The sequence below is a fragment of the Stutzerimonas sp. Brlt_14 genome (assembly GCF_051948915.1).
Taxonomy (GTDB): domain Bacteria; phylum Pseudomonadota; class Gammaproteobacteria; order Pseudomonadales; family Pseudomonadaceae; genus Stutzerimonas; species Stutzerimonas stutzeri.
The window spans coordinates 1-111,162 of sequence record NZ_JAYJLM010000007.1; the positions used below are offsets into that span (position 1 = coordinate 1).

Genomic DNA, 111,162 nt, shown 5'->3' on the forward strand with positions numbered 1-111,162 from the left:
TTGGCGATGAAGCGCGCCGAATTGAAGAAGGCCGAGAAGGCCGGCGCGCAAGAGGCGGAACTCAGCCGCCTGCGCGACGCGCTGCAGGCGGCCGAACAAGCCCTGCATGCGGCCGAAGACGCATCGCACAAGCCCGCTCCGGAATTGGTGCGTACCAGCAAGCCTGGTATCGATGAGCGCCAGCGCGAACTGAAGACCGAGGTCGCCTTCGCCCGCGCCGATCTGCGCAAGCTGGAGCGAGACGAACAGACCGAGCCAACGACACTGGAGGCCGCTCGCCTGCGACTCAGCGAAGCCGAACGGCAGCTGGCGGACTATCAGCAATCGTGAGAAATGACCGCTGCACCGGTGTGCTGGTGTAGTCGCTCGACAAGTCAGAGAGATTCGAGGAAGTGGCCCAGGCCACGCCCCAAGACAACGCCTTCACCGGAGAGCCAATGGCCCTGCCCCGCATCACCTCGCCCCACGCCAAGGGCGCCAACCGTACCCAGCGAGTCATGCTGCTGGTACTCGCGGCCACCCTGCCCGGCGTGGTCGTGCTGACCTGGCTCTACGGCGCCGGCACGCTGATCAACCTCGCCTGGGCATCGCTCGCTGCACTTGCCTTCGAAGCGGCGATTCTCCGCCTGCGGCAGCGGCCGGTGGGCTTCTTTCTGCGCGACGGCAGCGTGCTGGTCACCGCCGTGCTGCTGGCCTTGGCGCTGCCGCCCTATTCGCCCTGGTGGCTGACGCTGATCGCCACCGGCTGCGCTGTGGTGTTCGGCAAGCAGCTGTATGGCGGCCTGGGCCAGAATCCCTTCAACCCGGCGATGATCGGCTACGTGGTGGTACTTATCTCCTTCCCGGTGGAGATGACCACCTGGCCGGTGCCGCACAGTGTCGGGCTGAGCGCCGGTCTGCAGCATATCCTCGGTATCGCTTCGCTTCCCGACGGTTGGACCCAGGCCACCGCCCTGGATGTGCTCAAGGTGAACAAGAGCCTGACCATCGACGAACTCTGGCGCAATCCGGCCTTCGGCCACTTCGGCGGCATCGGCTCGGAAGTGGTGAACCTGGCGTTTCTTGCTGGCGGCCTGTTCCTGCTGCATAAGCGGCTGTTCAGCTGGCACGCGCCAGTCGGCATGCTCGGCGCGCTGATGCTGATGAGCCTGGTGTTCTGGAACGGCTCGGGTTCGGATAGCAACGGTTCGCCGCTGTTCCATCTGCTCAGCGGCGCCACCATGCTCGGCGCTTTCTTCATTGTCACCGACCCCGTCAGCAGCGCCACCAGCCCACGTGGACGCCTGATCTTCGGTGCTGGTGTCGGTGTGCTGGTATACGTCATCCGCGCCTGGGGCGGCTATCCGGACGGTGTCGCCTTTGGCGTGCTGTTGATGAACCTTGCCGCTCCCACCATCGATTACTACACCCGCCCGCGCACCTACGGCCATCGCAAGGCCGAGCGCGGCTTCAAGCTGGGCGAATGACATGATAGTTCCGGAAATCAGCCGTTCGATGCTGAAGAACGCCACGGTGCTGGGCTTGTTCGCCATCGTCACCGTGGGCGCGGTGACTCTGCTGCAACAGGGCACTGCCGAGCGCATCCAGGTCGCTGAACGCGCCGCCCAGGTACGTGCGCTGGGCGAGATCCTCCCGACTGGCAGCTATGACAACCATCTGCTCGATGACAGCGTGCTGGTTCAGGATCGCCTGCTTGGCAACCGAAGCCCGTTGCCCGCCTATATCGCCATCAAGGATGGGCGCCCCTCCGCAGTGATCCTCCAGGCCATCGCTCCGGACGGCTACAGCGGCGCCATTCATCTGCTGGTGGGCATCCATGCCGACGGCCGGGTGGCTGGCGTGCGAGTCATCGGCCACCGGGAAACACCCGGGCTGGGCGACAAGATCGAGCTCGCAAAGAGCCCCTGGATTCGAAGTTTCGACGGCAAGTCGCTAACGAACCCGGCAGCCGATGGCTGGGCGGTGAAGAAGGATCGCGGTGAGTTCGACCAGTTCGCGGGCGCCACCATCACACCGCGCGCGGTGGTCGGCGCAGTGCATCGTGCCTTGCAGTACTTCGATGCACACAAGGCCGAACTACTGGCAGCCGAAGGCGCGACGGCCGACGCGGCCGGGAACGCCCTGGAAGGCCGCAGCGAACCAGACGAAGCCACCGTGCATTCGCGGGCCGGCAGCGCCGCCACGCGCGACGAATTGCGCACCACCGAGCCGGCCGCCAAGCCGCAAGGGGATCAGCCATGAGCACACCCAGCTACCGCGAACTGACCGTCAACGGCCTGTGGAAGAACAATCCAGCGCTGGTGCAGCTGCTCGGTCTCTGCCCGCTGCTCGGCGTCAGCAACTCGGCGGTCAACGCCCTTGGTCTTGGCCTGGCGACCATGCTGGTACTGACCTGTTCGAATATCGGTGTCTCGCTGGTGCGAGGCGTGGTCAACACCGCGGTGCGCCTGCCGGCGTTCGTGATGATCATCGCCGCGCTGACCACCTGCATCGAGCTGCTGATGCAGGCCTTCACCTACGAGCTGTACCAGATCCTGGGCATCTTCATCCCGCTGATCACCACCAACTGCGTGATCCTCGGCCGCGCCGACGGCTTCGCTGCGAAGCACAATCCGCTGATCGCCGGCTTCGACGGCCTGGTGATGGGTATCGGCTTCTGTCTGGTGCTGGTGGTGCTGGGCGGTCTGCGCGAGCTGTTCGGCACCGGCGCGCTGTTCGCCAACATGCACCTGCTGTTCGGGCCGGTCGCCAGCGACTGGCAGATCACCCTGTTCAGCGACTACAAGGGCTTTCTGCTGGCCATCCTGCCGCCTGGCGCCTTCATTGTGCTCGGCCTGCTGATCGCCCTGAAGAACCGCATCGACCAGCACCTCGCCGAACGCGCCAGCGCCGCGCAGCCAGTCGCGCCTGCGGCCAGCCGCCGAGTGCGGGTGACCGGTGTGATCGAGTGAGTGCACCGCGATGAATGCCGAGAAACGCCGGGAAATCTTTCGCCGCTTTCATGAGGATAATCCGGAGCCGAAGACCGAGCTGGCCTACAGCACACCCTTCGAACTGCTGATCGCGGTGATCCTCTCGGCTCAGGCCACCGACGTCGGCGTGAACAAGGCCACCGCCAAGCTGTTCCCGGTGGCCAATACCCCGGAAGCCATCTATGCCCTCGGCTACGACGGCCTGTGCGAGTACATCCGCACCATCGGCCTGTACCCGAGCAAGGCGAAGAATGTCATCGAAACCTGCCGCATCCTGATCGAGCAGCATGGCAGCCAGGTGCCGGACAACCGCGAGGCACTGGAAGCGCTGCCAGGGGTGGGTCGCAAGACCGCCAACGTGGTACTGAACACCGCCTTCCGCCAGTTCACCATGGCGGTGGATACGCATATCTTCCGGGTCAGCAACCGCACCGGCATCGCGCCCGGCAAGAACGTGCTGGAGGTCGAGCGCAAGTTGATCCGCTTCGTGCCAAAGGAATATCTGCTGGACGCGCATCACTGGCTGATTCTGCATGGTCGCTATGTCTGCAAGGCGCGCAAACCACAGTGTGGCAGCTGCAGGATCGAAGACCTCTGCGAGTACAAGCACAAGACATCTGACGATTGAGCGGATAGCAGAAAAGCTCGCCCCATGATTGAAAAAAACTTTTTTACCGGCCCCGAATTTGCCGCTATAAGGTGCGCCAAGAGCGCCCCGTAGCCTTGGAGTGAACAAGTGGCCGAGAAAGAAGATATCCAGATCGAAGACGATTTCATCGCCGAAGATGACGACGAGAGCAGCGAAGCCCCTGTCGAGGTCGCCAAGACCAATCTGACCAAGCGCCGGATCATCGACAACCTGCTCGAGGAACGACGTCTGCAGAAAGAGTTGAACGACTTCGACTTCGATCTGTAAAAAGAAAAAGCCCCGAAAGGGGCTTTTTCATGCCTGCTGCTCAGTCGGCCCGCGTCGGCGATAGAAGCTCGATCTTGTAGCCGTCCGGGTCTTCGACGAAGGCCAGGATGCTGGAGCCATGCTTCATCGGCCCAGGCTCACGGGTGATCTTGCCACCACGTGCGCGGATGTCTTCGCAGGCCTTGTAGACATCTTCGACTTCCAGGGCGATATGCCCGTAGCCGTCGCCCAGCTCGTACTTTTCCACGCCCCAGTTGTGGGTCAGCTCGATCACGCTGTTATGCGCCTCGTCGCCGTAACCGACGAAGGCCAGGGTGAATTTACCGTCCGGATAATCCTTGCGGCGCAGCAGGGTCATGCCCAGCACTTCGGTGTAGAAGGCGATGGACTTCTCCATATCGCCGACACGCAGCATGGTATGCAGCAGTCTCATGATTCAGGTCTCCTCGTTCGGCAGCGCTTGTGGCAGTGCAGAAAGTACAACCCCGGCACATGGCCGGGGTCGGTTGGCTCAGGCGCGTCAGCTTATCAGAACTGGGTGCGGCCCTTGCCCGCGGCGATGCGCATGCGCAACGCATTGAGCTTGATGAAGCCGCCAGCGTCGGCCTGGTTGTAGGCGCCGCCGTCTTCTTCGAAGGTCGCGATGTTGGCATCGAACAGCGAATCGTCCGACTTGCGGCCGACCACGATGACGTTGCCCTTGTACAGCTTCAGGCGCACCACACCGTTCACGTTGACCTGGGAGGCGTCGATCATCTGCTGCAGCATGCTGCGCTCGGGGCTCCACCAGTAGCCGTTGTAGATCAGGCTGGCGTACTTGGGCATCAGCTCGTCCTTCAGGTGTGCCACTTCGCGGTCGAGGGTGATCGACTCGATGGCGCGGTGGGCCTTGAGCATGATGGTGCCGCCAGGGGTCTCGTAGCAGCCACGGGACTTCATGCCGACATAGCGGTTCTCGACGATGTCGAGGCGGCCGATGCCGTTCTCGCCACCGATACGGTTCAGCTCGGCCAGGACCTGAGCCGGCGTCATGTCCTTGCCGTCGATGGCGACGATGTCACCCTTGCGGTAGGTCAGCTCGATGTAGGTCGGGGTGTCCGGCGCCGCTTCCGGGGACTTGGTCCAGCGCCACATGTCCTCTTCGTGCTCGGTCCAGGTGTCTTCCAGCACGCCACCCTCGTAGGAGATGTGCAGCAGGTTGGCGTCCATGGAGTACGGCGACTTCTTCTTGCCGTGGCGCTCGATCGGGATGGCGTGCTTCTCGGCGTAGTCCATCAGCTTCTCGCGGGACAGCAGGTCCCACTCGCGCCACGGAGCGATTACCTTTACGCCGGGCTTGAGTGCATAGGCGCCCAGCTCGAAACGCACCTGGTCGTTGCCCTTGCCGGTCGCACCGTGGGAGATGGCATCGGCGCCGGTCTCGTTGGCGATCTCGATCAGTCGCTTGGCGATCAACGGACGGGCGATGGAGGTACCCAGCAGATACTCGCCTTCATAGACGGTGTTGGCACGGAACATCGGGAAGACGAAATCGCGGACGAACTCTTCGCGCAGGTCATCGATGTAGATTTCCTTGACGCCCAGGGCTTGAGCCTTGGCGCGGGCCGGCTCGACCTCCTCGCCCTGGCCGAGGTCGGCGGTGAAGGTCACCACTTCGCAGTTGTAGGTGTCTTGCAGCCACTTGAGAATCACCGAGGTGTCCAGGCCACCGGAATAGGCCAGAACTACCTTCTTAACGTCCGCCATGCCATCAGCTCCACGGGTTATACGGAAAACCTGCGATTCTACCGGTCGCGGGGCTGCTTTTACAGGGGCGCGGCGGTCGCGCGGTCAGGAAGATGGCGCCGCTGTTTCGGTCGAGTTCGCCGCGGCCGCTGCCTCGCGCTCCAGACGCAGGGTGACTCGCCGGTTCTTGGCCCGGTTGGCTTCGCTGCTGTTGGCCACCAGCGGATAGCGCTCGCCATGGAAGCGCACGGTGATCTGCTGCTCCGGCACGCCATTGGCGATCAGGTACTCCTGCACCGCCAGCGCCCGGCGTCTCGACAGATCACGATTGACCAGCCGATTGCCGCTGTTGTCGGAATGGCCGTCGAGCTGGATGCGATTCACGCTGGGATCGGCACGCAGGTACTGCAGGATGATGTCCAGCTTGGCACGCCCCAGCGCATCGAGCGCTACGTCGCTGCTGAGGAAGCCGATCTGCGATTGGCGCAGCTGATCGAAGTTGACCGGCAGCAATTTCGCCGTGCAGGCGCGGTAGTCTTCGTAGGCCTTGGCGAAACGCGCCGGCAGCAGGCGGATCTCCAGCGCATCGCCGCCATGCAGCGTGCGATGGCGCACCACCGGGCTACGACCTTCGAGCAACCCGCTGAGCAGCCGTCCGGCCTGCGCCTGGGTGCTGTTGAACGGGATATCGCCACCGCCCACCGACACAACCCCCAGATTGATATCGCTGCGTGAAGGCTGCCACGGCGCGGCAGCGGCCAGCAGCGTCGCCGAACCGGTACTCAGCCAGCGTTCCGGGGAATGCAGGCGGAAAATTGCCTGCTCGCCGGCCCGACGCACGAACTGGCCGCTGCCAAAACCGGCGATGGGCTGGATCAGCCGACACTCGAACTGATCGCCCTCCACCTGCCACTGCACCCGCTCCAGCCGAGTCTGGAATGTCAGGGCGTTGGCCGGTGAAGCGAGCAGGCACAACAGTACGAGGGGGCGCAGGCGCACGGTGGGCTCCGGGAGGATGCTGGTTCCATCTAGGTATCGGTGCCCGGTCAGCAAACTTGAGCGTTGGGTGGCGAGGGTCGACCGCCGCAGACGAAGGCAAGGTGCCCCGCCCGGGCTTTTCCGGTAGCATTCGCGCACGTTTCACCCGCCTGGAAAGCCCCGCATGTCCGACCGACTCACCCTGCTGCGCCCCGACGACTGGCACATCCACCTGCGCGACGGAGCCGCCCTGCCCCATACCGTCGCAGATGCGGCTCGCCAGTTCGCCCGCGCCATCATCATGCCGAACCTGGTGCCGCCGGTGCGCAATGCCGACGAGGCAGAGGCCTATCGCCAGCGCATTCTCGCGGCCCGCCCCGCGGGTAGTCGCTTCGAACCGCTGATGGTGCTCTACCTCACCGACAGTACAACTCCGGACGACATCCGCCGCGCCAAGGCCAGCGGCTTCGTCCACGCAGCCAAGCTCTACCCGGCGGGCGCCACCACCAACTCGGCCTCCGGCGTCACCGCCATCGACAATATCTTCGGCGTGCTGGAAACCATGGCCGAAGTCGGTCTGCCGCTGCTGGTGCACGGCGAAGTCACCCGCAGCGAGATCGACATTTTCGATCGCGAGAAGTACTTCATCGACGAGCAGCTGAGCCGCGTCACCGCTCGCTTCCCGACCCTGAAGGTGGTCTTCGAGCACATCACCACGCGTGATGCCGTGCAGTTCGTGCAGGCGGCCGGAGCCAACGTCGGCGCCACCATCACCGCGCACCATCTGCTCTACAACCGCAACCACATGCTGGTGGGCGGAATCCGCCCGCACCTGTTCTGTCTGCCGGTGCTCAAGCGCAACCTGCACCAGGAAGCCCTGCTGGACGCCGCCACCAGCGGCAGCCCGAAGTTCTTTCTCGGAACCGACTCGGCACCCCATGCGCAGCATGCCAAGGAAGCCGCCTGCGGCTGCGCCGGCTGCTACACCGCCTTCGCGGCCATCGAGCTGTATGCCGAAGCCTTCGAACAGCGCCAGGCGCTGGACAAGCTGGAACCCTTCGCCAGCCATTTCGGTCCTGATTTCTATGGCCTGCCGCGCAATACGGATGAGATCACGCTGGTGCGCACGGAGTGGGACGTCCCGGCCAGCCTGCCGTTCGGCGAACAGGTCGTGGTCCCGTTGCGCGCTGGCGAACGCCTGCACTGGCGCCTGGAGAGCAATGCATGAGCGAGGAACACTTCGAAGACGAACTCGAGGAGCACCTGCCCGGCAAGCCCCGCTCGCCCATGGCGCGGCGCTTCCGCGGCTTCCTGCCGGTGGTGATCGATGTCGAGTGCGGTGGATTCAACTGCGCGACCGATGCACTGCTGGAGATCGCCGCAGTGACCATCGGTATGGACGAACAGGGCCTGCTCTACCCGCAGGACACGCTGTTCTACCGGGTCGAGCCCTTCGCCGGCGCCAATATCGAACCGGCCGCGCTGGAGTTCACCGGCATCAAGCTCGATCACCCGTTGCGCATGGCGGTACCCGAACAGCAGGCGCTGACCGACATCTTCCGCAGCGTGCGCAAGGCGGTGAAGTCCGCCGGCTGCAAGCGTGCCATCCTGGTCGGGCATAACAGCAGCTTCGACCTGGGCTTCCTGAACGCTGCCATTGCCCGCTGCGAGATCAAGCGCAACCCCTTCCACCCCTTCTCCAGCTTCGATACCGCCACCCTCGCCGGCCTCGCCTACGGCCAGACCGTGCTGGCCAAGGCCTGCCAGGCCGCGGGCATCGATTTCGACGGTCGCGAGGCGCATTCGGCCCGCTACGACACCGAGAAGACCGCCGAGCTGTTCTGCGGGATCGTCAATCGCTGGAAGGAAATGGGCGGCTGGGAAGAGTTCGACGACTAGCACCGCCCGATGCCGATGTGCGAGGCGACGTTTGTCGCTCGCGCCACTCCAGAACGAAAAAGGCCAGTCACATGACTGGCCTTTTTTACATCACCGTCCCTTAGAGCGGCTTGCCGCGATTGCCGTGCTGGCCGACGAAGGCCTGCACCGCCTTGAGCTCGTTTGGCAACACCGTGCACCGCTCGCTGCGCTCGAACAGGTCGGCAAGGTGCGCCGGCAGCGCCAGCGCCTGACCGATACCGGCCTTCTCCACCGCATCCGGGAATTTCACCGGATGCGCGGTGCCCAGCGTGACCATCGGGATGCTCAGGCTACGACGGCATTCACGAGCGGCGTGCACGCCGATGGCGGTATGCGGATCGAGCACCTCACCGGTCTCCTTGAACACCCGGGCGATGGTCGCGCAGGTCTGCTCGTCGTCCACCGCCAGCGAATCGAAGAGTCGACGCGCTTCGGTCCAGCGATCCTCTTCCACTGAGAGCCTGCCGCTGGCGCGGAAGCCATCCAGCAGATCGGCTACGGCCTTGCCGTTGCGACCGTGCAGGTCGAACAGCAGGCGTTCGAAGTTGGACGACACCATGATGTCCATGGACGGCGACAGCGAGGGATGCAGCGTGTCCTTGTCGTAGTGATTGCCGGACATGAAACGGTGCAGGATGTCGTTGCGGTTTGTGGCAACGATCAGCTGATTGATCGGCAGCCCCATGTTGCGCGCCAGGTAGCCGGCGAAGATGTCACCGAAATTGCCGGTCGGGACCGAGAAGGCGACCGAACGCGCCGGGCCGCCCAGCTGCAGTGCGGCATGGAAGTAGTAGACGATCTGGGCCATGATCCGCGCCCAGTTGATCGAGTTGACTGCCACCAGGCGGGTGCCCTTGAGAAACCCCTGGTCGGCGAAGCTGGCCTTGACCATCTCCTGGCAGTCATCGAAATTGCCTTCGATGGCGATGTTGTGAATGTTGTCGCCGAGGATGGTGGTCATCTGCCGGCGCTGCACTTCCGACACGCGCTGGTGCGGGTGCAGGATGAAGATATCGACGTTCTCGCAACGGCGGCAGCCTTCGATGGCAGCCGAACCGGTGTCACCGGAGGTGGCTCCCATGATCACCACGCGCTCGCCACGCTTGGCCAGCACGTAGTCGAGCAGACGGCCGAGCAGCTGCAGGGCGAAATCCTTGAAGGCCAAGGTCGGACCGTGGAACAGCTCGAGCACCCACTCGTTGCCGTTCAGCTGGCGCAGCGGGGCAATGGCGCCATGGGCGAAAACGCCATAGGTCTCTTCCAGGATTTTCTTGAAGTCGGCATCCGGAATGCTGCCGGCAACGAATGGTCGCATGACCCGGAACGCCAGTTCGTGATACGGCAGGCCGGCCCAGGAAGCGATTTCCTCTACGGTGAAGCGCGGCAGGTTCTCCGGCACGTAGAGGCCGCCGTCGCTGGCCAGACCGGCCAGCAGCACATCTTCGAAATTCAGGGCCGGTGCCTGGCCGCGGGTGCTGATGTAGCGCATTTTTCTCAACCTTCGATTTGGGCCTGGACGCCTGAAGCCGCTGGGCCTCCCGGCGCTCGCTCGGCTCCTGTTAATTCAGCTGTTCGACGCGGATGCGTACGACCTTGTCCACGACGTCATCGAGCCGCTCGAGCGCGGCGATGGCGTCGTCAATGCGCTGCTCCACGACCCGATGGGTCACGAGGATCACCGGAACCAGGCCGTCCTGGACCTCGGCTTCCTTCTGCATGATCGACTCGATATTGATGCCGCGCTCGGAAAGGATGGTCGCCACCTGTGCCAGCACGCCCGGATGATCCTTGGCCTGGATACGCAGGTAATAAGCGCTTTCGCAGGCGGTGATCGGCAGGATCGGATGGTCGGACAGCGAGTCCGGCTGGAAGGCCAGGTGCGGCACCCGATTGTTCGGGTCGGTGGTCAGCGCACGAGTGACATCGACGACGTCAGCAACAACGGCCGAGGCAGTCGGCTCCATACCGGCTCCGGCGCCATAGTAGAGAGTACTGCCGACGGCATCGCCATTGACCATCACGGCGTTCATCACGCCATTGACATTGGCGATCAGGCGATCGGCCGGAATCAGCGTGGGATGCACGCGCAGCTCGATACCCGCCTCGGTGCGACGAGCGACGCCCAAGTGCTTGATGCGATAGCCCAGGGCCTCGGCGTAGTTCACATCGGCGGTGGTCAGGCGTGCAATGCCCTCGGTATAGGCCTTGTCGAACTGCAGCGGAATGCCGAAGGCGATGGATGCCAGGATGGTGAGTTTGTGGGCAGCATCGATGCCTTCCACGTCGAACGTCGGATCGGCCTCGGCATAGCCGAGCTCCTGGGCTTCCTTGAGCACGTCCTCGAAGGTGCGGCCCTTCTCTCGCATCTCGGTGAGAATGAAATTGCCGGTGCCGTTGATGATGCCCGCCAGCCAGTTGATGCGGTTGCCGGCAAGGCCTTCGCGAATCGCCTTGATCACCGGGATACCGCCAGCCACCGAAGCCTCGAACGCAACGATGACGCCCTTTTCGCGCGCCTTGGCGAAGATCTCGTTGCCGTGCACAGCGATCAGTGCCTTGTTCGCAGTGACCACATGCTTGCCATTCTCGATGGCCTTGAGCACCAGTTCCTTGGCTACCGTGTAGCCGCCGATCAGCTCGACAACGATGTCGATTTCCGGGTTGTTCACGATATCGAAGATGTCGGCGGTGATAGGGGTCGAACCGGTGTCGCACTTGGAATTAGGGTGACGAGTGGCAATCTGCGCAACCTCGATTCCACGCCCGGCACGGCGGGCAATCTCCTCGGCGTTGCGTTTGAGCACATTGAAGGTACCGCCACCGACGGTTCCCAGCCCACAGATGCCAACTTTCACCGGTTTCAAGCTGAACTCCCCATTCACAGCGAAACGACCGGACCTGCCGATCGACAAAAGAGTCGCACATTACGAAGGGAGCAGCTTTTAGTCAATCAGCCACGGCTAGCGCTACGGCCGTCCAAGCCCCAGTCGCTCATGCCACTGCGCGAGGGATTCGTCCGGGTACTCGGCGAAACAGCGGTCCCCGGCCTGTATATGGGGCTCGACCCAGCCAGCCTTTGAATCGAGCATCAGATGCGTATGCTCCGGCGGCACCGGCAAGTCGCTGTCGATGGCCGAGGCGAACGGATGCACCAGGTCCGGCCAGCTCGGGTCCCACAACCACAGTGCGCTACCACAAAGGCGGCAGAAATGCCGGCGCCCTTCGCTGACGCGCGTCCCGCCGTCCGCATCGGTCAGCCTCGCCCGATAGATGCCGAGATGTTCACGCCCATCGATCTGGAGCGTGCGATAGTCGCCACCCAGATTGATGGCGAAGCCGCCGCCACCTGCCGTCTTGCGGCAGATCGAGCAATAGCAGCGCATGAAAGGATAGGGCTGTGCGGATTCGAGCGTGAACCGCACGGCCTGACAGTGACAGGAACCTTCGAGCTTCATCGCGACCACCTTCGTTCAGTACCGAAGGGTTTGAACGCGGTCAGCTGCTCAGTTCCGCTGCCGATCGTCGGACCGGCGCAACCGGACCGATGGGCTGGGATCGATTACTTGGCCGCAGCGAGCGCCACCTCTGCAAGCTGCGCCGCTGGCTGGTAGCCGGGGATCATTTGACCGTTGGCGAGAATGATGGCCGGCGTACCCTGCACACCGATCATCTGCCCCAACTGGTATTGCTTGGCGATCGGGGTATCGCAACTGGCTGCCGGCAGTTCTTCACGAGCCTTGGCCTTGTTCATGGCATCCTGACGGTCCTTGGCGCACCACACACTGGTCAGGGTATTGGCACCGTGGCTGCCCATCCCCTGGCGCGGGAACGCCACATAGCGCACCTCCACACCGAGACGGTTGAGCTGAGGCACTTCGCTGTGCAGCTTCTGGCAATAGCCACAATCGGTATCGGTGAACACGGTGATATGGGTTTTCGGCGCCTTGGGTGCGAACACCACCATCTCACTCGCCGGAATGGCGTTGATCTGCTTGGCCACCGATCGGCTCTGCGCCTGCTCGGTCAGGTTGACCGCCTGCCCATCCTTGAACTGGTAGAGATAACCCTGAATGACAAACTGACCGTCGGCACTGGCATACAGCTGCCGCCCGCCTTCCAGCTGAACCTGATACACCCCCGGCATCGGGCTCTCGGCTACCGCCTCGATCGGCATGTCGGGCTGAATTTTCTGCAGGGATTGACGAATTGCCTGATCCGGATCGGCGGCCATTGCAACGGTGCTGACCAGACCAACTGTGGCGGCAGCGAACATACGAATCACGCCCATGGGAACTCCTGGCAGCGACGATCAAGGAAAGGCGCAAAGCCTACCATAGCCAAGTGCTGCAAACTGCCAGAGGCTTCACTACTGCGTGCGCGGGCAATCGTTCGATGCCCCCCTGCAGCACCAACCGAGCGGCCACTCATCGCTGGCTAGCCTCGCGGATGATGCGTCGCATGCAGTTCCTGCAGCCGCGCGCGTGCGATGTGCGTGTAGATCTGTGTCGTAGACAGGTCGCTGTGGCCAAGCAGCATTTGCACGGTACGCAAGTCCGCCCCATGGTTTAGCAGGTGCGTTGCGAATGCGTGGCGCAAGGTGTGGGGCGAAATGCCGGTCGCGATACCTGCGCCCCGGGCGTGCAGCTTGATACGGTGCCAGAAGGTCTGACGGGTCATCTGCTCGCCGCGCTGGCTCGGAAAAAGCACGTCACTGGGCCGACCTGCCAGCAGTTGATCTCGAGCATCCCGCTGGTAACGCTGCAGCCAGTGCAGCGCTTCTTCGCCGAGCGGAACCAGACGCTCCTTGTTGCCCTTGCCGAAGGTTCGCAACACGCCCTGGCGCATGCTCACCTGCTCCAAGGTCAGACTGATCAGCTCGGTGACCCGCAAGCCGCAGGCATAGAGCACCTCGAGCATTGCCCGATCCCGCAACCCAAGCGGATCACCCGTATCGGGCGCCGCCAGCAAGGCCTCCACGTCCGCTTCGGACAATGCCTTGGGTAGCGGCCGCCCCAGGCGGGGCAAGTCGACACGCAATGTCGGATCGAGCGAAATCTCACCCTCACGCAGCAGGTAGCGGTAGAAGCCGCGCAGCCCGGAAAGAAAGCGCGCCGTGGAGCGCGCCTTGTAGCCATTGTTCAGGCGCCAGGCGAGGTGATCGAGAATGACCTCCCGCCCCGCCGCCGCCAACCGAACGCCGCGCTCCTGCAACCAACCGTTGAATGAGGCGAGGTCGTTGCGATAGGCCTCCCGACTGTTATCGGCCAGCCCCTTTTCCAGCCAGAGGGCATCGAGGTAACGGTCTATTACGGGGTCGTCGAGCGTGGGCATGGCGGTACGAATCGGATCGGCCCCGACAGTGTTCCACAGCCGGCCGAGGCGGGCCAGGGTCTCGGCAAGCGCAACCCGGCCTGCGTCGACCGCCTGTAGTCACCGCAGCGCGATGCTTCGAGGCTGCAGAAACGAAAAAAGCAGCCCGAGGGCTGCTTTTTCGATTCGCGGAAAGGAGGTCTTAGACCAGCTTTTCCTTGATGCGGGCGGCCTTGCCGGACAGCGCGCGGAGGTAGTACAGCTTGGCCTTGCGCACGTCACCGCGACGCTTGACGCTGATGCTGTCAACCATGGGGCTGTAGCTCTGGAAGGTACGCTCGACGCCAACGCCGTTGGAGATCTTGCGAACGGTGAAAGCGCTGTTCAGGCCGCGGTTACGCTTACCGATTACCACGCCCTCGAAGGCCTGCAGACGCTGACGGTCGCCTTCCTTCACCTTCACCTGAACGATGACGGTATCGCCCGGCGCGAACGGCGGGATTTCTTTGTTCATCTGCTCGGCTTCGAGCTGCTGAATGATCTTGTTGGTCATGCTGTGTGCTCCTAAGGTCAACCCGCCGGGTTGCCATCGATACGTTAACTATCGTTCCGCTGACGGATGTATTCCGCCAGCAGCTTTTGTTCTTCTCCAGAAAGCGAGCGGCTATCCAGAAGATCAGCGCGTCGCTCCCAGGTCCGCCCAAGGGACTGCTGCAAGCGCCAACGCCGGATGTGTTCATGGTTGCCGCTGAGCAGCACCTCAGGAACACATTTACCCTCATACACCTCAGGACGCGTGTAATGCGGGCAGTCGAGCAGGCCGTCGGTAAACGAATCCTCCTCGGCGGAACCAGCATGCCCCAGGGCGCCCGGAAGCAACCTGGTCACGGCATCGATCAGCACCATTGCCGGCAGCTCGCCGCCGGACAGCACGTAGTCACCGATCGACCATTCCTCATCCACGTGCGCTTCGATGAAGCGCTCGTCGATACCTTCGTAACGACCGGCAATGAGGATCAACGCCTCCTCATTCGCCAGTTCGCGAACGTCGGCCTGTTTCAGCTGACGCCCTTGCGGCGACAGGTAGATGACCTTCGCCTTCCCGCCCGCGGCACGCTTGGCATCAGCCAGCGCCAGCTCGAGCGGCTTGATCTTCATCACCATGCCGGGGCCACCGCCGAACGGGCGGTCATCCACCGTCTGATGACGGTCCTCGGTGTAGCTCCTGGGATTCCAGCAATTCAACTGGAGCAACCCCTGCTTCACCGCACGACTGCTAATCCCATATTCGCTGATGGCTGCGAACATACCCGGGAACAGGCTGATGACCTCGACGCGCAACCCGGCCATGCCGTTCAGAAATCCGCGTCCCAGTCGACCTGCATCTCGCCCGAATCCAGGTCCACTTTCAAGACACAGTGATCCGTATAGGGCAGCAGTCGCTCGCGATCATCCAGACTTCCGGCGCAAGGCTTTACGACCAGAACATCATTGGCTCCGGTCTCGAGCAGGTGATCGACCTGACCGAGCAACTGCCCGGCCTGATTGAGCACCTTCAAACTCTGAAGCTGGTACCAGTAGTATTCGCCGTCATCCAGCGCGGGCAGTTCGCTGCGTGGAACGCAGATCTCGAAGTCGGCGTACGTACGCGCCACCTCGCGATCGGTCAGTCCTTTCAGCGAAGCCACCAGGATCTTGCCCTGGAGGCGCCCTTTGACCAACTCGACCTGCCTGACCTCATCACCTCGCCTCAGCGTCCAGCGACGATAGTCCAGCAGGTTGTCGATTGGATCGGTGAAGGAATAGACCTTCACGTCACCGCGCACGCCATGCACCGAAACGATCTTGCCGATGACGACCAGCTCATCGCTCGGGGCGGACATTGCGCTCATAGGGTTCAGGCAGCGGCCTTGGCAGCTTCCTTCAGCAGCTGAGCAACGCGCTCAGACGGCTGTGCGCCCTGGCTCAGCCAGTAAGCAGCGCGCTCCTGATTCACAGAGAGCTTCACTTCCGCACCAGTGGCGATCGGATTGAAGAAACCGATGCGCTCGACGAAGCGACCATCACGCGGATTGCGGCTGTTGGTCACGGTCAGGTGGTAGAAAGGGCGCTTCTTGGAGCCGCCACGGGCGAGACGAATAGTTACCATGTGAACATCGTTCCTGTAGTCGGTGCTAACTTAAGGCACACACTTAAAATGGGCCTAGGCCCGAAAGGCCGCACATTTTAAGGAATGCTGGGGATTTTGCAAACTCTTTTGCTAGAGGCGCGCAGCCGTCCAGCGCGCCGGACACAGGCGCGCGCCCGTCCTGGCGCCAAACCTGTGCAATCGCAGCCGCGGGACTAGAACTTGGGCATCCCGCCACCCGGGAACATGCCGCCCATACCGCGCATCATCTTGGCCATGCCACCCTTGCCGGTGACCTTCTTCATCATCTTCTGCATCTGCTTGTGCTGCTTGATCAACCGCCCGATATCCTGCACCTGGGTGCCTGAGCCCATGGCGATACGCCGCTTGCGCGAGCCGCTGATGATATCGGGGTTGCGTCGCTCGGCTGGCGTCATCGAATTGATGATCGCCTCCATCTGCTTGAACTGCTTTTCCGCCGCGCCTTGCGCGTGCCCCATCTGCGACAGGTTGACGCCACCGATGGAGGGCAGCTTGTCCATCAGGCCGCCAAGACCGCCCATATTCTTCATCTGCTGCAGTTGATCGCGGAAGTCTTCGAGATCGAAGCCCTTGCCCTTCTTCAGCTTCTTGGTGAGCTTCTCGGCCTTTTCACGGTCGAGGGTCTGTTCGGCCTGCTCGATAAGGCTGAGCACGTCGCCCATACCAAGGATACGGGAGGCGATTCGGTCCGGATGGAAGGGCTCCAGCGCATCGCTCTTCTCACCCATGCCGAGGAACTTGATCGGCTTGCCGGTGACATGCCGCACCGAAAGCGCCGCACCACCCCGGGCGTCGCCATCGACCTTGGTCAGCACCACGCCGGTCAGAGGCAGTGCATCGCCGAACGCACGGGCGGTGTTCGCCGCATCCTGACCGGTCATGGCGTCGACCACGAACAGCGTTTCCGCCGGCTTGATCGCCGCGTGAACAGCCTGAATCTCGGCCATCATCTCGGCGTCGATCGCCAGCCGACCAGCGGTATCGACCAGTACCACGTCAATGAACTTGAGCTTGGCTTCGCGGATCGCGGCCTGAGCGATATCCACCGGTTTCTGGCTGGTGTCGGAGGGGAAGAAGGTCACGCCGACTTCGCCGGCCAGCGTCTCGAGCTGCTTGATAGCCGCTGGACGATAAACGTCGGCAGACACTACCAGCACCGTTTTCTTCTTGCGCTCCTTGAGGAAGCGCGCCAGCTTGCCCACGGTCGTGGTCTTACCCGCACCCTGCAGGCCCGCCATCAGCACCACGGCCGGAGGCGTGACATTGAGCGCCAGATCCTCGTTGGCGGCGCCCATCAGCTCTTCCAGCTCGGCGCGAACGATCTTCACGAACGCCTGGCCCGGGGTCAGGCTCTTCGACACCTCGGTACCAACCGCGCGCTCCTTGACCCGATTGACGAAATCCTTCACCACCGGCAGCGCGACGTCGGCCTCGAGCAGCGCCATCCGCACTTCACGAAGGGTGTCCTTGATATTGTCCTCGGTCAGCTTGGCCTTGCCGGTGACATGACGAAGCGTTTGAGAGAGACGATCGGTTAGGTTTTCGAACATGAGCCATTCCACGCTGGATGTGCTGAGGGGCGCGATTATAGAAGGTGCGGACGCCCCGCCGGTACCCCGCACACGTCGCTTTTCTCAGCAGACGCGATCCATGCCGCCGATCCGCCCTGCTGAAGGTGCGGCGACAGCGGCCCCACACGAAGCAGTTCCCACCACGAGCCGCGTAACCTTGCCGCAGCTTTTGTGCCTCGGGCGTTTGTGCCACACTCACGACCTTTCGAGCCCGTTAGCGGAACCTATGCACCCTCTGTTACCCAGCCTTGCCGCCGCCATTCTCTACGCCGGCGTCACGGGTTACCAAAGCTTGCGACTGGCACAACGCACCGTGCCGGACAAACGCCTGCTGCTGGCCGTGGGCCTGCTCGCATTGCTTGCCCACGGGGTCAGCCTCTTCATTCAGCTGCTGTCGCCCAGCGGCCTGCACCTGGACTTCTTCAACGCATCGAGCCTGATCGCCGCCGCCGTCATCCTGCTGATACTGCTGGCGCTGTACCGCATGCCCGTGGAAAACCTGCTGCTGCTTCTGTTTCCCCTAGGCTGCCTGACGGTGCTCTTCGCAGAATTCGCCCCATCCGGCACCGCACCGGCGATCACCGAGGAGCCGGGCATCCTCGCGCATATCCTGCTGTCGATCCTGGCCTACGGCATGCTAACCATTGCGGTGTTCCAGGCGCTGCTGCTGTTGCTGCAGGACCACCACCTCAAGCACAAGCACCCTTCGGGGCTGATCCGCAACTTCCCGCCGTTGCAGACCATGGAAAGCCTGCTGTTCGGCTTCCTCTGGGCAGGCTGGGCACTGCTCTCCGCATCGCTGCTGTCGGGCTGGCTGTTCCTCGATGACCTTTTCGCCCAGCATCTGGTCCACAAGACACTGCTCTCGGTGGTCGCCTGGGTCGTATTTGGCTTGCTGCTGTGGGGCCGGCACCAACTCGGCTGGCGCGGTTACAAGGCCATCCGCTGGACGCTGGCTGGTTTCTGCCTGCTGATGCTGGCGTACTTCGGCAGCAAGCTGGTCCGCGAATTCATCCTGCATATCTGAAGCGAACAGGCTAACTCGTGGAAAATCTACACCCCGGCTTTCTCGTCGGCCTGCTGGTCTTTCTGCTGCTGTGCTCGGCGTTCTTCTCCAGCTCCGAGACCGGCATGCTCAGCCTCAATCGCTACCGCCTCAGACATCAGGCCAAGGAGGGCCATCGTGGCGCCCGCCGTGCCAGCGAACTGCTGGCGCACCCCGACCGCCTGCTGGGCACCATTCTGGTCGGCAACAACTTCGTCAACATCCTTGCTTCATCCATTGCCACGGTGCTGGCGATGCAGCTGTGGGGCGAAGCAGGCATCGCCATCGCAACCATCGGCCTGACGATCATCCTGCTGATATTCGGCGAGATCACACCCAAGACGCTGGCGGCGCTGCGCCCGGAGATCATCGCCTACCCGGTCAGTCTGCCATTGAAGATGCTGCAGAAGGTGCTCTACCCCCTGGTCGCCATGCTCAGCTGGGTGAGCAACGGCCTGCTCGGGTTGCTCGGCGTCGACCTGTCCAACAAGGGCAATGACAGCCTGTCCACCGAGGAGCTGCGCAGCGTGGTGCGCGAATCGGGTAGCGACCTGCCCCTCAATCGCCAGAGCATGCTGCTGGGCATTCTCGACCTGGAACGAGTGACGGTCGACGACATCATGATTCCGCGCAACGAGGTCGCCGGTATCGACCTCGATGACGATCTGGAAGCGATCATCAGCCAATTGCGCACCACTCCGCACACGCGTCTGCCGGTGTTCCGCAACGACATCAACCAGATCGAGGGCATCGTCCACATGCGACAGATCGCCCGCCTGCTCAGTCACGACCAGCTGACCAAGGAAAGCCTGCTTGCCGCGTGTACCGAGCCCTACTTCGTGCCGGAAAACACGCCGCTTTCCACCCAGCTGCTGAACTTCCAGAAACAGAAGCGCAGGATCGGCATCGTCGTGGACGAGTACGGCGACGTTCGCGGCGTCGTCACGCTCGAGGACATTCTCGAAGAGATCGTCGGCGAATTCAGCAATCAGGATACCCTGCGCAGCCCCGACATCCACCCGCAGGAAGACGGCACGCTGGTCATCGATGGCGCGGCCTATATCCGCGAGGTGAACCGTGCGCTGGACTGGCACCTCCCCTGCGACGGGCCCAAGACGCTCAACGGGCTGATCACCGAGGCCCTGGAGCATATCCCCGATAGCGGCATCTGCCTGCAGATCGGCAACTATCGCCTGGAGATCCTCCAGGCGGCCGACAATCGGGTAAAAAGCGTGCGTGCCTGGACCGTGAGCGCGACGCCATCGACTGAGCAGCAAGTGGGCTAGAGCCGGCCCGAAGCCGGCTCCGCTGCACTCAGAGCTCGATCTTCACCGCTGCCGCGGCGCGTAGCGCCTTCTGCCGCGCAGCATCGATGGAAATGTCTCGTGCCAGCGCCACGCCCATGCGCCGCTGACCGCTGACGCCAGGCTTGCCGAACAGGCGCAGCGCGGTATCGGGCTCGGCCAGCACTTCCGCGAGGTTGCCAAAGCTCACCTGAGTCGACTCCCCCTCCACCAGCACCACGGCCGACGCCGCAGGCCCCAGCTGGCGAATGACCGGAATCGGCAGGCCAAGGATGGCCCGCGCATGCAAGGCGAACTCCGATAGATCCTGCGAGACCAGCGTGACCAGACCGGTGTCGTGCGGCCGCGGCGATATCTCGCAGAACCAGACCTGCTCGCCCTTGACGAACAGTTCGACCCCGAAGATGCCACGCCCGCCCAGCGCATCGGTGACCGCCAGCGCGATGCGCTTCGCCTCGGCCAGCGCCGCCGGTGCCATGGGCTGCGGCTGCCAGGATTCCTGATAGTCGCCTTTCTCCTGGCGATGCCCTACCGGCTCGCAGAAGCTGGTTCCGCCGGCATGACGCACCGTCAACAGAGTGATCTCGTAATCGAAATCGATGAAGCCTTCGACGATGACCCGCCCGCGACCGGCGCGGCCACCGGCCTGCGCATATTCCCAGGCCGCATCGATGTCCGCGTCGCTGCGCAGCACCGACTGCCCCTTGCCAGAGGAACTCATTACCGGCTTGACCAGGCACGGGAAGCCCAGCGCCATGGCGGCGGCGCGGCACTCGTCCAGCGTGTCGGCAAAGCGATAGGGTGAGGTCGGCAACCCCAGCTCCTCAGCAGCCAGGCGGCGGATGCCTTCGCGATTCATGGTCAGTTGGGCAGCCCTGGCGGTCGGGATCACCGTATAGCCTTCACGCTCCAGCTCGACGAGGGTCGCAGTGGCGATCGCCTCGATCTCCGGCACGATGTAGTGCGGGCGCTCCTGCTCGATGACGGCACGCAGCGCGGCGCCGTCGAGCATGTCGAGCACATGGCTGCGGTGCGCCACCTGCATGGCCGGCGCGTTGGCATAACGGTCCACGGCGATCACTTCGACGCCGAGGCGCTGCAGCTCGATGACCAGTTCCTTGCCCAACTCGCCGCAGCCGCAGAGCAGGATACGGGTCGCACTGGGCGACAGCGGAGTGCCTATTCTTGGCATGGGATTCCTCGTTACGGTTGAAAACACGAACCGGGTACAGGCTACGCCTTACATCAGCTGGCCGCCGAGACGGGCCCTTTCGCCGCAACGCTGCAGTACCAGGCGACGCTCCTCGTTGTCCATCTGGCCCCAGCGGCGAATCTCGTCAGCACTGCGCTGGCAGCCGACGCACAGGTCGTCTTCGTCCAGCGCGCAGAGGCTGACACAGGGGGAAGCGACAGGTTTTTCCGCGACACTCACTCGTCTGGCTCCAGATCACGCGCGTAGCGCTGGGCGTTGTGCACGTAGTGAGCGGCGCTGGCCTCGAGCATTTTCTTCTGTTCCTCGCTCAACTCGCGGACCACCTTGCCGGGCGAGCCCACCACCAGCGAGCCATCGGGAATTTCCTTGCCTTCGGCAATCAGCGTATTGGCGCCGATGATGCAGTGCTTGCCGATCTTCGCCCCGTTGAGCACCACCGCATTGATGCCGATCAGGCTGTAGTCACCCACCGTGCAGCCATGCAGCATGGCGTTGTGACCCACCGTCACGCCAGTTCCCAGCGTCAGCGGATGGCCCATGTCGGTGTGCATCACGCTACCGTCCTGCACATTGCTGTTCTCGCCGATGTGAATCAGCTCGTTGTCGCCGCGCAGCACCGCACCGAACCACACACTGGCACCAGCATCGAGACGAATCTTGCCGACCAGCGTGGCATTGGGCGCCACCCAGCTTTGCGGATGTGCATCGACTCGCGATTCTCCCAGACGGTATTTCACGCAGACACCTCTTGTTGTCGGATGATGAACGCCGGGACGCCGACGGCGTCACCGGCGTGACTCAGGGCTTGCCGCGCCCGGACAGGTCGACGAACGCAGCGGGTGCACGGCGCATTTCGATGCCGGCGTCGTACACCACGTTGACCAGCTCGACGATCATGATCGCCGTCAGCCCCCATATCTGGTATTCGCCATAACGGTAAGACGGGATGTACCAGCTCTGGCCCTGGTAGTCGATGCGATGGGTGACCTCACGCGGGTCCTGGCAGAAGAACTCCAGCGGCACCGAGAACACCGAGGCGATCTCGGCGTCATTGGCGCGGTACTCCACGTAGTCGGGAACCAGCCCGACATAGGGCGTGACGTGGATGCCATGCACCGATACCAGACTGCTGAGCGGGCCGACAACCTCTACCATGCCAGGCGCCAGTCCGACCTCCTCCTCGGCCTCGCGCAGCGCAGTCTGCAGCAGATCGCGGTCTTCCGGATCGCGGCGACCGCCAGGGAATGCGACCTCCCCGCCATGGGTGGACAGGCCGGCCGCTCGGAGTGTGAGTACCAGTTCCGGCGACTCGCTGCGAGTGATCGGCATCAACACGGCCGCCTCGGGCAGGCGGTCCTCCGGCGCCAGGAGATGCGGGCAATGGCCGCGCACCCGTCGGAGTATTGTGTCCAGCATGAATTTTCTCGTTTCGTCTTTGACCGGCATCATGGCATGAAAGGCGCAGTCGCCCAAGACCTCGGAAAAGCCATGAGAAGCGGACGAACACCGACATGCGCGGTCGGTCTCACTGAGGTCCGCGGCTTCCTTGCCGAATCATCGCGAACGGACCAAGATTTGCCGGAATCGACAGGAATTCGTCCATGAAGTACTGCAACCAGTGTGGCAACCCGGTACTGATCCGCGTCCCGGACGGGGACAACCGCCCGCGCTTCGTCTGCGGCAGTTGCCACACTGTGCATTATGAAAACCCGCGAATAGTCGCCGGGTGCGTGCCAATCTGGGGCGACCAGGTGCTGCTCTGCCGACGGGCCATCGAGCCACGTCGTGGTTACTGGACCTTGCCGGCAGGCTTCATGGAGAACGGCGAAACCCTGCAGCAGGCAGCGGAACGCGAGACGCTCGAAGAAGCCTGCGCCCGTGTCACGGACCTGCAGCTCTACACCTTGTTCGATCTGCCACACATCAATCAGGTGTACATGTTCTTTCGCGCTCAGCTGGTGGATCTGGAGTTCTGTACCGGTGACGAGAGCCTGGAGGTGAAGCTCTTCGAACAACAGGACATCCCTTGGTCCGAGCTGGCTTTTCCGACCATCGGCCGTACCCTAGAATGCTTCTTCGCCGACCGGGTGCAGCAGACCTTCCCGGTGCGCACCGAGGCCGTGACGAGCTATCGGAACCGCCAGCCGCAAAACGCTCGGGCAGACTGAGTCGGCGAACGGGTCACAGGTCTGATGAAGTTCGACAGGAAAGCCCCATGCGTTGGCTGCTCGCTCTGCTCTGCCTCACCTTTACCGCCTTCTCCCACGCCAATGCGACACCCAGCCTGGGCGGCTCGCCCATCGACAAGGTGCTGGTCATCAAATCCGAGCGCAAGCTCCATCTGGTCAGCGCCGGGCAGACGCTCAAGAGCTATCGCATCTCCCTTGGAAAACAGCCGAACGGTGCCAAGCAGCGCGAGGGCGACATGCGCACGCCGGAAGGCTTGTACTGGATCGACTGGCGCAAGACCAGCGACAAGTACAACCTTTCGATGCACATCTCCTATCCCAACGCACGCGACCTGGCGCGCGCGCAACAGGAAGGTGTGGCCCCGGGAAGCATGATCATGCTGCACGGCACGCCAGTGGACGAAGAGTATCCCGAATGGTTCTTCCACACCCTCGACTGGACGGAGGGCTGCATCGCGCTCACCAACAGCGACATGCGGGAAATCTGGGGATTGGTGAAGGACGGAACCCTGATCGAGATACGCCCCTAAGCCGGGAAGCGCCTGCCGGCCACGCCAGCAGGCAATCGAATCAGAACTGCATGTCCGATAGACGCCAGACGTCGAAGGCCGGCGTTTCGTAGGGGTGGGCCTTTTTCATCGCCTTGACGCTGTCGTGAATCAGCTCGTCGGCGACCACCATCTCCACTTTCCACTCCGGCACGTGTTGCACCTGCCCGGTTTGCCCGAGAAAGGGCTGACTGCCTTCCAGCGGACGATACTGTCCCTGCCCCAGCACCTGCCAGCAGCAGCTGTCGTAGGCACCGATCCGGCCAGCGCCAATCGCAAACACTGCTTTCTTGACCGCTTCCAGATGGCTGTCCGGAACATAGAAACACAGCTTGTACATCGAACTCTCCATGCAGGTGAACCCGGCGGGCGCCAGGCAGCGAGGTGGCAGCTTGCCATCAACGCAACTACCAAACGGTGCGGTGCGTCATAGCTGAGACGACAGCCGAGGCGCGCGGTTCATGGAACGGGTTCACAAAGGAAAAAGCCCGCTGACGCATGCGTCGAGCGGGCTATCTGGTAGCGCTCAGCAGTACGCTCAGTCGACCCAGACCCGGGCGTTGCGGAACATGCGCATCCAGCCGCCGTCTTCCTGCCACTCGTCAGGGCGCCAGGAGTTGGTCACGGCGCGGAACACCCGCTCCGGGTGCGGCATCATGATGGTCACGCGACCGTCACGACTGCACAGACCGGTGATACCGCGCGGCGAGCCGTTCGGGTTGGCCGGGTAACGCTCGGTGACCTTGCCGTGGTTATCCACGAAACGCAGCGCCACGGTGCCGGACAGATCGGCCTGTAGCATGGCTTCCTCGCTCTCGAACTCGGCATGACCTTCGCCATGGGCGATGGCGATCGGCAGGCGGGAGCCGGCCATGCCCTGCAGGAAGATCGATGGCGAATCCTGCACCTGGACCATCGCCACGCGTGCCTCGAACTGCTCCGAGCGGTTGCGCACGAAGTGCGGCCAGTTCTCAGTACCCGGAATCAGTTCGTGCAGGTTGCTCATCATCTGGCAACCGTTGCACACGCCGAGGGCGAAGCTGTCCTTGCGTTCGAAGAACGCCTGGAAACCGTCCCGCGCGCGGGCATTGAACAGAATCGACTTGGCCCAGCCCTCGCCAGCGCCGAGCACGTCGCCGTAGGAGAAGCCGCCGCAGGCGACGATACCCTTGAATTCGTCCAGGCTGACGCGGCCGGAAAGGATGTCGCTCATGTGCACGTCGACCGCTGCGAAGCCGGCGCGGTCGAACGCGGCGGCCATCTCCACCTGGCCGTTGACGCCCTGCTCGCGCAGCACCGCCACCTGGGGGCGCACGCCGCGCTTGATGAAGGGTGCGGCGATGTCCTCATTGACGTCGAAGCTGAGCTTGGCGCTCAGGCCTGGGTTGTCCTCTTCCAGCAGTGCATCGAACTCCTGATCGGCGCACTCGGCGTTGTCGCGCAGACGCTGGATCTGGTAGCTGGTCTCGGCCCACTGGCGCTGCAGCAGACGGCGCTCGCCAGCGAACACTTCATTCTCGCCGTGCCTGATCGACACATGGCCATTGTTCACCGGCTGCCCGATCACCGCGACGCAATCGCCCAATCCGGCCGCGCTGAACTGCGCCAGCACGATCTCGGTGTCATCCTGGCGCACCTGGAGCACCGCACCGAGTTCCTCGTTGAAGAGCAAGGCGGCGATGTCGTCGGCGCTGTCCAGCAGGCCGTCGAGATTCAGGTTCAAGCCACAATGACCGGCGAAGGCCATCTCCAGCACGGTGGTCAGCAGACCACCGTCGGAGCGGTCGTGATAGGCCAGCAGCAGACCGTCGGCATTCAGGCCCTGGACCACGGCGAAGAAGGCCTGCAGATCCTCGGCGTCATCGACGTCGGGCGCCTGACGGCCGATCTGGCCGTACACCTGAGCGAGGATCGAGGCGCCCATGCGGTTCTGACCACGGCCCAGATCGACCAGGATCAGGTCGGTGGCGCCCTTGTCCAGGCGCAGCTGCGGAGTCAGGGTCTGGCGGATGTCGGCGACCGGAGCGAAACCGGAGACGATCAGCGACAGTGGCGAGGTGACGCTCTTCTCGCCCCCCTCCTCCGACCAGCGCGTCTTCATCGACATCGAGTCCTTGCCCACCGGAACGGTGATGCCCAGTTGCGGGCAAAGCTCCATGCCGACGGCGCGAACGGTGTCGTACAGCCGCGCATCCTCGCCCGGATGACCGGCTGCGGCCATCCAGTTGGCCGACAGCTTGATATCGGAAATCTTCTCGATCCGCGCAGCGGCAAGGTTGGTCAGCGTTTCACCAATGGCCATGCGGCCCGATGCCGGGGCGTTCAGCAGCGCCAGCGGCGTGCGCTCGCCCATCGCCATGGCTTCGCCGGTATAGACGTCATAACTGGTCGCGGTGACGGCACAGTCAGCCACCGGCACCTGCCACGGGCCGACCATCTGATCGCGCGCCACCTGACCGGTAATGCTGCGATCGCCAATGGTGATCAGGAAGCTCTTGCTGGCCACGGCGGGATGGCGCAGCACGCGAGTCACGGCCTCGGCCAGATCGACCGAAGCGGCGCTGAAGTCGTCACCCAGCTCGGCTTCGCGGCTGGCAGTGCGGTGCATGCGCGGCGCCTTGCCGAGCAGCACGTTGAGCGGCATGTCCACCGGCTTGTTGCCGAAATGGCTGTCGGCAACGGTCAGATGCGGCTCCTCGGTGGCCTCGCCGACCACCGCGAACGGGCAGCGCTCACGCTCGCAGATGGCCTTGAAGCGCTCGAAATCGGCCGCATCGACGGAGAGCACGTAACGCTCCTGGGACTCGTTGCACCAGATCTCCAGCGGCGCCATGCCCGGTTCGTCGTTGGGGATGTTGCGCAGCTCGAAACGACCGCCACGGCCACCATCGTTGACCAGCTCCGGAAACGCGTTGGACAGGCCGCCAGCACCGACGTCGTGGATGAACTTGATCGGGTTGCGCTCGCCCAGCTGCCAGCAGCGGTCGATGACCTCCTGGCAGCGACGTTCCATTTCCGGGTTGTCGCGCTGTACCGAGGCGAAGTCCAGGTCCGCCGAACTGGTGCCGGTGGCCATCGAGGATGCCGCGCCACCACCCAGACCGATCAGCATGGCCGGGCCGCCGAGCACGATCAGCTTGGCGCCGACCGAGATCTCGCCCTTCTGCACATGCTCCTCGCGGATGTTACCCATGCCGCCGGCGAGCATGATCGGCTTGTGATAGCCCCGTACTTCCTCGCCACGCGGCGTGTTGATCGCCTGTTCGAAGGTACGGAAGTAGCCGGTCAGCGCCGGACGGCCGAACTCGTTGTTGAACGCGGCGCCGCCCAGCGGGCCCTCGATCATGATGTCCAGCGGCGTGACGATGCGCTCGGGCTTGCCGTAAGGCTTCTCCCAGGGCTGCTCGAAGCCGGGAATGTTCAGGTTGGATACGGTGAAACCGGTCAGGCCAGCCTTCGGCTTGGCGCCGCGCCCAGTTGCACCTTCGTCGCGAATCTCGCCGCCCGAGCCGGTGGAAGCACCAGGGAACGGAGCGATGGCGGTCGGGTGGTTGTGGGTTTCCACCTTCATCAGAATGTGCACCGGCTCCTGGCTCGCGGCGTACTCGCGCGTCTCGGGATTCGGATAGAAGCGACCGGCGACGTTGCCGACGATGACCGCGGCATTGTCCTTGTAGGCCGACAGCACGCCTTCGCTGTGCAGCTGGTAGGTGTTCTTGATCATGCCGAACAGGGATTTTTCCTGGCTCTCGCCATCGATATCCCAGCTGGCATTGAAGATCTTGTGCCGGCAGTGTTCGGAGTTGGCCTGGGCGAACATCATCAGTTCGATGTCGTGCGGGTTGCGTCCCAGCCCGCTGAAGGCCTGCACCAGGTAGTCGATCTCGTCCTCGGCCAGGGCCAGGCCCAGCTCGACGTTGGCCCTCTCCAGCGCGGCGCGACCGCCGCCGAGTACGTCCACCGCCGTGAGCGACTTCGGTTCGGCATGACTGAACAGGTTGGCGGCTTCCTCGAACCGGCCCAGCACCAGCTGCGTCATGCGGTCATGCAGCGCGGCAGCGACAAGCTGAGCATCGCTGTCGGACAACTCGCCCTGCACGTAGTAGGCGATACCCCGCTCCAGCCGCTGGATCTTCTCCAGGCCGCAGTTATGCGCGATGTCGCTGGCCTTGCTCGACCAGGGCGAGATGGTGCCGAAGCGCGGCACCACCAGGAACAGCCGACCGGCCGGCTCCTGCACCGGTACGCTGGGGCCATACTTCAGCAGACGGGTCAGTACGTTCTGCTCATCCGCGCCAAGCGTGCCGGAAACCTCGGCGAAATGGGCGAACTCGGCATACAACCCGCTGACGGCGGGAACCTTTTCGGTCAGTTGTGCCAGGAGCTTGCCGTGACGGAAGGCGGAAAGAGCGGGAGCACCGCGCAGGATCAACATCGTCGGAACAGCCTCGGAGGGGGGAGCAGTCGGGGCGCGTATTCTAGCCCATGACGGCCGGCCGAAGACAGCCGAACGCCTTCCGCCCCGACGGTCTCCCCTTCGGCCTCGCTCAATGCAGGATCTGACTGAGGAACAGCTTGGTCCTGTCGTTCACCGGGCTGGTGAAGAACACCTCCGGCTCGGCCTGCTCGACGATTTCACCCTTGTCCATGAAGATCACCCGGTCGGCCACCGTTCGGGCGAAGCCCATCTCGTGGGTCACGCAGAGCATGGTCATGCCGCTTTCGGCGAGGCTGACCATGGTGTCCAGCACTTCCTTGACCATTTCCGGATCGAGGGCCGAGGTAGGCTCGTCGAACAGCATGATCTTCGGCTTCATGCACAGGGCGCGGGCGATCGCCACGCGCTGCTGCTGGCCACCGGAAAGCTGCCCGGGATACTTGTTGGCCTGCTCCGGAATGCGTGCCGAGGACACCCCAAGCTCCTTGTTCACAAGGAAGCCCTGTCCGTCGTAGTAGGTCACGCCGGTGAAGTTCAGCCCCATCGCGGCGTCCCGCGAGCTGGTCCAGGTGGTATTGCGCGACAGCACATCCACTTCCCCCGACTGCAGCGCGGTGAAACGCTCCTTGGCGGTCAGCGGGCTGTACTTGACCTTGGTAGCATCGCCGAACACGGCCGCGGCGACCGCACGGCACACGTCCACGTCGATCCCCTGGAATTGCCCCTTGGCATCGGCGAACGAGAAGCCCGGAAGGCCATCGCTGATACCGCACTGCACGAATCCTTTCTTCTGCACCGCATCCAGGGTCGCCCCTGCCTGCGCCAGCCCGCTGATGCCCAGCAGTGACGCAGCACCCAGCGCAGCCAGTGTGGATTTCACCCTAATCATCGAAACCTCCAGTTTGCTTTCTTATTCTCGGGTTCGGGCCTGGCGCTTCGATGCCTTGACCAGCGAAGCGGCCGCAGCCTGACCTGAGTCTAGTCGTCCGTTGATGATCGGCAATGTTCTTTATTTCACTGCCTCGGCCCCGCTCGCGAGGGCCGTTCCGTTCAGAGCCAGGCAGCCAAAGCAAGCGGCATACCAGCTCGATGCGACGCCGCCCGCCACGCTCTAGGGCGGGTTCAATCCGGTCGCAGGAGCGAGTACCCTCGCGCTATTTCCTCGCCCGCCTGCCCCAAGACGAGGCGACTTGCCCTGAACTGGAGCCGATCCATGAGCGAACCGCTGATCCTCGAACCCACCGCCAGCGCAGACGCCTGCGTCATCTGGCTGCATGGCCTGGGCGCAGACCGTTATGACTTCCTGCCGGTGGCCGAGGCCCTGCAACAGCGCCTGCACAGCACACGCTTCGTGCTACCCCAGGCGCCGACACGGCCGGTGACCATCAACGGCGGATGGAGCATGCCGAGCTGGTACGACATCCTCGCCATGAGCCCAGCCCGCGCGATCGATCGCGAGCAGCTGGAGGCTTCGGCACAGCAGGTCATCTCGCTGATCGAGGCGCAACGTGACGCAGGAATCGATCCGGCACGCATCTTCCTTGCCGGCTTCTCCCAAGGGGGCGCGGTTGTGCTGCACACCGCGTTTCTGCGCTGGCAGGGGCCGCTGGGTGGCGTCATCGCGCTTTCGACCTATGCGCCTACCTTTACCGAGCCGCCGGCGTTCTCCCCGACCGCGCTGCGGTATCCGGTGCTATGCCTGCACGGCAGCCGCGACGATGTCGTGCCCATGGTGATGGGCCATGCGGCCTATCAGGCTCTGCAGGGCGCCGGCGTCGCGGCGACCTGGCGCGATTACCCGATGGGCCATGAGGTACTGCCGGAGGAAATCCGTGACATCGGCGCCTGGCTCGCCGAACGCCTTGGCTGACCCGGCGCATCGAGCGCAAGCCAGGCGTGCGGCAATCGTGGCAGGCGGCGCGCCGCGCCACGCCTGCCTTCGTCGACCGGTGCCACCGCGCCGGCCGACCCCGCCGGGGCGGAGGCTTCGCCAGGTTTGCGTCTTGCATTACACTGACGCGCGATTCTTTCCCAATTCGACGACGAGAAGACCGTGCTCAAAGCACTCAAGAAAATCTTTGGCAAGGCCCCGGACGAGCGGGCCGACATACCCACCGGCGCGCCATCTGCCACTACCGACCGGCAACCCGACCCCGTGACCCAGCAGGTCGCGACGAAAGAAGCCCAACCCAAGCCGCAAGCCACCCAGCGCAGCGCTGAAAAGCCACTCCGCCCGCGCAGTAGCAGACCGCCCAAACCCGCCGCCCCGGCCTGGAAGCTGGAAGACTTCGCGGTCGAGCCGGTCGAAGGCAAGACCCGCTTCCATGACTTCAAGCTCGCCCCGGAGCTGATGCACGCGATCCATGACCTGGGCTTCCCCTATTGCACGCCGATCCAGGCTCAGGTGCTGGGCTACACGCTCAAGGGCCGCGATGCCATCGGCCGTGCACAGACCGGCACAGGCAAGACGGCGGCCTTCCTGATCTCGACCATCACCCAGCTGCTGGAAACGCCACCGCCCAAGGAACGCTACATGGGCGAGCCACGTGCGCTGATCATCGCTCCGACTCGCGAACTGGTGGTGCAGATCGCCAACGATGCGCTGGACCTGACCAAGTACACCGGTCTCAACGTGATGAGCTTTGTCGGCGGCATGGATTTCGACAAGCAGCTCAAACAGCTGGAATCGCGCTACTGCGACATCCTGGTGGCCACCCCCGGCCGGTTGCTGGACTTCAACCAGCGCGGTGAGGTGCACCTGGACATGGTCGAGGTGATGGTCCTCGACGAGGCCGACCGCATGCTCGACATGGGCTTCATCCCGCAGGTCCGCCAGATCATCAGGCAGACGCCCCCCAAGAGCGAACGTCAGACCCTGCTCTTTTCCGCCACCTTCACCGACGACGTGATGAACCTGGCGCAGCAGTGGACCACTAACCCCGCCGTGGTCGAGATCGAACCGGAGAACGTCACCAGCGATACCGTCGAGCAGCACGTCTACGCCGTGGCCGGCAGCGACAAGTACAAGCTGCTGTACAACCTGATCACCCAGAACGACTGGACGCGGGTGATGGTCTTCGCCAACCGCAAGGACGAAGTGCGACGCATCGAGGAACGCCTGACCAAGGATGGCATCAGTGCCGCGCAGATGTCCGGCGACGTCCCGCAGCACAAGCGCATCCGCACGCTGGAGGGCTTTCGCGAGGGCAAGATTCGCGTGCTGGTGGCCACCGACGTCGCCGGTCGAGGCATTCACGTCGATGGCATCAGCCATGTGATCAACTTCACCCTGCCGGAAGACCCGGACGATTACGTGCACCGCATCGGTCGCACCGGCCGCGCCGGCACCAGCGGCACCTCCATCAGCTTCGCCGGTGAGGACGATGCCTTCGCGCTGCCGCCGATCGAGGCGCTGATCGGCCGTAAGATCCAGTGCGAGACGCCGCCCGCCGAACTGCTCGCGCCGACGCCGCGCCCGCACCGCTGAGCGCCTTGGAAAGCGGGCTGCCTTCGGCCCCGCTCGGGCAAGGGCCATGATACAGGTCAGTACGCCTGGCTTCGAAGGAGCTACAATGACCGCATTTCCCGCAGAAAATGGAGTGTGCCCATGCTGCATATCGACTGGCTGATCATTCTGATCGGGACGGGCTTCGTCCTGTTGGGCCTCGGTTACAGCTTCCGCGACCGCGGCTGGGGTGTCGGCATGATCGCGGCGGGCGTGCTGACCATGTTCTCCACCGTGGCGTTCAAGGTCTACATCACCTTCTACTGAAGGCTCAGCTCTTCACATTCCAGCGCTCGACTGCCAACCGATCACTGGCACGGCCTTCCACCCAGCGCGGGCCGGCCGCAGTGTTTTCCTTCTTCCAGAATGGTGCCCGGGTTTTCAGGTAGTCCATGACGAAGCGGCAGGCGTCGAAGGCGGCGTCGCGATGTGCACTCGCGGCCCCGACGAACACGATCGGCTCGCCTGGCTCCAGCGGGCCGACCCGATGCAGTACCTCCAGGCGCAGCAATGGCCAGCGCTGCTCGGCCTCCTGCACGATCTTCTCCAGCGCTTTTTCCGTCATGCCGGGCGCATGCTCGAGAAACATGCCGGCCACATCCTGCCCGTCATTGAAGTCCCGCACGTAGCCGACGAAGCCGGCCACCGCGCCGATGCCCAGGTTGGCGGCATGCAGCGCGTTCAACTCCGCGCCGGGATCGAACGAGCCCTGTTGAACACGAACCGCCATGCTCAACCTCCGGTCACGGTAGGAAAGAAGGCCACCTCGTCGCCATCGATAACGGCTTCATCGAGGCCACACAGCTCCTGATTGCGCGCGCACATCAGATTCTGCTCGCCGAGTACCTCCCAGACGCCACCGCGCGCCAGGAGGTACTGGCGTACATCATCCACACTGCCTAACGATTCATCCCATTGGATGCGCTCGCCTTCGCTGCCGAGGGTTTCCCGATAACGGGCAAAGAACTGAATTGAAATCATGCCTGTACCTGCCAATGCCCACTCTTGCCGCCCAGCTTCTCCAGCAGGCGCACCCCTTCGATCAGCATGCCGCGGTCAACGGCCTTGCACATGTCATAGATGGTCAACGCCGCGACGCTGGCAGCGGTCAGCGCTTCCATTTCCACGCCCGTCTGCCCCGCCAGCTTGCATACCGCTCGGATCAGGACGCTGTCTTCGCCATCGGCCTGGAGCTCGACCTTGATGCTGGTCAGCAGCAGCGGGTGACAGAGCGGAATCAGTTCATGGGTTTTCTTCGCCGCCTGGATGCCGGCGATGCGTGCGACGGCGAACACGTCGCCCTTGGGATGGCCGCCCTGCTGGATCAGCTGAAGCGTCTGCGGCAGCATGCGGACGCGCGCCTCGGCCACGGCTTCGCGCGCCGTCACGGCCTTGTCGGTGACGTCGACCATGCTGGCCCGGCCTTGGGAATCGAGATGGGTGAGCATTCGGCGCTCCTGATCTGAAAATCAGGAGTCTACCCCAGCCGTCAGCGATGAGCCCGCCCCCATAAGAGGTACGACCGGGCATCGCTGACTGCACGCCGCTGCTTACATGTGCGCTTCGGCGTACTCCGCCAGTACCGAGCGCGGCACACCCTGCAGGGTGATATGTACGCCGTGGGAGAAGTCCTTGAAGCGTTCGGTGAGGTAGGTCAACCCTGAGCTGGTCGCGGACAGATAGGGCGTATCGATCTGCGCCAGGTTGCCGAGACAGACCACCTTCGAGCCGTTGCCCGCACGGGTGATGATGGTCTTCATCTGGTGCGGCGTCAGGTTCTGGCACTCGTCGATCAGAATCAGGCTCTGCTGGAAGCTACGGCCGCGGATGTAGTTCAGCGATTTGAACTGCAACGGCACCTTCTGCAGGATGTAATCGATGCTGCCGTGGGTGTTCTCGTCGTCCATGTGCAGCGCTTCGAGATTGTCGGTGATCGCGCCCAGCCAGGGCTCCATCTTCTCGGCCTCGGTGCCGGGCAAGAAGCCGATGTCTTCGTCCAGCCCCTGCACGCTGCGGGTGGCAATGATGCGCCGGTAGCGCTTGCTGACCACGGTCTGCTCGATGGCCGCCGCCAGCGCCAGAATGGTCTTGCCCGAGCCGGCGGCGCCGGACAGGCTGACCAGATGGATATCCGGATCGAGCAAGGCGAACAATGCCAGCGCCTGATGGATATCACGCGGGCGCAACCCCCAGGCTTCCTGGTGCAGCAATGGCTCCTGATGCAGGTCGAGCAGCAGCAGCTCATCGGCCTTGATGCCCTTGATCCAACCCACGAAGCCCTGCTCGTCGATGATGAATTCGTTGATGTGCACCGCCGGCAGGTTGTCGATCAGCTGGACGCGATGCCAGGTGCGCCCATGGCCCTGGTGGGTCTCCACCTTGCTCACCCGGTCCCAGAAGGAGCCACTGACACTGTGATAGCCCCGCGACAGCTGGCCGATGTCGTCGACCAGCTGATCGGTGTGGTAATCCTCGGCCGCCACCCCGCAGGCTCGCGCCTTCAGGCGCATGTTGATGTCCTTGGTCACCAACACCACGGGGACCTCGGGCCGCTGTTTGCTGAGCCTGACCACCTGATTGATGATCTTGTTGTCGTTCAGGTCTTCCGGGAGTGCGATGGAGTCGCCGCCCTTGCTCATCAGGATCGAAAGGCTGCCGGATGGGCCGCTCTTGCCACGTTGGATCGGCACACCCAACTCGACTTCTTCCGGCGTGGCATCGCCCAGCAGCTTGTCGATCAGGCGGATCGCCTGGCGGCACTCGGCCGCCACGCTGTGCTTGCCGGTCTTGAGCTGATCGAGCTCCTCCAGCACGGTCATGGGAATGGCGACCTGGTGTTCCTGGAAATTCAGCAAGGCGTTGGGATCGTGTATCAGGACGTTCGTGTCGAGGACGTAGAGCGTGGGCTGGGTGGCGCGAGATCTGCCGTAGTCATCCATACCGATCACCTTCTTCTAGGGTCAGAAGCGAAGCGGATAAGCGCTCCGCCGCAGAGTGACCGCCGTGCGATTGGGTGAGCGGACGAGGGAAGCCGGTGGATTCGGGGCTGCCCAGGAGCCGCCACCTGTGTCGCAGGGTTCGGCGGTCTGAACTTGGTAATACCGTAAAACTTATGACAGGCAAAAGACTTTTCCGTTGAACACGGCTTTTTTTCACGAATCGACCACAGGGCCTTGGCTCGCGGCTTTCCTGCGCGTTATTGTCGAGAATCAAGGTGCGCCCTTTCGCCGCAGCGATTCACTTCGGCGGTGATGTGCACCAGCTGCGCAAAGGGTTGCAGCGCCGCCTTGTAGCGGTCGGCCGTGTGGGGCTGATGCGTCACCACGCTCAGGATGCAGCTGTACTGCGATCGCCCCACACGCCACAGATGCAGGTCGGTGACCTCCGTGTCGGGCACCCGCTCAAGCGCCTCGCGCACCTTGCCCACCAGCGGGTCATCCATCTCACGGTCCAGCAGCGCCTTGGCCGTATCGCGCAACAGACCGCGGGCCCAGACGAGAATCACCAGGGCGCCGATGATGCCCATCGCCGGGTCTAGCCAGCCCCAGCCGAAGAGCTTGCCGCCCAGCAAGGCGATGATGGCCGCCACCGAGGTCAGGGCATCGGTCAACACATGGATGAAGGCTGCATGGCGGTTGAGGTCCTTGCCTGGCGCACCGTGTGCGTGCGCATGACCCCGCTCAGCATGGCTATGGGCATCATCGCCGTGGCCGTGGCCGTGATCATGCTCGTCCCGCAGCAACCAGGCCGATAACAGATTCACCAGCAGGCCGACGACCGCAACCACCAGCGCCTCATCGAAGCCGATCGCCGCCGGCGCCCAGAAGCGCAGCAACGACTCACCGATCATGAACAGCGCCACCACCACCAGCAGCAGCGCGCTGGCGAAACCGGCCAGCACCTCGATCTTCCAGGTGCCGAACGTGAAACGATGATCCGCCGCATAGCGCCGCGCCAACAGATACGCGAGCGCGGCGAGGCCTATGGCGACCATGTGCGAGGCCATGTGCCAGCCATCGGCGAGCAATGCCATGGAGTTGAACCAGTAACCGGCGGTGATCTCCAGCAGCATTGTCAGACCAGTGAGAATCACCACCGCCCATGTCCGCCGTTCCGAGCGGCGCTCGAGCGGGCGGTAATCGTGTGGCGGTTGCCATTGCGCGTGATTGCAGTCAGACATACGAACTCCTAACTCGACTGGCACTAGCTTGCGCCTTGCCCCACGGGCAAGGTCAACACCGGAGGCTATGGCGCCCATAGCTGGAGACTCGCCGGCCGTGCCCCTACAATCGCGCCATCAGAAAGGAGACCTTGCATGCTGATGGTGATTTCCCCGGCCAAGACACTCGATTACGACACACCCCCGATAACCGAACGCTTCACCCAGCCCCAGTACCTCGACCACTCACAGCAGTTGATCGAATTGCTTCGTCGCTACTCGCCGGCGCAGATCAGCGAACTGATGCACCTCTCCGACAAGCTGGCAGCGTTGAACGTTGCTCGCTACGGCAGTTGGACACCGGCGTTCACCCCGAGCAACGCCAAGCAGGCGCTGCTCGCGTTCAAGGGTGACGTCTATACCGGACTCAACGCCGATGACTTCACCGAAGACGACCTGCTGTTCGCGCAGAAGCACCTGCGCATGCTCTCTGGACTCTATGGCCTGCTGCGGCCGCTGGACCTCATGCAGCCCTATCGCCTGGAGATGGGCACCAAGCTGACCAACCCCCGCGGCAAGGACCTATACGCCTTCTGGGGCGAACGTATCAGCGACTGGCTGAACGAAGCGCTCGCCGATCAGGGCGATGACGTGCTGCTCAACCTGGCGTCCAACGAATACTTCAGCGCGGTCAAACGCAATGCGTTGAATGCCCGCATCATCAATGTCGATTTCAAGGACATGAAGAACGGCCAGTACAAGATCATCTCCTTCTATGCGAAGAAGGCACGAGGCCTGATGGCTCGCTGGATCATCAAGGAGCGCATCAGCACCCCCGATCAGCTGTCGGCATTCGACTACGAAGGCTACCGCTACAGCGCGAACGACTCCTCTGCCGATCACCTGGTTTTCCTGCGCGACGCCAGCGACCAGTAATCCGGCTTCGGTGGATGGCGCGACGTCACGCCATCCATCTCCCACTCCGCTCCCGCATCCCAGCCAGCCCCTCTCGCAGGCTCGTCGAGTCCAGCCCCGCCGTCGATCCCACACCGAGAACCCGTCGAAAAAACTCACCGATCAACGGTAGTCGGCGCGGGAACTATCGAGCACAGCTGGCAATCATAAGCGCGTACCGACAATTCCAGGTGGAAAGGGACGTCGCACATGAACGTGCATAGGGTAATCAGACTTGCAAACCGCTCCGTTCCCGGTCGCACCGCGACCCCGGCGGTAGCGCAACCTCGAGCAGCGATGCTGCCGGGCATCAGGCCAATGGCCGAGGCGTCGAGCAGTGCCAGCGCGGCACCTCGCATGACAAACGCCGAGCAAGGCACGAACAGAGGGTTACGGCCATGCAAACGCACCGCCCCTATTGGACGCGCAACATACGCCACGCACCACTCCCGACGATGGCGTCAGTCAACTCGTCATTGGTCGGCCACAGGCACGCATTCACTGGCAGCGCGCAACAGATAGCCACGGCCTGAGCTCGATGGTCCGGTAACTCAGCGAACCAATGAATACAGATTTCCAATCCCGGAGCAGCGCTTCGGGACAGAGCGGATTTCGTTCCGGCGATTCCCTCGCGAATGAACACGAAACGAGCGGTGCAGCCAGATGGGCTGCCCCATCGAACAAGTAGAACGACCTTCGAAACGATTCAGGAGAAGCAATATGATCCCGGTTATTCTTTCAGGTGGTAGCGGCTCCCGACTGTGGCCCCTCTCCCGCAAGTCGTTCCCCAAGCAGTTCCTTGCACTGACTGGCGAACAGACATTGTTCCAGCAGACTGTCGAGCGCCTGGCCTTCGACGGCATGCAGCAGCCTTTGCTGGTGTGCAACAAGGACCATCGCTTCATCGTCAAGGAGCAGCTGGCGGCTCGCAAGCTGGACGTCCAGGGCCTGCTGCTCGAGCCTTTCGGTCGCAACACGGCACCCGCCATCGGCATCGCCGCGATGAAGCTGATCGAGGAAGGCCGCGACGAGCTGCTGCTGGTCCTGCCGGCTGACCATGTGATCGAAGACCAGAAAGCCTTCCAGCGCTCCCTGGCGCTGGCCACCAATGCCGCCGAGAACGGTGAGATGGTGCTTTTCGGCGTGCCGCCGACCCGCCCCGAAACCGGCTACGGCTATATCCGTGGCAGCCAGGACGCCAATACCGGTCTGCCGGATGGCATCAAGCGCGTCGCCCAGTTCGTCGAAAAGCCGGACGAAGCGCGCGCCCAGAGCTATCTGGGGTCCGGCGACTATTACTGGAACAGCGGCATGTTCCTGTTCCGCGCCAGTGTCTTCCTGGATGAACTGAAGAAGCACGACCCGGACATCTACGACACCTGCTGGGTCGCGCTCGAGCGCAGCGTGAAGAACGGCGATGAAGTGCTGATCGATCCGGCCACCTTCGCCTGCTGCCCGGACAATTCCATCGACTACGCCGTGATGGAAAAGACTCAGTTGGCCTGTGTGGTTCCGATGTCCGCCGGCTGGAGCGATGTCGGCTCCTGGTCGTCGATCTGGGACGTGCACGAGAAGGATCAGAATGGCAACGTGCTCAAAGGCGACGTGATCGCCGAGGACTCGCGCAATTGCCTGGTCCACGGCAATGGCAAGCTGGTCACGGTGCTGGGCCTGGAAGACATCGTGGTCGTGGAAACCAAAGACGCCATGATGGTTGCGCACAAGGACAAGGTGCAGGACGTCAAGAAACTGGTCAGCAAGCTCGACGCCCAGGAGCGCAGCGAGACCAAGAACCACTGCGCCGTGTACCGCCCCTGGGGCTGGTACGACTCGGTGGACATGGGCGGTCGCTTCCAGGTCAAGCGCATCTGCGTGAATCCGGGCGCCAGCCTCTCGCTGCAGATGCACCACCACCGTGCCGAGCACTGGATCGTGGTATCCGGCACCGCTCAGGTAACCTGCAACGACAAGACGTTCCTGCTCACCGAGAATCAGTCGACCTATATTCCGATCACTTCGGTGCATCGCCTCGCCAACCCGGGCAAGATTCCGCTGGAAATCATCGAAGTCCAGTCCGGCAGCTATCTGGGTGAGGACGATATCGAGCGCTTCGACGATGTTTACGGACGCGCCGAACAGAGCAACGAGGCCAAAGTGGCGCGATAGTTGTTCTCGGTGCATTGAGGAAAACCCGCTTCGGCGGGTTTTCTTTTTCCTGGCCCGGTAAAGGATAGCGAGGCATACTTCGCAACTGATCGGCATGACGTTTTTTTTCGAACCAGTCCTCGCTTTTGCCGCTTGCTCCGCAATTGTTTAAATCTTTTAAATTGACCTCATTTCTTGCAGGCATATGCTGGCCATGCAGCCGGCAAACAGTGGTTACAAACTGGCCATGCAATCATTTGCTGACTGCCACGTCTCAATTCAAATCATCCAACACAGGTTTTATTACGTGACCAAAGACGAACTGCGCGCAGAACTCGAGCGCCAGGCTCAGCGTTTTACCAATATCTACGGTGGTGAAATAACCACTTACGCCGCTGAACGCGAGCCCGAACGCAAACCGTGGCGAAAGAAGCCCACCGTGCTCGATCAGGTTTTTCAACAGGAAGTTCAAAAGCTGGAACAGGCGAAGCGTGCCGATTGTGACGGCGCGATTACACCGCCGGCCTAACCGCAGCATCTCAAGCGTGCGAACATACGCAGTGCGTGAATTGCGGCCGGAACGAAACCGTCAGCGCTTGCCGCCCAATAAAGAGCCCAGCAAACCTCTGGCCAACTGCCGCCCCAACTGGTTCGCGGCCTGGCTCAGCGCACTCTTCACTACACGGCCAGCCAGATCACTCAATTCACTGCCAGTCTTGTTCGTCTCGCGACGAGGCTTGTTTGCAGTTTCACGCTCCTGCTCGACGTTCTGCGTTGCCCGGGTACTCAGCATCTCGTAGGCCGACTCCCGATCGAAGGGCTTGTCGTAGCGACGGCCAAGACCGGAGCGCGCGATAAGTGCCGCGCGTTCGGGTTCGCTCAGCGGACCAATGCGCGACTGCGGCGGAGCGATCGCGACGCGCTGCACCATCGCTGGGGTTCCCTTTTCCTCGAGACCACCGACCAGCGCCTCACCGATTCCAAGCTGGGTCAGCACATCGAGCGTCGAGAATTCCGGGTTGGCGCGAAAGCCGTCCGCCACCGAGCGCAGCGCCTTTTGCTCCTTGACCGTGAACGCCCGCAGCCCGTGCTGGATGCGCAGCCCCAGCTGAGCCAGCACCGTATCCGGAAGATCGGCCGGAGACTGCGTAACGAAGTAGACGCCCACGCCCTTCGAGCGAATCAGCCGTACCACCTGTACCAGGCGTTCCTGCAGTGCTTTTGGCGTATCACCGAACAACAGGTGCGCCTCGTCGAAGAACAGCGCCAGCACCGGTCTATCGGCGTCGCCCCGCTCCGGAAGCTGCTCGAACAGCTCGGCCAGCAACCAGAGCAGAAAGGTCGCGTAAACCTTGGGCGCCTCGTGAACCAGCGTGCTTGCATCGAGCAGATGGATGACACCGCGTCCGTCGGGCGCCGGCTGCAGGATATCTTCGAGCTGCAATGCAGGTTCGCCGAACAAGGCTTCAGCACCCTGCTGCTCCAGCGTCGCCAGGCGCCGCAACAAGGCCTGCGACGAGGCCGCGGTGAACAGCGCGCTGTCCTCGCCCAGCATCTGTGGTTCAGCCTTGAGGTGGGCGAGCAGCGCCTTGAGGTCTTTCAGGTCGAGCAGCAACAGCCCTTCGCGATCCGCCACCTTGAAGGCCGCAAAGAGCGCCGATTGCTGACTATCGGTCAGTTGCAGCAGATTGCCGAGCAGCAGCGGCCCCATTTCGCTCAGCGTAGTACGCAAGGGATGGCCGCTACGACCATGTACGTCCCACAGGGTGACCGGGTACGCCTGCGGACGATGATCGAGCCAGGGCATGCTGGCGATCCGCTCGGCGATCTTGCCTTGAGGCGAGCCCGCGGCGCCCAGCCCGCACAGGTCACCCTTGATGTCCGCGGCGAAGACCGCGACCCCGGCATCGCTGAACTGCTCGGCCAGCCGTTGCAAGGTCACCGTCTTTCCGGTGCCGGTGGCGCCGGCGATCAGGCCATGCCGATTGGCAAGACGCAGGGACTGCACGCTGGGTTCGCCGTTGGCGTCCGCCCCCAGCAGCAGATGATCGATCAATGCGTGCATCCGTCAGCTCCCAATCGCCAGCTACTGTTCAGGTTCGCTTTCGCCATCTTCGGTGTTGCCTGAATCGCACGGCACCTGCTCACGGCGCAGCTGTGCCCATAACTCCACCGCCCCAGCGAATTCCGTGCCCTGCTCGGGCGATAACGCCTCCGGGTCGTAGCGCTGGGTGCAACCACTGCCGATGACCGGCGGCGCCTTGGCCACGACACGCTCGAAAGGATCTGCCACGGCGCCTCCGGACTGTCAGTTGAACACGAGGGTCTTGTTGCTGTGTACCAGCACGCGATCTTCCAAGTGATAGCGCAGGCCGCGGGAAAGCACCATCTTCTCCACGTCCTTGCCGAGGCGAACCATGTCCTCGATGCTGTCGCGATGACTGACGCGGACCACGTCCTGCTCGATGATCGGCCCGGCATCGAGCTCCTCGGTGACATAGTGACAGGTCGCCCCGATCAGCTTCACACCCCGCAGCGAGGCCTGGTGATACGGCTTGGCGCCGACGAAAGACGGCAGGAAGCTGTGGTGGATGTTGATCACCCGCTGGGCGAATTCGTCGCACAGTTCGGCAGGCAGAATCTGCATGTAGCGCGCCAGCACTATCACGTCGGCACGCTGTTCGCGCACCAGGCGCGTCACTTCAGCGAAGGCCTCCTGCTTGTTGGCAGGATCGACGGGGACATGGAAGTATGGAATCCCGTGCCACTCGACCATGCTGCGCAGATCGTCATGGTTGGAAATCACGCAAGGAATGTCGCAATCCAGCTCGCCGCTGTGCCAGCGATGCAGCAGGTCGGCCAGGCAATGCGATTCACGGCTCGCCATCAGAACCACGCGCTTGCGCCGCTCGGAGTCGGTGATACGCCACTCCATGGAAAACTCGCGGGCAATCGGGGCAAAGGCCTGACGGAACCCGTCGAGGTCGAACGGAAGCGAATCAGCGCGGATTTCATGGCGCATGAAGAACCAGCCGCTCTGGTGGTCGGAATGGTGGTTGGCTTCCGTGATCCAGCCATTGTAGGTGGCGAGAAAGTTACTGACCTTGGCAACAATGCCAACGCCATCGGGGCAGGCAATCACCAGCCTGAAAGTGCGCATTAACGGTTACTCCGACACGAAGGAAACGCGGCATTCTATCCCAGCAGACAAAAGCACAGCCATCGCGTTAACGCCGGCGTTGGATTGAGAAGCCACGCAACCCCGCCGGCACGATTCAGCTGTCCGGTTATTTGGACACGCCTTGGAAACAATCGAAAAAACTTGCCCGATAAAACAGAAATTACGTTTGTTTAAGCTTGTCGAAAGCTGTCCGCGCTGGCCCTTCGGTACGCATGAAATATCCCTACAAAAAGTGCCCCGCTTTTTTATCCATCTATATTTACTTGCCCATTACGCAGGACTATGATTGCTGACACTTGCGTTCAAACCTAATCCAAGGAAGTCACATGTCACTGATCAACGAGTATCGCGCCACTGAAGAGGCCATCAAGGAACTTCAGGAGCGACTGAAGTCCCTTTCCGAAGATGACAAACTGAAAAAGGAACTGGAGTTCGAAGGCAAGCTGCGCGAACTCATGGGCGAATACCAGAAGTCGCTGCGCGACATCATCGCCCTGCTCGATCCGGATGCCTCCCGCAACAGCAAAACTCCACGTGCGGCGAAAGCGCCGGCCGCCAGCAAGCGCGCACGTCGCGTCAAGCAGTACAAGAACCCGCACAGCGGTGAAGTGATTGAAACCAAAGGTGGCAACCACAAGACGCTGAAAGAATGGAAAGCCCAATGGGGCTCCGACACCGTGGAAAGCTGGGCCACTCTTCTGGGCTAAGCAATACCAGGGTTATAAAGAACGCCGCTTCCCGACGTTATTGATCGACGTCGACAAGTGGCGTTTTTTATTGCGCGCTTCCCACCCGTAACAGCCGCTGCTCTTTTTCGATAGCCAACCGGGCCGGACGCGCTAGTTGCACCCGTAACGCTCACCCAAGGCGCGCCCGTATTCACGCCACTGCTGCAATAGCTGCTGCTGCGCTGGGGTGGCAGTGAGCATGAACTGTTGTATATCCGCCTCGAACTGCGCAAGGGTATTGGGCGCGCCGGCTATCTCGCCGCTAAGGCGCTGTTGGCAGAACCGTTGCCACCTCACCCGCTCTTCAGCCGATAACGCTTCCGGAAAGTTGCGCGCGCGATAACGGAACAGCAATTCCTTTAACCGTACATCATCGAAGTGGCACTGTTGCCGAGCGAGCTCTGCCGGCGCCATCTCGCGAATCCGATCGCACAGCCGCCGATCGCGCTCGCCCAGAAAGCCGTCATAGAGTTGCTGTTCCGGATCGTCCACACCGATGAACCCCTCTTCGCGGTACACCTCGTCCAGCTTTGGGCTCCACACGTGGCGCTGTTCGCGTAGCGCGTCAGCACGTTCGTGGCACGCAGGCAAGTCGAGCTTCAGGCGCTGGATATCCGCCTCGCGCAAGACCTTGAGCGGCGCCAGGACCGGGCACTTGTTGATGTGCACGAGCTTCAGCGGGACCGGTAACTCGCCCTCGGCCAGCTCGTCGCGACGCGTGTAGAGCCGCTGTCGCAGCGTTTCCGCGCTTTCCAGCCATAACGGCCGCACCTCGGCTTGCAGATCGCAAACGATCAGCGCATTGCGGTTGCGCGGATGCCAGGCCAGCGGCAGCACCACGGAGAGGAAATGCCGGGCAGCCGAGAAGCGTCCGGACACGTGCACCAGCGGCTCCAGCAGGGTGACCTGCTCGAGCACCGCATGTTTGCGACGCAGATTGAAGAGATAATCGTACAGACGCGGCTGCCGCTCACGAATGAGCCTGGCGAGGCCAATGGTGGCGCGCACATCGGACAGCGCGTCGTGGGCGTTCAGATGTTCCAGCCCATTGGCGGCACTCAAGCGCTCGAGCTTGAGCGTCACCCGCCCGTCGTCTTCCGGCCAGCCAATTCCTTCCGGGCGCAGCGCATAGGCGGTACGCACCAGATCGATCAGGTCCCAACGGCTGTTGCCGCCCTGCCATTCGCGTGCATACGGATCGTAGAAATTGCGGTACAGGCTGTAGCGGGTCACTTCGTCGTCGAAACGCAGGCTGTTGTAGCCGGCGCCGCAGGTTCCGGGAGTCGACAATTCCCGATGCAGATGATGAACGAACTGGGCCTCGCACATCCCCTTCTGCTGCAGAACTGCAGGCGTGATTCCCGTGACCAGGCACGCGGCGGGATGGGGAAGGATGTCGTCGCCGGGTCGACAGTAGATGTTCAGCGGCTCGCCGATTTCCTCGAGCGCCTCGTTGGTGCGGATACCGGCAACCTGCAAGGGGCGGTCGCGGCTGGGCGATATGCCTGTGGTTTCGAAGTCGTACCAGAAGATGCTTGGAGTCACGGGAGAGTCCTTCTCGATCAGCACAGCAGTCTAACAGCTGCGACATGGCCATCGCGGTGAGTCAGGAAGGTGCCCCGCTCTGCGAACGGCATCCTGCAAGGAAGCAGGCATTTCGCCATAATCCGTCCCACTTTCGGCGCCCGGCCGGTCATCTGGCCATCGCGCGCATTGCCGCAGCCGTGCTTGCCGCATAGCATCAGCTTCTGCCTGACCCTAGACGACCTTGCCCTTGCCCTTGCCATCGAACATCGACCGCCAAGCCCTGCTCGACACCAGCCATCGCGTGGAAACCCCAGAGGGCATCGACCTGGTGTTGCGCCCGGCCGGTCTCGTTCCGCGCGCGCTCGCCTTCACCATCGACCTGGGTATTCGCGGCGCCCTGCTACTGACCCTCTTCTTTACGCTCGGACTGCTTGGCAAGTTCGGCATGGGGCTGGGCGCACTGCTGCTGTTTCTCGTCCAGTGGTGGTACATGGTGCTCTTCGAAGTTCTGAATCAGGGTCGCACCCCGGGAAAATACTGGCTGGGGCTGCGCGTCGTGCATGACGACGGCACGCCGGTGGGCTGGACGTCCTCGCTGACGCGCAATCTGCTGCGTTTCGTCGACCTGCTGCCGTTCGGCTATTTCCTGGGCGCATTGAGTTGCCTCGCAAATCCGGCCTTCAAGCGACTCGGCGACCTGGCAGCAGGCACGTTGGTGGTCTATCAGGAAAAACCTGCAGTGCGCCCAGCACTGCCGGATGCGGAAGCCGTCACGGCTCCGTTCAAACTGACCCTCGACGAGCAGCGCGCGCTGATCGCCTTTGCCGAACGCCAGGCCAGCCTTTCCGCCGAGCGCCGCCTCGAGCTGGCTTCGATCCTGGCCGAACCGCTGGCGACCTCGGACCAGGAGGCCGAGGCGAAAATTCACGGCATCGCCCGTTCGCTGATGGGTGCAGCATGAAGCAGGCCGCATTCGAACGCCTGCATCAGGCGCGCTGGCTCGAATTCGCAGCGCAGCTGGACGCGCTCGAGCGTGGCAAGGCCAGCGCGCAACAGGCCGACGCCTTCCCTGCCGCCTACCGCCAGCTCTGCCAGCAGCTCGCCATTGCCGAATCCCGCGGCTACAGCAGCCAGTTGGTCGAGCAGCTGCAACGGCTGGTCCTGCGTGGCCATCAGCAGTTCTATCGCCACCGCAGCCCGTTGCTCGGCCGCATGCTCGGCTTCATCACTGGCGGGTTCGCCCGCGCCGTGCGCCTCCAATGGCGCTACGTGCTGGCGGCCAGCCTGCTGTTCTACGGCAGCCTGCTCGGCATGGCTGCGCTGGTATACGCCTTTCCGGACCTCGTCTACAGCGTGCTGCCGGCCGACCAGGTCGCGCAGATGGAGCAGATGTACGACCCCGATGCCAGTCGCCTGGGCCGTTTTGCCGAGCGCGGAGCCGGTGACGACTGGCTGATGTTCGGGTACTACGTGATGAACAACATCGGCATCGCCTTCCAGACGTTCGCCAGCGGGCTGCTGTTCGGCCTGGGGACCTTGTTCTTCTTGCTCTTCAACGGCCTGACCATCGGCGCAGTAGCCGGCCACCTGACGGGCATCGGCTACCACCAGCCATTCTGGTCGTTCGTCATCGGCCATGGTGCGTTCGAGCTGACGGCCATCACCTTCGCCGGCGCGGCCGGGCTGCAGCTCGGTGCTGCACTGTTGGCGCCGGGCTGCCGAACTCGCGCGCAAGCACTGCGCCTGGCAGCCAAACACGGCATCCAGCTGGTCTGCGGAGCAACCGCCTTCCTGCTGATCGCCGCATTCGTCGAAGCCTATTGGTCCTCCATGACGCTGACGACACCGACGATCAAATACATCGTCGGCGCAGCGCTGTGGCTGCTGGTGGGCGCCTACTTCATGCTCGCCGGGCGGGGTCGTTATGCAGCTGACTGAAGCCAGCGTCTCGATACGCCCGCGCAGTTCATGGGAGGCGCTGGATCTCGGCATCCATCTGGCCCGGCGCCACGCCAGACTGCTGATGCTCAGCTGGGCAGCCGTCACGCTGCCGGTTTTCGGCTTGTTCAGTCTGCTGCTGTGGCAGCACCCGAGCGTCGCGCTGCTGCTGTTCTGGTGGCTCAAGCCGTTGTTCGAGCGGCTACCGCTGCACATCCTGTCCAAAGCCCTGTTTGGCGAGACGCCCTCCCTGCGCGAAAGCCTCAAAGCCTTTCCTGGCCTGTTGCGCCAGCAATGGCTGGCCAGCCTGACCTGGCGCCGGCTGAGCACGACGCGCAGCTTCGACCTGCCTGTGCAGCAGCTCGAAGGCCTCGACGGCCGGGCGCGCAAGCAGCGCCTGGTGACACTGAGCCTGCGCAACGGTCGCGCGGCCAGCTGGCTGACCGTGGTTGGCGTACATCTGGAAGGCGCGCTCTGGCTCGGCCTGCTGGGCCTGCTGTATTTCTTCCTGCCGGCACAGCTGGTTCAGCGCTGGAACTGGGAGGACCTGCTCGGGCTGAGCGGCGAGTGGCTCTGGCTCGAGCATCTGTCGAACCTGCTCTACGCGCTGGTGCTGGTCGTCTGGGAACCGATCTACGTCGCCTGCGGCTTCAGCCTCTATCTCAACCGACGCACCCACCTTGAAGCCTGGGACATCGAACTCGCCTTCCGCCGCCTGCGTCAGCGCCTGCTCAGTACCGTGCCAGCGGTTCTGCTCGCCGTCGGCCTGTTGTTCTGGCCGGCGGACAATAGCGCCTGGGCGGCACCCGCTGCGCAAGCCGACACCACCCAGCCGGGACCGGAGAGCGAACGACTGCTCAACCAGCCACTGACCAGTGACGCAGCGCGCAAACGAATCGATGCGCTGCTGGACCAGCCGCCGTTCCAGCATCGCGAAACCGTCACGCGCTGGCGCTTGGGCGATGGCCAAGCGTCCGAGCGACCAAGCACCCTGGCACGCCTGCTCGAACGCCTGCTGCAGGGCGGTTCGCTGTGGCAAGGGCTGGAGCGCCTGGCGCAGGTCCTGGAAGTGCTGCTGTGGACGCTGCTGGCCTCGGTGGTGGCGATGGTGTTATGGCGCTACCGCGACTGGCTGCAGGTTTTCGCCGGGCGCCTGCGCATGCCCAAGCGACGTACCGCCGTAGCGCCCACGCAGCTGTTCGGCCTCGATGTCGCGCCCGAGAAGCTGCCTGCCGACATTGCCGGCGAAGCCGAACGGCTCTGGCAGACTGACCCACGTGCGGCACTGGCACTGCTCTATCGCGGCCTGCTCAGCCGCCTGCTGCACGACTTCCAGCTACCCTTGAACGCAGCACACACCGAAGGTGAAGTACTGCAGCAGGTGCGCCAGCTGCAGCACGAGTCCCTGGCCGGCTTCGCCGAGCGCCTCACCCGACATTGGCAGGCGCAGGCGTACGGGCACCGACCCGCCGAAACGGAGGCCCGCGATGCGCTGTGTGCCGATTGGCGCGGACTGTTCGGCCAGCAGGTGCAGTCATGAGTCGCCTGCATACGCGTGCGCTGGCCGCCGTGGCGGTGCTGCTGCTCGGCCTGTTGATCATCTGGCTGGCCAGCCAGCTGCAACCCTACGAGGATGTGGTCGAACATGGGCCGGCCCCGGAAGCACGCAGTAACCCTTATCTCGCCGCGGAGCTGTTCCTGCGCGGCCTCGGCCTCACGGTGGAACATCACGAAGGCATCGGCGGCGTCGAGACGCTGTCAAGCGAGGGCCAGACCCTGCTCCTGCTGGGTGACCGGCGCAACCTGACGCCACGGCAGACCGAACGCCTGCTCGATTGGGCGGCCGCCGGCGGCCATCTGGTGGTGGTGGCGGAGCGGCTGTGGGACGAGAAAGCCGGCAAAAGTGGCGACCTGCTGCTCGACCGGCTCAATCTGCAGCAGTACGCAACGGAGGAACTGGACGAAAGCAGCCAGACGCCGCAGTCCTCAACCGCCGAAGAGCATCCGCAGCTGACCAAGCTCTACCTGGAGAACGAGCGCGCACCAGCGTTCATCGCCTTCGACACCGACTTCCATCTATACGACGCCGACAATCGGGCCCACGCCTGGGCCAACAGCGCCGGTGCCACGCATATGCTGCAGCTGCAGCACGGCGACGGGCTGATCACCGCCCTGACCGATAGCTGGATCTGGCAGAACCGCAAGATCGACGATTACGACCACGCCTGGCTGCTGTGGTATCTGACCCAGGACAGCGCAGTGACGCTTGTGCACCGCAGCGAGCACGACGGGCTGTTCACGCAGCTGCGCCGGTATTTCCCGCAACTGCTGGTCGCCCTGGGACTGCTCCTTGTGCTCGGGCTCTGGCACGCCGGTCAGCGTTTCGGGCCGATATTGCCTGCCGCCAGCCCGGCGCGCCGGCAGCTGCAAGAGCACCTGCACGGCTCGGCGGAGCTCCTCATGCGTCACGGCAATCAGGCCCGGCTGCTGCAGCAGCTGCAGCTGGACATCCGCTGCCGCGCCAGCCGCCATCACCCAGGCTTCGAACAGCTCTCGGCCGGTGCGCAACTGCCCCTGCTCGCCCGCCTCACCAATCTGCCACCAGGCCGTGTCGAGCAGGCCATGCGCCCAGTGCCGGCGCAGCGCCTGTCGGCCATCGAATTCACCCGCCAGGTCGCCGACCTGCAAAGCCTCAGGAATGCGTTATGAGCGAACAGATCCCCGATTCGAGCAGCCCCGCCCCGACCGCCAGCCCCATCAGCCAGCGCGCACGTGCCGCCCAGCTGGCCCAGGCGCTGCGCGATGAACTGCACAAGGCGGTGATCGGCCAGGACGAGGTCATCGACGGCGTTCTGACCGCGCTGATCGCCGGTGGGCACGTGCTGATCGAAGGTGTCCCCGGACTGGGCAAGACGCTTCTGGTGCGTGCCTTGGCGCGCTGCTTCGGTGGCGAGTTCTCGCGCATCCAGTTCACGCCGGACCTGATGCCCAGCGACGTCACCGGCCATGCGGTCTACGACATGCAGAGCGAGCAGTTCAAGCTGCGCAAGGGGCCGGTATTCACCAATCTGCTGCTGGCCGACGAGATCAACCGCGCACCAGCCAAGACTCAGGCGGCACTGCTCGAAGTGATGCAGGAGCGGCAGGTGACCCTCGAAGGCCGGGCATTGGCAGTGCCGCAACCGTTCATGGTCATGGCGACGCAGAACCCCATCGAGCAAGAAGGTACCTACCCGCTGCCAGAAGCCGAACTGGACCGCTTCATGCTCATGTTGCGCATGGATTACCCGCAAGCGGAGGAAGAGCTGGAGCTGGTCCGTCAGGTCAGCCGTTCGGCACGCGCCGACATGCTCGACGTCAGCGCACTGCGTCAGCTGGTGCAGGCGCGCGACGTGCAGGCGCTGCAGAAGATCGCCAGCGAACTGCCGCTGGATGAGCAGGTGCTGGACTATGCCGTGCGCCTGGTGCGCAGCACGCGCAGCTGGCCAGGCCTGGCGCTGGGTGCTGGCCCCCGTGCCTCGATCGCCCTGGTACGCGGCGGACGTGCCAGGGCGCTGCTGCGCGGCGGCGAGTTCGTCACCCCGGATGACATCAAGGATTGCGCGCGGGCCGTGCTTCGCCATCGCGTACGGCTTTCGGCGGAACTGGATATCGAGGGGCTTTCGGTGGATCAGGTCCTGCACCAGCTACTCGATCAGGTCCCGGCGCCGCGCGCATGAGTCCATCCCGTCGCCTGCTCGTTGCGCTGGCCGCCCTGGCGCTGCTGGCCCTGGTCATCGGCGTAATGGCCGCGCTGCAGCTGGAACTCGCAACCAGCCTGCAGCCGGTCTGGTGGGGGCTGCTGCTGGCATTGCTGGCCACGGCACTGTTCGATGTCTACAGGTTGCGGCGCCTGCCGACACCCGAGGTGCAACGTAGCCTGTCGGGCAGCCTGCCGCTGGGCCACTGGAGCCCGGTGCAGCTTACGGTGAGCAATCGACAGCCCGCTCCGCTCGAGCTGGAGCTGTTCGATCACGTCCCGCCCGGCATGACCGTCGAGCAGCTGCCACAGCGGGTGCGTCTGCAATCCGGCGAACATTGCCGTCTCGACTACCGCGTGCAGCCGAACCAGCGCGGACAGGTAATGTTCCAGCGTTGCGATGTCCGCCTGCTCAGTCCGCTGGGCCTGTGGCGCAGTCGGCGACCGCTGACGTTGTTCAGCGAGACGCGCGTCTACCCCGACTTCGCTCAACTGCATGGCGCCGGACTCAAAGCCATCGACCTGTGGCTGAACCGCCTTGGCGTGCGCCAGCAACCACGTCGCGGGCTCGGCCTGGAGTTTCACCAGCTACGCGAGTTTCGCGAAGGCGACACCCTGCGCCAGATCGACTGGAAGGCCACCGCACGCGCCCGTACACCGATCGCCCGCGAGTACCAGGACGAGCGCGACCAGCAGATCATGCTGATGCTCGACTGCGGCCGCCGGATGCGCAGCCAGGATGGCGACCTGTCGCATTTCGACCATGCGCTCAACGCCAGCCTGCTGCTCGCCTATGCCGCGTTGCGGCAAGGCGATGCGGTCGGTGCCTGCACCTTCGCCAGCCACGCGCAGCGCCATGTGCCGCCAGCGAAGGGCCAGCAACAACTGCGCCTGCTGCTCAACAGCCTCTATGACCTGCAACCGACCCAGCAGCCGGCCGACTACAGCGCGGCCGTCGAGCAACTGCTGGCACGCCAGTCACGCCGAGCGCTGGTCATCGTGCTGAGCAATCTGCGTGACGAGGATGACGTCGAGCTGCACTCGGCCCTGCAGCGCCTGGCCCGTCGGCATCGCGTCCTGCTGGTGAATCTGCGTGAGGAAGTGCTGGATCAGCTGCGCCAGCGGCCGGTGCAGAGTCTGGATGACGCGCTCGACTACTGCGGCGCACAGGATTACCTCAACGCCCGCCAGCAACTGCACCGTCGTCTGAGCGCCGGCGGCCTGCCGGTGCTCGACGTCCAGCCCAGCGACCTCGGGCCGGCGCTGGTCGGCCGTTATCTGGCCTGGAAGAAAACCGGGTCGCTGTAAGGCTGGCCAAGGCACTCCATCACAGGTCTAGACGCCGTGACAGCAGTCCTTGTCGGTAAAGCGGTCCGAGGGCGGGCAGGTCTGATGCGCCAGCGGCACATGCAGCATCGGCTGGAAGCTGAAGTAGTGATGCAACGCGGCGATCATCTCGCGGATCTCGCCTGGCGGATCGATCAGCGAGAAGCCGGTGTCGTAGCTGCCCGGCGTCACGTCTTCGCTTGACCACAGGCTGAAGGCGCTGAAATCCACATGGCGCAGCTGGCCGGTCTGGCCGGGGATTTTCAGGCGCATCTCGAAGCGTACCCCGAGCATCATCGGATAGGGGCTGATCAGCATCAGTCCGCCCTCGGACAGATTGCCGATGAAGCCCAGCGGCTTTTCCGTGAAACGGTTGAATACGTTGAGGTAGTACGGCAGCTGATGCCGCTGAATACGACGCTGGTTCGCCATGTTCATGTCGTCCAAGCCTTCTACCTTAGCCCTGCGATCGAGTCCCTTCGGCTCAGTTGCAGACCTGGCTGATGCGCGCCGCCAGGCGCTGTCGAGCCGCCTCTAGTTCACTGTCACTGTAGTAGACGCGCTCTCCGGCTGCATCGTTACGGAAGAAGCGTCCGCCGAGCTGCAATTGCGACAACTGGCTGCGCAGGCTCTGGCATTCCTGCTCTCGAGCAGCCCGTGTCTGGCTGGCCTGCTCGCGCGCCGCCTGCTGCTCCTGGCGGCGCGCATCGAAGAAACGCTCACTGCGCGCCTCGCGCTCGCGGGTCTGGTCGTCGCGCTCGACGACCTGCGGACGCACCTCGATCTGCTCGGCGCCAGCGGGCGGACGCTGACCGAAATGGACGCGCCCGTCGGCATCGGTCCACCGGTAGATCTGCGCGGATGCCAGCGCCGGCATCAGTATCAGGGTCAGAAGCAGCGCTCGCATGTTCCCTCACATGAACGGTGTGGTGTTCAACGCCTGGCCGGCTGTGCCACCGGCTGCGCCTCGCTGTGATAGTGCCCCAGCTGACGCAGAGTCTCCAGTCGGGCACGGGCGCGGTAGGCGTATTCGCTGGCAGGGAATCGCTCGATGATGAAGCGGTAGGTTTCCGCCGCGTCGACGAACAGCCCCTGCCGCTCCAGGCACTGGCCGCGCAGCAGCGAAATCTCCGGCTGCGCCTGGCTACGCGGTTTGCTGCGACGCTCCGCCTGCGACAGCGACTGCATCACCCGCTCGCAGTTATCCGCCTCGTAATGCCGGTATGCCTCGTCCAGATGGCGATCGGACGCATGGCGGGCACTACAGCCCACGGTGAACAGGGTCAGAAAAACGATGATCAGGGTACGCATGGGTTCCTCCGTAATGCTCCTGTATCGACCGCGCCGGAAAAACCTGCAGACAGCCCGTCAGATGCGCCGAAAGAGTAGTGGCCGCCGGGCGATGACTACAACGGTCGAGCATAGTAGCCTCGCTGCCAGCCAGAAGAAGGAGCCATTTGAATGATTCAGCGTCGCACCAAGATCGTCGCCACCCTGGGCCCGGCCAGCAGTTCGCCGGATGTGCTGGAGAAGATGATCATCGCCGGGCTGGATGTCGCCCGCCTGAACTTCTCCCACGGCAGCCCCGACGAGCACCGTGCCCGGGCCGAGCTGGTCCGTGAGATCGCCGCTCGCCATGGCCGCTTCGTCGCGTTGCTGGGCGACCTGCAGGGCCCGAAGATCCGCATCGCCAAGTTCACCGACAAGCGCATCGAGCTGAAGGAAGGCGACCAGTTCCGCTTCTCCGTCACCCACCCGCGCGACGCCGGCACCCAGGAAGTCGTTGGTATCGATTACCCGGATTTGGTCAAGGATTGCGGTGTTGGCGACGAGCTGCTGCTGGACGATGGGCGAGTGGTAATGCGCGTGGACAACGCCACGGCCGATGAACTGCACTGCACCGTGCTGATCGGCGGCCCGCTGTCCGACAACAAGGGCATCAACCGTCGCGGCGGCGGTCTGACCGCACCGGCGCTGACTGCCAAGGACAAGGCCGACATCAAACTGGCCGCCGACCTGCAGCTGGATTACCTGGCCGTTTCCTTCCCGCGTGACGGCGCGGACATGGACCTGGCGCGCCGCCTGCGCGACGAAGCCGGCTCCAGCGCCTGGCTGATCGCCAAGATCGAGCGCGCCGAAGCGGTCGCCGATGACGAGGCGCTCGATGGCCTGATCCGCGCCAGCGACGGCGTGATGGTGGCGCGCGGCGACCTCGGCGTGGAAATCGGCGATGCCGAACTCGTGGGCATCCAGAAGAAGATCATTCTGCACGCGCGTCGCCACAACAAGGTGGTGATCACCGCGACCCAGATGATGGAGTCGATGATTCACAGCCCGATGCCGACCCGTGCCGAAGTGTCCGATGTAGCCAACGCGGTACTCGACTACACCGACGCGGTGATGCTGTCGGCGGAAAGCGCCGCTGGCGAATACCCGATCGAAGCGATCAAGGCCATGGCGCGCGTCTGCTGCGGTGCGGAAAAGCACCCGACCAGCACCAAGTCCGGTCACCGCCTCGGCCAGCAATTCGAGCGCTGTGACGAAAGCGCGGCCCTGGCGGCGATGTACACCGCCAACCACTTCCCCGGCGTCAAGGCGATCATTGCCCTGACCGAAAGTGGCTACACGCCGCTGATCATGTCGCGCATCCGCTCCTCGGTGCCGATCTTCGCCTTCTCGCCGCACCGCGAAACCCAGGCACGGGTTGCGCTGTTCCGCGGCGTGCAGACCATTCCGTTCGATCCGGCCGCGCTGCCGGCGGACAAGGTCAGCCAGATCGCGGTGGAAGAGTTGCTCAAGCGCAACATCGTGCAACCGGGCGACTGGGTGATCCTGACCAAGGGTGACAGCTACCACGACAGCACGGGCGGCACCAACACCATGAAGATCCTGCGCGTCGGCGATCAGTAATCGCGCCAGCGCATCAGCACAAAGGCCGGCATCTTGCCGGCCTTTGTGCTTTCAGGAGACGCCGGCTTGGTTGGCGCCGATAAAGGCATCGCCGAATATCTGACCGCGCGGCAGACCAGCGAGATACAGACGCCGGGCACAGACGTCGACGAACGATGGACCGCCGCAGACCAGCGCGACATCACGGCGCGATGTGGGCCGCAGCGTACTCAGCATGCGGTCCCGCTCTTCATGGCTGATCCATTCCAGTTGCAGGTTGTCATGCGCCCGCGCCAATGCCTGCAGAGGCTCCTTCAGGTAATGCCCCTGACGGCAGACATGCAACAACCGGATCGGGCCGCGATGGCCCTGGCGCAAGCTCTCGCGCAACAGACTCCAGAGGGGTGCCAGCCCGGTTCCGGCCGCCAGCAACAGCAAGGGTCGCTCGCACCATTCCGGCTCGTAGTGCAACGCGCCTCCATGCAGTTCGCCCAGCCGCAGCAGGTCGCCGGGACGCAATTCACGCGCGAAGTCGCAGAAGGCGCCGGGTCGGCTGCTGTCGATATGAAACTCCAGCCAGGGATCCTCGTTGGGAAGGCTGGCCAGAGAATATGGCCGAGCCACCCCTGCCGCCGTCCAGAGCAAGAGATGCTGACCAGCGCGATAGCGCAGCGGCCGCTCCGGCAACAGACGCAGCCGCAGCACATCGGCGCCCAACCGTTCCAGGCTTTGCACCCGCGTGGCCAGCCCGTCGCGACGAGGATCGAACACCTCCAGGCTCAGATCGCCGTCGACCCGGCACTGGCAGGCGAGCCGCCAGCCGGCCTCGCGCTGCTCGGGTCGCAGCAGCTCCGGCTGCAGGTCGCGCGGCTCCCCTGCCACGCATCGCACCAGGCAGGCATGGCAGCTTCCGGCGCGACAGCTGGAGGGCACCGTCACGCCAGCCAGCGTCAGCGCGTCGAGCAGATTGCTCTCGGTTGGTACGGTCCAACGACGTCCGGCGCAGCGGAGTTCAGGCATCGCAGGTATCCCATGCCGCCTCGCAGCGATTGCGCCCGGCCCGCTTGGCTCGATAGAGCGCCTCGTCCGCCCGCTGCAGGGCGGCATCCAGCTCATCCCCGGCGTTCAACAGGGTCAGGCCGATGGACAGGCTGAGATGGCCGGCCGCGATCTCGGCATCCTCCGGCTCGGCACTGGCGAAGGCTTCGCGCAAACGCTCACAGCAGGCACGGAACTGCTCGGCGTCGGTTTCCGGCAGCAGCAGGACGAACTCTTCGCCGCCGTAGCGGGCCAAGACGTCGTCGTCACGCAGGCAGGAGCGCGCCACCTTGGCGAAGGTCTGCAGCACGCGGTCGCCAGTGGCATGGCCGTGGATATCGTTGATCCGCTTGAAGTGATCGAGGTCGATCAGCGCGAGGCCCGATTGATGCCCCTTGCGCAGACGACTCAGGTCGCCCTCGGCGATGCGCAGGAAACGTTGACGGTTGTACAGCCCAGTCAGCTCATCGGTGGAGGCCAGGTCCTCCAGCTGCCGCATCATGCCGCGCAGGGTGTCCTGGTGCGCCTGCAGCGCATAGCGACGTTGGCGCATGCGCTGGCGCAGACGATGTACGTGACCGGCGAACAGGCACATCCAGATCAGTGTCACCAGCAGCACGCTGGCCTGTAGCGCGAGCGCCGTGGTGTCCATCGGGCGCTCGAGGTAGTAGTCCAGCGCGGCCAGGCCGACGAAGCTGAGAAATGCCAGGGAGGCGTAGCGGATGAAGATCTTGGGCGGCAGAAAGACCGCGAACATCAACACCAGCAGATAGAGCACGAGCAGTGAGCCCCGTGCGCTCCCCAGGTTGAAGAGGAAATAGGTCAGCCAGATCAGCCCCACCAGCACCTGTGGCTCGGTCAGGCTGGGATCCTTGAAGCGCAGATTGATGCCTCGGTGGAACAGCCAGAAGAACATCAGCTGACTCACCACGATCAGCGCCGAATGCACCACCGCGCTGGCGATCGGCGCCTCGTAGAAACCACTCGCCACGGCCACCCAGGTCAGCAGCAGGGCCAAGCCATAGGTGACGGACGCCATTGCGAATCGCCGAGTGACCAACTGCTGCAGCGATCGCTCATCGGTCTCGTAACGCATCGCACTCATAGGGATCCATCCCACTGTGGCAATTTGCCGCACTCTACGCCTACCGAAAACAAAAACCTAGCCGGCATTCCCATCGCTCCTGGTCCGTCCGTGTACCGCGCAGTCTGACGCGTTATACTGCCGCGCATTTTTTCGCGGCGCGTCGACTGCCACTCCCGACGCGCCTCTTACCGCCCCGCCATGAGGACGCGCTGCATGACCGTGATCAAGCAAGACGACCTGATTCAAAGCGTCGCCGACGCTTTGCAGTTCATTTCTTACTACCATCCCGTGGATTTCATCCAGGCGATGCACGAAGCCTACCTGCGTGAAGAATCCCCGGCCGCCCGCGACTCCATGGCGCAGATTCTGATCAACTCGCGCATGTGCGCCACCGGTCATCGTCCGATTTGCCAGGACACCGGCATCGTCACCGTCTTCATCCGCGTCGGCATGGACGTGCGCTGGGACGGCGCCACCATGAGCGTCGACGACATGATCAACGAGGGCGTACGCCGCGCCTACAACCTGCCGGAAAACGTCCTGCGTGCTTCGATCCTGGCCGACCCGGCAGGTTCCCGCAAGAACACCAAGGACAATACCCCGGCCGTCATCCATTACTCCATCGTCCCGGGTGACAAAGTCGAGGTGGATGTGGCCGCCAAGGGCGGTGGTTCCGAGAACAAGTCGAAGATGGCCATGCTCAACCCGTCCGACTCCATCGTCGACTGGGTGCTGAAGACCGTTCCGACCATGGGCGCCGGCTGGTGCCCGCCGGGCATGCTCGGCATCGGCATCGGCGGCACCGCGGAGAAGGCCGCGGTGATGGCCAAGGAAGTGCTGATGGAATCCATCGACATCCATGAGCTGAAAGCCCGTGGCCCGCAGAACCGCATCGAAGAGCTGCGTCTGGAGCTATTCGAGAAGGTCAACCAGCTGGGCATCGGCGCCCAGGGCCTGGGCGGCCTGACCACCGTGCTCGACGTCAAGATCATGGATTACCCGACCCATGCCGCATCCTTGCCGGTATGCATGATCCCCAACTGCGCCGCCACCCGTCATGCGCACTTCGTACTCGACGGCTCCGGCCCGGCCAGCCTGGAAGCACCGCCGCTGGACGCCTACCCGGAAATCGTCTGGGAAGCCGGCCCGAGCGCACGCCGCGTCAACCTCGACAGCATCACCCCGGAAGAGGTGCAGAGCTGGAAGCCGGGCGAGACCATCCTGCTCAACGGCAAGATGCTCACCGGTCGCGACGCCGCGCACAAGCGCATGGTCGACATGCTGAACAAGGGCGAAGAGCTGCCGGTAGACCTCAAGGGCCGCTTCATCTACTACGTCGGCCCGGTCGATCCGGTCGGTGACGAAGTGGTTGGCCCGGCTGGCCCGACCACCGCGACGCGCATGGACAAGTTCACCCGTCAGATTCTCGAGAGCACTGGCCTCTTGGGCATGATCGGCAAGTCCGAGCGCGGCCCGATCGCAATCGAGGCGATCAAGGACAACAAAGCCGTCTACCTGATGGCCGTGGGCGGCGCCGCCTATCTGGTGGCGCAGGCGATCAAGAAGTCCAAGGTGCTGGCGTTCGCCGAACTGGGCATGGAAGCGATCTACGAGTTCGAAGTGAAGGACATGCCGGTCACCGTTGCGGTGGACACCAACGGCGAGTCGGTGCACATCACGGGACCGGCGATCTGGCAGAAGAAGATCGCCGACAGCCTGGCGGTCGAAGTGCAGTAATCGCCTCAGTGGAAAACGAAAAGCCCGGCCTCAGTGCCGGGCTTTTCGTTGTCAGCGTCAGACCGGATCGATCAGCCGCGGCGGTGCAACTGGACGAACAGCGCTTCGACTTTCTGCCGCGCCCATGGCGTCTTGCGCAGGAATTTCAGGCTCGACTTGATGCTCGGTTCGCTCTTGAAGCAACGGATATCGACGCGCTGGGCCAAGCCGTCCCAGCCATAGTGGGCATGCAGCTCGGTGAGCATGGCTTCAAGGGTGATGCCATGAAGGGGATCGTTGGGAGTGGCAGACACGAATGGCGCTCTTGCTGAAGCGGCACGAGCCGCGGGGTCGTCATGCGTGCCGCCCGGCAAATGCGAGACGGCACGCAGGGCATCCTACAGCTTTATCTCGGTGCCGAGCAGCTTGAGAAAGCCCGCCAGCCAGGCGGGATGCGCCGGCCAAGCCGGGGCGCTGACCAGATTGCCTTCGGTGTGCGCCTGGTCTACCGGGATATCGACGTAGTCGCCGCCGGCCAGCTTCACCTCCGGTGCGCAGGCTGGGTAGGCGCTGCACGCGCGGCCCTTCAACACACCGGCAGCGGCCAGCAGCTGTGCGCCATGACAGACGGCGGCGATCGGCTTGCCGGCTTCGTCGAAGGCCCGTACCAGCGCCAGCACCTGCTCGTTCAGACGCAGATACTCCGGCGCGCGGCCGCCAGGAATCACCAGCGCGTCATAGTCCTCGGCACGCACCGCGGTGAAATCGAAGTTCAGCGCAAAGTTGTGGCCCGGCTTCTCGCTGTAGGTCTGGTCGCCCTCGAAATCATGGATCGCGGTGCGTACGGTGTCGCCGGCCTTCTTGTCCGGGCACACCGCATGCACGCGATGGCCGACCATCTGCAGTGCCTGGAACGGCACCATGGTTTCGTAATCCTCGGCGTAATCACCCACCAGCATCAAAATGTTCTTTGCTGCCATTGCATCGTCCTCTTTCGCGCGGGTTTGGAGCATCGCTCCGGTACGCAACGGCCTCAGCCATTGCGGTTGAAAATGTTCACCAGCAGGCGGTCCATTGCGCCCCACATGCGCTGATAGAGCCGCACGTGCAGCGGCCTAGCGTACCAGCCGGCCAGGTCGATATCCCTGCTGTGCTGAAAATCACGCTCGAAACTCTGCTGGACCTGCGCACTGAAGGCGGCATCGATGGCTTCGAGATTGGCCTCCAGATTCCAGCGCAGATTCCAGTAGTCGAAGTTGCACGAGCCGACGCTGACCCAGTCATCGACCAGCACCATTTTCAGGTGCGAGAAGTGTGGCTGATATTCGTAGATCCGCACGCCGGCACGCAGCAGACGCGGGTAGAAGCGCTGGCCGGCATAGCGAACCGGCGGGTGGTCGGTGTTGCGACTGGTGAGCAGCAGGCGCACGTCGACGCCACGGCGTGCCGCCCGGATCAGCGCACGGCGCACCTTTCCGGTGGGCAGGAAATAGGGCGTCGCCAGCCAGATACGATTCTGCGCGCGGCGCAGGTTGCGCAGCAGGCTGAGCAGGATATCGCGGTGCTGACGCGCCGCGGCATAGGCGACGCGGCCCAGGCCCAGCCCTTCAGGCACATGCGGAATGCGCGGTGCGCGGCTCGGCAGCGGCAATTGCCAGATGCGTCGCTTCAGGCAGTGCACCCATTGGCTGTCGAACAGCGCCTGCCAGTCCTGCAACAGCGGGCCGAACATCTCGACCATCACCTCGTGCCAGTGCACGGCAGGTTTGCGCGGGTTCCAGAATTCGTCGGTGATACCGGTGCCACCGACGAAGGCGACGCCGCCGTCCACCAGCAGCAGCTTGCGATGGTCGCGATGGAGGTTGCGCAGCTTGAGGCGCAGCGACAGCGGGTTGTACAGCCGCAGCTCGATCCCGGCGGCAGTCATGCGGTCGCGATTGGCCTGGCTCATCTTCAGGCACCCGAAACCGTCGAACAGGCAGCGCACGCGCACGCCCCGCTCCGCCGCACGCACCAGCGGCTCGAGCATGCGTTCCAGGCAATAGCCGTCCTCCACCAGATACAGCTCGAGATCGATGCGCCGCTCTGCGCCCTCGATCGCTTCGATCATGGCGGGAAAGAACTGCGGCCCGTCGACCAGCAGACGGAAGCGGTTGTCGCTGCGCCAGGGAAATACGGCACCGGCCAGCATCACCAGGCATCACCTGGGTTGAACGCGCCGGCAGCCCGGCGAAGCGACATGGCAGAGCAACAACGATACGACATGAAATCCCTTTTTCCGGTCGACATCCCGAAGCAAACGCAGAAGGCTGCATCGATCCGCGCAAGACGGACGCAGCGCGGTAGCTTACCCGCGCACCTCGGCAAGGCAATGGCTGGCGTGGCAGGCGCCGGCGCAAACGGGTGATCCCTATAGGCTCGCCACGGGCAGGCAGAGTTCCCGCCAGCAGGCTTTTAGCCCAGCCCGAGCGCGCGGCAGGCCTGCTCCAGGCGGCGCGCCTGTGCATCTCGCGCCAGCGCCAGCACGCCTCGATCGCGCTGCCAGAGCGCCGCGACTTCGCCGCGAGCCATGACCGAGTCGAGTCCCCCTTGCAGCGCAGCGAACTGCTCGAGCTGTGCGGCCAACAGGAGGTGCGTGGCGGGCTCGTCGGCTGGCAGTCGGGCCACTTCCGCCGCGCCGCCCAGGATTGCCAGCAGGCGAAGCTGCAGGTCGCGCGGCCACTGCTCGCGCAGCGCCACACCATAGAGCCAGGCGGTCAGCGCGGCCAACACGTGCAGATCCTCATGGGTACGGAAAGGTTTGACGTAGTCACTCCAGCCATCGCCGGCCAGGCGCTTCGCCGGCGCGCCAGCCAGCTGGAGGCGGGCATGAGGGATGTCGGGTACGATCGGCAGACTCGGGCCCGGGGTCAGCGCTACGCCAGCAGCGGTCGGCTCGACGGCGAACAGGCCGAGGCGCGGCGGCTCGTCGGCACCCTCCTCCCGGGCCGAGACCAGCAGCCACTGCACCGCATCGCCGGTGGTCACGAAGTCCTTGCTGCCATTGAGCTGCACGCCGTCCCAGCGCGTGGTCATGTCGGCGGGGCGCAGCCTGCGTCGTTCAGTGGTGCAAAGCGCCCCCAGCCCTGCCGGCGCCTCGGGCCACAGCGCCCGCAGCGCTGCCTGATAGCCGGCAAGAAAAGCCAACCCTGGCGTCGCCGCCAGGCGCCCACCGTGTACCGCCAGGCCCAGCGTGCCCGAGCGGCCAGCCGCTGCGCACAGATCTTCATACCAGCCGCTTAGCCCGGCGCTAGCCGCGATGGGCTGCAGCGGCCCGATCAATTCTGCCCAGGACATGCTCATCTCCAAGGTTTCACGCCGTCATCCAACCATCATCCGTTCGTCACAGCGGCGACATGCCCGGCCCCTAGCCTGATCCAGCCAGACCAGGCGAGCCCAACGATAACAACCAGACGCTCGCGATGCATCGCCAACCCGCCACTGCCACGGCGGACAAGGAGACAGAGCATGAATGCCATCGTCGACCGCAGTACACGTCAACTTCAAGCCGAACGCCTGCAAGGTGAAGATGCCCTGCGCGAAGCCCAGGCCCTGCGCTATCGCGTATTCACCAGCGAGTTCGAGGCTCGGCTGCAGGGTGCCGAACTGGGCCTGGACATGGACGATTTCGACAGCCACTGCCGGCATATCGGCGTGCGTGACCTAGCCAGCGGCGAGCTGGTCGCCACCACCCGCCTGCTGGACCACCTTACCGCGCGCCGGCTGGGACGCTTCTATAGCGAAGGCGAGTTCGCCCTGCATGGCCTGGCGCAGCTGGACGAGCCAGTACTGGAGATCGGCCGCACCTGCGTGGCGCCGGCCTATCGCAACGGCGCGACCATCGCCGTGCTCTGGAGCGAGCTGGCCGAGGAGCTCAATCGGGGCGGTTACCGCTACCTGATGGGCTGCGCCAGCATCCCCATGCGCGACGGCGGCATCCAGGCCCACGCCATCATGCAGCGGCTGCGCAACAGCCACCTCAGCACCGAGCTGCTGCACGCCGAGCCGCGTACGCCGCTACCCGCACAGGAGCTGCCGGAGAACGTCACCGCCCAGCTGCCACCGCTGCTCAAGGCCTACATGCGCCTCGGCGCGAAGATCTGCGGCGAGCCCTGCTGGGATCAGGAATTCCAGGTGGCCGACGTGTTCATCCTGCTCAAGCGCGAAGAGCTCTGTCCGCGCTACGCACGCCATTTCAAGGCAGCGGTGTAGATGCCGCGCATGCGCCTGTACTGGCGTCTGCTGCGGGTTGCCGGGGTGGTTCTGAGCGGCCTGATCGTGGCGGCCGCGCTGGGGCTTGCCGAACGCGGCGCGATGCCCGTCTCGGCCTCGCGCAAGCAGCAGCTGACCCGGTGGTTTCTCGCCCGACTGGCGGCCACTCTGCCCTTTCGCGTATGCGTCACGGGCGAGCTGCCGGCGCAGCCGATGCTGTGGGTGGCCAATCATGTCTCCTGGTGCGATATCCCGCTGCTGGGGATGCTCGCGCCGCTGTCCTTCCTGGCCAAAGCCGAGGTCCGCGCCTGGCCCGCGCTGGGTTGGCTCGCCCAGGCGGCCGGCACGCTGTTCATTCGCCGTGGAAGCGGCGACGCGGCGTTGGTCAATCGGCAACTGACCACGCACCTGCTCCAGGGGCGCCATCTGCTGATCTTCCCCGAAGGCACCTCGACCGATGGCAAGGAAGTGCGCACCTTCCATTCTCGGCTCTTCGCCTGCGCCATCGATGCAGGGCGAGCGGTGCAGCCGGTCGCCATCCGTTATCGACGCAACGGCGAACGGGACACCATCGCACCCTTCATCGGCGACGATGAGTTGCCCGACCATCTACATCGCCTGCTGACGAGCGATAGCTGCGACGTGGAAATCCGCCTGCTGCCGCCGATCGATACGCGCACGCTCGACCGCAAGGCCATCGCCACCGCCGCGCAGCACGCGATCGCCGACGCGCTGCGGCCCGAGTCGCGCGGGCAGCTGCGCGAGGCAGCCTGAGGCGCCCCAGGACACGGTAGCTGCGCTAAGCTTCGCCCATGAACTATCTCGCACACCTTCACCTCGGCGGCCCGCAGCCGGGGGACCTGCTCGGCAGCCTCTACGGCGACTTCGTCAAGGGGCCGCTACAGGGTCGCTGGCCGGCCGAGATCGAAGCCGGCATCCGCCTGCATCGCCAGATCGACGCCTTCACCGACAGTCATCCGCTGGTTCTGCAGGCCAAAAGCCGCTTCCCCAGCGAACGACGCCGCTATGCCGGCATTCTGATAGACCTGTTCTTCGATCACTGCCTGGCGGCCAACTGGGCGGACTATTCGAGCGAGCCCCTCGAGCGCTTTACCCAGCGCGTCTACCGCGTACTGGCTGCCGAACCCGAGCTGCCAGGCAAGCTTGCGGTGATCGCGCCGCACATGGCCGCGCACGACTGGCTGGGCAGTTATCGCGAATTCGAGGTACTGGAACGGGTGCTGGCCAACATGAGCCGGCGTCTGAGCCGACCGGATGGCCTGGCCGGCGGGCTGGCCGAGCTGGAGCAGCTGTACGAACCGCTGCTCCAGGATTTCCGCGACTTCTATCCAGCGCTTCAGCAATTCGCCAGAACGGCCTGAGGCGCTGGTGCCTCAGGCATCGTAACCGGGGCTTTGCACATCCAGCTTGCGCAGCAGGGCCGGCCAGGCCAGCGCGCCGCCCATGCCCGAGCGGGTTCGGGTCACCCCGGCGGCCATGGCCTTGGCGCCGGCCAGGATCTGTTCCGGAATGGCGATCAATTCGCTGCCGCCGGCCTGTGCCATGACCTGGATTTCGCAGGCGCGCTGGAAGATGAACATCATCAGAAAGGTGTCGGCGATGCTGCCGCCGCAGGTCATCAGGCCGTGGTTGTGCAACAGCATGAAGCCGGTCTCGCCCAGGTCGGCTTGCAGTCGCGCCTTTTCCTCGTGGTTCAGTGCGACCCCCTCATAACCGTGCGTCGACAGGCTGGCCAGAACGAACAGCGACTGCTGGCTGATGGGCAGCAAACCCTGACGCTGCGCCGATACGGCGACCCCAGCGGCGGTATGGGTATGCATGACGCAGGCGACGTCGTGGCGAACCTCATGCACCGCGCTGTGGATGGTGTAGCCGGCGGGATTGATCTCGTAGGGAGTGTCCATCACCTTGTTGCCGGCCAGGTCGACCTTGACCAGGCTCGAGGCGGTGATTTCATGGAACATCAACCCGTACGGATTGATCAGGAAATGCTCGGTGTCGGGAATCTTCGCCGAGATATGGGTGAAGATGAGGTCATCCCAGCCGTGTAGCGCCACCAGTCGGTAGCAGGCGGCGAGGTCCACCCGCGCCTGCCATTCGGCGGGGCTGACCTGGGGCTGAAGCGAAGGCAGGGTGTGCAGCGCAGTCATCGAGGGCACCTCTTGTTATTGTCGTGAAGGTGCCATCGATTCTAGCCAGCCGCCGACAGCGCGGCAGTTGCCCTTGCAGCCAGGCCGTTGGCCCGGCGAGCCAGGATCAGCCGCGCAGGGCTGCAGCGAATGCCTCCAGCCAGGGCTCGGCATCGCTTTCCGGGGTGACCGTCTCACTGGCATCGAGACGCAGCATCTCCACCACTTCACGCACGCCCAGTTCGGCGTACAGCTCGCGGATCAATTCACCACCGCCACAGAAGGTGTCGCCGTAGCTGGCGTCGCCCAACGCGATGACGGCACCAGGCAGGCCGCTCCAGGCCGGAAACCGATCACGAATGGCGGTGTACAGGGGAATGAAGCTGTCTGGCAGCTCGCCCATGCCGGTGGTGGAGGTCACGACCAGCAGCGCGTCGGGCGCAAAGTCGAGAATCTGCTGCAGCTGGGCGCGGGGATCGTGCCAGGCGTCGAAGCCGGCGGCCTTCAACTGGCGTTCGGCATGGCGGGCTACGTCTTCGGCCGTGCCGTAGACGCTTCCGGAAAGAATGGCGACTTTCATGCTGCGCTCCGAGGCAATTCAAAGCCGCGCATTATGCCGCAATCTCCACACTGCGACGCACAACCAGGAAGCACCAGCGATACGGAACTAAACTTCGCACAGGCGATCGAAGGCCCGATTGCCACAATGAATGCGGCCATTCCGGTCGCAGGCGAAAGCGGCCACGACCGCGACGCCAGATCGAGGGAAGGCCGGCGCCTTCCGAGGGTATCCGCAATGGCGGAAGAGACCATACTCAGCAAAGACGAGCTGACCTTCATCCGCCAGCTGATGCAGCGCAACGGCGGCAGCGGCAGCGAGCGCTCCACGGGTTTCCGGATCGATGGCGGCGCGCGTTCCAACGAGCTTCTGATGCAACTGGCCGCCCGCGCCAACCTGTCGTTGCAGGCCGAGTTCGAGGACTTCCGCATGTCCTTCCCGCTGCAGCTGCGCGAAGACGAGCTGCACAGCCTCGATCTGCAACTGGCGCCACCGGTCATCTACGAGCGTGGCCCGACGACCCGCGCCTGGCGGTTGCATCTGGACGAGCCGCTGCCGTTGCTGGAGAGCGACGGCGGCGAGAGTCCGCTGAGCGTGCATGAACTCTCCCCCCACGGCCTGCTGGTAGAAGCCGGCAAGCATCGCAAGCCCCCCAAGCATTTCCATCTGCGCCTGGCCTTGCCTGACGATACGCCGCTGGAAATCGACGCCCACCGGGTACGCGAACTGAACGGCGGCCGGGCCGCCTATGAAGTCGAGTTCGCCCGGGAAAAGGACGCCGAGCGCATCCGCTCCTTCCTCTATCGCCAGCACCAGCGGCTGCACCCCGATTTGCAACCTGAGCTGCCGGCTGATCTGGTGTAAGCTGCCACGCCATTAGCGACGGCCCGCGCCTGCGGGACGTCCGCCCACTTCCGGCAGTGGATACTCATGCATCAGGCCCCGATTCTCATCACCGGAGCCAGCCAGCGGATCGGGCTGCATTGCGCCGAACGCCTGCTGGATGACGGTTACCCGGTCATCATCAGCTACCGTCGCGAGCGCGACAGCGTAGCGCGGCTGCGTGCCCGCGGAGCGCAGGTGGTGCAGGCGGATTTCAGCGATGAAGCCGGCATTCATGCCTTCATCACTGCCATCCGGCAACTGACCGGCAGCCTGCGGGCGATCGTGCACAACGCCTCGCAATGGCGCGCCGATACGCCCGGGCAGGAAGCCGACGCCTTCCGCCAGCTGTTTCAGATCCACATGCTCGCGCCCTACCTGATCAACCTGCGCTGTGCCGATTTGCTGCGCTACGGCGGCCCGGCGGATATCGTGCACATCGGCGACGATGTCACCCGCAAGGGCAGCAAGAAGCACATCGCCTACGCCGCGAGCAAGGCCGGCCTGGACAGCCTGACGCTTTCCTTCGCCGCCAGCCTGGCCCCGCAGATCAAGGTCAACGGCATTGCGCCGGCGCTGATCCAGTTCAACCCGGACGACGACGAGGACTATCGCCGCAAGGCATTGGCCAAGTCGGCGCTGGGTATCGAGCCCGGCGCCGAAGTGATCTACCAGAGCCTGCGCTATCTGCTCGACAATCCCTACGTCACCGGCATCACACTGACCGTCAACGGCGGTCGCCATCTGATCTGACACGACAAGGAGACGACATGCCCAGACTGGAACCCGCGATGGCGCGCATCCGCGTCAAGGACCTGCGGCTGCGCACCTACATCGGCATCAAGGAAGAGGAAATCCTCAATCGCCAGGACGTGCTGATCAACCTGACCATGCTCTACCCGGCCGCCGAAGCGGTGCGCGAGAACGACATCGAACAGGCGCTGAACTACCGCACCATCACCAAGGCGATCATCCAGCATGTCGAGGACAACCGTTTCGCCCTGCTCGAACGGCTGACCCAGGAAATCCTCGATCTGGTGATGCAGTATCCGCAGGTGCGCTATGCCGAAGTGGAGGTCGACAAGCCTCATGCGCTGCGCTTCGCCGAGTCGGTATCGATCACCCTGGCAGCCCATCGGGATTGACGCGGAACAAGGCTGGTTCGCTCAACGAGGCGAGGTTATGATCCGGCCGACCTCAGCCAACGCCGAGACCCGAGAGATGAACGACCAAGAACGCACTGAACTGGAAGCCGCCGCCTTCCGTCGCCTGGTCCAGCACCTGCGCACCCGCCCTGATGCGCAGAATATCGACCTGATGAATCTGGCCGGTTTCTGCCGCAACTGCCTGTCGAAATGGTACAAGGCCGCCGCCGACGACCTGGAGGTCGAACTGACCATCGACCAGGCGCGCGAAGAGGTGTACGGCATGCCGTACAGTGAATGGAAAAAACGCTATCAGAAGGAAGCGACCGCCGAGCAACAGGCCGCTTTCGACAAGGCACAGAAAGAATGACAGACCTGAAGGACTTCCGCGCGAGCCTGCGCAACCGCAACCACGCGTTCAGTGACACCCTCGCCTTCATCGCCAGCAACTACGACTACCAGCCGAGCCGTTTCGTCAATGGCACGCTGGAGAATGCCGCCGGCGAGAACGAGGGCTCCTGCAAGACGCTCGGCCTGGCCCTGCTGGAGGGTTTCAGCACGGAAGAGGCTCTGCTCGCGTTCGGCGAACACTACCAGGCGGTGCTGGCCAACCCGAACGGCAGCGACCATCGCAACATCCGCGCGCTGATGGAGACGGGACTGCCGGGCGTGCGCTTCGACAGTCAGCCACTCCACCGCAAGTAAGCCGCGTTGCGACAAGAGCCGGCCCGCCCGGCTCGACCGAAGAAAAAGGGTCATCCAAGCACTTGGGGAAGGCTTAAGGAGCGGATGACCCGAAAAGCGATGGGCACCACCTTACCCATGCCGCAGCGCGGCGGATAATTCAGCTTTCGCATCCCGCCCATAGTCGTGGGCTATCCCTCTTCCCGTCACGACAATGCCTCACAGGAGATGCCATGCCCGTATCCGCTCTTTCCGGCCCGCAGTACCTGCGCGAAGGTCTGCGCCTGGTGCTTAGCCCGGGGCTGCGCCTGTTCGTGATCCTGCCCCTGACCGTGAACGTACTGCTGTTCTTCGGCCTGATCTGGCTGGCCGTGGGCCAGTTCAGCGGTTGGGTCGACACCTTCATGCCGAGCCTGCCGAGCTGGCTGGCCTTTCTCGAATACCTGCTCTGGCCGTTATTCGTTGCGCTGGTGGTGCTGATGGTGTTCTTTACCTTCACCATGCTGGCCAACATCATCGCCGCGCCCTTCAACGGCTTTCTCTCAGAGAAGGTCGAGGTGGTGGTACGCGGAGAAGACGCCGCACCGCCCTTCAGTTGGGCCGAGCTGCTTGCCATGCTGCCCCGCACCATCGGCCGTGAATTGCGCAAGCTGGCCTACTTCGCACCGCGTGCACTCGCCCTGCTGGTGCTCTCGTTCATCCCGGTGCTGAACCTCGCAGCCGCACCGTTATGGCTGCTGTTCGGCGTGTGGATGATGGCGGTGCAGTACATCGATTACCCCGCGGACAACAACAAGCTGAGCTGGGCCGACATGATGGTCTGGCTGCGCCAGCGTCGCTGGCAGAGCCTGAGCTTTGGTGCGGTGACCTATGCGGCGTTGCTGGTACCGGTGCTGAACCTGCTGATCATGCCGGCAGCGGTCGCAGGAGCCACGTTGTTCTGGGTCCGGGAAGGCGGGCCGAATCGGCAGTTGGACCGAAAAGCATAGACGTCAGGCGTCTCGCTCGGCGGTCACGGTCCTAGCGCCGCAAGGTGTGAGAGTTCGAGTCTCTCCGTCCGCACCACGTCACCATGCTGACAACTCAGCACGAAGGCCTGGCGAGACCGGATGCTGCCGGGCAAGGGGAAATCGGCAGCCAGATCACCCTGGCTGCCGCCCTCACTCACGCCAGCGTCTTCAACGCCTCGCGGCTGAACGGCAGAATGTCCTGCATCCGCCCCTCGCGCACCTTTACCGCCCATTCCGGATCGCAGATCAGCGCACGCCCCACCGCCACCAGATCGAACTCGGCCTTGTTCAGCCGCTCCAGCAGGCCTTCGATGTTGGCCGGCTGCGCCACCTTGTCGGTCTTGACCATGAACTGCAGGAATTCGCCGTCCAGGCCGACGCTGCCCACGGTGATAGTCGGCTTGCCGGTCAGCTGGCGGGTCCAGCCGGCCAGGTTGAGTTCCGAGCCCTCGAACTCCGGTTCCCAGAAACGACGCGTCGAACAGTGGAAGATGTCCACCCCGGCGTCGGCCAGCGGCGCGAGGAACTCGCCGAGCGCTTCGGGCGACTGCACCAGCCGTGCGGTGTAGTCCTGCTGCTTCCACTGCGAGAAGCGGAAGATGATCGGAAAATCAGGCCTGACCGCCGCACGTACGGCCTGCACCAGCTCGATGGCGAAGCGCGAGCGGTTGGCCAGGCTGCCGCCGTACTCGTCGGTGCGCTGGTTGCTGCCTTCCCAGAAGAACTGGTCGATCAGATAGCCATGGGCACCGTGAATCTCCACGCCGTCCATGCCGATCGCCTGCGCGTCGCGGGCGGCCTGGGCGAAGGCTTCGATCACGTCCTGAATGTCCTGCTTGGTCATGCCATGAACGACGACCTGCCCGTCCTTTTGCTTTTCCATCGGCCCGTAACCTGGCACGTCCGGCTCCGGCTCAGTGCCCTTGCGACGCACGTTGCCCACGTGCCAGAGCTGCGGGACGATCTTGCCGCCAGCGCCATGCACCGCCTCGACGACAGCCTTCCAGCCGGCCAACGCATCCTCGCCATAGAAGCGCGGAACATGCGGGTACCCGTTGGATGCCGCGTGATTGACCGTGGTGCCCTCGGTGATGATCAACCCGACCCCGGAAGCAGCACGCCGACGGTAGTACTCCACCACATCGGCGGTGGGTACGCCGTTGGGCGAGAACGACCGGGTCATCGGCGCCATGACCACACGGGTCGGCAAACGAAGGGCGCCCAATTCGAAGGGCTCAAACAGGGCTTGTACGCTAGCGGTCATCGATGCGACTCCTTTTTATTCATCTGGGCAAGGCAACCGAGCGCTCATGGCCCGGCAAACGAGGCGCAGCCGGCGCTAACAGGCGCTCGAGCTGCTGGAGGAAAACCTGTAGCGGGGCGACGCTGCCGCTCACTTTCATGCGCAGCAGCGCGCCTTCCCAAGCGTTGCTGATGAACTCGGCAACGGCCCGACAGTCGCTGTCCGGTGCAAGCGCACCAGCGCTGCGCCCCTGCTCCAGGCAGTGCGCGAGCAGCTCGACGGAGCGCGTCAGAATCTCGCTGAGCCGGGTTGCGATCGGCGGACAGAGTTCCGCCATCTCGAAGCTCAGGCTACCGATGAAGCAGTGATACTCCGGCCGTTCCTGACGGGCGAAGTGCGCTACGAGATCGGCGTAGTAATCCAGGATGCGTTGCACGGGTGGCAAGGAGGCATTGCTCAACGCCAGCCGATAGCGCTCCAGCCGCGGCGCATAGATGTACTCCAGCGCCTGCACGGCGAAATCTTCCTTGCTGGCGAAGTAGTGATAGAACGAGCCCTTGGGGATCCCTGCGGCCTGGACGATTTCCTGCACCCCGGTCCCGTGGTAGCCGCGGCGGGTCATCACCTGGGCGCCTTTGGACAGGATCAGGTCGCGCTTGTCGTTGCGTGCTGGATTGCTCATGCACCGAGAATATGACCGGTCGTCTCGCCGGCACAGCATCATCCATGGCGCTTATCCAGCCGCAACCATGGCAGCGATGGCACAACACGCAAGGCGGGAAAAAGAAGCGCGACCGCGGCTGCGGTCGCGAGAGGCGGGATCAGGCCAGAGCGCTTTCGATCGCCTGGATCAAGGCAGGATCGTCCGGCGCGGTGCGCGGCGAGAAGCGCGCCAGGACGCGACCGTCCTTGCCGACGAGAAACTTCTCGAAGTTCCAGCTGATGTCCCCGGGGAAATCGGCGCCCTCACCCGCCAGCAGCCGATACAGCGGATGACGCTGCGGTCCATTGACTTCGAGCTTGCCACTCAGGGGGAAGCTGACGCCGTAATTCAGCGTGCAGAACGAGCGGATCTCATCGTCGCTGCCGGGCTCCTGCGCCGCGAACTGATTGCACGGCACACCCAGCACGCTGAAGCCTCGAGCGGCGTACTGCTGCTGCAACCGCTCGAGGCCGGCGTACTGCGGCGTCAGTCCGCACTGGGAGGCGACATTGACCACCAGCGTGATCCGATCGCCGAACTGCGCCAGCGGCAATTCCTCGCCGCCCAGGCCTGGCAACACCAATTGATGGAATGCGCTCATGACATCTCTCCTGACAAAAAAACGCCCCGGCACACGACCGGAGCGCTCTCTTTTTCGATCGGCACGGCAGCCGTTCCTGCCGCCGTGTGTGCGGTCGCCGTTATGGCAGCCGGATCAGTGGTGGTGACCACCCTCGCCATGGATATGGCCGTGGGCCACTTCTTCGTCGCTGGCGTCACGCACGCTGACGACCTTGACGTCGAAGTTCAGGCGCTGGCCGGCCAGCGGGTGGTTGCCGTCGACGATCACGTCGTCGCCTTCGACGTCACGGATGGTGACGATCTGCATGCCGCCGTCCGGACCGGAGGCGTGGAACTGCATGCCGACTTCAAGTTCGTCGACGCCTTCGAACATGGCGCGATTCAGCGTAGCGACCAGCTCCGGGCTGTACTCGCCGTAAGCGTCCTGCGGCTCGATGGAAACCTGGATCTGGTCACCGCCCTGCTTGCCCTCGAGGGCCTTTTCCAGGCCGGGGATGATGTTGCCGGCGCCGTGCAGATAGACCAGCGGCGCGCCGCCGGCCGAGCTGTCGATCACCTCACCGGCGTCGTTGGTGAGTGTGTAGTCGATGGAGACAGCCTTGTTAGCGGCAATCAGCATGGGGCAGAACCTTTGCTTGAGAGAATGGATATCGAAGTTTAACCATCCACCGCGCCGATTGCGAACCGGGCATGGATGAACGGGCCCGCGCCGCTGGTCGCCAGCGGCCAGGATGTAGTCCCATTGAACGTGGGACTACAACCTTTGGATGGCATCGCTTTCATGGACGATGTGCAAGAATCCGCGAAAAGTATCTTTGGCACCCATTTCAATAACATTAGAGATCCAAGGAGCACCGATGTCGGCTCGTAACATCCTGGTGATTAACTGTGGCAGCTCGTCGATCAAGTTCGCCCTGGTCAACGAAGCGCAAGCGACCTTCCCGCTACAAGGCCTGGCCGAGTGCATCGGCAGCCCGGAGGCCGTCATCCACTTCGAGAGCGCCGCTGGCAAGGAAAGCGTCAAGGTGCCCAACGCCGATCATCAGGCTGCTCTGGCCCAGATCCTGCCGCGCGTCGAGGACGCCGCCGGTGGCCATCTGGACGGCATCGGCCACCGCGTGGTGCACGGTGGCGAGAAGTTCTTCGCCTCGACGCTGCTCAACGACGAAACCCTGGCCGGCATCGAAGCCAACATCCAGCTGGCGCCGCTGCACAACCCGGCCAACCTGAGCGGCATCCACGCCGCCATCAACCTCTTCCCGGAACTGCCGCAGGTCGGCGTCTTCGACACCGCCTTCCACCAGACCATGCCCGAGCACGCCTACCGCTACGCCGTGCCGGACGTGCTCTACAAGGACCATGGCGTGCGCCGCTACGGTTTCCACGGCACCAGCCATCGCTATGTCAGCAAGCGCGCCGCCGAGCTGGCCGGTGTACCGGTCGACAACAGCAGCTGGCTGGTCGCTCACCTGGGCAACGGTTGCTCCACCTGTGCCGTGGTCAATGGTGAAAGCCGCGACACCAGCATGGGTCTGACCCCGCTCGAAGGCCTGGTGATGGGCACCCGCAGCGGCGATGTCGACCCGAGCCTGCACAACTTCCTGCACAAGACCCTGGGCTGGGACCTCGCCAAGATCGACAACATGCTCAACAAGGAGAGCGGCCTGAAGGGGCTGTCCGGTCTGTCCAACGACATGCGCACCCTGGCCGAAGCGCGTCAGGCCGGGCATCCGGGCGCCGTGCTGGCCTTCGAGGTGTTCTGCTATCGCCTGGCCAAGTCGCTGGCCGCCATGTCCTGCGCCCTGCCGCAGCTGGACGGTCTGGTGTTCACCGGCGGCATCGGCGAGAACTCCTCGGCCGTACGCGAGCGCACCCTGGAGCACCTCAAGCTGTTCGGCTTCAAGCTCGATGCCGAAGCCAACGCCCGCTGCACTCGTGGTGTCGCCGGCGAAATCCAGGCTCAGGGCAGCCCGCGCGTCATGGTCGTGCCGACCAACGAGGAGCGCCAGATCGCCCTCGACACGCTGGCCCTGCTGGACGCCTGAGCGTAAACAGGCAAGCAGCGATAGCGAAACCCGACAGGCCATGCCGTCGGGTTTCCGCTCTTGAGCGCCGCGGCAATCCGGCAGTTTCCGCCCTCGGGCGAGTCGCCTAGCCTAGCCGCCGCCCGGCACCCGTTACCCGAGCACCCTGTCCACTAGGAGATGCCATGCACACACTCTTCCTTGCCCCTACCGGTTTCGGCGGCGGCCTCAATTCCATCAGCCTCGGCCTGATCCGCGCGCTGGAAAGCGCCGGGCTGAAGGTCGGTTTCTTCAAGCCGATCGCCCAACCCTTCCCGGTCGACCAGGGCCGCGAGCGCTCCTGCATCCTCGTCGAGCGCACGCTGAACCTGACCTCTCCCGAACCGCTGCCGCTGGAACAGGTGGAGCGCCAGCTCGCCGATGGCGAGATCGACCTGTTGCTCGAGGACGTGGTCAGCCGCTTCCAGCAAGTCGCTGTGGGCAAGGACGTGGTCATCGTCGAAGGCATGGTGCCGACCCGCGAGTCCAACTACACCCAGCGCATCAACACCCAGCTCGCCAAGAGCCTGGACGCCGAGGTCATCCTCATCGCGGCCCAGGGCAGCGACAGCCTCAAGCGTCTGGCCGAGCGCATCGAGATCCAGGCCCAGCTGTACGGCGGCGCCAAGGATCCCAAGGTGCTCGGCGTGATCCTCAACAAGGTCAAGACCGAGGAAGGCCTGCCGGCTTTCGTCGACAGCCTCAAGCAGCACCTGCCGCTGCTGGGCAGCGCCGACTTCCAGCTGCTCGGCGCCATCCCGTTCTCCGAGGAACTCAACGCCCTGCGCACCCGTGACATCGCCGAACTGCTCGGCGCCCAGGTGCTCAACGCCGGCGAGGCCGACCAGCGCCGCGTGAACAAGATCGTGCTCTGCGCCCGCGCCGTGCCCAACACCGTGCAACTGCTGCGCTCCGGCGTGCTGGTGGTGACCCCGGGCGACCGCGACGACATCATCCTCGCCGCCAGCCTGGCCTCGCTCAATGGCGAGAAGCTCGCCGGACTGCTGCTGTGCAGCGACTTCGCGCCGGACCCGCGCATCCTCGAGCTGTGCAAGGCCGCGCTGGACGGCGGCCTGCCGGTGATGACCGTCGAGACCAACTCCTACGACACGGCCAACAACCTGTTCGGCCTGAACAAGGAAACCCCGGCGGACGACATCGAACGCGCCACCCGCGTGACCGACTTCATCGCCAAGCACCTGCACCCGGAATTTCTCCACACCCGCTGCAGCGTGCCGCGTGGCGAGCTGCGCATGTCACCGGCGGCGTTCCGCTATCAGCTGGTCAAGCGCGCGCAGGACGCCAACAAGCGCATCGTTCTGCCGGAAGGCAACGAGCCGCGCACCATCCGCGCCGCCGCCATCTGCCAGGAGCGCGGCATCGCCCGCTGCGTGCTGCTGGCCAAGCCGGAGGAAGTCCAGCAGGTCGCCCGCGAGCAGGGCATCACCCTGCCGGCCAGCCTGGAAATCCTCGATCCGGACAGCATCGCCAACCGCTACGTCGAGCCGATGTGCGAGATGCGCAAGGCCAAGGGCCTGACGCCCGACGATGCCCGCGAGCAGCTGAAGGACACCGTGGTCCTCGGCACCATGATGCTGGCGCTGGACGAAGTGGACGGCCTGGTTTCCGGTGCCGTGCATACCACCGCCAACACCATTCGCCCAGCCCTGCAGCTGATCAAGACCGCGCCGGGCTACAGCCTGGTGTCTTCGGTGTTCTTCATGCTGCTGCCGGATCAGGTGCTGGTCTATGGCGACTGCGCGGTGAACCCGAACCCGAGCGCCACCGAACTGGCCGAGATCGCTCTGCAGAGCGCCGAGTCCGCCGTGGCGCTGGGCGTCAATCCGCGCGTGGCGATGATCAGCTACTCCACCGGCAGCTCCGGCAGCGGTGCGGAAGTCGAGAAGGTCGCCGAAGCCACCCGCATCGCTCAGGAGCGTGCACCGGACCTGCCGATCGACGGCCCCCTGCAGTACGACGCCGCTTCCGTGCTCAGCGTCGGCCGGCAGAAGGCGCCGAACAGCAAGGTGGCCGGCCAGGCCACGGTGTTCATCTTCCCTGACCTGAACACCGGTAACACCACCTACAAGGCCGTTCAGCGCAACGCCAACTGCCTCAGCGTCGGTCCGATGCTGCAAGGCCTCGCCAAGCCGGTGAACGACCTGTCGCGCGGCGCCCTGGTGGACGACATCGTCTTCACCATCGCCCTCACCGCCCTGCAGGCCGCCAACCAGAAGGGCTGATCGGCCTTCTGACGATGGCTGCCGCCGCGCCTGCGCGTCGGCGGCAGCCATTGCCACTACTCTCGATAGTTGCAGTTCAGCGCATAATCGCTACTCTTGGCGCCTCGAATCAGCCGTATCGATGAGAATTTCATGCTGAGCTTCCTCCCCGCCCCACTGCGCGGCAGCCTCGCCGCCCTGCTGCTGGCGCTCAATACCCTGTTCTGGTGCTGGCCGCTGTTCGCCCTGTCGCTGCTCAAGTTGGCGCTTCCCGTTCCAGCGGTACAACGCAGCCTGCGCTTCGGCATGCACTGGATCGCCGAGTCCTGGATCGCGATGAACAGCTTCTGGATGGATCTGGTTCGCCCGATCCGCTGGGACGTGCAGGGCCTGGATCAGGTCGACATGCATCACTCCTACCTGGTGACCAGCAACCACCAGAGCTGGGCGGACATTCTCGTGCTGCAATACCAGCTCAACCGGCGCATGCCGTTTCTCAAGTTCTTCCTCAAGCAGGAGCTGATCTGGGTGCCGGTGATCGGCCTGTGCTGGTGGGCGCTGGAGTTTCCCTTCATGAAGCGCTTCAGCAAGGAGTATCTGGCCAAGTACCCGGAGAAGCGTGGCGAGGACCTGGCGACCACACGCAAAGCCTGCGAGCGCTATCGGACCAATCCGGTGTCGGTGTTCAATTTCCTGGAAGGCACCCGCTTCACCGAAGACAAGCACGCCGAGCAGGCCTCGCCCTATCGACATCTGCTCAAGCCGAGGGCCGGCGGCATCGCTTTCGTCATCGACGCCATGGGCGAGCAGCTATCCGCGCTGATCAACATCACCATCCACTACCCGGACGGTCGCCCGAGCTTCTGGGACCTGTTGGCCGGCAACATCCCTCGGGTCGTGGTACGGGTCGAGGCGCAGCCGATCCCTGCCGAGTTCCTGCGCCGGAACTACGATCAGGACGAGACCTACCGCCTGGCCTTCCAGCAGTGGGTCAACCAGCTGTGGACCGAGAAGGACGCACAACTGGCCCAGCTGCATCAGGACTACCCGACGCAGCGCTGACCGCTCAGAGCGCGCCCCAGGACACGCTGGCCGGAAACGCCCGGGCCTGCTCGGCGGTCACCGCCGGTGACACCAGGAAGCCCTGCATGACGTCGCAGCCGTTGTGCAGCAGCCAGTCACGCTGCGCCAGGGTTTCCACCCCTTCGGCCACCACTTCCAGGCCGAGGTTGCGCCCCAGGTCGATAATGGTGCTGACGACCGCCGCATCGCGCGGCGAGTCCAGCATGTTGGCGATGAATAGCCGATCGATCTTCAGCGTATCCAGCTCGAAGTGGCGCAGATACGCCAGCGACGAATAACCGGTGCCGAAGTCGTCGATGGCCACCCGCACGCCGAGCTTGCGCAGCTGGCGGAGCTTCTCGCAGCTCTGTTCCAGGTCCTGCATCAGCGTGCCTTCGGTGACTTCCAGTTCCAGCTGCGCAGGGTTCAACTGGTACTCGTCGAGCAGCCGGCGCAGCACGTCGAACAGTCCCGCGCGGCTGAACTGAACCGGGCTGACGTTCAGGCTGAGGATCAGGTCGCTGCCGAATGCCGGCAGCCACCGGCAGTACTGGTCCATGCCCTCGCGCAGCACCCATTCCCCCACCCGCTCGATCAGACGGGTTTCCTCCAGCAGCGGAATGAAATTGCCCGGCTGGTTCTCGCCGGCATCGCCCTGCGGCCAGCGCAGCAGCCCTTCGAAGCCCCGGAGCTTGCCGCTGGCCAGCATCACCTGCGGCTGGAAGAGCAGTTCGAAGTCATTGCGTTCGGTGGCGCTGCGCAGGCTCTCCTCCATCATCAGCCGCGCGTGGGCACGCTCGTTCATGTCGCTGGAGAAGAAGCGATACTGGCGGCGACCGGCACGCTTGGCCTCGTACATGGCCATGTCCGCCGAGCGCAGCAGTTGGTCGACGCTGACGCCGCAATCGGGAAAATGGGCAATGCCGATGCTCGCACCAAGGGTCACCTCGGTGCCGTCGATCTTGTGTCGCACAGAGATCAGTTCGATGAGCTTTTCCGCCACCCGTGCCGCGTCTTCCGGATGATCGAGCGAATCGAGCAGCGCGGTGAATTCGTCCCCGCCCATGCGCGCGATGATGTCGTAGGGGCGCATACAGGTTTCCAGCAGACGCGCCACCTTGCAGAGGATTTCATCGCCCGCGTCGTGACCGAGGGAGTCGTTGATGCGCTTGAAGCCGTCCAGGTCGATATAGAGGATGGCCATCCGCTTGCCGTTGCGGTCGACCCGCGCCAGCGACGACTCCAGCGCCTGATGGAAGCCGCGGCGATTGAGCAGCCCGGTGAGCGAATCGGTCACCGCCTGGGTTTCCAGCTGCGTATGGAGATTGCGCACCACCGACATGTCCAGCGCAATGACCACCATTGAACGCTGCTGGCGTGGCAGCGGCGAGCTGGACAGCGCCACCGGCAAGGGCGTGCCGTTGGCAGTGTGCAGCTGCGCCTCGTGCAGGCGATAGGTCGAACCACTGCGCCAGTAGCGATAGAAGTCCGATTCGTGCCAGCTGTCGGGCATCTCCGGCGCCGCCAGATGCGACAGCAGCGGCGTACCCTGCAGGTCCTCTACGCGGGTGTGCAACATGCCGGCGATCGCCGGATTGGCGAAGCTGATGTAGCCATCCTCGGCGACCACCAAGATGCCTTCGGCCGCGTTGCTCAGCACCGAAGCATTGAACGCGCGGGCGCTGTCGAGTTGCTGGGTGAGCAGCTGCAGGTCGCGGCGATTGTGCTCGTGGGCCAGCAGCGTGTTGATCTTGTGCTTGAGCACCTGAGGGTCGAACGGCTTGAGGATGAAATCCACCGCCCCGGTGGCGTAACCGCGCAGCACCGAGTCGCGGGTATGCGCGATGGCCGAGACGAAGATGATCGGCGTGTAGCGCGTGTGCGGGCTGCCGCGCATCAGCCGCGCAACCTCGAAGCCATCCATGCCGGGCATCTGCACGTCCAGCAGCACCAGCTCCACGTCCAGTTCGAGCAGCGCCTTGAGCGCCGCCTCGCCGGAGTTGACGGTATGCACCTGCCAGTCACCGTCGCCGAGCAGAGCCTCCATCGCCACCAGATTGGCTTCGCGATCGTCCACCACCAACAGCGTGCGGCTGCGTGGCTTGGCCTTAAGCTGCGTCTGACTCATCGCCAACCTCCGAGCCAACCTTGCCGAACGGTTGGCAACAAGCATGTTCGCCAGCCATCGACCGCGTCGGGCGATATCGGTCGGGCTTCGTTTCCACCACAGCCATGTTCAGCGCGCACTCCTCGCTCACTCCTCTCCAGCATCAGCCGCACCCACTGCCAGCCCCAACCATTGACGCAGCAACGCCGCCAGTGCCGGGGTTTCGACCGGTTTGAGCAACAGGTCGTCGGCCCCCGCGGCGATGCAGCGCTCGCGCGTCTCGGCATCGGCCACGGTTACCAGGGCTACGATCGGCGCCTGGCAGTCATGGTCCTGTTTGAGTCTTCGTGCCAACTCCGGACCTTCCGCTCCGGGTTGGCTCATGTCCAGCAGTACCAGATCGAAGGCATCCTCTTCGAAACGTTCGACCGCCTCGTCGGCGCTGGTTGCCGGCACCACCGGCAAACCCAGCTCGTCGAGCTGGGCCGTCAGCGAATAGATCAGCCGCACATCCTCGTCCACCAGCAGCACACGCTGCCCGGCGGACGCCACCTGTAGCGAGGCGGCCGGGCTCGGCGACGCCGCCGCCGGCTCCGGTCGTATCAATGCTCCCATGCGTTCCACATCTTCCTCCTTGGACAGCGTCATCGCCGAATAGCGGCGCAAGCGTTGCATTTCCTCGTCCGACAGCGGCTGCCGGCTGTTCAGCAGCACGGTGACGCCACGCAGCGAGCGCAAGCGTTCGAGGGCATCCAGCAGGTCGAGGCCGCTGTCATCACTCAGCTCATGGTCGACCACCACCACGGGGAACGTCTGTTCGGCATAGGCCAGCCTGGCCGCCTCGGCCGTCGCAGCCAGGGTCACGCTGTACCCTAGCCGTTCGAAATAGTCGCGGATCAGCATGCGGCGGCGCGGATCGGTTTCCACCAGCAGCAGACGCAGCGGGTTGTGCTCATGGCGGGCCAGCTCGATGAAGATGCGCTCCAGCTCGGCCTGTGCCACGGGTTTGACCAGATAGCGCGAACCGTCATCGTGCCAGTCATGCGGCTGCGGCACGCAGGAGATGATGATTACCGGCATGCCCTGGTGCCGCTCGTCGGCACGCAGCTCACGGTGCACCTGCCAGCCGCTGATGTCCGGCAGCAGGATGTCGAGAATCACGGCGGCGAAATGCTCACGGCGCAGCGCCTCCAGACCCTGCTCGCCGGTGCTGCAGATCAGGCTGGTAAAGCCATGGTTCTGCCCGACCTCGGCCACCACCGAGGCGAAATCGGCATCGTCCTCGACGATCAGCAACCCCGGTCCGCGCCCGCGCCGTTGCGGCTGGCGAGGCAGCTGGGCCTGGGTCGCCGCGGGTGCGTCCGAGACGACCGGCAACAGCACGGTGAAGGTCGCCCCTTGTCCCAGCTCGCTGTTGACCATTACCTGGCCGCCCAACACTTCCACCAGTTGCCGCGTGATCGCCAGCCCCAGCCCGGTGCCGCCGTAATGCCGACTGATCGAGCCATCGATCTGCTGGAAGGCCTGGAAAATGCGCTCCTGCTGATCCTTGGCGATCCCGATGCCGCTGTCGCGGACCTGCAGCTGCAGCATCTGCCGCCCGTCCTGATCGGCGGGCAGAAGACTGGCCGTCAGCTCGACCTGGCCCTTCTCGGTGAACTTCAGCGCATTGGTCAGCAGGTTGTTCAGGATCTGTTGCAGGCGAGCGCGATCGGAGTTCAGTGTCAGCGGTACCGCGGGATCGACCTCCATGGTCAGGCTCAGCCCCTTCTGCGCGGCCATGCTGCCAAGCGAGGCTTCCAGGTCTCTGAGCAGATCGCGCAGGTTCAGCGGTTCCAGCTTGAGCTGCATGTGGCCGGATTCGATCTTGGCCAGATCCAGCACGTCGTTGATCAGCTGCAGCAGCTCGTGCCCGGCCCGATGGATGATGTCGGCATGCCGGACCTGTTTGTCGTTGAGGTTGCCGGCGCCGTTCTGTCGCAGCTGATCGCTGAGGATCAGGATGCTGTTGAGCGGCGTACGCAGCTCGTGGGACATGTTGGCGAGGAATTCCGACTTGTAGCGGTTGGCCACCGCGAGCTGATCGGCCTGTTCGCGCAACCGCCGCTCGGCGGCCTTGCGATGGCTGATATCGATGATCACCGCCTGTACCAGCTGTTCGTCGCCGCTGCGCAAGGGCGACAGACCGATCTCCACCGGCAGCGCGCTGCCGTCACGGTGAAGACCGAACAGCTCGCGGTTGCTGCCCATCCGTCGCGGCTCGGGATGTTCCGTATAGCCCTGTCGCAAGCCTCGGTGCGCGTCGCGCAGTGCCTCCGGCAACAGCAACTCGACCGGCTGGCCGAGCAATTCCTGGCGCGTGTAACCGAACAGCAGCTCGGTCTGCCGATTGACCATCACGATGCTGCCCTGCGTGTCGACCAGGACGAAGGCATTGGGCGAGGCTTCCACGACGTTGCGGAAGCGCTCGTCGTCCCGCTTGCGGGCCTGCAGATCGAGCAGGTTGATGACGTAATACAGCGCATCGTCGTGGCGGAAGCTGGTCAGGCTGACGGCCACCGGAATCGGCGTGCCATCTTCGCGCTGCGCCTGCAGCTCAAGCTGAGTGGTGTCGCGCAGTTGCCGGAGGATCTGCTCCCCGAGCACACCTGGCACATAGCGGCTGACCCGTTCGCCGGCAAGCAGATCGGTGGGCCCGCCCAACAGCTGCCCGGCGCTCTGGTTGGCCAGTTCGATGCGCCCGCCCGCGTTGCACAGTAGCGTCGCCACCGGCAGCTGCTCGATCAGCTGGCGGAACCGCGCTTCGCGCTCCTGCAGTTGCAGGCTGAGCGCCTGACTGCTGCGCAGCGCCCGCTCGCGCAGGTACAGATAGCCGCCCACCAGCAGGGAGAACAGCACCGCGGCGGTCAACGCCGCGGCAAGGTTGAACGCCCGGTTGTTATCACGCAGCACCGCCTCGTATTCCGGCGTGCTCGCCACCTGCAGCTGCCAACTGCGGCCATACATGTAGATGTTGCGGATGCGCTGGAACTTGGCATCGGCGCTGACCTGGGCACGCCCCGTCAGCAGCGGCGAATCGGGGCTGGCTGCATCGAACAGCTGCAATTGCAGCATCCGGCTGCGCGAACCCAGGATGCCTTCCATCAGGTCGGTCAGGCGAAAGGCGCCATGCAAGGTGCCGATGAACGCGCGCTGACGCTCGTCTTCGGTGGTCACCGGGGCAGCCTGCGCATAGAGCGGGAAGAACAGCAGCACGCCAGACTGCACGTTCTGGTCGGTTTCCTGCTTGAGCCGCAGCGGGCCGGTAAGCACCGGGTTGCCACTGTCGCGGGAGCTGATGATGGCCTCGCGACGGGTCGCTTCGCTGAAGAGGTCGAAACCGAGCACGCGTCGATTGCGCCAGTCGGTCGGATGGATGTAGTCGGTCACCACGTACTCGTCGCGCTCACCCGACGGGTACATGCGGAAACGCTCACGGCCGGAGGCGCGAATCTGCGCGATCAGGTCAGGCAGGGTCTGCGGCGTCGCATGGCGGGCCAGCGCAACCGCCTGGATACCGGGATAGAAGTCCTGCAGCTGCAACTGGTCCGCGGCGCGCGCCCAGTCGTCGACCTTGACCTCGTCGCTGCCAGCCACAACGCCAGCCAGCCCGCGCAGCACCATCTCGTAGGCACGCATCCGCTCGCGGAGGGTGTGCTCGATGTCATCGACGGCAAACGTGAAGCGCTGCTCCTGCTCGACCTTGCTGCGCTGCTCCTGGACGTGCCATTGCCAGCCAATCCATCCTCCCAGGCCCGCCATCAGGGCCAGTGCGACCAGGACTGGCAGCCAGGACCTACGGGAATGGAGAGCGGGACGATCATCCATTCGACCTCCTCTGTGCCAACCGGCGTGCTATCGAAGGTCAGATTCGAATAGCGCAGAGAGGTTCCATGGCGGAAGGGTCTAGCGGATTAATGGCGTCTGAATTTCGGCAGTTGCAGGGCCATTGCAGCCCTGCAACCTATGAAACGATTACAGCGGACGAAGGTTGATCTCGACGCGACGGTTCTGTGCGCGGCCGGCGGCCGTATCGTTGCTGGCGATCGGCTGGCTCGGGCCGGCACCGTAGGACGAGATACGCGCCGGAGCAACGCCGTTGGCGATCAGGTAGGACGCGACGCTCTGCGCGCGGCGGTTGGACAGGTCCTGGTTCAGCTGCAGCGAACCGGTGCTGTCGGTATGGCCGACGATGTCGACGCCGTTCTTGTTGAACTCCTTGAAGACCTGCACCAGCGAGTTCAGCGTCGGGTAGAAGCTGCTGGAGATGTCCGCCGAGTTGCTGGCGAAAGTGATGTTGCCCGGCATGATCAGAGTCAGGTTGTCGCCATTGCGCTGAACCTGAACACCGGTGCCCTGCAGCGTCTGGCGCAGCTTGGCTTCCTGGGTGTCGACGTAATAGCCATAGCCACCGCCCGCCGCACCACCGACCGCGGCGCCGATCAGCGCGCCCTTGGTACGGTCCTTCTTGCTCGAGGTCGCGGCACCGATGACCGCGCCGCTGACAGCGCCGATACCGCCATAGACGCCCGCCTTGCCGGCCTGCTGTTCGCCGGTGTAGGGGTTGGTGGTGCAGCCGACCAGCAGAGCGACACTTGCAGCCAGGGCGGTCATGTTCAGCATTTTCATAATCACTTCCTTCTCTCGTCAGTTGCCAGGACCGTCCCTTCGCTCGCCGAGCGCAGCCCTGAATGCGGCGCTAGATTACCATCGACCATGCGCGAGAATAGGAACCGTGCGGCAGAACCCGTCCAACGGCTCGGCACATCAGGCACGCACGAAGGGGTTTTCCCGCATCTCATCACCCAGGCGGGTATCCGGGCCGTGGCCGGTCACCACCGTGGCGTCTTCGTCGAGGGCATAGAGCCGCTGCCGGATGGACCGCTCGATGCTGGCGTAGTCGCCGCCCCACAAATCGGTGCGCCCGATTCCGCGGCGAAACAGCGTATCGCCAGCGATCAGCAGCTTGGCGTCGGCGAACCAGAAGCTCATCGAGCCTGGCGTATGCCCAGGGGTATGCAGCGCCACGCCGCAGCCGCAGGCCAGCTCCTCGTCATCGGCCAGCCACCGGTCGGGCGCCGGCACTGGCGTGTAGGGCACGCCGAACATGCGGCACTGCATTTCCAGGTTGTCCCAGAGGAACTGGTCGGCCTTGTGCAGATGCAGCGTGGCGCCGGTCCGCTCCTTCATCTTGCCGGACGCGAGGAAGTGATCCAGATGCGCATGGGTGTGGATGATGCTGACCACCTTCAGACCATGGGCCTCCAGCCGCGCCATGATGAGTTCTGGGTCGCCACCCGGGTCGACCACGATGGCTTTCTTGCTCAGCGGGTCGCCGATGATGGTGCAGTTGCACTGCAAGGGGCCGACGGGAAAGGTTTCGCGGATCAGCGTTGTTTGGGTGGCCGCCATGACGTCCTCGATTGGGCTGTTTCACTGCGCCGACGGCGCGGGACGAACAGATTGCCGCCTGCACGGGTGGTAGGCAATCCTGCGCACCGCCCACGACTGCCGGGCAATTTTCCGGCCCCGATGGAGTCATTGAAAAGGCATGCGCATTAGGCGCACCCCAACCGAGGGAACTGATCGTTATGCATGACCTGCAGGCAATCATCGACGGCCTGCCCGGCATTTATCTGATCGTGGCGGCGGATGCCGAATACACCATGGTTGCCAGCAGTGACGAGCGCTTGCGCGTCACCATGACTCGCCGGGAAGACGTGATCGGCAAGCCGCTGTTCGAGGTATTCAGCGACCATGAGCCGGAGAAGCCGAGCTCCGGCGCAGCGACGCTGCGCCGCTCCCTGGAGGACGTCATCGCCACCGGCCAGACCCAGCGCCTGAGCCAGGTGCGTTATGCCATCCGGCGCCCCGAAGCCAGTGGCGGCGGGTTCGAGGAGCGCTTCTGGAACGTGATCAACGCGCCGGTGAAGGACGACCGCGGGCGGGTGCGCTATGTCATCCATCGGGTCGAGGACGTTACCGCCCATTTGCATGCCCAGGAGCTTGCCCGTGCGCAGCTGCAGGAAAGCGACGAACGCCTGAATGCCGCGCTGCTGGTCTCGGGCACGGGGACCTTCTATTGGCAGCTCGCGAGCCAGCGGATCGACATGGACGCCGCCATGTTGCGCCTGGTGGGCATGGAGGGCTTCGGCGAGATCTACCTGAGCGACCTGCTCGAGCGCATGCACCACGACGACCGCGAACGCCTGGTGCTGCTGGGCGAACGCTGCGCCAGGAGTGGTGACGATTTCGAAATGCACTTCCGCGTGCTGCTGGGCCAGGGCGAGCGCTGGCTGTTCGGGCGGGCGATGAACGTGCGTGACCAGGCCGGGCGGCCATCCTACCTGGTCGGCGCGTGCATCGATGTCACCGAGCACAAGCGCACCGAACTGGCCCTGCAGCGCCTGAACGACACGCTGGAAAGCCGAGTCGATGAGGCCATTGCAGCCCGCGCAGCCGCCGAATCGGCACTGCACCAGGCACAGAAGATGGAAGCGGTCGGTCAGCTCACCAGTGGCCTCGCCCATGACTTCAACAACCTCCTGGGCGGCATCGTCGGCTCGCTGGGCCTGCTCGAACGTCGCCTCGATCAGGGCCGCCACGATGACCTGCGACGCCATCTCGCCAATGCGCAGAGCTCGGCAGACCGGGCGGCTGCCCTGACCCATCGGCTGCTGGCCTTCTCCCGGCGCCAGCCGTTGCAGATGCGGCCGACCGACGGCAACGCGCTGGTCCGCAGCATGCAGGACCTGCTGCAACGCACCATCGGCCCGCTGGTGGCGTTCGAGCTGATGCTCGCCGACGACCTCTGGCTGACCCGTTGCGATGCCAATCAGCTGGAGAACGTGTTGCTGAACCTGGCGCTCAACGCCCGGGACGCCATGCCCAACGGCGGCCGTTTGCGCATCAGCACCGCCAACCGGAAGTTGGACGACGCAGCAGCGGCCCGTTTGGGCATGTTCGCGGGCAGCTATGTGCTGTTGTGCGTCGAAGACAACGGCAGTGGTATCGCACCGGAAAAGCTGCCCTATGTGTTCGACCCCTTTTTCACCACCAAGCCGCTGGGCGCCGGAACCGGTCTGGGCCTGTCGATGGTCTACGGGTTCGCCCGGCAGTCGGGCGGCAGCGTGCAGATCGACAGCACGCCCGACCTGGGCACCTCGGTCTGCCTGTATCTGCCACGCTACCGAGGCGCCCTGCTGGAACAGCCGGAGCAGGCAGCACCGCGCCAGCGGCCGAATGCCCCAGCCGGCCGTTGCGTGCTGGTGGTGGACGACGAGGACAACATCCGCACGCTGGTATGCGAGGTGCTGGAAGAAATGGGCCACCGTACGTTGCAGGCGGCCAATGGCGTCACCGCCCTCGACCTGCTGGCGAGGACCGACCCGATAGATCTGCTGATCACCGATATCGGCCTGCCCGGCGGCATGAACGGGCATCAGTTCGCCGAGCGGGCCCGCCTGCAGCTGCCGGACCTGAAGGTGCTGATGATCACCGGCTATGCGGAGGAAGCGCTGATCGCCGCACGACCCTCGACGCAAGCCGAGGATCTGCTCGGCAAGCCCTTCACACTGGACGTCCTGCAAGAACGGGTGCAGACCTTGCTGGAGTCCGCCCCCGCGTAACCGAACGCCTTCAGCGCGAAGCCTGCTGCGCAACGCCCTCCGTCTGCCAGCGGGCAAGCTCACTGCGGATGCGCTTCTTGTCCAGCTTGCCGACACTGGTCTTGGGAATCTCGGTGACCACGGCGATCTGCTGGGGAATCGCCCACTTGTTGATATGGCCTTCGGCAACCGCCGGCTCAAGGAAGTTACGCAGCTGTTCGGCATTCAACTCTTGGCCTTCGCCCAGCACCACCAGTGCGAAGGGCCGCTCACCCCAGCGCTCGTCCGGCACCCCGACCACGGCCACGTCACGCACCGCCTCGTGGCGGCTGATCAGTCCCTCCAACGTCAGTGACGACAACCACTCCCCGCCAGTCTTGATCACGTCCTTGATGCGGTCGCGGATCTCGATATTGGCCATCTCGTCGATCACCGCGACGTCACCGGTATGCAGCCAGCCGCCGGCCCAGAGCTCCTCGCTCTTCTCCGGCTCGTTGTAGTAGCCCTGGGTCAGCCAGGGCGCCCGCAGTACCAGCTCGCCCTGAGAGGCGCCATCCGCCGGCAGGAAACTGCCGTCGGCGGCCTGGATCGCCGCGTCCACCAGCACCACCGGCACGCCCGCCTTGAGGTGGAAGGTGCTGCGCGTGTCCTCGTCGGCCTCCAGCAGTTCGTCGTTGATGTGCGCCCCGGAGATCAGCGGGCAGGTCTCGGACATGCCGTAGGCGGCGATCAGATTCATACCGGACGCCTTTGCCTGGTCGTAGAGGCCGCGGGTCAACGCGCTGCCGCCGATGGTGATCTTCCAGCCCTTGAAGTCGGTGCCCTGGGCGGCCTTGGCGTTGAGCAGCATCTGCACGATGGTCGGCACGCAATGGGAGAAGGTCACCTGCTCGCGGCGCCAGAGATCGATCAGGTACTCGGGGTCGTAGCGGCCCGGATAAACCTGTTTGAGGCCGAGCATGGTGGCAACGTAGGGCAGCCCCCAGGCATGCACGTGGAACATCGGTGTGATCGGCATGTAGACGTCGTCCGAGCCCATCAGCCGCGGATTTTCCCGACAGCCGACGGTCACCGCCGCGGCCAGGGTGTGCAGCACCAACTGGCGATGGGTGAAGTACACGCCCTTGGGGTTACCGGTGGTGCCGGTGGTGTAGAAGGTCGTGGCGACCGAATCCTCGTCGAAGTCCGGAAAGTCGTAGCTCGGCGCGGCGGCGGCCAGCAGGCTTTCGTATTCGCCGACGCAGTCCGGCAAGCCGGCATCACGCGCCTCGCCATCGGTGAGCAGTAGCGTTTTCTGCACGGTGGTCAGCTGCCCGGCGATTGCCTGGTACAGCGGCACGAACTCGCTGTTGACGAGCACGAAGCGGTCGTCGGCATGGTTCATGGTGTAGAGGATCTGATCCGGCGACAGCCGCACGTTGATGGTGTGCACCACCGCGCCGATCATCGGGATGGCGAACATGCATTCGAGGTAGCGATGGCTGTCCCAGTCCATCACCGCCACCGTATCGCCCGGCTTGACCCCGGCCGCGGTCAGCACGTTGGCCAGCCGCGCGACCCGTTCGTTGAGGGTGCGGTAGTCGTAACGCAGCTGGTCGCGGTAGACGATTTCCCGGCTGCGCTCGTAGCGCACGCCGGACAGCAGCAGGCGCTTGATCAGCAGGGGATACTGGTAGGCGTTCGCCGCGGGCTTGATGACACGGGTCTGCAGCATGGAGGGCATCCTGTTCTTGTTGGACTTGTACGCTGCACTCTAGAGCGTCGCCCCCCGGGCAAAATCAGTCCAAAGGATTATTTTCCCCGCACCTCGTTTCAGCGTGTTAACCGATCTCGCTCAGGGCCAGGCGAGCGCCGAGGCCGATCAGCACCGCCCCCGTCAGCCGATCGAACCAGTGCCCCATGCGCGCAAAGCCAGCACGCACGCGGCCTCGGCTGAACAGCCAGGCCACCAGCAGAAACCACAGCGCAGTCGCACCGGCGAGGTAGAAACCGTAGCCGGCCTGCACCAGCAGCGGTGTATCGGGGCTGATCACGACAGTGAATAGCGAGAGGAAGAACAGCGTGGCCTTGGGGTTCAGGCCATTGGTGACAAAGCCGATCACGAACGCTCGCCACGCGCTTCGCGCCACCGGTGCGTTCGCCCCGTCGATCGCCTCTAGGTTCATCGGCCGAGCCCGCAGCGCTCGCCAGCCGAGGTACACCAGATAAGCGGCCGCCAGCCACTTGAAGAGGTTGAACAGCACAATCGACTGCGAGACGATCAGGCCGATGCCGAGCAGGGAGTAGGCGACATGGACGAATATTCCGCAGCCGACTCCCAGCGCCGTCCAGCTACCCGCACGCCGGCCCTGCGCCACGCTTTCGCGCACCACCACCGCGAAATCCGGGCCGGGGCTCGCCACCGCGAGCAGATGCACCAGCGCCACGGTCATAAATTCCATCCAGTACACAATCCGCTCTCCACGCCTAAGCCCAGGTTGGCATTGTCGACCAGCCCTGGCGACTTCGAAAGGTACAGTTGATGCCCAATCGCGCCGTTTTCCTCGACCTCTCCCCGCTCGACCAGGGCGACCTCGACCTCGCCCCGCTGCGCAGCGCCTTCGACGAGCTGGTCTGCCACGACCTGAGCACGCCGGAACAGATCGTCGAGCGCCTGCGCGGCGCGCAGGTTGCCGTCGTCAACAAGGTGGCCCTGGATGCGCAAACCCTCGCCGCCTGCCCGGAACTCAAGCTGATCCTCGTCTCGGCCACCGGCGTCAACAACATCGACCTGCAGGCCGCCCGTGAACGCGGCATCGCCGTCAGCAATTGCCAGGCCTACGGCACCCCAACCGTCGCCCAGCACACCCTGATGCTGCTGCTGGCCCTGGCCACGCGGCTGCCCGACTACCAGGCTGCCGTCGCCCGCGGACGCTGGCAGGAAAGCGGACAGTTCTGCCTGCTCGATTTCCCCATCGTCGAGCTCGAAGGCAAGACCCTCGGCCTGCTTGGGCATGGCGAGCTGGGCAGCGCCGTGGCGAAGCTCGCCGAAGCCCTGGGCATGCGCGTGCTGGTCGGCAACCTGCCGGGACGTCCGAAGCGCCCGGATCGCCTCGACCTGGACGAGCTGCTGCCGCAGGTCGATGCACTGACCCTGCATTGCCCGCTGACCGAACAGACGCGCAATCTGATCGGTGCCCGCGAGCTGCAGTTGATGAAGCCGAGCGCCTTCCTGATCAACGCCGCCCGTGGCGGTCTGGTGGACGAACAGGCATTGGCCGATGCGCTGCGCCGCGGCCACCTGGGTGGCGCCGCCACCGACGTGCTGACCAGCGAGCCGCCACGCGACGACAACCCGTTGCTCGCCCCGGACCTGCCGCGCCTGATCATCACGCCGCACAGCGCCTGGGGCAGCCGCGAGGCACGCCAGCGCATCGTCGGCCAACTGGCCGAGAACGCCACCGCGTTCTTCGCCGGCAGCCCACTCCGCCAGGTCAATTGAGCCGGCAACTACGGCTTGCGAGAGAAACCACCTCGCCCCTAAGCTTCCGGCCTTTTTCAGGGAGACCCCAATGGACCCGCGAAGCGAAGTGCTCCTGCGTCAGGCCGAGCTGTTCGGCGGCCGGGTATTGCTCGCCGGCCTGCCGGCCGACGATCTGCTGGGGCAGCTGAAAGGCGCCACCGCCTGGAGCTGGCACGCCGGCGAACAGCAGCAGCTGGACAAGCGCTTCGGCGGTCGCTGCAGCTTCGGCGTCGCCCCGCCGCAGGGGGCGTTCGACACGGCCGTGCTGTTCCTGCCGAAGTCCCGCGAGCTGACCGACTACCTGTTGCAGGCCCTGGCGGCACGTTTGCCCGGCCGACCGCTGTACCTGGTGGGCGAGAAGCGCGGCGGCATCGAGCGTGCCGCCAAGCAGCTGGCCAGCTTCGGCCGCGCGCGCAAGCTCGACAGTGCCCGCCATTGTCAGCTCTGGCAGGTCGAGGTCGAGCAGGCGCCCGCCGCGCCGGATCTCGATGCCCTGGCCAGCCATTTCACCCTGCAGCTGGCTGACGGGCCGCTCGAGGTGGTCAGCCTGCCGGGTGTGTTCAGCCATGGTCGGCTGGATCTGGGCAGCGCCCTGCTGCTCGAGCACCTCGATAACCTGCCCGGTGGCCGACTGCTGGATTTCGGCTGCGGTGCCGGCATTCTCGGTGCCACGCTGAAACGCCGTTATCCGCAAAGCGAGCTGGTGCTGCTGGACGTCGACGCCTTCGCCGTCGAGAGCAGTCGCCGGACGCTCGCCGCCAACGGGCTCGAAGCTGAAGTCATTGCCGGCGATGGTATCGACGCTGCGCCTCGGCAACTGGCGGCCATCATCAGCAACCCACCCTTCCACCAGGGCGTGCACACCAGCTACCAGGCCAGCGAAACGCTGATCGAGCGCGCCGCCGAGCATCTGCAGGCGAGTGGCGAGATGCGTATCGTGGCCAATGCCTTTCTGCGTTACCCGCCGCTGATCGAGCGCCATCTCGGCGCCTGCCAGACGCTGGCCGAACGCGACGGATTCCGCATCTACCGCGCCGTGCGAGGCTGAGGCCGGCGACGAGCGGTTGCATCCACCGGCCGGGTGCGGCAAACTCGCCGCCGTCCTTGGGGGAGTAGTCTCCGACGAGCGCCCTGCTCGTCCGGCATGCGTCAACACACTTGGTCCGCAGACCATGGCGCATGCGACCGGCCAGCCTAGCGATAGCGCATGGCCCGGTTTGACAAGACCCATGACATGTACACCTGACCCGGGCGGGCAGGCTGCGCATGTCATGGTGAATCTGTCGACCCGCCCTGTAAGGAATGCCGCTTGGAATCGTTCTTCGTTCCCACCCTCATCGTTGCCCTCGCCGAAATCGGCGACAAGACCCAATTGCTCGCGCTTCTGCTGGCGGCCCGCTATCGCCGCCCCTGGCCGATCATCTGGGGCATCGTCGTGGCGACACTGGCCAACCATGCCGCGGCCGGTGCCGTGGGCAGCTGGGTATCAAGCCTGTTCTCGCCGGTCGTGCTGAGCTGGATTCTCGCCGCGAGCTTCGCCGCCGTGGCGCTGTGGACGCTGGTGCCCGACAAGCTCGACGATGACGATGCCAGGCTCGGTCGCCCCTATGGCCCCTTCGTCGCCACCACAATCGCCTTTTTCATCGCCGAGATGGGCGACAAGACCCAGGTCGCCACAGTGATGCTGGCTGCGCAATACCCCGAGTTCGTGTTGGTCATTCTCGGCACCACGGTCGGCATGCTGCTGGCCAACGTTCCTGTGGTGCTGGTGAGCCATTTCGCGGCCGATCGCCTGCCGCTGACGCTGATTCGCCGGGTCGCGGCCGGCGGTTTCGCCGCTCTCGCCGTCTACGCCGGTTATCAGGCTGTGACCATGAGCACGATTGTCTCAGGCTGATACGCAGCGCAAATCTGCGCGCCGACGGAGCTGATAGAGTGCGCTACCGCAGCGCACCACCAGCGCCCCGAGGAGACCGGCTGCATGTCAGCGGATGGACGCAAGAAACGAGTCTGCAACCATATCGATCTGAGCTGGAACAAGGGCCGCCTGGCCCTTTCCGAACAGATGCAGAGCAAGTATTTCGCCTACAAGGGCTCATTCATCAGCCAGCCGCTGAACAGCGCAGGCTTCGCCGAACTCGTGCGCAGCGTGCGTGCGGCCATGCCGGACCTGGAAGTGGTGGTGGATGAGTGCATCTGCGAGGGCCACAAGGTGGTCACCTCGAGCACGGTGATGGGTACGCTGGCCACGCCCCTGTTTGGCTATTCGGTCACCGACAAGATCCTCGCCATCGCCGCCATGAGCGTCTGGACGCTCAATCCTGCCGGCGACATCGAGGAGGTCAACACCCTCATCGATCTCGAGGGTGTGCACCAGCAGCTGGGTATCGAAACGCCTCTCTCGACCCTACTGTCGCCGACCTGAGCGGTCGGCGACCATCTTGGTCAGCGGCCGCCGCGAGCCTGCTCGTAGAGCGGCATCACCTTCGGAATGTTGGCACGCAGCGCCGCCGTGCGAGTCGCCGAGGACGGGTGGGTGCTCATGAACTCAGGCGGAGCCGAACCACCGGCCGAGGCCATCTTTTCCCACAGCGTGATCGCCGCGTTCGGGTTGTAACCGGCACGGGCGGCGAGCTCCAGGCCGATCAGGTCGGCTTCGTTCTCGTTGCCACGGCTGTTGGGCAGCGTCATCAGGTACTCGACGCCCATGTTCGCCAGCTGCAGTCCGCCAGTGCCGACACCCATCGCCGAGCCCAGTTGGGTGGCCATCTGCACGCCGTAGGCCTTGGACATCGCCTCGCGTCCGTGCTCACGCAGCGCGTGGGCGATCTCGTGGCCCATCACCGCGGCGATCTCGTCGTCGGTGAGCTTCAGCTTCTCGATCAACCCGGTATAGAAGATGATCTTGCCGCCCGGGCCGCAGTTGGCATTCAGCTCGGGGCTGTCGATGACATTCACTTCCCAGGCCCACTGTGCGGCATCCGGGCGGAATACGCCGACCTTGGCGATCAGCCGCTCGGCGATGCCATTGACGCGCTTGGCAATCGCCGTGTTCTTTTCCAGCACGCCCTTGCTTGCGGCAGCGCTGAGCGTTTCCTGATAGGACTGGGCATACATCTGGTTGACCTGGTCGGTCGACAGCATGCTGAACATGTACTGCTTGCGGTCGACCCCCACGGCACCACCGCTGGTGGTGTTGACGGCCTGACAGCCGGCCAGCACGACAGCAGCGGCCAACAGCGACAATCTGTGCGGCTTAAACATCGAGTTTCTCCGGAAAACCTGCGCCGTATCCTAGGGTCTGTTCCCGTTTCGTCGCAAGCCACGTTGCTGCGCCAAATGGCGCCAGGCAAGGCGCGGGACGCAGGTAATGGTGGTTCCCTTGCCAAGTCCCGCAACGCCGCATGGCGCCATTTGCCGCGCAACCCGCAGGGCCGGGCCGTTTTTTGCGCGATGCGGCGTTACTTGTCGCTTATTTGGAATGACCAAACTTCGCTCCTCGTGCCTTGCCTCGCGCAAAAAACGGCTCCGGCGCGGCCGCGTACGAAACGGGAACAGACCCTATCGCGGGCCCACCTGTCAGGCAACCGAACGTGCCGCTGCAGTTGTCGCAAATCCGGCCGATAGCCTGCCTATCCGCTGCGCAATTGGAGTTCCGCACATGTTCCGATCCATCCAGACCGCCTTTGCCGCGCTGGCCGGCGCCTGCACCCTGACCGTCATCGCGGCGCTGTTGCTCTATGCACTGGCGTCGGGCGTGCGCAGCCAGGCGCTGGTCGAGGAGCGGACTCGCGCGCTGATCGACGGCATGGTGGAGCAGCGCGTCACCGCCCTGGCTCAGGCACAGGTCAACCGCATCCAGGCACAGCTGCAAGCGCCCCTGCAGATCGCCACCAGCCTGGCCAGGGTGCATACGCTCACCGCACTGACCGGTGATGACGGCATGCCGATGGCCAACCTCAGGCGCGAGGAGCTGATCAATCTCGCGCGCCAGACGTTGATCGAGAACCCCGATCTCACCAGCACCTATATCGCCTGGGAACCGAACGGCGTGGATGCGAACGACCTGATGTATCGCGGCGACGAGCCGGGCATGGTCGACGGTCGCTTCGCCAGCTGGATATACCGCGACGGCAGCGGCAAGCTGTTGGTCGACCGCCTCACCGATATCGAAGACACCCGACTGCTGGATACAGGCGTACGTGCCGGCGAGTACTACCTGTGCCCGCGCGAGCAACTCAAACCGTGCGTCGGCGATCCCGCGCCCTATGAGATGAATGGCAAAACGTCGCTACTGTCTTCGTTCAACGCGCCGATCATCGTCGACGGCAAATTCCATGGCATCGTCGGCGCGGACATCAGCGTCGACTTCATCCAGCAACTGCTGAGCAATGCCAATGCGCAGCTCTATGGCGGTGTTGGGCAGAGAACAACGGCCGCCTGGCCGCCTACAGCAGCGACAAGAACCTGATCGGCAAGCCGGCAGCACAGATCCTCGACGCCGAGGAGCAGACGCTCGTCCAGCGCCTGCCGGCCGGCCAGACCCATTATCAGATCGACCAGGCGAATGGCCACGTCGCATTGTTCCTGCCTTTCTCCTTTGACGGCACCGACGCCCGCTGGGTACTGATGCTGCAGCTACCGATTGCCGAAGTCATGAAGGACCTGGAACAGCTCATGGCGACGCTCGGCGAGGAAAGCCGCAGCAGCCTGGCCACCATGCTGATCATCGGCATGCTGATCGGCCTTGCCGGCCTGCTGGCAATCTGGCTGGTCAGCCGGCGCATCACCCGTCCGCTGCGCGAGATGGTGGTGATGCTGGACAACATCGGCCAGGGCGAAGGCGACCTGACCCAGCGCCTGCATATCGACAGTCGCAACGAGCTGGGCCAGATCGCTACCGGCTTCAACACGTTCCTGACACGCCTGCAGGGCATGATCGGCGAGGTGGTCGGCTCGGTGCAGAAGGTCAGCGACGCTTCCGAGCACACCGCCGACATCGCCATCCGCACCGACAAGGGGGTGCAGACGCAACTGGCGGAAATCGAGCTGGTGGCCACCGCCGTGCACGAAATGACCGCAACGGCTCAGGACGTGGCGCGCAACGCGACCCAGGCGGCCGAAGCGGCGGGCAATGCTGACCGCGCCGCGAATCAGGGCCGGCATATCGTCCAGGACACCGGCTCGACCATCGCCGAACTGGCCGAAGAAATCGGCCGTGCGGTGGAGGTGGTGCAGACGCTGGCTCGCGACAGCGAAAATATCGACGCCATTCTGGTGACCATTCGCAGCATCGCCGAGCAGACCAATCTGCTGGCCTTGAATGTCGCAATCGAGGCGGCCCGCGCCGGCGAGCAGGGTCGCGGCTTCGCCGTGGTGGCCGACGAAGTCCGCAACCTGGCGCAGAAGACGCAGCAGGCGACCGGCGAGATCCAGCAGATGATCCAGCAGCTGCAGAACGGCACCCGGGACGTGGTGCAGGTGATGGAGCAGAGTCAGAACCGCACCCAGCGCAGCGTCGAGCAGGCCGATGCGGCTGCCGAAGCACTGCAGGCAATCACCCAGGCGGTCTCGCTGATCAACGACATGAACAACCAGATCGCCAGCGCCGTCGAGGAACAGAGCGCCGTAGCCGAAGACATCAACCGCAACGTCACCAACATCGGTCAGGTCGCACAGGAGGTCGCCGGTGGCGCCGAGGAAGCCAGCCAGGCCAGCGCCGGCCTGACGCGTCTGGCCGAACAGCAGCGCCGCCTGATCAATCAGTTCAGGGTCTGACCGGAGCTGTCGGCAGGACCGGGCAGCCAGGCGGAAGTCTCAAGCAGGGGTGAGGCATTCCGGAGCATTGAGGCGCGGGTCGTTGACCAGCGTCGCCAGCGGCCGCTCGCGCAGCTTCGGGGCTGGTTGCAGCAACAATTGCTGAAGCGTTTCGGGCGGCGTGGCGGGATCGAGCCACGCCGCCTGCCCCGCCTCGTCGAGGATCAGCGGCCGGCGCAGCGTAGCCGCCGGCTGAGTCACGACGGCAGCGCTGAGATAGGTGTGCCCCTGCACCGGATAGGCTTCCCAGAGCGCCGCGAAATAGGCAAGCGAGCCATCGCAAGTCATCCAGTACGGGCGCTTGCGGGCCGAGCCGCGCCACTCATAGAAGCCGTTGGCCGGCAACAGCCCGCGACGCAGGCGAAAGGCTTCGCGGAACATGGGCTGCTCGGCCAGGGTTTCGGCCCGGGCCTGGGCCGGCGTGCGGGTCAGGTCAGTCAGCCAGGCAGGCGTCAGCCCCCAGCGCACCCGGTCCAGCTGCAAGCCGCTGTCGGCCTGGCGCAGCAGCAGCACCGAAGCGCCCGGCGCGAGACTCCAGTGCGGTCTTTGATCGGAAGGAAAACCGGGCAAGGCGGCGAAATCCTGGCTCCAGCGGAAAAGGGCGTAGCGGCCGCACATAAGGGAACTCGTCAGCAGATCAGTTCGCCGGGATAGCTCTCCGGTTCATCTCCCGGCACCGGCTCGGCGCCATTGTACGCAGCGATCAGCTGGCGCGCGCGTTCGGCATCCTCGTCCGGCACCATCAGACCGAGCAGCCCCGCTGCGGGCAATTCACCCATGGCGCCGATCAGGTGGCTACCGGCAAGGAATGCCTCGATGCCCTCGGCCACCAGCATGCCGCTGAGCATTTCCGCTTCCAGCAGGTCGCGCGGCTCGTAGATGCGACGCATCATTCGTCCTCCCTGAAGACCTGTAGTTGCCAGTCGACACCATCGGTACGCAGGTCGAACAGCACCGGGCGGCAGCACACCGCGCAGTCCTCGATGTACTGCTGATCACCGGCACTGAGATCGAGCGTGGTCTCTACCGCCTCGCCGCAATACGGGCACTGATAGACCTGTGTCTCGAGCATCAATCCTCCACGTGACTTGTCGCTATAATCGCCGTCTTCAAAGGTCGTCGATTCGCACCTTTTGAGAAGACCGACCCGGTGCGCCTCGCAGTGACACCGCTGGGTCGCAGGCATCGGCAGACGATCAGGCGAAACGGCATCCGAACTCCATGAGTATGAGCCAGCCGGCTCCGGTCCGTTCCGCAAATCGCCCTGCCCTGTGCTGCAGGCCCGTTCCTCGTTTCCTTTACAGAGAGCATGATGGACGAATTCGAAGCCATCCGACCCTACGCCGACGCCGAAGTACCGACTGTCATGGCGCGCCTGTTCGCCGACCGGGAGTTTCTCGACATTCTGGCGCACTTCCGCTTCCCGCGCCTGGCCGACAGCATGGGCTGGCTGATCAAGCCGGTCATCTCGCAGCGGTTACGCAAACAGTTCGCCAGCATCCATACGGTGGATGCCCTGCAGCACAAGATCGAGGCCTATATCGACCGCACCATCGAGCGTGCCACGGACGGCGTCACCTTCTCCGGGCTCGAGCAGCTGCAGAAAGGCCGAGCCTATCTGTTCCTGGCCAATCACCGCGACATCGTCATGGACCCGGCCTTCGTCAACTATGCGGTCTACCAGGCCGGCATCCGCACACCGCGCATCGCCATCGGCGACAACCTGCTGCAACGTCCCTTCGTCAGCGACCTGATGCGCCTGAACAAGAGCTTCATCGTGCGCCGTTCCATCACTGGCCGCCGGGAGAAGCTGGCCGCCTATCAGGTACTCTCGGCGTACATCAATCACTCGATACGCAACGACGGCGAGTCGGTCTGGATCGCCCAGGCCGAGGGCCGCGCCAAGGATGGTGACGACCGTACCGATTCGGCCATCCTCAAGATGCTGCACATGAGCCGCAAGGACGAAGCCTTCGCCGAGGCGCTGGAGGCGCTGCGTCCGGTGCCGGTATCGATCAGCTACGAGTACGACCCCTGCGATCAGGCCAAGGCCCGGGAGCTCTACATCCGCGCCACGACCGGAACCTACAGCAAGGCTCCGGGCGAGGATGACACCAGCATCGCGTTGGGTATCACCGGCTATAAAGGCCGCGTACACATTGCCTTCGGCTCGCCGATGGAAAGCGTGCCGGACGACGCCAAGCAGATGGCCATAGCGGTGGATCGGCAGATTCTCGGCAGCTACCGGCTGTTTCCGGTGCACTACCTGGCCTACCGGCTATGGGATGAGCAGGACCCGGAAATCAAGGTGCCCAGTGCCGCCGAACTGTTCAGCCGCGAGGAAATCGAGCGGGCCGAGGCCGAATGGAGCAAACGTCTGGCTGCCTGCCCGAGCGTGCAGCAGCCGTACCTGATCCAGCAGTACGCGACCCCGGTGCGCAACCAGTACCGCCTGCTGGCTGGGTTGGAGCCCTGAACAGTCCGCTCAGAGCATCCGCGAGGCCATGGACAGGCCGAGGGCGAGCGCCAGCCCGCCTGCACCGAAACGGTAGAAGGCCAGGTTGACCCGCGCGGTTGCAGCCGCGCGGGTCAGCAGCACCGACGAACCGACCGCGGCCTGACCGCGCGAACCGGCCCGTGCGGCCCGCCACTGGGTCGCCGCCAGCAGCCATCCGCCGCATAGCGCGCATACCAGCGCTAGTACATTGAGAAGCAACGCCGGAGCCAGGATCAGCTCGGTCTGCGCATGAAACAGCATCGGGATTCCTCGATTACATGTCGACCGGCCGACGCCGGACAGCCGCCCAGTTTACCTGTGCAGCCCTTCCTTCCCCGGCAAAACCGACGAAATGGCGCGCGCCGGCACCATCATCACCCCGGATTATGACGCCATCTTCACCGGTCGGCCTTGACTTATGACCGGCCCCACCTTCACCCTCGGCATACCTCGAAACGGCGAAATAGAGCGTGTGCGGGGGTCGACAGCGACATCCACGGCATCACCCGGAGCCGCTGCCGGCACACATCGCTACGCCGATCACTTGGCGCCGCTTCGGCTGCGCCACGGGGAATCAGTATTCAGAACCACAGGACGAAATAATGAAAACAACAATGTTCACAACCGGAGCGTTAACCCTTTCGCTGCTGGCCAGCAGCGCCATGGCCGCGGTATCCCAGTCCGAGGCGGCACGCCTGGGCAGCGAACTGACCCCGGTCGGCGCAGAGAAGGCTGGTAATGCGGCAGGCACCATTCCCGCCTGGACCGGCGGTCTGGCGCAGGATGCCGCTCCGGTTTCGCCCGATGGCTTCGTCGGCGATCCCTATGCCGGTGACAAGCCGAAGTTCACCATCACCGCGCAGAACTACGAGCAGTACAAGGCCAACCTCACGCCCGGCCAGATCGCCATGTTCAAGCGTTACCCGGACAGCTACCGGCTGCCGGTGTACGAGACCCGTCGCAGCGCCGCCATGCCGCAGCACGTCTACGACGCGGCGGCCCGCAACGCCACGCAGACCCAGCTGGTTCGCGGCGGCAACGGCCTGGAGAACTTCGAGAAGGCCATCGCCTTCCCGATTCCCAAGGACGGTCTGGAAGTCATCTGGAACCACATCACCCGCTACCGTGGCGGCTCGGCGCGTCGCGTCGTCGCCCAAGCCACGCCGCAGGTGAACGGCAACTTCAGCCTGGTGAAGTTCGTCGACGAGGTGGTCTACACCGACACCCTCACCGACTACAAGCCGGAGAAGCATGGCAACGTGCTGTTCTATTTCAAGCAGCAGGTCACCGAACCCTCCCGCCTTGCCGGCAACGTGCTGCTGGTGCACGAAACCCTGGACCAGGTGAAGGAACCGCGCATGGCGTGGATCTACAACGCCGGCCAGCGCCGCGTGCGCCGCGCCCCGCAGGTCGCCTATGACGGCCCGGGCACCGCAGCGGACGGCCTGCGTACCTCCGATAACCTGGACATGTTCAACGGCGCGCCGGACCGCTACGACTGGAAGCTGATCGGCAAGAAGGAGCTGTACATCCCGTACAACGCCTATCGCCTGGATTCGCCGCAGCTCAAGTACAGCGACATCATCAAGCCCGGCCACATCAACCAGGATCTGACCCGCTACGAGCTGCACCGCGTGTGGGAAGTGGAAGCGACCCTGAAGACGGGTGAGCGCCATATCTATGCCAAGCGCCACTTCTTCATCGACGAGGACACCTGGCAGGCTGCAGTGGTCGATCATTACGACGGTCGCAATCAGCTCTGGCGCGTGGCCGAAGCCCACGGCCTGCACTTCTACAATGTGCAGGTTCCGCTGTACTCCATGGAGACCCTCTACGACCTCATTTCCGGCCGCTATCTGGTCATGGGCATGAAGAACGAAGAGAAGAACCCCTACACCTACAACTACAAGGCCAACTCCAACCAGTACACCCCGGCAGCCCTGCGCAACTCTGGCGTGCGCTGACAGCCTGCTCGCCACCGACGCCCCGCCTCGTGCGGGGCGTCGTCGTTATGGCAGGGGCAAAAAGAAACCCCGCCACGGACAGCCGTGGCGGGGTTCGGGTGCAGCACGTACGTGGTATCGCGGGCCGGCTTACTGGGCCAGCAGGCGGCCGATATTGTCGTCGCGGAATACCCGGGTCAGCGCATCGCTCAGCACATCGCTGACCAGCTTGGTGTTGGTCTGCTCGTTTGGCGCCATGCCGAAGCGCTGGTTCAACGATGCACCATAGCGGCCGTTGTAGCGCTTGCCGGCGTTCTGCACCTCGATCTTGAGCGTTGCGCCGATATTCGCCTCGGTTACGTACAGCCCCTCTTTCGGCGACTGATACTTCAGCTCGGCCAAGGTCAGCGTCAGCTGCGGCGCGTTATAGGCGTTCGGTGATGGCGTGAAACCGAGCAGTCGCACGGCGGCTTCGGTCTGGGCCTGCAGCTTGGGGATGACCTTGGCACTCGGCACGATCACCGCGCTGGTTTCCGGATACAGGCCGCCACGGGTGCCGAGGGTCGGCGATGGGCGCGCATCGACCACCCGTACGACCACGGGCTGCCCCTGGCCAACGGGATTGATGGTGCCGTTGAGTTTGGGGTTCGGGTCGAGCTGCTGCGGGCTGTGGGCACAACCGACCAGACTCATTCCAAGAACGGTGACAAGACCGAACAACAGGCGTTGCAGCATGCTGTTTTCTCCAGGGTTAGGGGCGATGAATGCGGCGCAGTATACCCACCGGCACGACGCGCCGACAGTGATGCGATTCAGACCGGCGGCGCCACTGCCGCGTTCCTTTTCACGCAGTTGTCACAGGGCTTTGCGATAACGACGAGACGCCAATCACCATGAGTGCAAACCATCATGCGACAGCTGATTTCCCTGTTGCGCCGCCGCCCCGCTCGCCACTTCGCGCTGCTGGATGAACATGGCCGGTGCCGCATGCTGCTCAGCAGTGCCTGCAAGCCCGCAGGCGCCGCCTGGGTCGAGGTGGAGGAAGTTCGCCTGAGCTGGATTGGCCAGCCGCTTCCCGCCGAGAGCCTGCGCGCGGCGTGATGCGCAGGTAAAACCGGAGGCACAAAAAAGCCCCGTACGTTCGGTACGGGGCTTTTTCGCTTCAGCGCAGCTGATCAGTAGGTCAGGCCGAGGCGCTTGTCCGCCATCTGGCTGATCTCACGATAGGCTGCCGCGTCGTTCTGCAGCGTGGCTTCGCGCGCCGGGAACATTTCCTGCAGCTTGCTCGACCAGGCCTGCGAGCGGTACTGCTCGGGGAAGCAGCGCTCGAGCAGATCGAGCATGATGGACACAGTCACCGAAGCACCCGGCGATGCGCCGAGCAGCGCGGCGATGGTGCCGTCCTTCGCTGCGACCAGTTCGGTGCCGAACTGCAGAATGCCGCCCTTCTTCGGGTCCTTCTTGATGATCTGCACGCGCTGGCCGGCAATCTCCAGGCGCCAGTCTTCGGCCTTGGCCTCGGGATAGAAGCCGCGCAGCGTTTCCAGGCGATCCTCCATGGACTGCATCACTTCCTTGATCAGGTAGCGGGTCAGGTCCATGTTGTCGCGAGCGACGGCCATCATCGGGCCAATGTTGCTCGGGCGAATCGACAGCGGCAGGTCCATGAACGAACCGCGCTTGAGGAACTTGGTGGTGAAACCGGCGTAGGGGCCGAACAGCAGAGACTTCTTGCCATCGACCACGCGGGTATCGAGGTGCGGCACCGACATCGGCGGTGCGCCCACCGCGGCCAGGCTGTAGACCTTGGCCTGGTGCTGCTTGACGATTTCCTGGTTGTCGCAGCGCAGCCACTGACCACTGACCGGGAAACCACCGAAGCCCTTGCCCTCCTCGATGCCGGACATCTGCAGCAGCGGCAGCGCGGCACCGCCAGCGCCGAGGAACACGAATCCGGCTTGCACCTGACGCGAGCCACCGGTGCGGGTGTTCTTGATGTCGACCTTCCAGCCGCTGGCGGTACGGTCGAGACCGGTGACCTTCTGGTTGTAGGAAACCTTGACCCCGCCACTGCGCGCCAGGTAACCGAGCAGCTGGCTGGTCACCGCACCGAAGTTGACGTCGGTGCCGTTCATGGCGCGCGTCGCGGCGATCGGCTCGCTCGGATCACGGCCCGGCATCATCAGCGGCATCCACTCGGCGAGGGTCGCGCGATCCTCGCTGTACTCCATGTCGGCGAAGGCGTGATGCGTCTTCAGCGCGTCGAAGCGGCGCTTGAGATAGTCGATGTTCTTGCTGCCGCGCACGAAGCTCAGGTGCGGAACAGGATTGATGAAATCGCGCGGGGAGCCGAAGCCTTCGCGGTCGGCCAGGTAGGCCCAGAACTGCTTCGAGACTTCGAACTGGGTGTTGATCAGCACGGCCTTCTTGATGTCGATCGTGCCGTCTTTGCTGTCAGGGGTGTAGTTCAGCTCGCAAAGGCCCGCGTGGCCGGTACCGGCGTTGTTCCACGGGTTGGAGCTTTCGATGGCTCCGGATTCCTGCAGCTCGACGATTTCCAGCTTGATATTGGGATCGAGTTCCTTGAGCAGTACCGCCAGGGTCGCACTCATGATGCCGGCTCCCACCAGCACCATATCCACTGCTTCGCTATCGTGTTGCGTCATCAACGCGTTCTCCAGAATCACAGCATTAAACTGTCGTGACCGCAGTACGCGGCCCCGTAAAACCCACCAGCCAGACGGTCAGGAACGGAGCATGTGCCTGGACCGCTGCTCGGGAACATGTGCCCGAGAACAGGCAACCACAGGCTGCCTGCCAGCTTCGGAAGGTCGGCTTTTGGCCTCCTCCCTCTCGCTGCGATCCCTCCGGAGCGGGCCTGGCCCGGTGCTCGACGGTGGACGCTGCGAGGAAAACGATTGCGAATCATGTTGCCGAGTTCGATCACAGCGCGCGGCTCGCAGTACGCGCGCTGCCGATTGAATCCGATGCGTTCGATACGAAATGGCGACCCGCAGTTCAGCCGCGCCGGGCCTCGATCAGCTCGATATAGGGCGCGGCCTGGCGCTGATCGGCGATCAGATCGACAAAGCTCTGCCCTTTGCTGTTCCTGGCGTCGAGATCGTAGCCGGCAGCCACGAAGAAGCCGAGAAAGCGCTCGAAGTCATCGATGCGAAGGCCGCGGTAGGCCTTGATCAGCTTGTGCAACGAAGGTGGGGTGTCGTCAGCCGGTTCAGGCTGCAGAAACAGCTTGATCGACTCATCCCCGATCTCGTCGCCAATCACCTGCTTCTTGTCTTTACGCATGCCGCCTCCGGTCCACGGGGTCTCACGGGGGCGGCAGTTTACTCCTCGCAGGCGGCTCACTCAACGCGCCAGGACCGCTTGCGACCAAGGTCGTACATCGCCTGGTCGCGATCACAGGCGATTGTTCGGCACAAATAACAAGCGGTGTCTGGCGCCTATAATGGCGCCTTCGCCTACAAGGAGCGTTCCAGGCATGAAGTTACCCCCTCTGTTCGCGGCATGGCGGCAGGCCTTGCACCTGGGTTACGGAGCCCGCGCATTGCGCGGCGACATCAGCGCCGGATTGACCGTTGGCATCATCGCCATCCCCCTGGCCATGGCACTGGCCATCGCGGTCGGCGTGGCGCCCCAGCACGGGTTGTACACGGTACTCGTGGCGGCTCCGCTGATCGCCCTGACCGGGGGCTCACGCTTCAACGTTTCCGGGCCGACGGCGGCGTTCGTGGTGATTCTGTTACCGATCACCCAGCAGTTCGGCCTGGGCGGACTGCTGCTGTGCACCATGCTCGCCGGCCTGATCCTGATCACCCTCGGCCTGCTGCGCGCCGGCCGCCTGATCGCCTTTATCCCCTACCCCGTGACCCTCGGTTTTACCGCGGGCATCGGCATCGTCATCGCCACCTTGCAGATCAAGGACCTGTTCGGCCTGACCCTCTACGAGCAACCGCAGCACTATGTCGAGCAGGTCGGCCTGCTTTTGCGCTCGTTGCCCAGCGCGCATCTGGGTGACGCCCTGGTGGCCGTGATCTGCCTCACAGTGCTGATCGTCTGGCCACGCTGGGTACCCAAGATCCCGGGACATCTGGTAGCGCTGACGGTCGGGGCGGCAGCAGGGGCACTGCTGGAGTCTTCAGGGCTGTCGGTCGCAACCCTTGGTGAACGCTTCAGCTACACCCTGGATGGCGTCACACACCCGGGCATTCCGCCGTTCCTGCCGGATTTTGCCTGGCCGTGGCTGTTGCCCGGTCCGGACGGCCAGCCGCTAGAGCTGAGCTACGAACTGTTCCGCCAGCTGCTGGCACCGGCTTTCGCCATTGCCATGCTCGGCGCCATCGAATCGCTACTCTGCGCCGTCGTCGCCGATGGCATGACCGGCAGCAGCCACGAGCCCAACGGCGAGCTGATCGGCCAGGGGCTGGGCAATCTGGTCGCGCCACTGTTCGGTGGCATCACCGCGACCGCCGCCATCGCCCGCAGCGCGACCAATGTCAGGGCCGGCGCGTTTTCGCCACTGGCCTCGATGATCCACGCCGGTGTGGTGCTGGTCGCAATTCTCTGGCTGGCGCCGCTGTTCAGCTATCTGCCAATGGCAGCACTGGCGGCGTTGCTGGTGATGGTGGCCTGGAACATGAGCGAAGCACCGCACGTGATGCACGTGTTGCGCATCGCCCCGCGCAGCGACGTGCTGGTGCTGCTGACCTGCCTGATCCTCACCGTGCTGTTCGACATGGTGTTGGCGGTAGGCGTCGGGCTGCTGCTGGCGGCCGGGTTGTTCATCAAGCGCATGAGCGAGCTGACCGACACCACCGCCCTTTCCCGGGAGCAGCGGCGCATCCTCCAAGACATGCCCGAGCATGTGGCCACCTATGCGATCCGCGGGCCGCTGTTCTTTGGCGCCGCGGAAAAGGCTCTGGGAGCGCTGCGGCGCTTCAACCCCGAGGTCAAGGTAGTGATCGTCGACATCAGCGCGGTGCCAATGCTGGACATGACGGCCCTGGCATCGCTGGAGAACGTGCTGGTGGATTACCGCCGCCTGGGCGTCACCCTCATTCTCAGTGGCAGCAGTGCGCAGGTTCGGCTGAAGCTGCGCCGTGCCGGCATCCATCGCCTGCAGGGGCATCTGCTCTACGTACGCAATCTCACCCAGGCGCGGGAAAAGGCGCTGCGCCTGTTGCGACCGGAACCGGATCCGGCTCCGGTGTGAACGCTCCGGCGGCCATGCCGGCGGAGCGCCAAGCGGCAGGAGGTGTCAGCCGGCATGCTTCTGCAGGTTGGCCATCATCTCCTTCAGCGCCTCGATGTTGTCGGCCGGATGCGCAGCATTTTCGAAATTGCAGATCTGCTGCCACTGCGCCGCGACGTCCTCGGCATCGAACCCGGCCTTGGGGTCGAAGCCTACGCCGAGACTGCGCTCCCAGCGCACCTTGCCCATCCAGCCGCCGCCCACTTCGAACAGCCCGCCGGTGTCCTGGCATTGCTCGCTTCCCAGGTAGACGACCAGCGGGCTGACCAGCTCCGGCTTCAACTGCTCGAACACCTGCGGCGGGATCAGCCCCTCGGTCATCCGCGTGCCGCCCGTGGGGGCGATGGCATTGACCAGTACGTTGTTCTTGCGCCCTTCCAGCGCCAGGGTACGTGTCAGCCCGTACAGGCCAAGCTTGGCCATACCGTAGTTGGACTGGCCGAAGTTGCCGTAGATGCCGGAGGTCGAGGCAGTGAAGATCACCCGGCCAAAGCCTTGTTCACGCATGTGCGGCCAGGCGGCGCGGGTCACCTTGTAGGAGCCCTCGACGTGCACGCGGTAGACCAGGTCCCAGTCGGCGTCTTCCATCTTGTGAAAGGTCTTGTCGCGCAGGATGCCCGCGTTGTTGACCACCACATCGATGCGCCCGTAGGTGTCCAGCGCCTGCTGAACGATGCGCGCGCCGTCGGTCACCGAGTCATGATTGGCAACCGCCTGGCCACCGGCCTGGCGAATCTCCTCCACCACCCGGTCGGCTGCGGAACTGTTCGCGCCCTCGCCCTGGGTGCTGCCACCCAGGTCGTTGACCACCACTCTGGCGCCGTGGCGGGCGAACAACAGGGCATGGGCACGCCCCAGCCCGCCGCCGGCCCCGGTCACGATCACGACCTTGTCTTCGAAGCGGATGGCATCAGTCATATGCGAACTCCCTCAGCGATTCTTGTTGGATGAGATTCAGGGACCGGAGTGTTGAACAGGCCTCGGCGTCCCCACAAGCAAGCGGCCAGAAATGAATGCCGCGGCATAAGGGCCGGGGATGACCCTTGCCCATTCGCAGAGCCTGGGCGGATTTCGCGCAACACCCGGCCGGCCGCGCCATTGGCTGCTTGCAGAAGTCTTTGCCCAAACAACTCACAGAGTTTTCCACAGCTTTCGTGGATAAATAGGGCAGTCACTATCCTCGGCAGTCTGACTGCTGCAATCCCGACGCATGCCCGTCAACCCTTCTGGGATGCGGCCTGCCGCCGCACGATTGGCAGCTGAACAAAAAACATACAAGGTTCGCCACTCCCCACGGCGCTTCGCTTGCGGGCAGTCTTCCCAAGGTTATCCACAGAGTGGCGCACACAATTCGGGGACAACGACACAACGACTCATAGGCGCGGCGCTATCGAGGCGATGTTCAGAAACTAACGGCAGCGCCGCGGCATCGGCCGTAGCATGGGGCTATCAACGACGAGGGAGCCCATCATGTCCAGCCATAGCCTGTTCGAGCGTCTGTTCGCTAATTACGCCTCGGCTGCCGCCGGGTGCTGAGCGAGCGCGATAAGCCGGCGCTCAGTCCAGGGACATTGCCTCCCTTGGCCGGTGAGGCGTGGCGGCGTAACCTTCGCTGCCAGCCCAACCAGCGGAGTAGCCGATGTCCCTGCGTTCCATCTGCGTTTTCTGCGGCGCCAGCCGCGGTACCAATCCCGTTTATGAACAAGCCGCCCAGGATCTCGGTCGCACCCTGGCCGCCAACGGTATTCGCCTCGTCTACGGGGGCGGCGCCGTAGGCCTGATGGGCGTGGTGGCGGATGCCACCATGGCCGCCGGTGGCGAGGTCATTGGCATCATTCCTCAGAGCCTGAAGGACGCCGAAGTCGGCCACACCGGCCTCACCCGATTGGAAGTGGTCGACGGCATGCATGCGCGCAAGGCGCGCATGGCGGAGCTGGCGGACGCCTTCATTGCCCTGCCCGGTGGGCTGGGTACGCTGGAAGAACTGTTCGAAGTCTGGACGTGGGGCCAGCTGGGCTATCACCCCAAGCCACTCGGCCTGCTGGACGTCAATCACTTCTACAGCAAGCTCAGCCACTTCCTCGATCATCTGGTTGAAGAGGGCTTCGTCCGCGCGCAGCACCGCGAGATGCTGCAACGCAGCGATCAGCCGCAGAGCCTGATCAGCCTGCTTGAAGCCTGGCAGCCGCCCGCCCACAGTCGCTGGGCGAAGACCGCGCCCCAATGACCCGACACAGCTGATCAATTTTTGCTCTGCGTGCTGCACGCCGCACCGCTGGTGGCCTGCAGCACGCCTCCCCCACGTTATCCACAGCCACGTCCACAGTAGTCGGGGATAACCGTCTGCGCAGCACCACCGGCGCAAACATATTTCTTCCCGCGGACTGGTCCGGGCGCTCCAAGGCTAACTGATCAAAAGCTGACCAGAGCCGCCACGCCTTAGTCCCATAAGGCGTAGCGACCGAAGTCCAGCGGTTATCCACAACAACACTCACAGCTGTAGTGGATAAACGAGCGAACCATTTAGCCGGCCTGGGCTCACAATCAGAGCAACAACGCTTCGATCAAAGACCGATGACGGAGGCAACCCAATGAGCTGGCTGGCATTGACGCTGGTAGCGTTCGTTTGCTTCGTGCTGGTGTTCTTCATCAAGAATCGCCAACTCAACCACCCGGCGCTGCAATACCCCTATCGACTCAAGGTGCCTCTGTTCGCTTCTGCCGAGCGCGAACTGCTGGAGCACTTGCAAGGCACGTTCGGCGAGCGCTACCTGGTGCTCCCCAAGGTGAGCGTCGCCGATGTCATCGAAGTCACGGCCATCCCCCGGCGCGCCTATTGGTACCAGGCCAGCAACCGCATCGCAGCGGCGCGCTTCGATTTCCTCCTGTGCACGAAGACGGACCTGCAGCCCGTTTGCGTGATCAATCTGGACGAACCCGAAGCCGAGCAGGATTTCATGGACCGTCTCTGCGAAACGGTTGGTCTGCCGCAGGTTCGGCTGGCACCGGACAAGGTGCACGCCTACACCCTCGTTCGCGAAGCCGTCGAGGCGGCAATCGGGCAATCGACCACCGGCCGCGAATAAGCGGAAGGCGACGAGGTCACATCCCCTGCACACCGTGCAGTACCGCTGCGGCGCCGCTCCGCAATTCACCCACCGGTTACGAGTGACACGATGAAATACGCCCTGCCCCTGCTATTTGCCCTTTCCCCTGTTGCGACCCTGGCGAACGAACAGGCCTGCCAGCCTATCGACGAGGCCCAGGTCGCCGCCCTGTTCGACCGTTGGAATGCCGACGTGCAAACGGGCGATCCGCAACGGGTCGTGGAAAACTATGCTCACGATTCGATGCTTCTCCCCACGGTATCCAACACCCCACGGCAAACGCCTGAGGCCAAGCTGGACTACTTCCAGCACTTCCTGGCGCTCAAGCCGAAGGGCGAGATCGTCTCGCGCATGGTCATGATCGACTGCAACAGCGCGCTCGACACCGGCCTGTATAGCTTCCATTTCGCCGACGGGGCCACTGTCCCTGCGCGTTACACCTTCACCTACAAGTGGTTTGCGGATGCCGGGCAATGGCTGATCACCAGCCACCACTCGTCCGCGATGCCGGAGCAGACCGACGTAGCGCAGCAGGTTCCGCAGGCCGACCACTGAGCGCCGCCCATTCGCCTGGTGCCCCACACGGGAGCTCCAGGCTAGCCGGCAGGCATCACGTCACCGCCGATGCCCAGTGCACGGCAGCCTTGCTTCTGCCGCTCACTGCTCGATACTCGTAGGCCGTACCACTGCCCGTAGCCGGACCGCCTCAACATGCAACTCAAGCCACTGCTGTCGCGCCTGTTCGAGCTGGGCAGCAATCTGATCCGACGCTATCCCGGCACCGTTGCGCTGTTCGGATTCATCTCCGGCGTCGCCAGTTTCGTGCTGGTGGAACGCCACGCCGGGCTGGCCAAGGTGGTCGCGCTGGTCATGCTGGTCAGCTGGCTCTGGCTGGTGCTCGAATCCAGCCTGCGCAGAAGCCTGCAGCGCTGGTTCGGCTGGCAAGTGCCGCAACCGCTGCTGCGCTATGCCACGCAGATGGTTCATCAGGAAAGCCTGTTCTTCATCATTCCGTTCTTCGCCATAACCACCACCTGGAACAGCGGCCAGGCGCTGTTCACCGGGCTACTGGGGCTAGCGGCGCTCGTCTCGCTGATCGACCCGCTGTACTACAAGTGGCTGGCGCCGCGCCGCTGGGTCTATCTGGGCTTCCATGCGCTGACCTTGTTCGCGGTACTGCTCACGGCCCTGCCGATCATCCTTCACCTGTCCACCCCGCAAAGCTACCAACTCGCCCTGGGCGTCGCCGTGCTCCTGGCATTGCCCAGCCTCAGCGGCCTGTTCCCGCGTCTGGGCTGGCGCACCATACCGGGCGTCCTGCTGCTGGCGGTGGCGCTGGGTGCCGCCGGTTGGTTGGGACGGACCTGGGTTCCGCCGGCGACGCTCTGGCTGACGGATGTCGCCGTGACCATGAGCCTCGACGACCGTCAGCGCAAACCCGGCAGAGGGCTGCGCGAGCTGAGCAGCGCCGAGCTGCAGGCCAACGGGCTGTACGCCTATACCGCGATCAACGCACCGCGCGGGCTGAAAGAGCGCATCTACCACGAGTGGACGCATAACGGGCGGCGCGTCGATCGTATCGCACTGGACATCAGCGGCGGTCGCGAAGCCGGTTACCGGGCCTGGACGCACAAGCGCAACTTCCCTGCGCAGCCCGCGGGGCGCTGGCGCGTTCGCGTCGTCACCGAAGCCGGGCAGATGATCGGCATGCTGCGCTTCCGAGTCACGGAGTAGCGAACCCCCGGCCGCTGCCGCGACTCCATATCTGGACCAGCCTGGCATGGAGAAGGACATGGAATGGTGGGCGATCATCTCCAGTACCGTGACCGCGGAGTTTTCCGATATCACCGACCTGGAGGATGCGACGCGGGTCAGCAGCCGCTTGCTAATCGCAACGATTCTCGGCGGCTTGCTGGGCTATGAACGCGAGCGCAAACGCAAGGCGGCCGGATTGCGCACGCATATGCTGGTGGCCCTTGGTGCGGCGCTGCTGGTACTGGTGCCGGTGCAGGCCGGCATGAGCCTCGAGGACATTTCCCGGGTGATCCAGGGCCTGGTTACCGGCATCGGCTTTCTTGGCGCAGGGACTATTCTGAAGGGCAGCTCGGTGGAGAATGTGAAGGGCCTGACCACTGCTGCCGGAATCTGGCTTACCGCAGCCATCGGTGTGGCCGTTGGCCTGGGGCATGAAGCCACCGCTGTCCTGAGTACGCTGCTGGCCCTGGCCATCTTCGTGCTGATGCCGCGGCTGGAGCGTCACACGGCGCTGCGCGCAGCACGCAAGCGGCGCGACGCCAATCGCGCGCCCTGATCGAACCATCCGAGGGTCATTCCATGCTGTGCCATACACGGATCGTCACGCTGCTTCTCGCCGCGCTGCTTGCCCTTGGCGGCTGCAGCGAAACCGCCAAGCTGCCGGTGGAAAGCGGTTATGGCCCGACACCTGCCCTGCCCGCGCCGAACAAGACGCTGCTGCCCACGGTTCAT

Annotated in this window: 112 protein-coding genes, 1 tRNA gene, 2 pseudogenes and 1 riboswitch (1 of these 116 only partly in view); of the genes and pseudogenes, 56 read left to right on the forward strand and 59 right to left on the reverse strand. The window is 64.2% G+C overall.

Features of this window, described 5'->3' with window-relative positions:
• The 6 genes and pseudogenes from VF716_RS17050 to VF716_RS17075 all read left to right on the forward strand — a co-directional run.
• Positions 1-330: pseudogene (locus tag VF716_RS17050) on the forward strand (electron transport complex subunit RsxC); the annotation flags it as partial.
• A gap of 107 nt (positions 331-437) precedes the next feature.
• The gene (locus tag VF716_RS17055; protein ID WP_011912391.1) at positions 438-1,466 is read left to right on the forward strand and encodes an RnfABCDGE type electron transport complex subunit D; all 1,029 of its coding nucleotides are present in this window, start codon (positions 438-440) and stop codon (positions 1,464-1,466) included.
• Position 1,467: 1 nt separating this feature from the next.
• Positions 1,468-2,241, forward strand: coding sequence for an electron transport complex subunit RsxG (gene rsxG / locus VF716_RS17060; RefSeq protein WP_125841986.1), 774 nt, complete (start codon positions 1,468-1,470; stop codon positions 2,239-2,241).
• Positions 2,238-2,951, forward strand: a complete 714-nt coding sequence (locus VF716_RS17065) for an electron transport complex subunit E (protein ID WP_013982063.1) — start codon at positions 2,238-2,240, stop codon at positions 2,949-2,951. The genes rsxG and VF716_RS17065 overlap by 4 nt, the downstream gene beginning before the upstream one ends.
• A 10-nt stretch (positions 2,952-2,961) precedes the next feature.
• A complete protein-coding gene (nth, locus tag VF716_RS17070) occupies positions 2,962-3,600 on the forward strand; it encodes an endonuclease III (RefSeq protein WP_017244341.1) in 639 nt (212 codons plus the stop codon).
• A 108-nt stretch (positions 3,601-3,708) separates the two neighbouring features.
• Entirely contained in the window at positions 3,709-3,888 is a 180-nt protein-coding gene (locus tag VF716_RS17075; RefSeq protein WP_013982061.1) for a PA3496 family putative envelope integrity protein, read from the forward strand.
• Positions 3,889-3,928: 40 nt separating this feature from the next.
• Here the strand turns inward: VF716_RS17075 and gloA are convergent, their stop codons facing one another.
• The 3 genes from gloA to VF716_RS17090 form a co-directional block, all read right to left on the reverse strand.
• The gene (gene gloA / locus VF716_RS17080) at positions 3,929-4,321 is read right to left on the reverse strand and encodes a lactoylglutathione lyase (protein WP_011912386.1); all 393 of its coding nucleotides are present in this window, start codon (positions 4,319-4,321) and stop codon (positions 3,929-3,931) included.
• Positions 4,322-4,416: 95 nt separating this feature from the next.
• Positions 4,417-5,634 carry an argininosuccinate synthase gene (locus VF716_RS17085; RefSeq protein WP_011912385.1) on the reverse strand — a complete coding sequence of 406 codons (1,218 nt, stop codon included), beginning with the start codon at positions 5,632-5,634 and terminating at the stop codon, positions 4,417-4,419.
• 84 nt (positions 5,635-5,718) lie between these two features.
• Positions 5,719-6,612, reverse strand: coding sequence for an OmpA family protein (locus tag VF716_RS17090; protein WP_125841990.1), 894 nt, complete (start codon positions 6,610-6,612; stop codon positions 5,719-5,721).
• 163 nt (positions 6,613-6,775) lie between these two features.
• Between VF716_RS17090 and pyrC the strand changes: the two genes are divergently transcribed.
• Positions 6,776-7,819, forward strand: coding sequence for a dihydroorotase (pyrC, locus tag VF716_RS17095; protein WP_045633018.1), 1,044 nt, complete (start codon positions 6,776-6,778; stop codon positions 7,817-7,819).
• Entirely contained in the window at positions 7,816-8,490 is a 675-nt protein-coding gene (gene rnt / locus VF716_RS17100; RefSeq protein ID WP_013982057.1) for a ribonuclease T, read from the forward strand. The genes pyrC and rnt overlap by 4 nt, the downstream gene beginning before the upstream one ends.
• Positions 8,491-8,590: 100 nt before the next feature.
• On the opposite strand, the gene thrC is transcribed toward rnt, so the two are convergent.
• From thrC to ffh, 10 genes are all read right to left on the reverse strand, one after another.
• On the reverse strand, positions 8,591-10,000 hold the full coding sequence (gene thrC / locus VF716_RS17105; RefSeq protein ID WP_011912381.1) for a threonine synthase: 1,410 nt from the start codon (positions 9,998-10,000) through the stop codon (positions 8,591-8,593).
• Positions 10,001-10,070: 70 nt separating this feature from the next.
• Positions 10,071-11,375 carry a homoserine dehydrogenase gene (locus VF716_RS17110; RefSeq protein ID WP_013982055.1) on the reverse strand — a complete coding sequence of 435 codons (1,305 nt, stop codon included), beginning with the start codon at positions 11,373-11,375 and terminating at the stop codon, positions 10,071-10,073.
• A gap of 102 nt (positions 11,376-11,477) precedes the next feature.
• Positions 11,478-11,966 carry a GFA family protein gene (locus VF716_RS17115; protein ID WP_011912379.1) on the reverse strand — a complete coding sequence of 163 codons (489 nt, stop codon included), beginning with the start codon at positions 11,964-11,966 and terminating at the stop codon, positions 11,478-11,480.
• A gap of 104 nt (positions 11,967-12,070) precedes the next feature.
• Positions 12,071-12,799: a disulfide isomerase DsbC N-terminal domain-containing protein gene (locus tag VF716_RS17120; protein ID WP_011912378.1), complete on the reverse strand. Its 729-nt coding sequence runs from the start codon at positions 12,797-12,799 to the stop codon at positions 12,071-12,073.
• A 146-nt stretch (positions 12,800-12,945) separates the two neighbouring features.
• Positions 12,946-13,842 carry a site-specific tyrosine recombinase XerD gene (xerD, locus tag VF716_RS17125; RefSeq protein WP_011912377.1) on the reverse strand — a complete coding sequence of 299 codons (897 nt, stop codon included), beginning with the start codon at positions 13,840-13,842 and terminating at the stop codon, positions 12,946-12,948.
• Between the two features lie 181 nt (positions 13,843-14,023).
• Positions 14,024-14,374 (reverse strand): 50S ribosomal protein L19, encoded by a 351-nt coding sequence (gene rplS / locus VF716_RS17130; protein ID WP_079327383.1) that lies wholly within the window; start codon positions 14,372-14,374, stop codon positions 14,024-14,026.
• 44 nt (positions 14,375-14,418) lie between these two features.
• The gene (gene trmD, locus VF716_RS17135; RefSeq protein ID WP_125856708.1) at positions 14,419-15,171 is read right to left on the reverse strand and encodes a tRNA (guanosine(37)-N1)-methyltransferase TrmD; all 753 of its coding nucleotides are present in this window, start codon (positions 15,169-15,171) and stop codon (positions 14,419-14,421) included.
• 5 nt (positions 15,172-15,176) lie between these two features.
• Entirely contained in the window at positions 15,177-15,713 is a 537-nt protein-coding gene (rimM, locus tag VF716_RS17140) for a ribosome maturation factor RimM (RefSeq protein WP_125856709.1), read from the reverse strand.
• Positions 15,714-15,718: 5 nt separating this feature from the next.
• The gene (gene rpsP / locus VF716_RS17145; protein WP_011912373.1) at positions 15,719-15,970 is read right to left on the reverse strand and encodes a 30S ribosomal protein S16; all 252 of its coding nucleotides are present in this window, start codon (positions 15,968-15,970) and stop codon (positions 15,719-15,721) included.
• 194 nt (positions 15,971-16,164) lie between these two features.
• Entirely contained in the window at positions 16,165-17,541 is a 1,377-nt protein-coding gene (gene ffh, locus VF716_RS17150) for a signal recognition particle protein (protein WP_013982050.1), read from the reverse strand.
• A gap of 247 nt (positions 17,542-17,788) precedes the next feature.
• On the opposite strand from ffh, the gene VF716_RS17155 reads away from it, so the two are divergent.
• Both VF716_RS17155 and VF716_RS17160 read left to right on the forward strand, forming a co-directional pair.
• The gene (locus VF716_RS17155) at positions 17,789-18,589 is read left to right on the forward strand and encodes a cytochrome C assembly family protein (RefSeq protein WP_013982049.1); all 801 of its coding nucleotides are present in this window, start codon (positions 17,789-17,791) and stop codon (positions 18,587-18,589) included.
• Between the two features lie 17 nt (positions 18,590-18,606).
• Positions 18,607-19,893, forward strand: coding sequence for an HlyC/CorC family transporter (locus VF716_RS17160; protein WP_011912370.1), 1,287 nt, complete (start codon positions 18,607-18,609; stop codon positions 19,891-19,893).
• Between the two features lie 28 nt (positions 19,894-19,921).
• Here VF716_RS17160 and purT read toward each other — a convergent pair whose 3' ends face one another.
• The 4 genes from purT to VF716_RS17180 all read right to left on the reverse strand — a co-directional run bounded on the left by purT (position 19,922) and on the right by VF716_RS17180 (position 22,540).
• A complete protein-coding gene (gene purT, locus VF716_RS17165; RefSeq protein ID WP_125841998.1) occupies positions 19,922-21,103 on the reverse strand; it encodes a formate-dependent phosphoribosylglycinamide formyltransferase in 1,182 nt (393 codons plus the stop codon).
• Positions 21,104-21,151: 48 nt separating this feature from the next.
• On the reverse strand, positions 21,152-21,343 hold the full coding sequence (locus VF716_RS17170; RefSeq protein ID WP_014596033.1) for a DUF1289 domain-containing protein: 192 nt from the start codon (positions 21,341-21,343) through the stop codon (positions 21,152-21,154).
• On the reverse strand, positions 21,340-21,861 hold the full coding sequence (locus VF716_RS17175; protein WP_013982047.1) for a gamma carbonic anhydrase family protein: 522 nt from the start codon (positions 21,859-21,861) through the stop codon (positions 21,340-21,342). The genes VF716_RS17170 and VF716_RS17175 overlap by 4 nt, the downstream gene beginning before the upstream one ends.
• A gap of 61 nt (positions 21,862-21,922) precedes the next feature.
• Positions 21,923-22,540: a CoA pyrophosphatase gene (locus VF716_RS17180; protein WP_014596032.1), complete on the reverse strand. Its 618-nt coding sequence runs from the start codon at positions 22,538-22,540 to the stop codon at positions 21,923-21,925.
• Between the two features lie 185 nt (positions 22,541-22,725).
• Here VF716_RS17180 and VF716_RS17185 point away from each other — a divergent pair, with 185 nt between their 5' ends.
• Both VF716_RS17185 and VF716_RS17190 read left to right on the forward strand, forming a co-directional pair.
• Positions 22,726-23,292, forward strand: coding sequence for an NUDIX hydrolase (locus tag VF716_RS17185; protein WP_279640727.1), 567 nt, complete (start codon positions 22,726-22,728; stop codon positions 23,290-23,292).
• A gap of 47 nt (positions 23,293-23,339) precedes the next feature.
• Positions 23,340-23,843, forward strand: a complete 504-nt coding sequence (locus tag VF716_RS17190; RefSeq protein WP_011912364.1) for a L,D-transpeptidase family protein — start codon at positions 23,340-23,342, stop codon at positions 23,841-23,843.
• 40 nt (positions 23,844-23,883) lie between these two features.
• On the opposite strand, the gene VF716_RS17195 is transcribed toward VF716_RS17190, so the two are convergent.
• The 3 genes from VF716_RS17195 to VF716_RS17205 form a co-directional block, all read right to left on the reverse strand.
• Positions 23,884-24,201 carry a Nif3-like dinuclear metal center hexameric protein gene (locus VF716_RS17195; protein WP_013982042.1) on the reverse strand — a complete coding sequence of 106 codons (318 nt, stop codon included), beginning with the start codon at positions 24,199-24,201 and terminating at the stop codon, positions 23,884-23,886.
• A gap of 198 nt (positions 24,202-24,399) precedes the next feature.
• Complete coding sequence (gene purL, locus VF716_RS17200) at positions 24,400-28,296, reverse strand: phosphoribosylformylglycinamidine synthase (RefSeq protein WP_279946907.1); 3,897 nt, start codon at positions 28,294-28,296, stop codon at positions 24,400-24,402.
• Positions 28,297-28,408: 112 nt separating this feature from the next.
• A complete protein-coding gene (locus VF716_RS17205; protein WP_017244349.1) occupies positions 28,409-29,188 on the reverse strand; it encodes a transporter substrate-binding domain-containing protein in 780 nt (259 codons plus the stop codon).
• 324 nt (positions 29,189-29,512) lie between these two features.
• Between VF716_RS17205 and VF716_RS17210 the strand changes: the two genes are divergently transcribed.
• The 3 genes from VF716_RS17210 (at position 29,513) to VF716_RS17220 (ending at position 32,071) form a co-directional block, all read left to right on the forward strand.
• The gene (locus VF716_RS17210; RefSeq protein ID WP_017244350.1) at positions 29,513-30,169 is read left to right on the forward strand and encodes an alpha/beta hydrolase; all 657 of its coding nucleotides are present in this window, start codon (positions 29,513-29,515) and stop codon (positions 30,167-30,169) included.
• Positions 30,170-30,352: 183 nt separating this feature from the next.
• Positions 30,353-31,786, forward strand: coding sequence for an ATP-dependent RNA helicase RhlB (gene rhlB, locus VF716_RS17215; protein WP_020308874.1), 1,434 nt, complete (start codon positions 30,353-30,355; stop codon positions 31,784-31,786).
• Positions 31,787-31,906: 120 nt separating this feature from the next.
• Positions 31,907-32,071 (forward strand): hypothetical protein, encoded by a 165-nt coding sequence (locus VF716_RS17220; protein ID WP_020308873.1) that lies wholly within the window; start codon positions 31,907-31,909, stop codon positions 32,069-32,071.
• 4 nt (positions 32,072-32,075) lie between these two features.
• On the opposite strand, the gene moaE is transcribed toward VF716_RS17220, so the two are convergent.
• From moaE to dmeF, 5 genes are all read right to left on the reverse strand, one after another.
• Entirely contained in the window at positions 32,076-32,534 is a 459-nt protein-coding gene (gene moaE, locus VF716_RS17225; RefSeq protein WP_020308871.1) for a molybdopterin synthase catalytic subunit MoaE, read from the reverse strand.
• Between the two features lie 2 nt (positions 32,535-32,536).
• Positions 32,537-32,785, reverse strand: coding sequence for a MoaD/ThiS family protein (locus tag VF716_RS17230; RefSeq protein ID WP_020308869.1), 249 nt, complete (start codon positions 32,783-32,785; stop codon positions 32,537-32,539).
• Complete coding sequence (gene moaC, locus VF716_RS17235; RefSeq protein ID WP_020308868.1) at positions 32,782-33,252, reverse strand: cyclic pyranopterin monophosphate synthase MoaC; 471 nt, start codon at positions 33,250-33,252, stop codon at positions 32,782-32,784. The genes VF716_RS17230 and moaC overlap by 4 nt, the downstream gene beginning before the upstream one ends.
• A gap of 102 nt (positions 33,253-33,354) precedes the next feature.
• Positions 33,355-34,743, reverse strand: coding sequence for a PhoH family protein (locus VF716_RS17240; RefSeq protein WP_020308867.1), 1,389 nt, complete (start codon positions 34,741-34,743; stop codon positions 33,355-33,357).
• 257 nt (positions 34,744-35,000) lie between these two features.
• Positions 35,001-35,984, reverse strand: coding sequence for a CDF family Co(II)/Ni(II) efflux transporter DmeF (gene dmeF / locus VF716_RS17245; protein WP_011912353.1), 984 nt, complete (start codon positions 35,982-35,984; stop codon positions 35,001-35,003).
• A gap of 135 nt (positions 35,985-36,119) precedes the next feature.
• Between dmeF and yaaA the strand changes: the two genes are divergently transcribed.
• The 3 genes from yaaA to VF716_RS17260 all read left to right on the forward strand — a co-directional run bounded on the left by yaaA (position 36,120) and on the right by VF716_RS17260 (position 39,591).
• Positions 36,120-36,899: a peroxide stress protein YaaA gene (gene yaaA, locus VF716_RS17250; protein WP_011912352.1), complete on the forward strand. Its 780-nt coding sequence runs from the start codon at positions 36,120-36,122 to the stop codon at positions 36,897-36,899.
• A 738-nt stretch (positions 36,900-37,637) separates the two neighbouring features.
• Positions 37,638-39,083, forward strand: a complete 1,446-nt coding sequence (locus tag VF716_RS17255; RefSeq protein ID WP_011912351.1) for a mannose-1-phosphate guanylyltransferase/mannose-6-phosphate isomerase — start codon at positions 37,638-37,640, stop codon at positions 39,081-39,083.
• A 286-nt stretch (positions 39,084-39,369) separates the two neighbouring features.
• Positions 39,370-39,591 carry a hypothetical protein gene (locus VF716_RS17260; protein WP_014596020.1) on the forward strand — a complete coding sequence of 74 codons (222 nt, stop codon included), beginning with the start codon at positions 39,370-39,372 and terminating at the stop codon, positions 39,589-39,591.
• A gap of 60 nt (positions 39,592-39,651) precedes the next feature.
• Here the strand turns inward: VF716_RS17260 and VF716_RS17265 are convergent, their stop codons facing one another.
• The 3 genes from VF716_RS17265 to purU are packed head-to-tail and all read right to left on the reverse strand — an operon-like array spanning position 39,652 to position 42,222.
• Entirely contained in the window at positions 39,652-41,127 is a 1,476-nt protein-coding gene (locus tag VF716_RS17265; protein WP_125865205.1) for a helicase HerA-like domain-containing protein, read from the reverse strand.
• A gap of 21 nt (positions 41,128-41,148) precedes the next feature.
• Complete coding sequence (locus tag VF716_RS17270) at positions 41,149-41,355, reverse strand: hypothetical protein (RefSeq protein WP_011912348.1); 207 nt, start codon at positions 41,353-41,355, stop codon at positions 41,149-41,151.
• Between the two features lie 15 nt (positions 41,356-41,370).
• Complete coding sequence (purU, locus tag VF716_RS17275) at positions 41,371-42,222, reverse strand: formyltetrahydrofolate deformylase (RefSeq protein ID WP_014596019.1); 852 nt, start codon at positions 42,220-42,222, stop codon at positions 41,371-41,373.
• A 347-nt stretch (positions 42,223-42,569) separates the two neighbouring features.
• Between purU and mvaT the strand changes: the two genes are divergently transcribed.
• The gene (gene mvaT / locus VF716_RS17280) at positions 42,570-42,950 is read left to right on the forward strand and encodes a histone-like nucleoid-structuring protein MvaT (protein ID WP_014596018.1); all 381 of its coding nucleotides are present in this window, start codon (positions 42,570-42,572) and stop codon (positions 42,948-42,950) included.
• A 132-nt stretch (positions 42,951-43,082) separates the two neighbouring features.
• Here the strand turns inward: mvaT and sbcB are convergent, their stop codons facing one another.
• On the reverse strand, positions 43,083-44,516 hold the full coding sequence (gene sbcB, locus VF716_RS17285; RefSeq protein ID WP_440552811.1) for an exodeoxyribonuclease I: 1,434 nt from the start codon (positions 44,514-44,516) through the stop codon (positions 43,083-43,085).
• A 235-nt stretch (positions 44,517-44,751) separates the two neighbouring features.
• On the opposite strand from sbcB, the gene VF716_RS17290 reads away from it, so the two are divergent.
• Genes VF716_RS17290 through VF716_RS17315 form a run of 6 tightly spaced genes read left to right on the forward strand, consistent with a single transcriptional unit; the run spans position 44,752 to position 51,483 of the window.
• Positions 44,752-45,459, forward strand: coding sequence for an RDD family protein (locus tag VF716_RS17290; RefSeq protein WP_019407306.1), 708 nt, complete (start codon positions 44,752-44,754; stop codon positions 45,457-45,459).
• Complete coding sequence (locus VF716_RS17295) at positions 45,456-46,436, forward strand: stage II sporulation protein M (RefSeq protein ID WP_125866617.1); 981 nt, start codon at positions 45,456-45,458, stop codon at positions 46,434-46,436. Before VF716_RS17290 ends, VF716_RS17295 begins: the two co-directional genes overlap by 4 nt.
• Entirely contained in the window at positions 46,423-47,976 is a 1,554-nt protein-coding gene (locus VF716_RS17300) for a DUF4129 domain-containing protein (RefSeq protein ID WP_440552812.1), read from the forward strand. Before VF716_RS17295 ends, VF716_RS17300 begins: the two co-directional genes overlap by 14 nt.
• Positions 47,973-49,145, forward strand: coding sequence for a DUF4350 domain-containing protein (locus tag VF716_RS17305; protein WP_095460706.1), 1,173 nt, complete (start codon positions 47,973-47,975; stop codon positions 49,143-49,145). Before VF716_RS17300 ends, VF716_RS17305 begins: the two co-directional genes overlap by 4 nt.
• Positions 49,142-50,155: an AAA family ATPase gene (locus VF716_RS17310; RefSeq protein WP_095460705.1), complete on the forward strand. Its 1,014-nt coding sequence runs from the start codon at positions 49,142-49,144 to the stop codon at positions 50,153-50,155. The genes VF716_RS17305 and VF716_RS17310 overlap by 4 nt, the downstream gene beginning before the upstream one ends.
• Positions 50,152-51,483 carry a DUF58 domain-containing protein gene (locus VF716_RS17315; protein WP_095460704.1) on the forward strand — a complete coding sequence of 444 codons (1,332 nt, stop codon included), beginning with the start codon at positions 50,152-50,154 and terminating at the stop codon, positions 51,481-51,483. Before VF716_RS17310 ends, VF716_RS17315 begins: the two co-directional genes overlap by 4 nt.
• Positions 51,484-51,510: 27 nt before the next feature.
• Here the strand turns inward: VF716_RS17315 and VF716_RS17320 are convergent, their stop codons facing one another.
• Genes VF716_RS17320 through VF716_RS17330 form a run of 3 tightly spaced genes read right to left on the reverse strand, consistent with a single transcriptional unit; the run spans position 51,511 to position 52,812 of the window.
• Entirely contained in the window at positions 51,511-51,939 is a 429-nt protein-coding gene (locus tag VF716_RS17320; RefSeq protein ID WP_017244364.1) for a PilZ domain-containing protein, read from the reverse strand.
• Between the two features lie 46 nt (positions 51,940-51,985).
• Positions 51,986-52,408 (reverse strand): DUF4124 domain-containing protein, encoded by a 423-nt coding sequence (locus tag VF716_RS17325; RefSeq protein ID WP_011912335.1) that lies wholly within the window; start codon positions 52,406-52,408, stop codon positions 51,986-51,988.
• A gap of 26 nt (positions 52,409-52,434) precedes the next feature.
• Complete coding sequence (locus tag VF716_RS17330) at positions 52,435-52,812, reverse strand: tetratricopeptide repeat protein (RefSeq protein WP_011912334.1); 378 nt, start codon at positions 52,810-52,812, stop codon at positions 52,435-52,437.
• 150 nt (positions 52,813-52,962) lie between these two features.
• On the opposite strand from VF716_RS17330, the gene pyk reads away from it, so the two are divergent.
• Positions 52,963-54,411, forward strand: coding sequence for a pyruvate kinase (pyk, locus tag VF716_RS17335; RefSeq protein ID WP_019405555.1), 1,449 nt, complete (start codon positions 52,963-52,965; stop codon positions 54,409-54,411).
• A 51-nt stretch (positions 54,412-54,462) separates the two neighbouring features.
• Here the strand turns inward: pyk and VF716_RS17340 are convergent, their stop codons facing one another.
• Together VF716_RS17340 and VF716_RS17345 are read right to left on the reverse strand one after the other, a co-directional pair.
• Entirely contained in the window at positions 54,463-55,410 is a 948-nt protein-coding gene (locus VF716_RS17340) for an iron-sulfur-binding ferredoxin reductase (RefSeq protein WP_125865203.1), read from the reverse strand.
• A complete protein-coding gene (locus VF716_RS17345; RefSeq protein ID WP_011912331.1) occupies positions 55,403-56,533 on the reverse strand; it encodes a GGDEF domain-containing protein in 1,131 nt (376 codons plus the stop codon). Before VF716_RS17345 ends, VF716_RS17340 begins: the two co-directional genes overlap by 8 nt.
• Positions 56,534-56,728: 195 nt before the next feature.
• Here VF716_RS17345 and VF716_RS17350 point away from each other — a divergent pair, with 195 nt between their 5' ends.
• Positions 56,729-58,252 carry a fumarate hydratase gene (locus VF716_RS17350; protein WP_011912330.1) on the forward strand — a complete coding sequence of 508 codons (1,524 nt, stop codon included), beginning with the start codon at positions 56,729-56,731 and terminating at the stop codon, positions 58,250-58,252.
• Positions 58,253-58,323: 71 nt separating this feature from the next.
• On the opposite strand, the gene VF716_RS17355 is transcribed toward VF716_RS17350, so the two are convergent.
• The 4 genes from VF716_RS17355 to VF716_RS17370 all read right to left on the reverse strand — a co-directional run bounded on the left by VF716_RS17355 (position 58,324) and on the right by VF716_RS17370 (position 61,573).
• Positions 58,324-58,545 (reverse strand): VF530 family DNA-binding protein, encoded by a 222-nt coding sequence (locus tag VF716_RS17355; protein WP_095460702.1) that lies wholly within the window; start codon positions 58,543-58,545, stop codon positions 58,324-58,326.
• Positions 58,546-58,629: 84 nt separating this feature from the next.
• Positions 58,630-59,211: a DJ-1/PfpI family protein gene (locus tag VF716_RS17360; RefSeq protein ID WP_014596005.1), complete on the reverse strand. Its 582-nt coding sequence runs from the start codon at positions 59,209-59,211 to the stop codon at positions 58,630-58,632.
• Between the two features lie 53 nt (positions 59,212-59,264).
• Entirely contained in the window at positions 59,265-60,422 is a 1,158-nt protein-coding gene (locus VF716_RS17365) for a phospholipase D-like domain-containing protein (protein WP_095460701.1), read from the reverse strand.
• Between the two features lie 263 nt (positions 60,423-60,685).
• Positions 60,686-61,573 carry an acyl-CoA dehydrogenase gene (locus VF716_RS17370; RefSeq protein WP_125842014.1) on the reverse strand — a complete coding sequence of 296 codons (888 nt, stop codon included), beginning with the start codon at positions 61,571-61,573 and terminating at the stop codon, positions 60,686-60,688.
• Positions 61,574-61,738: 165 nt separating this feature from the next.
• Between VF716_RS17370 and olsB the strand changes: the two genes are divergently transcribed.
• Genes olsB through VF716_RS17385 form a run of 3 tightly spaced genes read left to right on the forward strand, consistent with a single transcriptional unit; the run spans position 61,739 to position 63,864 of the window.
• Positions 61,739-62,482 (forward strand): L-ornithine N(alpha)-acyltransferase, encoded by a 744-nt coding sequence (gene olsB, locus VF716_RS17375; RefSeq protein ID WP_125850579.1) that lies wholly within the window; start codon positions 61,739-61,741, stop codon positions 62,480-62,482.
• On the forward strand, positions 62,483-63,256 hold the full coding sequence (locus VF716_RS17380; protein ID WP_125850580.1) for a lysophospholipid acyltransferase family protein: 774 nt from the start codon (positions 62,483-62,485) through the stop codon (positions 63,254-63,256).
• A gap of 38 nt (positions 63,257-63,294) precedes the next feature.
• Positions 63,295-63,864, forward strand: coding sequence for an ACP phosphodiesterase (locus VF716_RS17385; RefSeq protein WP_011912323.1), 570 nt, complete (start codon positions 63,295-63,297; stop codon positions 63,862-63,864).
• A 12-nt stretch (positions 63,865-63,876) separates the two neighbouring features.
• Here VF716_RS17385 and VF716_RS17390 read toward each other — a convergent pair whose 3' ends face one another.
• Both VF716_RS17390 and VF716_RS17395 read right to left on the reverse strand, forming a co-directional pair.
• Positions 63,877-64,653 carry a class II aldolase/adducin family protein gene (locus VF716_RS17390; protein WP_049338699.1) on the reverse strand — a complete coding sequence of 259 codons (777 nt, stop codon included), beginning with the start codon at positions 64,651-64,653 and terminating at the stop codon, positions 63,877-63,879.
• Positions 64,654-64,759: 106 nt separating this feature from the next.
• Complete coding sequence (locus VF716_RS17395) at positions 64,760-65,212, reverse strand: flavodoxin (RefSeq protein ID WP_011912321.1); 453 nt, start codon at positions 65,210-65,212, stop codon at positions 64,760-64,762.
• 216 nt (positions 65,213-65,428) lie between these two features.
• Here VF716_RS17395 and VF716_RS17400 point away from each other — a divergent pair, with 216 nt between their 5' ends.
• From VF716_RS17400 to VF716_RS17430, 7 genes are all read left to right on the forward strand, one after another.
• Positions 65,429-66,055: a PilZ domain-containing protein gene (locus VF716_RS17400; RefSeq protein WP_049338697.1), complete on the forward strand. Its 627-nt coding sequence runs from the start codon at positions 65,429-65,431 to the stop codon at positions 66,053-66,055.
• A gap of 66 nt (positions 66,056-66,121) precedes the next feature.
• Positions 66,122-66,826: a dihydromonapterin reductase gene (gene folM / locus VF716_RS17405; protein WP_049338695.1), complete on the forward strand. Its 705-nt coding sequence runs from the start codon at positions 66,122-66,124 to the stop codon at positions 66,824-66,826.
• 17 nt (positions 66,827-66,843) lie between these two features.
• Positions 66,844-67,218 (forward strand): dihydroneopterin triphosphate 2'-epimerase, encoded by a 375-nt coding sequence (gene folX, locus VF716_RS17410; RefSeq protein ID WP_011912318.1) that lies wholly within the window; start codon positions 66,844-66,846, stop codon positions 67,216-67,218.
• A gap of 76 nt (positions 67,219-67,294) precedes the next feature.
• Positions 67,295-67,588: a DUF1244 domain-containing protein gene (locus tag VF716_RS17415; protein WP_026006492.1), complete on the forward strand. Its 294-nt coding sequence runs from the start codon at positions 67,295-67,297 to the stop codon at positions 67,586-67,588.
• Positions 67,585-67,923: a HopJ type III effector protein gene (locus VF716_RS17420; RefSeq protein ID WP_011912316.1), complete on the forward strand. Its 339-nt coding sequence runs from the start codon at positions 67,585-67,587 to the stop codon at positions 67,921-67,923. The genes VF716_RS17415 and VF716_RS17420 overlap by 4 nt, the downstream gene beginning before the upstream one ends.
• 212 nt (positions 67,924-68,135) lie before the next feature.
• Entirely contained in the window at positions 68,136-68,891 is a 756-nt protein-coding gene (gene cysZ / locus VF716_RS17425) for a sulfate transporter CysZ (RefSeq protein WP_014595998.1), read from the forward strand.
• Positions 68,857-68,967, forward strand: a tRNA-OTHER gene (locus VF716_RS17430). The genes cysZ and VF716_RS17430 overlap by 35 nt, the downstream gene beginning before the upstream one ends.
• A 99-nt stretch (positions 68,968-69,066) precedes the next feature.
• Here VF716_RS17430 and VF716_RS17435 read toward each other — a convergent pair.
• The 4 genes from VF716_RS17435 to VF716_RS17450 all read right to left on the reverse strand — a co-directional run bounded on the left by VF716_RS17435 (position 69,067) and on the right by VF716_RS17450 (position 72,059).
• Positions 69,067-70,176 (reverse strand): NADH:flavin oxidoreductase, encoded by a 1,110-nt coding sequence (locus VF716_RS17435; protein ID WP_011912314.1) that lies wholly within the window; start codon positions 70,174-70,176, stop codon positions 69,067-69,069.
• A gap of 19 nt (positions 70,177-70,195) precedes the next feature.
• Positions 70,196-70,837, reverse strand: coding sequence for a TetR/AcrR family transcriptional regulator (locus VF716_RS17440; RefSeq protein WP_125886194.1), 642 nt, complete (start codon positions 70,835-70,837; stop codon positions 70,196-70,198).
• 139 nt (positions 70,838-70,976) lie between these two features.
• Entirely contained in the window at positions 70,977-71,459 is a 483-nt protein-coding gene (locus VF716_RS17445) for a glutathione peroxidase (RefSeq protein WP_011912312.1), read from the reverse strand.
• 114 nt (positions 71,460-71,573) lie between these two features.
• Entirely contained in the window at positions 71,574-72,059 is a 486-nt protein-coding gene (locus tag VF716_RS17450; protein ID WP_011912311.1) for an FKBP-type peptidyl-prolyl cis-trans isomerase, read from the reverse strand.
• A gap of 238 nt (positions 72,060-72,297) precedes the next feature.
• Here VF716_RS17450 and VF716_RS17455 point away from each other — a divergent pair, with 238 nt between their 5' ends.
• The 3 genes from VF716_RS17455 (at position 72,298) to VF716_RS17465 (ending at position 76,787) form a co-directional block, all read left to right on the forward strand.
• On the forward strand, positions 72,298-73,485 hold the full coding sequence (locus VF716_RS17455; protein WP_011912310.1) for an acetate kinase: 1,188 nt from the start codon (positions 72,298-72,300) through the stop codon (positions 73,483-73,485).
• Positions 73,486-73,649: 164 nt separating this feature from the next.
• Positions 73,650-75,746, forward strand: coding sequence for a phosphate acetyltransferase (pta, locus tag VF716_RS17460; protein WP_011912309.1), 2,097 nt, complete (start codon positions 73,650-73,652; stop codon positions 75,744-75,746).
• 132 nt (positions 75,747-75,878) lie between these two features.
• Positions 75,879-76,787: an acyltransferase gene (locus tag VF716_RS17465; RefSeq protein ID WP_108241562.1), complete on the forward strand. Its 909-nt coding sequence runs from the start codon at positions 75,879-75,881 to the stop codon at positions 76,785-76,787.
• A 4-nt stretch (positions 76,788-76,791) separates the two neighbouring features.
• On the opposite strand, the gene VF716_RS17470 is transcribed toward VF716_RS17465, so the two are convergent.
• The 4 genes from VF716_RS17470 to VF716_RS17485 all read right to left on the reverse strand — a co-directional run bounded on the left by VF716_RS17470 (position 76,792) and on the right by VF716_RS17485 (position 84,345).
• Positions 76,792-78,915, reverse strand: a complete 2,124-nt coding sequence (locus VF716_RS17470; protein WP_017244379.1) for a two-component system response regulator — start codon at positions 78,913-78,915, stop codon at positions 76,792-76,794.
• Between the two features lie 126 nt (positions 78,916-79,041).
• Positions 79,042-82,761 (reverse strand): CHASE domain-containing protein, encoded by a 3,720-nt coding sequence (locus VF716_RS17475; RefSeq protein WP_125866606.1) that lies wholly within the window; start codon positions 82,759-82,761, stop codon positions 79,042-79,044.
• Between the two features lie 147 nt (positions 82,762-82,908).
• Positions 82,909-83,562, reverse strand: coding sequence for an OmpA family protein (locus VF716_RS17480; protein WP_011912305.1), 654 nt, complete (start codon positions 83,560-83,562; stop codon positions 82,909-82,911).
• 138 nt (positions 83,563-83,700) lie between these two features.
• Positions 83,701-84,345 (reverse strand): MBL fold metallo-hydrolase, encoded by a 645-nt coding sequence (locus tag VF716_RS17485; RefSeq protein ID WP_011912304.1) that lies wholly within the window; start codon positions 84,343-84,345, stop codon positions 83,701-83,703.
• A 179-nt stretch (positions 84,346-84,524) separates the two neighbouring features.
• Here VF716_RS17485 and VF716_RS17490 point away from each other — a divergent pair, with 179 nt between their 5' ends.
• Positions 84,525-86,561 (forward strand): ATP-binding protein, encoded by a 2,037-nt coding sequence (locus VF716_RS17490; RefSeq protein WP_125873193.1) that lies wholly within the window; start codon positions 84,525-84,527, stop codon positions 86,559-86,561.
• Between the two features lie 10 nt (positions 86,562-86,571).
• Here VF716_RS17490 and VF716_RS17495 read toward each other — a convergent pair whose 3' ends face one another.
• Entirely contained in the window at positions 86,572-88,254 is a 1,683-nt protein-coding gene (locus VF716_RS17495; protein WP_048328663.1) for a fatty acid--CoA ligase, read from the reverse strand.
• Between the two features lie 106 nt (positions 88,255-88,360).
• Complete coding sequence (locus tag VF716_RS17500) at positions 88,361-88,990, reverse strand: LysE family translocator (RefSeq protein ID WP_048328662.1); 630 nt, start codon at positions 88,988-88,990, stop codon at positions 88,361-88,363.
• Between the two features lie 71 nt (positions 88,991-89,061).
• Between VF716_RS17500 and VF716_RS17505 the strand changes: the two genes are divergently transcribed.
• From VF716_RS17505 to VF716_RS17520, 4 genes are all read left to right on the forward strand, one after another.
• Entirely contained in the window at positions 89,062-90,021 is a 960-nt protein-coding gene (locus VF716_RS17505) for a 2-hydroxyacid dehydrogenase (protein ID WP_125866603.1), read from the forward strand.
• 70 nt (positions 90,022-90,091) lie between these two features.
• Positions 90,092-91,090, forward strand: coding sequence for a class I SAM-dependent methyltransferase (locus VF716_RS17510; protein ID WP_125873192.1), 999 nt, complete (start codon positions 90,092-90,094; stop codon positions 91,088-91,090).
• Positions 91,091-91,144: 54 nt separating this feature from the next.
• Positions 91,145-91,261, forward strand: a riboswitch (yybP-ykoY riboswitch).
• A 90-nt stretch (positions 91,262-91,351) separates the two neighbouring features.
• Complete coding sequence (locus VF716_RS17515; RefSeq protein WP_011912298.1) at positions 91,352-91,939, forward strand: TMEM165/GDT1 family protein; 588 nt, start codon at positions 91,352-91,354, stop codon at positions 91,937-91,939.
• 84 nt (positions 91,940-92,023) lie between these two features.
• The gene (locus VF716_RS17520; protein ID WP_011912297.1) at positions 92,024-92,467 is read left to right on the forward strand and encodes an ester cyclase; all 444 of its coding nucleotides are present in this window, start codon (positions 92,024-92,026) and stop codon (positions 92,465-92,467) included.
• A gap of 20 nt (positions 92,468-92,487) precedes the next feature.
• Here VF716_RS17520 and VF716_RS17525 read toward each other — a convergent pair whose 3' ends face one another.
• Positions 92,488-93,306 (reverse strand): M48 family metallopeptidase, encoded by an 819-nt coding sequence (locus VF716_RS17525; protein WP_095460687.1) that lies wholly within the window; start codon positions 93,304-93,306, stop codon positions 92,488-92,490.
• A gap of 397 nt (positions 93,307-93,703) precedes the next feature.
• On the opposite strand from VF716_RS17525, the pseudogene VF716_RS17530 reads away from it, so the two are divergent.
• Positions 93,704-95,820, forward strand: a pseudogene (locus tag VF716_RS17530) (methyl-accepting chemotaxis protein).
• 39 nt (positions 95,821-95,859) lie between these two features.
• On the opposite strand, the gene VF716_RS17535 reads toward VF716_RS17530, so the two are convergent.
• From VF716_RS17535 to VF716_RS17545, 3 genes are read right to left on the reverse strand one after another with little or no spacing between them, the layout of a single operon-like run.
• The gene (locus VF716_RS17535) at positions 95,860-96,477 is read right to left on the reverse strand and encodes an SOS response-associated peptidase (protein WP_440552813.1); all 618 of its coding nucleotides are present in this window, start codon (positions 96,475-96,477) and stop codon (positions 95,860-95,862) included.
• 11 nt (positions 96,478-96,488) lie between these two features.
• Complete coding sequence (locus tag VF716_RS17540) at positions 96,489-96,749, reverse strand: putative signal transducing protein (RefSeq protein ID WP_011912294.1); 261 nt, start codon at positions 96,747-96,749, stop codon at positions 96,489-96,491.
• Entirely contained in the window at positions 96,749-96,931 is a 183-nt protein-coding gene (locus VF716_RS17545; protein WP_049325665.1) for a CPXCG motif-containing cysteine-rich protein, read from the reverse strand. The genes VF716_RS17540 and VF716_RS17545 overlap by 1 nt, the downstream gene beginning before the upstream one ends.
• A 237-nt stretch (positions 96,932-97,168) precedes the next feature.
• On the opposite strand from VF716_RS17545, the gene VF716_RS17550 reads away from it, so the two are divergent.
• Positions 97,169-98,335, forward strand: a complete 1,167-nt coding sequence (locus VF716_RS17550; protein WP_125883249.1) for a 1-acyl-sn-glycerol-3-phosphate acyltransferase — start codon at positions 97,169-97,171, stop codon at positions 98,333-98,335.
• A gap of 9 nt (positions 98,336-98,344) precedes the next feature.
• Here VF716_RS17550 and VF716_RS17555 read toward each other — a convergent pair whose 3' ends face one another.
• Positions 98,345-98,617: a hypothetical protein gene (locus VF716_RS17555; RefSeq protein WP_011912291.1), complete on the reverse strand. Its 273-nt coding sequence runs from the start codon at positions 98,615-98,617 to the stop codon at positions 98,345-98,347.
• 353 nt (positions 98,618-98,970) lie between these two features.
• Between VF716_RS17555 and VF716_RS17560 the strand changes: the two genes are divergently transcribed.
• Positions 98,971-100,320, forward strand: coding sequence for a DUF1329 domain-containing protein (locus VF716_RS17560; RefSeq protein ID WP_017244389.1), 1,350 nt, complete (start codon positions 98,971-98,973; stop codon positions 100,318-100,320).
• Positions 100,321-100,449: 129 nt separating this feature from the next.
• Here VF716_RS17560 and VF716_RS17565 read toward each other — a convergent pair whose 3' ends face one another.
• Positions 100,450-101,034, reverse strand: a complete 585-nt coding sequence (locus tag VF716_RS17565) for a YajG family lipoprotein (protein ID WP_011912289.1) — start codon at positions 101,032-101,034, stop codon at positions 100,450-100,452.
• Between the two features lie 174 nt (positions 101,035-101,208).
• On the opposite strand from VF716_RS17565, the gene VF716_RS17570 reads away from it, so the two are divergent.
• Positions 101,209-101,400 carry a hypothetical protein gene (locus VF716_RS17570; RefSeq protein ID WP_013981980.1) on the forward strand — a complete coding sequence of 64 codons (192 nt, stop codon included), beginning with the start codon at positions 101,209-101,211 and terminating at the stop codon, positions 101,398-101,400.
• A 74-nt stretch (positions 101,401-101,474) separates the two neighbouring features.
• Here the strand turns inward: VF716_RS17570 and mqo are convergent, their stop codons facing one another.
• Positions 101,475-102,986, reverse strand: a complete 1,512-nt coding sequence (gene mqo, locus VF716_RS17575) for a malate dehydrogenase (quinone) (RefSeq protein ID WP_125873190.1) — start codon at positions 102,984-102,986, stop codon at positions 101,475-101,477.
• 331 nt (positions 102,987-103,317) lie between these two features.
• Positions 103,318-103,605, reverse strand: a complete 288-nt coding sequence (locus VF716_RS17580; RefSeq protein ID WP_011912286.1) for a PA4642 family protein — start codon at positions 103,603-103,605, stop codon at positions 103,318-103,320.
• A 193-nt stretch (positions 103,606-103,798) separates the two neighbouring features.
• On the opposite strand from VF716_RS17580, the gene dauA reads away from it, so the two are divergent.
• On the forward strand, positions 103,799-105,529 hold the full coding sequence (gene dauA / locus VF716_RS17585; protein WP_125873189.1) for a C4-dicarboxylic acid transporter DauA: 1,731 nt from the start codon (positions 103,799-103,801) through the stop codon (positions 105,527-105,529).
• A 45-nt stretch (positions 105,530-105,574) separates the two neighbouring features.
• Here the strand turns inward: dauA and VF716_RS17590 are convergent, their stop codons facing one another.
• The gene (locus VF716_RS17590; protein WP_011912284.1) at positions 105,575-106,486 is read right to left on the reverse strand and encodes an SDR family oxidoreductase; all 912 of its coding nucleotides are present in this window, start codon (positions 106,484-106,486) and stop codon (positions 105,575-105,577) included.
• Positions 106,487-107,207: 721 nt separating this feature from the next.
• On the opposite strand from VF716_RS17590, the gene VF716_RS17595 reads away from it, so the two are divergent.
• The 6 genes from VF716_RS17595 to VF716_RS17620 form a co-directional block, all read left to right on the forward strand.
• The gene (locus tag VF716_RS17595; protein WP_013981976.1) at positions 107,208-107,795 is read left to right on the forward strand and encodes a TIGR00730 family Rossman fold protein; all 588 of its coding nucleotides are present in this window, start codon (positions 107,208-107,210) and stop codon (positions 107,793-107,795) included.
• A gap of 364 nt (positions 107,796-108,159) precedes the next feature.
• The gene (locus VF716_RS17600; protein WP_011912282.1) at positions 108,160-108,654 is read left to right on the forward strand and encodes a DUF2726 domain-containing protein; all 495 of its coding nucleotides are present in this window, start codon (positions 108,160-108,162) and stop codon (positions 108,652-108,654) included.
• A 90-nt stretch (positions 108,655-108,744) separates the two neighbouring features.
• Complete coding sequence (locus VF716_RS17605; RefSeq protein ID WP_079328460.1) at positions 108,745-109,230, forward strand: SgcJ/EcaC family oxidoreductase; 486 nt, start codon at positions 108,745-108,747, stop codon at positions 109,228-109,230.
• Positions 109,231-109,386: 156 nt separating this feature from the next.
• Positions 109,387-110,409 (forward strand): DUF5924 family protein, encoded by a 1,023-nt coding sequence (locus VF716_RS17610; RefSeq protein WP_013981974.1) that lies wholly within the window; start codon positions 109,387-109,389, stop codon positions 110,407-110,409.
• A 58-nt stretch (positions 110,410-110,467) separates the two neighbouring features.
• Entirely contained in the window at positions 110,468-110,986 is a 519-nt protein-coding gene (locus VF716_RS17615) for an MgtC/SapB family protein (protein ID WP_108241552.1), read from the forward strand.
• A gap of 23 nt (positions 110,987-111,009) precedes the next feature.
• Positions 111,010-111,162: the start of a PQQ-dependent sugar dehydrogenase gene (locus VF716_RS17620; RefSeq protein ID WP_125871383.1), read on the forward strand. 1,191 nt of this gene lie beyond the right edge of the window; the window shows 153 of its 1,344 coding nt (coding positions 1-153); its start codon is at positions 111,010-111,012; the stop codon falls past the right edge of the window.

Bases quoted from the DNA above. Each gene is read 5' to 3' on its own strand.
- VF716_RS17055 (WP_011912391.1), top strand. From the start codon at position 438: ATGGCCCTGCCCCGCATCACCTCGCCCCACGCCAAGGGCGCCAACCGT.
- rsxG (WP_125841986.1), top strand. From the start codon at position 1,468: ATGATAGTTCCGGAAATCAGCCGTTCGATGCTGAAGAACGCCACGGTG.
- VF716_RS17065 (WP_013982063.1), top strand. From the start codon at position 2,238: ATGAGCACACCCAGCTACCGCGAACTGACCGTCAACGGCCTGTGGAAG.
- nth (WP_017244341.1), top strand. From the start codon at position 2,962: ATGAATGCCGAGAAACGCCGGGAAATCTTTCGCCGCTTTCATGAGGAT.
- gloA (WP_011912386.1), bottom strand. From the start codon at position 4,321: ATGAGACTGCTGCATACCATGCTGCGTGTCGGCGATATGGAGAAGTCC.
- VF716_RS17085 (WP_011912385.1), bottom strand. From the start codon at position 5,634: ATGGCGGACGTTAAGAAGGTAGTTCTGGCCTATTCCGGTGGCCTGGAC.
- pyrC (WP_045633018.1), top strand. From the start codon at position 6,776: ATGTCCGACCGACTCACCCTGCTGCGCCCCGACGACTGGCACATCCAC.
- rnt (WP_013982057.1), top strand. From the start codon at position 7,816: ATGAGCGAGGAACACTTCGAAGACGAACTCGAGGAGCACCTGCCCGGC.
- thrC (WP_011912381.1), bottom strand. From the start codon at position 10,000: ATGCGCTACATCAGCACCCGCGGCCAGGCACCGGCCCTGAATTTCGAA.
- VF716_RS17115 (WP_011912379.1), bottom strand. From the start codon at position 11,966: ATGAAGCTCGAAGGTTCCTGTCACTGTCAGGCCGTGCGGTTCACGCTC.
- VF716_RS17120 (WP_011912378.1), bottom strand. From the start codon at position 12,799: ATGGGCGTGATTCGTATGTTCGCTGCCGCCACAGTTGGTCTGGTCAGC.
- xerD (WP_011912377.1), bottom strand. From the start codon at position 13,842: ATGCCCACGCTCGACGACCCCGTAATAGACCGTTACCTCGATGCCCTC.
- rplS (WP_079327383.1), bottom strand. From the start codon at position 14,374: ATGACCAACAAGATCATTCAGCAGCTCGAAGCCGAGCAGATGAACAAA.
- trmD (WP_125856708.1), bottom strand. From the start codon at position 15,171: ATGGCCGGGTTGCGCGTCGAGGTCATCAGCCTGTTCCCGGGTATGTTC.
- rimM (WP_125856709.1), bottom strand. From the start codon at position 15,713: ATGAGCGCAATGTCCGCCCCGAGCGATGAGCTGGTCGTCATCGGCAAG.
- rpsP (WP_011912373.1), bottom strand. From the start codon at position 15,970: ATGGTAACTATTCGTCTCGCCCGTGGCGGCTCCAAGAAGCGCCCTTTC.
- ffh (WP_013982050.1), bottom strand. From the start codon at position 17,541: ATGTTCGAAAACCTAACCGATCGTCTCTCTCAAACGCTTCGTCATGTC.
- VF716_RS17155 (WP_013982049.1), top strand. From the start codon at position 17,789: ATGCACCCTCTGTTACCCAGCCTTGCCGCCGCCATTCTCTACGCCGGC.
- purT (WP_125841998.1), bottom strand. From the start codon at position 21,103: ATGCCAAGAATAGGCACTCCGCTGTCGCCCAGTGCGACCCGTATCCTG.
- VF716_RS17180 (WP_014596032.1), bottom strand. From the start codon at position 22,540: ATGCTGGACACAATACTCCGACGGGTGCGCGGCCATTGCCCGCATCTC.
- VF716_RS17185 (WP_279640727.1), top strand. From the start codon at position 22,726: ATGAAGTACTGCAACCAGTGTGGCAACCCGGTACTGATCCGCGTCCCG.
- VF716_RS17190 (WP_011912364.1), top strand. From the start codon at position 23,340: ATGCGTTGGCTGCTCGCTCTGCTCTGCCTCACCTTTACCGCCTTCTCC.
- VF716_RS17195 (WP_013982042.1), bottom strand. From the start codon at position 24,201: ATGTACAAGCTGTGTTTCTATGTTCCGGACAGCCATCTGGAAGCGGTC.
- purL (WP_279946907.1), bottom strand. From the start codon at position 28,296: ATGTTGATCCTGCGCGGTGCTCCCGCTCTTTCCGCCTTCCGTCACGGC.
- VF716_RS17205 (WP_017244349.1), bottom strand. From the start codon at position 29,188: ATGATTAGGGTGAAATCCACACTGGCTGCGCTGGGTGCTGCGTCACTG.
- VF716_RS17210 (WP_017244350.1), top strand. From the start codon at position 29,513: ATGAGCGAACCGCTGATCCTCGAACCCACCGCCAGCGCAGACGCCTGC.
- VF716_RS17220 (WP_020308873.1), top strand. From the start codon at position 31,907: ATGCTGCATATCGACTGGCTGATCATTCTGATCGGGACGGGCTTCGTC.
- moaE (WP_020308871.1), bottom strand. From the start codon at position 32,534: ATGGCGGTTCGTGTTCAACAGGGCTCGTTCGATCCCGGCGCGGAGTTG.
- VF716_RS17230 (WP_020308869.1), bottom strand. From the start codon at position 32,785: ATGATTTCAATTCAGTTCTTTGCCCGTTATCGGGAAACCCTCGGCAGC.
- moaC (WP_020308868.1), bottom strand. From the start codon at position 33,252: ATGCTCACCCATCTCGATTCCCAAGGCCGGGCCAGCATGGTCGACGTC.
- VF716_RS17240 (WP_020308867.1), bottom strand. From the start codon at position 34,743: ATGGATGACTACGGCAGATCTCGCGCCACCCAGCCCACGCTCTACGTC.
- dmeF (WP_011912353.1), bottom strand. From the start codon at position 35,984: ATGTCTGACTGCAATCACGCGCAATGGCAACCGCCACACGATTACCGC.
- yaaA (WP_011912352.1), top strand. From the start codon at position 36,120: ATGCTGATGGTGATTTCCCCGGCCAAGACACTCGATTACGACACACCC.
- VF716_RS17255 (WP_011912351.1), top strand. From the start codon at position 37,638: ATGATCCCGGTTATTCTTTCAGGTGGTAGCGGCTCCCGACTGTGGCCC.
- VF716_RS17265 (WP_125865205.1), bottom strand. From the start codon at position 41,127: ATGCACGCATTGATCGATCATCTGCTGCTGGGGGCGGACGCCAACGGC.
- purU (WP_014596019.1), bottom strand. From the start codon at position 42,222: ATGCGCACTTTCAGGCTGGTGATTGCCTGCCCCGATGGCGTTGGCATT.
- mvaT (WP_014596018.1), top strand. From the start codon at position 42,570: ATGTCACTGATCAACGAGTATCGCGCCACTGAAGAGGCCATCAAGGAA.
- VF716_RS17295 (WP_125866617.1), top strand. From the start codon at position 45,456: ATGAAGCAGGCCGCATTCGAACGCCTGCATCAGGCGCGCTGGCTCGAA.
- VF716_RS17300 (WP_440552812.1), top strand. From the start codon at position 46,423: ATGCAGCTGACTGAAGCCAGCGTCTCGATACGCCCGCGCAGTTCATGG.
- VF716_RS17305 (WP_095460706.1), top strand. From the start codon at position 47,973: ATGAGTCGCCTGCATACGCGTGCGCTGGCCGCCGTGGCGGTGCTGCTG.
- VF716_RS17310 (WP_095460705.1), top strand. From the start codon at position 49,142: ATGAGCGAACAGATCCCCGATTCGAGCAGCCCCGCCCCGACCGCCAGC.
- VF716_RS17315 (WP_095460704.1), top strand. From the start codon at position 50,152: ATGAGTCCATCCCGTCGCCTGCTCGTTGCGCTGGCCGCCCTGGCGCTG.
- VF716_RS17320 (WP_017244364.1), bottom strand. From the start codon at position 51,939: ATGAACATGGCGAACCAGCGTCGTATTCAGCGGCATCAGCTGCCGTAC.
- VF716_RS17325 (WP_011912335.1), bottom strand. From the start codon at position 52,408: ATGCGAGCGCTGCTTCTGACCCTGATACTGATGCCGGCGCTGGCATCC.
- VF716_RS17330 (WP_011912334.1), bottom strand. From the start codon at position 52,812: ATGCGTACCCTGATCATCGTTTTTCTGACCCTGTTCACCGTGGGCTGT.
- pyk (WP_019405555.1), top strand. From the start codon at position 52,963: ATGATTCAGCGTCGCACCAAGATCGTCGCCACCCTGGGCCCGGCCAGC.
- VF716_RS17340 (WP_125865203.1), bottom strand. From the start codon at position 55,410: ATGCCTGAACTCCGCTGCGCCGGACGTCGTTGGACCGTACCAACCGAG.
- VF716_RS17345 (WP_011912331.1), bottom strand. From the start codon at position 56,533: ATGAGTGCGATGCGTTACGAGACCGATGAGCGATCGCTGCAGCAGTTG.
- VF716_RS17350 (WP_011912330.1), top strand. From the start codon at position 56,729: ATGACCGTGATCAAGCAAGACGACCTGATTCAAAGCGTCGCCGACGCT.
- VF716_RS17360 (WP_014596005.1), bottom strand. From the start codon at position 59,211: ATGGCAGCAAAGAACATTTTGATGCTGGTGGGTGATTACGCCGAGGAT.
- VF716_RS17365 (WP_095460701.1), bottom strand. From the start codon at position 60,422: ATGCTGGCCGGTGCCGTATTTCCCTGGCGCAGCGACAACCGCTTCCGT.
- VF716_RS17370 (WP_125842014.1), bottom strand. From the start codon at position 61,573: ATGAGCATGTCCTGGGCAGAATTGATCGGGCCGCTGCAGCCCATCGCG.
- olsB (WP_125850579.1), top strand. From the start codon at position 61,739: ATGAATGCCATCGTCGACCGCAGTACACGTCAACTTCAAGCCGAACGC.
- VF716_RS17380 (WP_125850580.1), top strand. From the start codon at position 62,483: ATGCCGCGCATGCGCCTGTACTGGCGTCTGCTGCGGGTTGCCGGGGTG.
- VF716_RS17385 (WP_011912323.1), top strand. From the start codon at position 63,295: ATGAACTATCTCGCACACCTTCACCTCGGCGGCCCGCAGCCGGGGGAC.
- VF716_RS17390 (WP_049338699.1), bottom strand. From the start codon at position 64,653: ATGACTGCGCTGCACACCCTGCCTTCGCTTCAGCCCCAGGTCAGCCCC.
- VF716_RS17395 (WP_011912321.1), bottom strand. From the start codon at position 65,212: ATGAAAGTCGCCATTCTTTCCGGAAGCGTCTACGGCACGGCCGAAGAC.
- VF716_RS17400 (WP_049338697.1), top strand. From the start codon at position 65,429: ATGGCGGAAGAGACCATACTCAGCAAAGACGAGCTGACCTTCATCCGC.
- folM (WP_049338695.1), top strand. From the start codon at position 66,122: ATGCATCAGGCCCCGATTCTCATCACCGGAGCCAGCCAGCGGATCGGG.
- folX (WP_011912318.1), top strand. From the start codon at position 66,844: ATGCCCAGACTGGAACCCGCGATGGCGCGCATCCGCGTCAAGGACCTG.
- VF716_RS17415 (WP_026006492.1), top strand. From the start codon at position 67,295: ATGAACGACCAAGAACGCACTGAACTGGAAGCCGCCGCCTTCCGTCGC.
- VF716_RS17420 (WP_011912316.1), top strand. From the start codon at position 67,585: ATGACAGACCTGAAGGACTTCCGCGCGAGCCTGCGCAACCGCAACCAC.
- cysZ (WP_014595998.1), top strand. From the start codon at position 68,136: ATGCCCGTATCCGCTCTTTCCGGCCCGCAGTACCTGCGCGAAGGTCTG.
- VF716_RS17435 (WP_011912314.1), bottom strand. From the start codon at position 70,176: ATGACCGCTAGCGTACAAGCCCTGTTTGAGCCCTTCGAATTGGGCGCC.
- VF716_RS17440 (WP_125886194.1), bottom strand. From the start codon at position 70,837: ATGAGCAATCCAGCACGCAACGACAAGCGCGACCTGATCCTGTCCAAA.
- VF716_RS17445 (WP_011912312.1), bottom strand. From the start codon at position 71,459: ATGAGCGCATTCCATCAATTGGTGTTGCCAGGCCTGGGCGGCGAGGAA.
- VF716_RS17450 (WP_011912311.1), bottom strand. From the start codon at position 72,059: ATGCTGATTGCCGCTAACAAGGCTGTCTCCATCGACTACACACTCACC.
- VF716_RS17455 (WP_011912310.1), top strand. From the start codon at position 72,298: ATGTCGGCTCGTAACATCCTGGTGATTAACTGTGGCAGCTCGTCGATC.
- pta (WP_011912309.1), top strand. From the start codon at position 73,650: ATGCACACACTCTTCCTTGCCCCTACCGGTTTCGGCGGCGGCCTCAAT.
- VF716_RS17465 (WP_108241562.1), top strand. From the start codon at position 75,879: ATGCTGAGCTTCCTCCCCGCCCCACTGCGCGGCAGCCTCGCCGCCCTG.
- VF716_RS17470 (WP_017244379.1), bottom strand. From the start codon at position 78,915: ATGAGTCAGACGCAGCTTAAGGCCAAGCCACGCAGCCGCACGCTGTTG.
- VF716_RS17475 (WP_125866606.1), bottom strand. From the start codon at position 82,761: ATGGATGATCGTCCCGCTCTCCATTCCCGTAGGTCCTGGCTGCCAGTC.
- VF716_RS17480 (WP_011912305.1), bottom strand. From the start codon at position 83,562: ATGAAAATGCTGAACATGACCGCCCTGGCTGCAAGTGTCGCTCTGCTG.
- VF716_RS17485 (WP_011912304.1), bottom strand. From the start codon at position 84,345: ATGGCGGCCACCCAAACAACGCTGATCCGCGAAACCTTTCCCGTCGGC.
- VF716_RS17490 (WP_125873193.1), top strand. From the start codon at position 84,525: ATGCATGACCTGCAGGCAATCATCGACGGCCTGCCCGGCATTTATCTG.
- VF716_RS17495 (WP_048328663.1), bottom strand. From the start codon at position 88,254: ATGCTGCAGACCCGTGTCATCAAGCCCGCGGCGAACGCCTACCAGTAT.
- VF716_RS17505 (WP_125866603.1), top strand. From the start codon at position 89,062: ATGCCCAATCGCGCCGTTTTCCTCGACCTCTCCCCGCTCGACCAGGGC.
- VF716_RS17510 (WP_125873192.1), top strand. From the start codon at position 90,092: ATGGACCCGCGAAGCGAAGTGCTCCTGCGTCAGGCCGAGCTGTTCGGC.
- VF716_RS17520 (WP_011912297.1), top strand. From the start codon at position 92,024: ATGTCAGCGGATGGACGCAAGAAACGAGTCTGCAACCATATCGATCTG.
- VF716_RS17525 (WP_095460687.1), bottom strand. From the start codon at position 93,306: ATGTTTAAGCCGCACAGATTGTCGCTGTTGGCCGCTGCTGTCGTGCTG.
- VF716_RS17535 (WP_440552813.1), bottom strand. From the start codon at position 96,477: ATGTGCGGCCGCTACGCCCTTTTCCGCTGGAGCCAGGATTTCGCCGCC.
- VF716_RS17540 (WP_011912294.1), bottom strand. From the start codon at position 96,749: ATGCGTCGCATCTACGAGCCGCGCGACCTGCTGGAAGCGGAAATGCTC.
- VF716_RS17545 (WP_049325665.1), bottom strand. From the start codon at position 96,931: ATGCTCGAGACACAGGTCTATCAGTGCCCGTATTGCGGCGAGGCGGTA.
- VF716_RS17550 (WP_125883249.1), top strand. From the start codon at position 97,169: ATGATGGACGAATTCGAAGCCATCCGACCCTACGCCGACGCCGAAGTA.
- VF716_RS17555 (WP_011912291.1), bottom strand. From the start codon at position 98,617: ATGCTGTTTCATGCGCAGACCGAGCTGATCCTGGCTCCGGCGTTGCTT.
- VF716_RS17560 (WP_017244389.1), top strand. From the start codon at position 98,971: ATGTTCACAACCGGAGCGTTAACCCTTTCGCTGCTGGCCAGCAGCGCC.
- VF716_RS17565 (WP_011912289.1), bottom strand. From the start codon at position 101,034: ATGCTGCAACGCCTGTTGTTCGGTCTTGTCACCGTTCTTGGAATGAGT.
- VF716_RS17570 (WP_013981980.1), top strand. From the start codon at position 101,209: ATGCGACAGCTGATTTCCCTGTTGCGCCGCCGCCCCGCTCGCCACTTC.
- VF716_RS17580 (WP_011912286.1), bottom strand. From the start codon at position 103,605: ATGCGTAAAGACAAGAAGCAGGTGATTGGCGACGAGATCGGGGATGAG.
- dauA (WP_125873189.1), top strand. From the start codon at position 103,799: ATGAAGTTACCCCCTCTGTTCGCGGCATGGCGGCAGGCCTTGCACCTG.
- VF716_RS17590 (WP_011912284.1), bottom strand. From the start codon at position 106,486: ATGACTGATGCCATCCGCTTCGAAGACAAGGTCGTGATCGTGACCGGG.
- VF716_RS17595 (WP_013981976.1), top strand. From the start codon at position 107,208: ATGTCCCTGCGTTCCATCTGCGTTTTCTGCGGCGCCAGCCGCGGTACC.
- VF716_RS17600 (WP_011912282.1), top strand. From the start codon at position 108,160: ATGAGCTGGCTGGCATTGACGCTGGTAGCGTTCGTTTGCTTCGTGCTG.
- VF716_RS17605 (WP_079328460.1), top strand. From the start codon at position 108,745: ATGAAATACGCCCTGCCCCTGCTATTTGCCCTTTCCCCTGTTGCGACC.
- VF716_RS17610 (WP_013981974.1), top strand. From the start codon at position 109,387: ATGCAACTCAAGCCACTGCTGTCGCGCCTGTTCGAGCTGGGCAGCAAT.
- VF716_RS17615 (WP_108241552.1), top strand. From the start codon at position 110,468: ATGGAATGGTGGGCGATCATCTCCAGTACCGTGACCGCGGAGTTTTCC.